The sequence below is a fragment of the Paenirhodobacter sp. genome (assembly GCF_047600745.1).
Taxonomy (GTDB): Bacteria; Pseudomonadota; Alphaproteobacteria; order Rhodobacterales; family Rhodobacteraceae; genus Rhodobacter.
Window position 1 is genome coordinate 443,025 of record NZ_JASGKI010000006.1, and the last position, 113,878, is coordinate 556,902.

102 protein-coding genes, 13 pseudogenes, 1 CRISPR repeat array and 2 riboswitches (1 of these 118 running past the window's edge) are annotated in these 113,878 nt (G+C 65.1%); of the genes and pseudogenes, 37 read left to right on the plus strand and 78 right to left on the minus strand.

The annotated features are described in order from the left end of the window. Window positions 1-512: 512 nt before the first annotated feature. Complete coding sequence (locus QM789_RS21465) at window positions 513-896, plus strand: hypothetical protein (protein WP_420353851.1); 384 nt, start codon at window positions 513-515, stop codon at window positions 894-896. A 325-nt stretch (window positions 897-1,221) separates the two neighbouring features. On the opposite strand, the gene QM789_RS21470 is transcribed toward QM789_RS21465, so the two are convergent. After that, window positions 1,222-1,836: a TetR/AcrR family transcriptional regulator gene (locus QM789_RS21470; RefSeq protein WP_420353852.1), complete on the minus strand. Its 615-nt coding sequence runs from the start codon at window positions 1,834-1,836 to the stop codon at window positions 1,222-1,224. Window positions 1,837-1,996: 160 nt separating this feature from the next. Here QM789_RS21470 and QM789_RS21475 point away from each other — a divergent pair. The 4 genes and pseudogenes from QM789_RS21475 to QM789_RS21490 form a co-directional block, all read left to right on the plus strand. Then, window positions 1,997-2,176: pseudogene (locus tag QM789_RS21475) on the plus strand (biotin/lipoyl-binding protein); the annotation flags it as partial. Between the two features lie 127 nt (window positions 2,177-2,303). Next, entirely contained in the window at window positions 2,304-2,900 is a 597-nt protein-coding gene (locus tag QM789_RS21480; protein WP_420353853.1) for an HlyD family secretion protein, read from the plus strand. 3 nt (window positions 2,901-2,903) lie between these two features. Continuing rightward, window positions 2,904-4,007, plus strand: a complete 1,104-nt coding sequence (locus QM789_RS21485) for an ABC transporter permease (RefSeq protein ID WP_420353854.1) — start codon at window positions 2,904-2,906, stop codon at window positions 4,005-4,007. Between the two features lie 81 nt (window positions 4,008-4,088). Continuing rightward, a complete protein-coding gene (locus QM789_RS21490) occupies window positions 4,089-5,135 on the plus strand; it encodes an ABC transporter permease (protein WP_420353975.1) in 1,047 nt (348 codons plus the stop codon). 1,261 nt (window positions 5,136-6,396) lie between these two features. Here QM789_RS21490 and QM789_RS21495 read toward each other — a convergent pair. From QM789_RS21495 to QM789_RS21510, 4 genes and pseudogenes are all read right to left on the minus strand, one after another. Further along, window positions 6,397-7,305, minus strand: coding sequence for a nickel/cobalt transporter (locus QM789_RS21495; protein WP_420353855.1), 909 nt, complete (start codon window positions 7,303-7,305; stop codon window positions 6,397-6,399). After that, window positions 7,287-7,946 (minus strand): DUF1007 family protein, encoded by a 660-nt coding sequence (locus tag QM789_RS21500; RefSeq protein ID WP_420353856.1) that lies wholly within the window; start codon window positions 7,944-7,946, stop codon window positions 7,287-7,289. Before QM789_RS21500 ends, QM789_RS21495 begins: the two co-directional genes overlap by 19 nt. Before the next feature lie 381 nt (window positions 7,947-8,327). Beyond that, window positions 8,328-8,888 (minus strand): annotated as a pseudogene (locus QM789_RS21505) (transposase); the annotation flags it as partial. Between the two features lie 415 nt (window positions 8,889-9,303). Further along, window positions 9,304-9,504, minus strand: a complete 201-nt coding sequence (locus QM789_RS21510) for a hypothetical protein (protein WP_420353857.1) — start codon at window positions 9,502-9,504, stop codon at window positions 9,304-9,306. On the opposite strand from QM789_RS21510, the pseudogene QM789_RS21515 reads away from it, so the two are divergent. After that, window positions 9,412-9,610 (plus strand): annotated as a pseudogene (locus QM789_RS21515) (transposase); the annotation flags it as partial. The gene QM789_RS21510 and the pseudogene QM789_RS21515 sit on opposite strands and share 93 nt — an antisense overlap. A gap of 42 nt (window positions 9,611-9,652) precedes the next feature. On the opposite strand, the pseudogene QM789_RS21520 reads toward QM789_RS21515, so the two are convergent. The 12 genes and pseudogenes from QM789_RS21520 to QM789_RS21575 form a co-directional block, all read right to left on the minus strand. Next, a pseudogene (locus QM789_RS21520) lies at window positions 9,653-10,396 on the minus strand (IS110 family transposase); the annotation flags it as partial. A 121-nt stretch (window positions 10,397-10,517) separates the two neighbouring features. Next, complete coding sequence (locus tag QM789_RS21525) at window positions 10,518-11,546, minus strand: FecCD family ABC transporter permease (protein ID WP_420353858.1); 1,029 nt, start codon at window positions 11,544-11,546, stop codon at window positions 10,518-10,520. Window positions 11,547-11,552: 6 nt separating this feature from the next. Continuing rightward, the gene (locus tag QM789_RS21530; protein ID WP_420353859.1) at window positions 11,553-12,497 is read right to left on the minus strand and encodes an ABC transporter substrate-binding protein; all 945 of its coding nucleotides are present in this window, start codon (window positions 12,495-12,497) and stop codon (window positions 11,553-11,555) included. 10 nt (window positions 12,498-12,507) lie between these two features. Further along, window positions 12,508-13,266 carry an ABC transporter ATP-binding protein gene (locus QM789_RS21535; protein WP_420353860.1) on the minus strand — a complete coding sequence of 253 codons (759 nt, stop codon included), beginning with the start codon at window positions 13,264-13,266 and terminating at the stop codon, window positions 12,508-12,510. 19 nt (window positions 13,267-13,285) lie between these two features. Beyond that, on the minus strand, window positions 13,286-15,364 hold the full coding sequence (locus tag QM789_RS21540) for a TonB-dependent receptor (protein WP_420353861.1): 2,079 nt from the start codon (window positions 15,362-15,364) through the stop codon (window positions 13,286-13,288). Between the two features lie 192 nt (window positions 15,365-15,556). Then, window positions 15,557-15,753, minus strand: a riboswitch (cobalamin riboswitch). 9 nt (window positions 15,754-15,762) lie between these two features. Then, a complete protein-coding gene (locus tag QM789_RS21545) occupies window positions 15,763-16,530 on the minus strand; it encodes a hypothetical protein (RefSeq protein WP_420353862.1) in 768 nt (255 codons plus the stop codon). A 107-nt stretch (window positions 16,531-16,637) separates the two neighbouring features. After that, window positions 16,638-16,859, minus strand: a complete 222-nt coding sequence (locus tag QM789_RS21550; RefSeq protein ID WP_420353863.1) for a glutaredoxin domain-containing protein — start codon at window positions 16,857-16,859, stop codon at window positions 16,638-16,640. Between the two features lie 94 nt (window positions 16,860-16,953). Continuing rightward, window positions 16,954-17,145: riboswitch (cobalamin riboswitch) on the minus strand. A 253-nt stretch (window positions 17,146-17,398) separates the two neighbouring features. Continuing rightward, complete coding sequence (locus tag QM789_RS21555) at window positions 17,399-19,030, minus strand: IS4 family transposase (RefSeq protein WP_420353864.1); 1,632 nt, start codon at window positions 19,028-19,030, stop codon at window positions 17,399-17,401. Continuing rightward, entirely contained in the window at window positions 19,027-19,203 is a 177-nt protein-coding gene (locus tag QM789_RS21560; protein ID WP_420353865.1) for an antitoxin, read from the minus strand. Before QM789_RS21560 ends, QM789_RS21555 begins: the two co-directional genes overlap by 4 nt. A 221-nt stretch (window positions 19,204-19,424) precedes the next feature. Further along, on the minus strand, window positions 19,425-19,625 hold the full coding sequence (locus QM789_RS21565; protein ID WP_420353866.1) for a hypothetical protein: 201 nt from the start codon (window positions 19,623-19,625) through the stop codon (window positions 19,425-19,427). 256 nt (window positions 19,626-19,881) lie between these two features. After that, entirely contained in the window at window positions 19,882-20,325 is a 444-nt protein-coding gene (locus QM789_RS21570; RefSeq protein ID WP_420353867.1) for a hypothetical protein, read from the minus strand. 175 nt (window positions 20,326-20,500) lie between these two features. After that, a complete protein-coding gene (locus QM789_RS21575; protein WP_420353868.1) occupies window positions 20,501-21,487 on the minus strand; it encodes an ABC transporter substrate-binding protein in 987 nt (328 codons plus the stop codon). A gap of 454 nt (window positions 21,488-21,941) precedes the next feature. Here QM789_RS21575 and QM789_RS21580 point away from each other — a divergent pair, with 454 nt between their 5' ends. After that, window positions 21,942-22,112 (plus strand): hypothetical protein, encoded by a 171-nt coding sequence (locus QM789_RS21580; RefSeq protein WP_420353869.1) that lies wholly within the window; start codon window positions 21,942-21,944, stop codon window positions 22,110-22,112. Continuing rightward, window positions 22,109-22,306 (plus strand): helix-turn-helix transcriptional regulator, encoded by a 198-nt coding sequence (locus tag QM789_RS21585; protein ID WP_420353870.1) that lies wholly within the window; start codon window positions 22,109-22,111, stop codon window positions 22,304-22,306. The genes QM789_RS21580 and QM789_RS21585 overlap by 4 nt, the downstream gene beginning before the upstream one ends. Window positions 22,307-22,417: 111 nt before the next feature. Here QM789_RS21585 and QM789_RS21590 read toward each other — a convergent pair whose 3' ends face one another. Then, window positions 22,418-23,839, minus strand: a complete 1,422-nt coding sequence (locus QM789_RS21590; RefSeq protein WP_420353871.1) for an MFS transporter — start codon at window positions 23,837-23,839, stop codon at window positions 22,418-22,420. 28 nt (window positions 23,840-23,867) lie between these two features. Beyond that, a complete protein-coding gene (locus tag QM789_RS21595; protein ID WP_420353872.1) occupies window positions 23,868-24,230 on the minus strand; it encodes a DoxX family protein in 363 nt (120 codons plus the stop codon). Window positions 24,231-24,374: 144 nt separating this feature from the next. Here QM789_RS21595 and QM789_RS21600 point away from each other — a divergent pair, with 144 nt between their 5' ends. Further along, entirely contained in the window at window positions 24,375-24,974 is a 600-nt protein-coding gene (locus QM789_RS21600) for a TetR/AcrR family transcriptional regulator (RefSeq protein ID WP_420353873.1), read from the plus strand. A 327-nt stretch (window positions 24,975-25,301) separates the two neighbouring features. On the opposite strand, the gene QM789_RS21605 is transcribed toward QM789_RS21600, so the two are convergent. The 3 genes and pseudogenes from QM789_RS21605 to QM789_RS21615 form a co-directional block, all read right to left on the minus strand. Further along, entirely contained in the window at window positions 25,302-25,454 is a 153-nt protein-coding gene (locus tag QM789_RS21605; RefSeq protein ID WP_420353874.1) for a hypothetical protein, read from the minus strand. Window positions 25,455-25,766: 312 nt separating this feature from the next. Then, window positions 25,767-25,997 (minus strand): annotated as a pseudogene (locus QM789_RS21610) (conjugal transfer protein TraG); the annotation flags it as partial. Between the two features lie 24 nt (window positions 25,998-26,021). Then, a pseudogene (locus QM789_RS21615) lies at window positions 26,022-27,425 on the minus strand (relaxase/mobilization nuclease domain-containing protein); the annotation flags it as partial. Window positions 27,426-27,583: 158 nt separating this feature from the next. Between QM789_RS21615 and tnpA the strand changes: the two are divergent. Next, complete coding sequence (gene tnpA, locus QM789_RS21620; RefSeq protein ID WP_420353875.1) at window positions 27,584-28,111, plus strand: IS66 family insertion sequence element accessory protein TnpA; 528 nt, start codon at window positions 27,584-27,586, stop codon at window positions 28,109-28,111. Here the strand turns inward: tnpA and QM789_RS21625 are convergent. Beyond that, a pseudogene (locus QM789_RS21625) lies at window positions 28,078-28,275 on the minus strand (transposase); the annotation flags it as partial. The gene tnpA and the pseudogene QM789_RS21625 overlap by 34 nt on opposite strands. Between QM789_RS21625 and QM789_RS21630 the strand changes: the two are divergent. Continuing rightward, window positions 28,252-28,869 carry a FecCD family ABC transporter permease gene (locus tag QM789_RS21630; RefSeq protein ID WP_420353976.1) on the plus strand — a complete coding sequence of 206 codons (618 nt, stop codon included), beginning with the start codon at window positions 28,252-28,254 and terminating at the stop codon, window positions 28,867-28,869. The pseudogene QM789_RS21625 and the gene QM789_RS21630 sit on opposite strands and share 24 nt — an antisense overlap. A gap of 5 nt (window positions 28,870-28,874) precedes the next feature. Here QM789_RS21630 and QM789_RS21635 read toward each other — a convergent pair whose 3' ends face one another. Beyond that, window positions 28,875-30,308, minus strand: a complete 1,434-nt coding sequence (locus QM789_RS21635) for a helix-turn-helix domain-containing protein (RefSeq protein WP_420353876.1) — start codon at window positions 30,306-30,308, stop codon at window positions 28,875-28,877. A 147-nt stretch (window positions 30,309-30,455) separates the two neighbouring features. Here QM789_RS21635 and aceB point away from each other — a divergent pair, with 147 nt between their 5' ends. Further along, window positions 30,456-32,057 (plus strand): malate synthase A, encoded by a 1,602-nt coding sequence (aceB, locus tag QM789_RS21640; RefSeq protein ID WP_420353877.1) that lies wholly within the window; start codon window positions 30,456-30,458, stop codon window positions 32,055-32,057. A 125-nt stretch (window positions 32,058-32,182) separates the two neighbouring features. Continuing rightward, on the plus strand, window positions 32,183-33,793 hold the full coding sequence (locus tag QM789_RS21645) for an isocitrate lyase (RefSeq protein WP_420353878.1): 1,611 nt from the start codon (window positions 32,183-32,185) through the stop codon (window positions 33,791-33,793). A 599-nt stretch (window positions 33,794-34,392) separates the two neighbouring features. Here QM789_RS21645 and QM789_RS21650 read toward each other — a convergent pair. The 15 genes and pseudogenes from QM789_RS21650 to QM789_RS21720 all read right to left on the minus strand — a co-directional run bounded on the left by QM789_RS21650 (window position 34,393) and on the right by QM789_RS21720 (window position 51,698). Continuing rightward, window positions 34,393-34,575 (minus strand): hypothetical protein, encoded by a 183-nt coding sequence (locus QM789_RS21650; RefSeq protein WP_420353977.1) that lies wholly within the window; start codon window positions 34,573-34,575, stop codon window positions 34,393-34,395. Window positions 34,576-34,595: 20 nt separating this feature from the next. After that, window positions 34,596-34,907 (minus strand): annotated as a pseudogene (locus QM789_RS21655) (flavin reductase family protein); the annotation flags it as partial. Between the two features lie 207 nt (window positions 34,908-35,114). Then, window positions 35,115-36,158, minus strand: coding sequence for a methionine synthase (locus tag QM789_RS21660; RefSeq protein WP_420353879.1), 1,044 nt, complete (start codon window positions 36,156-36,158; stop codon window positions 35,115-35,117). A gap of 24 nt (window positions 36,159-36,182) precedes the next feature. Further along, the gene (locus QM789_RS21665; RefSeq protein WP_420353880.1) at window positions 36,183-37,160 is read right to left on the minus strand and encodes a DUF1852 domain-containing protein; all 978 of its coding nucleotides are present in this window, start codon (window positions 37,158-37,160) and stop codon (window positions 36,183-36,185) included. 169 nt (window positions 37,161-37,329) lie between these two features. Next, window positions 37,330-37,881 (minus strand): LysR substrate-binding domain-containing protein, encoded by a 552-nt coding sequence (locus QM789_RS21670; protein WP_420353881.1) that lies wholly within the window; start codon window positions 37,879-37,881, stop codon window positions 37,330-37,332. Continuing rightward, window positions 37,781-38,197, minus strand: a complete 417-nt coding sequence (locus QM789_RS21675) for a LysR family transcriptional regulator (RefSeq protein WP_420353882.1) — start codon at window positions 38,195-38,197, stop codon at window positions 37,781-37,783. The genes QM789_RS21670 and QM789_RS21675 overlap by 101 nt, the downstream gene beginning before the upstream one ends. Window positions 38,198-38,561: 364 nt before the next feature. Then, on the minus strand, window positions 38,562-42,653 hold the full coding sequence (locus QM789_RS21680; protein WP_420353883.1) for a molybdopterin-dependent oxidoreductase: 4,092 nt from the start codon (window positions 42,651-42,653) through the stop codon (window positions 38,562-38,564). A gap of 10 nt (window positions 42,654-42,663) precedes the next feature. After that, on the minus strand, window positions 42,664-43,755 hold the full coding sequence (cobA, locus tag QM789_RS21685; RefSeq protein WP_420353884.1) for a uroporphyrinogen-III C-methyltransferase: 1,092 nt from the start codon (window positions 43,753-43,755) through the stop codon (window positions 42,664-42,666). A 71-nt stretch (window positions 43,756-43,826) separates the two neighbouring features. After that, window positions 43,827-44,162 carry a nitrite reductase small subunit NirD gene (gene nirD / locus QM789_RS21690; RefSeq protein WP_420353885.1) on the minus strand — a complete coding sequence of 112 codons (336 nt, stop codon included), beginning with the start codon at window positions 44,160-44,162 and terminating at the stop codon, window positions 43,827-43,829. Further along, a complete protein-coding gene (gene nirB / locus QM789_RS21695) occupies window positions 44,159-46,597 on the minus strand; it encodes a nitrite reductase large subunit NirB (protein WP_420353886.1) in 2,439 nt (812 codons plus the stop codon). The genes nirD and nirB overlap by 4 nt, the downstream gene beginning before the upstream one ends. 5 nt (window positions 46,598-46,602) lie before the next feature. Next, the gene (locus tag QM789_RS21700; protein WP_420353887.1) at window positions 46,603-47,397 is read right to left on the minus strand and encodes an ABC transporter ATP-binding protein; all 795 of its coding nucleotides are present in this window, start codon (window positions 47,395-47,397) and stop codon (window positions 46,603-46,605) included. A 10-nt stretch (window positions 47,398-47,407) separates the two neighbouring features. Further along, entirely contained in the window at window positions 47,408-48,298 is an 891-nt protein-coding gene (gene ntrB, locus QM789_RS21705) for a nitrate ABC transporter permease (RefSeq protein WP_420353888.1), read from the minus strand. 12 nt (window positions 48,299-48,310) lie between these two features. Then, window positions 48,311-49,609, minus strand: coding sequence for a CmpA/NrtA family ABC transporter substrate-binding protein (locus tag QM789_RS21710; protein ID WP_420353889.1), 1,299 nt, complete (start codon window positions 49,607-49,609; stop codon window positions 48,311-48,313). Between the two features lie 335 nt (window positions 49,610-49,944). Next, complete coding sequence (locus QM789_RS21715) at window positions 49,945-51,117, minus strand: ABC transporter substrate-binding protein (protein WP_420353890.1); 1,173 nt, start codon at window positions 51,115-51,117, stop codon at window positions 49,945-49,947. Continuing rightward, a complete protein-coding gene (locus QM789_RS21720; RefSeq protein WP_420353891.1) occupies window positions 51,114-51,698 on the minus strand; it encodes an ANTAR domain-containing response regulator in 585 nt (194 codons plus the stop codon). Before QM789_RS21720 ends, QM789_RS21715 begins: the two co-directional genes overlap by 4 nt. A 488-nt stretch (window positions 51,699-52,186) precedes the next feature. Between QM789_RS21720 and QM789_RS21725 the strand changes: the two are divergent. Beyond that, window positions 52,187-52,309 (plus strand): annotated as a pseudogene (locus QM789_RS21725) (antitoxin of toxin-antitoxin stability system); the annotation flags it as partial. Between the two features lie 7 nt (window positions 52,310-52,316). On the opposite strand, the gene QM789_RS21730 reads toward QM789_RS21725, so the two are convergent. Next, window positions 52,317-52,706: a type II toxin-antitoxin system VapC family toxin gene (locus QM789_RS21730; protein WP_420353892.1), complete on the minus strand. Its 390-nt coding sequence runs from the start codon at window positions 52,704-52,706 to the stop codon at window positions 52,317-52,319. Further along, complete coding sequence (locus QM789_RS21735; protein ID WP_420353893.1) at window positions 52,693-52,968, minus strand: AbrB/MazE/SpoVT family DNA-binding domain-containing protein; 276 nt, start codon at window positions 52,966-52,968, stop codon at window positions 52,693-52,695. The genes QM789_RS21730 and QM789_RS21735 overlap by 14 nt, the downstream gene beginning before the upstream one ends. 241 nt (window positions 52,969-53,209) lie before the next feature. On the opposite strand from QM789_RS21735, the gene QM789_RS21740 reads away from it, so the two are divergent. From QM789_RS21740 to QM789_RS21750, 3 genes and pseudogenes are all read left to right on the plus strand, one after another. Next, window positions 53,210-53,401 (plus strand): hypothetical protein, encoded by a 192-nt coding sequence (locus QM789_RS21740; RefSeq protein ID WP_420353894.1) that lies wholly within the window; start codon window positions 53,210-53,212, stop codon window positions 53,399-53,401. Window positions 53,402-53,622: 221 nt separating this feature from the next. Next, window positions 53,623-54,732, plus strand: a pseudogene (locus tag QM789_RS21745) (IS110 family transposase). A gap of 357 nt (window positions 54,733-55,089) precedes the next feature. After that, a pseudogene (locus QM789_RS21750) lies at window positions 55,090-55,479 on the plus strand (IS66 family transposase); the annotation flags it as partial. On the opposite strand, the gene QM789_RS21755 reads toward QM789_RS21750, so the two are convergent. The 4 genes and pseudogenes from QM789_RS21755 to nirK all read right to left on the minus strand — a co-directional run bounded on the left by QM789_RS21755 (window position 55,459) and on the right by nirK (window position 57,922). Beyond that, window positions 55,459-55,677: a helix-turn-helix domain-containing protein gene (locus QM789_RS21755; RefSeq protein ID WP_420353895.1), complete on the minus strand. Its 219-nt coding sequence runs from the start codon at window positions 55,675-55,677 to the stop codon at window positions 55,459-55,461. The pseudogene QM789_RS21750 and the gene QM789_RS21755 sit on opposite strands and share 21 nt — an antisense overlap. A gap of 282 nt (window positions 55,678-55,959) precedes the next feature. Next, the gene (locus QM789_RS21760) at window positions 55,960-56,442 is read right to left on the minus strand and encodes an SUMF1/EgtB/PvdO family nonheme iron enzyme (RefSeq protein WP_420353896.1); all 483 of its coding nucleotides are present in this window, start codon (window positions 56,440-56,442) and stop codon (window positions 55,960-55,962) included. After that, a complete protein-coding gene (locus QM789_RS21765) occupies window positions 56,381-56,782 on the minus strand; it encodes an SUMF1/EgtB/PvdO family nonheme iron enzyme (protein WP_420353897.1) in 402 nt (133 codons plus the stop codon). Before QM789_RS21765 ends, QM789_RS21760 begins: the two co-directional genes overlap by 62 nt. 17 nt (window positions 56,783-56,799) lie before the next feature. Next, window positions 56,800-57,922: pseudogene (nirK, locus tag QM789_RS21770) on the minus strand (copper-containing nitrite reductase). 152 nt (window positions 57,923-58,074) lie between these two features. Here nirK and QM789_RS21775 point away from each other — a divergent pair. Further along, on the plus strand, window positions 58,075-58,785 hold the full coding sequence (locus QM789_RS21775; protein ID WP_420353898.1) for a Crp/Fnr family transcriptional regulator: 711 nt from the start codon (window positions 58,075-58,077) through the stop codon (window positions 58,783-58,785). Here the strand turns inward: QM789_RS21775 and QM789_RS21780 are convergent. From QM789_RS21780 to QM789_RS21805, 6 genes and pseudogenes are all read right to left on the minus strand, one after another. Then, complete coding sequence (locus QM789_RS21780; protein WP_420353899.1) at window positions 58,782-59,006, minus strand: hypothetical protein; 225 nt, start codon at window positions 59,004-59,006, stop codon at window positions 58,782-58,784. The two genes, QM789_RS21775 and QM789_RS21780, sit on opposite strands and share 4 nt — an antisense overlap. 3 nt (window positions 59,007-59,009) lie before the next feature. After that, window positions 59,010-59,525 carry a cytochrome c oxidase subunit 3 gene (locus QM789_RS21785; RefSeq protein ID WP_420353900.1) on the minus strand — a complete coding sequence of 172 codons (516 nt, stop codon included), beginning with the start codon at window positions 59,523-59,525 and terminating at the stop codon, window positions 59,010-59,012. Then, entirely contained in the window at window positions 59,525-61,417 is a 1,893-nt protein-coding gene (locus tag QM789_RS21790; protein WP_420353901.1) for a nitric oxide reductase activation protein NorD, read from the minus strand. Before QM789_RS21790 ends, QM789_RS21785 begins: the two co-directional genes overlap by 1 nt. A 2-nt stretch (window positions 61,418-61,419) precedes the next feature. Further along, entirely contained in the window at window positions 61,420-62,220 is an 801-nt protein-coding gene (locus QM789_RS21795; RefSeq protein WP_420353902.1) for a CbbQ/NirQ/NorQ/GpvN family protein, read from the minus strand. 4 nt (window positions 62,221-62,224) lie between these two features. Continuing rightward, window positions 62,225-63,598 carry a cbb3-type cytochrome c oxidase subunit I gene (locus QM789_RS21800; RefSeq protein WP_420353903.1) on the minus strand — a complete coding sequence of 458 codons (1,374 nt, stop codon included), beginning with the start codon at window positions 63,596-63,598 and terminating at the stop codon, window positions 62,225-62,227. A gap of 10 nt (window positions 63,599-63,608) precedes the next feature. After that, window positions 63,609-64,062, minus strand: a pseudogene (locus QM789_RS21805) (c-type cytochrome). A 129-nt stretch (window positions 64,063-64,191) separates the two neighbouring features. On the opposite strand from QM789_RS21805, the gene QM789_RS21810 reads away from it, so the two are divergent. Then, the gene (locus tag QM789_RS21810) at window positions 64,192-64,416 is read left to right on the plus strand and encodes a hypothetical protein (protein WP_420353904.1); all 225 of its coding nucleotides are present in this window, start codon (window positions 64,192-64,194) and stop codon (window positions 64,414-64,416) included. Between the two features lie 201 nt (window positions 64,417-64,617). Then, a complete protein-coding gene (locus QM789_RS21815) occupies window positions 64,618-65,208 on the plus strand; it encodes an SCO family protein (protein ID WP_420353905.1) in 591 nt (196 codons plus the stop codon). A 60-nt stretch (window positions 65,209-65,268) separates the two neighbouring features. Here the strand turns inward: QM789_RS21815 and QM789_RS21820 are convergent, their stop codons facing one another. Together QM789_RS21820 and QM789_RS21825 are read right to left on the minus strand one after the other, a co-directional pair. After that, window positions 65,269-65,709 (minus strand): pseudoazurin, encoded by a 441-nt coding sequence (locus tag QM789_RS21820; protein WP_420353906.1) that lies wholly within the window; start codon window positions 65,707-65,709, stop codon window positions 65,269-65,271. A gap of 83 nt (window positions 65,710-65,792) precedes the next feature. Next, on the minus strand, window positions 65,793-66,485 hold the full coding sequence (locus tag QM789_RS21825; protein ID WP_420353907.1) for a Crp/Fnr family transcriptional regulator: 693 nt from the start codon (window positions 66,483-66,485) through the stop codon (window positions 65,793-65,795). 465 nt (window positions 66,486-66,950) lie between these two features. On the opposite strand from QM789_RS21825, the gene QM789_RS21830 reads away from it, so the two are divergent. Then, window positions 66,951-67,256: a hypothetical protein gene (locus QM789_RS21830; RefSeq protein ID WP_420353908.1), complete on the plus strand. Its 306-nt coding sequence runs from the start codon at window positions 66,951-66,953 to the stop codon at window positions 67,254-67,256. 944 nt (window positions 67,257-68,200) lie between these two features. Beyond that, on the plus strand, window positions 68,201-68,587 hold the full coding sequence (locus QM789_RS21835; RefSeq protein ID WP_420353909.1) for a hypothetical protein: 387 nt from the start codon (window positions 68,201-68,203) through the stop codon (window positions 68,585-68,587). A gap of 468 nt (window positions 68,588-69,055) precedes the next feature. Here QM789_RS21835 and QM789_RS21840 read toward each other — a convergent pair whose 3' ends face one another. After that, window positions 69,056-69,316, minus strand: a complete 261-nt coding sequence (locus QM789_RS21840; RefSeq protein ID WP_420353910.1) for a hypothetical protein — start codon at window positions 69,314-69,316, stop codon at window positions 69,056-69,058. A gap of 1,178 nt (window positions 69,317-70,494) precedes the next feature. Between QM789_RS21840 and QM789_RS21845 the strand changes: the two genes are divergently transcribed. Then, window positions 70,495-70,662 (plus strand): hypothetical protein, encoded by a 168-nt coding sequence (locus tag QM789_RS21845; protein WP_420353911.1) that lies wholly within the window; start codon window positions 70,495-70,497, stop codon window positions 70,660-70,662. 35 nt (window positions 70,663-70,697) lie between these two features. Next, window positions 70,698-71,417, plus strand: coding sequence for a hypothetical protein (locus QM789_RS21850; protein ID WP_420353912.1), 720 nt, complete (start codon window positions 70,698-70,700; stop codon window positions 71,415-71,417). A gap of 683 nt (window positions 71,418-72,100) precedes the next feature. Here the strand turns inward: QM789_RS21850 and QM789_RS21855 are convergent. The 22 genes from QM789_RS21855 to QM789_RS21960 all read right to left on the minus strand — a co-directional run bounded on the left by QM789_RS21855 (window position 72,101) and on the right by QM789_RS21960 (window position 96,771). Beyond that, window positions 72,101-73,288, minus strand: a complete 1,188-nt coding sequence (locus tag QM789_RS21855; RefSeq protein WP_420353913.1) for an NnrS family protein — start codon at window positions 73,286-73,288, stop codon at window positions 72,101-72,103. After that, window positions 73,285-74,016, minus strand: coding sequence for an ABC transporter ATP-binding protein (locus QM789_RS21860; protein ID WP_420353914.1), 732 nt, complete (start codon window positions 74,014-74,016; stop codon window positions 73,285-73,287). The genes QM789_RS21855 and QM789_RS21860 overlap by 4 nt, the downstream gene beginning before the upstream one ends. Beyond that, the gene (locus QM789_RS21865; RefSeq protein WP_420353915.1) at window positions 74,013-74,849 is read right to left on the minus strand and encodes an ABC transporter permease; all 837 of its coding nucleotides are present in this window, start codon (window positions 74,847-74,849) and stop codon (window positions 74,013-74,015) included. Before QM789_RS21865 ends, QM789_RS21860 begins: the two co-directional genes overlap by 4 nt. Next, complete coding sequence (locus QM789_RS21870; RefSeq protein ID WP_420353916.1) at window positions 74,827-75,786, minus strand: ABC transporter substrate-binding protein; 960 nt, start codon at window positions 75,784-75,786, stop codon at window positions 74,827-74,829. The genes QM789_RS21865 and QM789_RS21870 overlap by 23 nt, the downstream gene beginning before the upstream one ends. Before the next feature lie 132 nt (window positions 75,787-75,918). Then, complete coding sequence (locus QM789_RS21875) at window positions 75,919-76,311, minus strand: hypothetical protein (protein WP_420353917.1); 393 nt, start codon at window positions 76,309-76,311, stop codon at window positions 75,919-75,921. Continuing rightward, entirely contained in the window at window positions 76,263-77,102 is an 840-nt protein-coding gene (locus tag QM789_RS21880; protein WP_420353918.1) for a hypothetical protein, read from the minus strand. The genes QM789_RS21875 and QM789_RS21880 overlap by 49 nt, the downstream gene beginning before the upstream one ends. 75 nt (window positions 77,103-77,177) lie before the next feature. Further along, window positions 77,178-77,516: a hypothetical protein gene (locus tag QM789_RS21885; protein ID WP_420353919.1), complete on the minus strand. Its 339-nt coding sequence runs from the start codon at window positions 77,514-77,516 to the stop codon at window positions 77,178-77,180. 374 nt (window positions 77,517-77,890) lie between these two features. After that, window positions 77,891-79,489, minus strand: a complete 1,599-nt coding sequence (locus tag QM789_RS21890; RefSeq protein WP_420353920.1) for a glycosyltransferase family 61 protein — start codon at window positions 79,487-79,489, stop codon at window positions 77,891-77,893. A gap of 78 nt (window positions 79,490-79,567) precedes the next feature. Beyond that, window positions 79,568-80,758, minus strand: coding sequence for a glycosyltransferase family 2 protein (locus QM789_RS21895; protein ID WP_420353921.1), 1,191 nt, complete (start codon window positions 80,756-80,758; stop codon window positions 79,568-79,570). Window positions 80,759-80,763: 5 nt separating this feature from the next. Beyond that, window positions 80,764-81,732 carry a glycosyltransferase family 2 protein gene (locus tag QM789_RS21900; RefSeq protein WP_420353922.1) on the minus strand — a complete coding sequence of 323 codons (969 nt, stop codon included), beginning with the start codon at window positions 81,730-81,732 and terminating at the stop codon, window positions 80,764-80,766. Between the two features lie 67 nt (window positions 81,733-81,799). Continuing rightward, window positions 81,800-82,339, minus strand: coding sequence for a hypothetical protein (locus QM789_RS21905; protein WP_420353923.1), 540 nt, complete (start codon window positions 82,337-82,339; stop codon window positions 81,800-81,802). Between the two features lie 470 nt (window positions 82,340-82,809). Then, a CRISPR array of direct repeats spans window positions 82,810-83,875; the repeat unit is 29 nt; unit sequence CGGGTCATCCCCGCGGGGGCGGGGAACAG. A gap of 79 nt (window positions 83,876-83,954) precedes the next feature. Beyond that, window positions 83,955-84,242, minus strand: a complete 288-nt coding sequence (gene cas2e / locus QM789_RS21910) for a type I-E CRISPR-associated endoribonuclease Cas2e (protein ID WP_420353924.1) — start codon at window positions 84,240-84,242, stop codon at window positions 83,955-83,957. Continuing rightward, entirely contained in the window at window positions 84,239-85,168 is a 930-nt protein-coding gene (cas1e, locus tag QM789_RS21915) for a type I-E CRISPR-associated endonuclease Cas1e (RefSeq protein ID WP_420353925.1), read from the minus strand. Before cas1e ends, cas2e begins: the two co-directional genes overlap by 4 nt. Beyond that, entirely contained in the window at window positions 85,165-85,893 is a 729-nt protein-coding gene (gene cas6e, locus QM789_RS21920; protein WP_420353926.1) for a type I-E CRISPR-associated protein Cas6/Cse3/CasE, read from the minus strand. Before cas6e ends, cas1e begins: the two co-directional genes overlap by 4 nt. Continuing rightward, a complete protein-coding gene (gene cas5e / locus QM789_RS21925) occupies window positions 85,890-86,555 on the minus strand; it encodes a type I-E CRISPR-associated protein Cas5/CasD (RefSeq protein WP_420353927.1) in 666 nt (221 codons plus the stop codon). The genes cas6e and cas5e overlap by 4 nt, the downstream gene beginning before the upstream one ends. Continuing rightward, entirely contained in the window at window positions 86,555-87,637 is a 1,083-nt protein-coding gene (cas7e, locus tag QM789_RS21930) for a type I-E CRISPR-associated protein Cas7/Cse4/CasC (protein ID WP_420353928.1), read from the minus strand. Before cas7e ends, cas5e begins: the two co-directional genes overlap by 1 nt. Beyond that, on the minus strand, window positions 87,634-88,128 hold the full coding sequence (casB, locus tag QM789_RS21935) for a type I-E CRISPR-associated protein Cse2/CasB (RefSeq protein ID WP_420353929.1): 495 nt from the start codon (window positions 88,126-88,128) through the stop codon (window positions 87,634-87,636). The genes cas7e and casB overlap by 4 nt, the downstream gene beginning before the upstream one ends. Further along, complete coding sequence (locus QM789_RS21940; protein WP_420353930.1) at window positions 88,125-88,514, minus strand: hypothetical protein; 390 nt, start codon at window positions 88,512-88,514, stop codon at window positions 88,125-88,127. Before QM789_RS21940 ends, casB begins: the two co-directional genes overlap by 4 nt. Before the next feature lie 25 nt (window positions 88,515-88,539). Continuing rightward, window positions 88,540-89,583 (minus strand): type I-E CRISPR-associated protein Cse1/CasA, encoded by a 1,044-nt coding sequence (gene casA / locus QM789_RS21945; RefSeq protein ID WP_420353931.1) that lies wholly within the window; start codon window positions 89,581-89,583, stop codon window positions 88,540-88,542. 382 nt (window positions 89,584-89,965) lie between these two features. Continuing rightward, the gene (gene cas3 / locus QM789_RS21950; RefSeq protein WP_420353932.1) at window positions 89,966-92,458 is read right to left on the minus strand and encodes a CRISPR-associated helicase Cas3'; all 2,493 of its coding nucleotides are present in this window, start codon (window positions 92,456-92,458) and stop codon (window positions 89,966-89,968) included. A gap of 217 nt (window positions 92,459-92,675) precedes the next feature. Next, window positions 92,676-95,033: a glucose/quinate/shikimate family membrane-bound PQQ-dependent dehydrogenase gene (locus QM789_RS21955; RefSeq protein WP_420353933.1), complete on the minus strand. Its 2,358-nt coding sequence runs from the start codon at window positions 95,031-95,033 to the stop codon at window positions 92,676-92,678. 139 nt (window positions 95,034-95,172) lie between these two features. Next, entirely contained in the window at window positions 95,173-96,771 is a 1,599-nt protein-coding gene (locus QM789_RS21960) for an inorganic phosphate transporter (RefSeq protein WP_420353934.1), read from the minus strand. 498 nt (window positions 96,772-97,269) lie between these two features. Here QM789_RS21960 and QM789_RS21965 point away from each other — a divergent pair, with 498 nt between their 5' ends. Beyond that, window positions 97,270-99,276 (plus strand): TonB-dependent receptor domain-containing protein, encoded by a 2,007-nt coding sequence (locus tag QM789_RS21965; RefSeq protein ID WP_420353935.1) that lies wholly within the window; start codon window positions 97,270-97,272, stop codon window positions 99,274-99,276. Here QM789_RS21965 and QM789_RS21970 read toward each other — a convergent pair whose 3' ends face one another. Further along, window positions 99,277-100,248 (minus strand): LysR family transcriptional regulator, encoded by a 972-nt coding sequence (locus QM789_RS21970; protein WP_420353936.1) that lies wholly within the window; start codon window positions 100,246-100,248, stop codon window positions 99,277-99,279. Window positions 100,249-100,347: 99 nt separating this feature from the next. On the opposite strand from QM789_RS21970, the gene QM789_RS21975 reads away from it, so the two are divergent. From QM789_RS21975 to QM789_RS21990, 4 genes are read left to right on the plus strand one after another with little or no spacing between them, the layout of a single operon-like run. Next, on the plus strand, window positions 100,348-101,364 hold the full coding sequence (locus QM789_RS21975) for an NADP-dependent oxidoreductase (RefSeq protein ID WP_420353937.1): 1,017 nt from the start codon (window positions 100,348-100,350) through the stop codon (window positions 101,362-101,364). A gap of 54 nt (window positions 101,365-101,418) precedes the next feature. Continuing rightward, window positions 101,419-101,832 (plus strand): RidA family protein, encoded by a 414-nt coding sequence (locus tag QM789_RS21980; protein WP_420353938.1) that lies wholly within the window; start codon window positions 101,419-101,421, stop codon window positions 101,830-101,832. Continuing rightward, window positions 101,822-102,244 carry a hypothetical protein gene (locus tag QM789_RS21985; protein ID WP_420353939.1) on the plus strand — a complete coding sequence of 141 codons (423 nt, stop codon included), beginning with the start codon at window positions 101,822-101,824 and terminating at the stop codon, window positions 102,242-102,244. Before QM789_RS21980 ends, QM789_RS21985 begins: the two co-directional genes overlap by 11 nt. 44 nt (window positions 102,245-102,288) lie before the next feature. Continuing rightward, window positions 102,289-103,146, plus strand: a complete 858-nt coding sequence (locus tag QM789_RS21990; protein ID WP_420353940.1) for an alpha/beta fold hydrolase — start codon at window positions 102,289-102,291, stop codon at window positions 103,144-103,146. Between the two features lie 252 nt (window positions 103,147-103,398). Here QM789_RS21990 and QM789_RS21995 read toward each other — a convergent pair whose 3' ends face one another. After that, entirely contained in the window at window positions 103,399-104,085 is a 687-nt protein-coding gene (locus QM789_RS21995; RefSeq protein WP_420353941.1) for a hypothetical protein, read from the minus strand. Between the two features lie 518 nt (window positions 104,086-104,603). Here QM789_RS21995 and QM789_RS22000 point away from each other — a divergent pair. From QM789_RS22000 to QM789_RS22035, 8 genes are all read left to right on the plus strand, one after another. Continuing rightward, window positions 104,604-105,896 carry an AAA family ATPase gene (locus QM789_RS22000; protein WP_420353942.1) on the plus strand — a complete coding sequence of 431 codons (1,293 nt, stop codon included), beginning with the start codon at window positions 104,604-104,606 and terminating at the stop codon, window positions 105,894-105,896. 15 nt (window positions 105,897-105,911) lie between these two features. Then, window positions 105,912-107,015, plus strand: a complete 1,104-nt coding sequence (locus QM789_RS22005; protein WP_420353943.1) for a ParB/RepB/Spo0J family partition protein — start codon at window positions 105,912-105,914, stop codon at window positions 107,013-107,015. Between the two features lie 650 nt (window positions 107,016-107,665). Continuing rightward, window positions 107,666-109,297 (plus strand): Mu transposase C-terminal domain-containing protein, encoded by a 1,632-nt coding sequence (locus tag QM789_RS22010; RefSeq protein ID WP_420353944.1) that lies wholly within the window; start codon window positions 107,666-107,668, stop codon window positions 109,295-109,297. Beyond that, on the plus strand, window positions 109,287-110,168 hold the full coding sequence (locus tag QM789_RS22015) for a TniB family NTP-binding protein (protein WP_420353945.1): 882 nt from the start codon (window positions 109,287-109,289) through the stop codon (window positions 110,166-110,168). Before QM789_RS22010 ends, QM789_RS22015 begins: the two co-directional genes overlap by 11 nt. After that, window positions 110,165-111,181, plus strand: a complete 1,017-nt coding sequence (locus tag QM789_RS22020) for a TniQ family protein (RefSeq protein ID WP_420353946.1) — start codon at window positions 110,165-110,167, stop codon at window positions 111,179-111,181. The genes QM789_RS22015 and QM789_RS22020 overlap by 4 nt, the downstream gene beginning before the upstream one ends. Window positions 111,182-111,899: 718 nt before the next feature. Next, window positions 111,900-112,694, plus strand: coding sequence for an ABC transporter ATP-binding protein (locus QM789_RS22025; RefSeq protein WP_420353947.1), 795 nt, complete (start codon window positions 111,900-111,902; stop codon window positions 112,692-112,694). After that, complete coding sequence (locus QM789_RS22030; RefSeq protein ID WP_420353948.1) at window positions 112,694-113,479, plus strand: ABC transporter permease; 786 nt, start codon at window positions 112,694-112,696, stop codon at window positions 113,477-113,479. Before QM789_RS22025 ends, QM789_RS22030 begins: the two co-directional genes overlap by 1 nt. 23 nt (window positions 113,480-113,502) lie before the next feature. Then, on the plus strand, window positions 113,503-113,878 hold the start of the coding sequence (locus QM789_RS22035) for an ABC transporter substrate-binding protein (protein ID WP_420353949.1). It continues 620 nt past the right edge of the window; only the first 376 of its 996 coding nucleotides appear in the window; its start codon is at window positions 113,503-113,505; its stop codon lies off the right edge, out of view.

Genomic DNA, 113,878 nt, shown 5'->3' on the forward strand with positions numbered 1-113,878 from the left:
GAAGTGGCGAAAAATACTCAACAAACTTCTGCCAAAGTAGTGCTAAGCCCGGAGCGCGAAGGCCATGCAGGTGGCCCAGACCCGCAGCGTGACCGGCAGCCCCAATCGTTGACCGGCGATCAGCAGCCACGCCCCGGGCAGCACCACGATCAACAGCACCCCTCTCCCAGCCCGGCGGCATCAGGTTGCGATCTTGGATTTCGCCATGGTTCCCAATGGTCTTGATGATCGTATAGGCCCATTTCGGATCGAAACAGATGGTCTCGGCCAGCGATGGATCAATGCCCGGAAATCGTCGAGATGCCGCGAGGTGATGCCCCATTCCTCGGCTTGGATCAGCGCGTGGACCGTCCGGTTCACCACCTCAAACCAGCGGTCATCGCCCGCCGTGATCGCCGGGGCCAGCGGCTCTTTTGGCGGCCGTTCGGGCAGGAGGACGTCATCGTCTGGGTGCCACCGGATCGGAGCTATCCGGCGGGATCGCATCAAACCGCCCGGTTGCCAGCCCGGCAATGAATTCGGTCGAGCTCGCGATGGTGACCGGGGGGAAGCTGCGCCTCGTCGCGCGGAAGAAATCGGCGATGTTCAGTTGGCCCGTCGCACCCGCCTGCGCGCCGATGGTAGCGCCGCAAAGCGCTCAGGACCCCATGCCCGTCGCAGAACATCGCTGGGCTGAAAACGCGCGGGAGATCGTCACCGTCACGCGCGAAAGCATTCCCCGGTCGACACGCAGGCAGCCGCCGCCGCGAGGGACTGGTGAGCTCCACCCGGTCCGGCGTGCCGAACACGGCGGGCGACAGCGCCTTGCCGATGGCGATGAAGACCCCTGTCCATTTGCCGTCACTGCCGAAATCGGGCTTGGGCCGACGCCCGCCTTGATTACCCCACGGTCCTGAATGCGCTCAGGCGTCGGCCCCGGGCGGCAGGATTGTGCCAACAGCCGACGCGTGGACAAGGCCACGGGAAGGAGTCCGTCACGCGCATGATGGGCGCTCTATCGCGCACCTCCAGGCCGGACTGCGGCCCACCATCAACATTACACGTTGTTTTTATTTAATTATTCCATCAGGCCACCTCCCGCGGGCGAGAGCTTTTCCAAACACCTCAGCCGAAGAAAAACACCCGCCCCCGAACCAAAACACCGGACGGCGAAACGCACCTGAGGCTGGCTCCCGATCCTCGAAAGGTGCGGCTTCGACGCCGCAGCGGTTGCGCGGGCGTCTAGGCGCCCCGGACGACGGCCCGGATGATCGTTTCCGTGAAGGCGGTGATCTCGGTATCCGTCATGGGCGGGGCGAGGTTCAGGATCTGTTGGCGCTGTTCCCCGATCAGGATCAGCCGCAGCAGCCGGGCCAGAAGGGCGGGCTCGGCGCGGGCGGGGAACAGGCGGGCGATCAGGGCGCTGGCCTCGGTCTCGAAGGTCTGGCTCGCGCGGGCCGAAATCTCCCGGAAGCTGGCGGCGAGGTCAGGAAAACGACCCTGTTCCTCGATCAGGATGCGCGCGGTCGCCCGGCCCTCGGGGCCGAGCACCAGCCGCGCATAGGCGGCGACCAGATCGTGCAGGTCGCTGCCCCGCTCGGGCAGGCCCGCGAGCGTATCGGCGATGCGCTGCGTGCAGACGACGCGGAACAGATCCTCCTTCCCCGCCGCGAGTTTGTAGAGCGTCCGGGTCGAGATCCCGGCACGACTGGCGATGCGGCTCATGCTGGCCTGCGCAAAGCCCTGTGCCACGAATTCGGCGGCGGCGGCCTCGATCAGCAGGCTGCGGGTTTCGCCCGCGTCGCGCAGCGGCGGGCGGCCGGGGGGGCGCTTTGGGGTCTGGGAATCGGTTTCCATTGACAGGCTCGTCTGATTCGTGATTAGGAAAATACAAGTTTTCCAAACTAGGGCAACGCCCCTGCGGCGTTCGGAAGGGAGAGGCCCGATGTCGACACGCAAACTGCTTGCCGTTGTGGTGATCCTGGCGGCGGCGATCGGCGGCTATGCGCTATGGGCGATGGCCACGCCCCGCACGGTTCTGGTGCAGGGTGAGGTGGAGGCGACGCGCATCGACCTTGCCGCCCGCGTCTCGGGCCGGGTGCGGGAGGTGCCGGTGGGTTTTGGCGACCGGGTGGCGCAGGGCGATGTCGTCGTGATGCTGGAAAGCCCGCAGCTTCAGGCGGGGCTGGTGACCGCGCGGGCCGCGCTTGCCGTGGCCGAGGCGAACCGCGACCTGACCTTCTCGACCCGCCCGGAAACCATCGCCGCGCGCGAGGCCGAACTGGCCAAGGCCGAGGCCGATGTGGTGCTGGCGCAAAAGACCCATGACCGGATCGCCCGGCTGCGCGATACGGCGGTGGCCTCGGTCCAGACGCTGGACGAGGCGTCGAACGCGCTCGAACTCGGCGCTGCGGGCGCGGGAGGCGGCGACGGCGAACCTGCTGCTTGCGCGCAACGGCAACAGCCCGGAGCAGAAGGCCGTGGCGCAGGCGCAGGCCGATCAGGCGCGGGCCGCCCTGGAGCAGACCGAGACGGACATTGCCGAACTGACGGTACATGCCCCGATCGCCGGGCAGGTCGCGGCCCGCATGGCCGAGCCGGGCAAGAATTTCTCCGCCGGATCGCCGCTGATCTCGGTGGTCGATGTCGACAACGCCTGGTTCACCTTCAACCTGCGCGAAGATCTGCTCGACGGGCTGCGGATCGGCGATGAACTGAGCGTCCGCGTCCCCGCGCTGAAGGACCGCCAGATCCCGGCGCGGATTACCGCGATCAATGTGCAGGGCAGCTATGCCAACTGGCGCGCGACCAAGGCGACGGGGGATTTCGACCTGCGGACCTTCTCGATCCGGGCCGTGCCGGTGCAGCCGGACCCCGAACTGCGCCCGGGCATGAGCGCGCTGATCACCTTCGGGGGCTGAGCCATGGCCGCCACCCTGCTGCCAACCTTCCGGCGCGAGATTCGGCGGATCGCGGCGCAGCCGGGCCTGCTGTTCATGCTGGGGCCCTGCCCGCTCTTGCTGTTCGCACTGCTGGCCTCGATCTTTCACGCCGGACTGCCGACCGGCCTGCCCGTCGCGGTGGTGGATCTGGACGGCAGCCAGACCTCGCGCCAGATCGTGCGGATGGTCGATGCCACGCCGGACCTCGATGTCGCCGCCCGCCTGCCCAACCTGAGCGAAGCGCGGCAGGCGCTGCTGTCGGGCGAGGTCTACGGCATCGTGATGATCCCGGAAAACACCGAGCGCGACCTGCTGTCGGGCGCGCGGCCCGAGGTGGTGACCTTCTACAACAACCAGATGCTGACCGTGGGCGGCATCGTTGCGCGGGCCTCGGCCACGGCGCTGAACGGCTTCGCGGCGGGCGTTTCGCTACAGGTCCGGCAGGCGCAGGGTCAGGATAAGGCCGGGGCGATGGCGGCGGTGAACCCGGTTCCGGTGCAGCAAAGCCCGCTGTTCAACCCCGCGCTGGATTACACCCAGTTCTTGCTGGCCGCCGTCATGCCGTCGATGTTGCAGATCTTCATCTGCGCCAGCGCGGTGATGGCGCTGGCGCAGGACCGGGGCAGGCCGCTGGTGGCGAAGCTCGCGCCCTATGGCATCGTGTTCCTCGGGCTGATGTGGCTGGCCGATGCGATCATCTTCGGCTATTTCGGCGCGCCGTTCCGGGGCAGCATCGCGCTGCATCTGGCCTATACGGTGCTGTTCGTGCTGGCCTGCCTGTCGCTCGGCGCGGTGCTGGCGCTGGCCACGCGCGATACTGTGCGCGGGCTGGGGCTGGCCGGGCTGCTGACCGCCCCGGCCTTCGGCTTCGCCGGTATCGGATTCCCCCGCGCGGCGATGAACGGCTTCGCGCTCACCTGGGGGGCGATGCTGCCGCTGACGCCCTATCTGCAACTGCGCACCGATCAGGTGGTGCGGGGGGCGGATGTGGCGGTCTCGCTGCCCGCGCTGGCCTGGCTCGGGGGGCTGGTGCTGCTTTACGGCGGGCTGGCCTGGGCCCTGTCTGTGCGGGAGGGCCGGGCATGAGCGCGCTTCTCAAGGCGATGGCGGCGGCCCTGCGCCGGCTGTTTGCGGATCCGGCCGCGCGCGCGACGATGATGCTTCTCGATCGTCGTCTATTCCATGCTCTACCCGCAACCCTATCTGGGCGAGGTGGTGCGCAACATTCCGGTGGCCGTCGTCGATCAGGACGGCTCGACCGCCAGCCGCGACCTGATCCGCCGCCTTGATGCCTCCGAAGCGGTGCAGGTCGTCCCGGCCGCCGGTGGCTTCCCCGAGGCGCAGGCGCTGTTCTTCGCGCGCAAGGTGTCGGGGATCGTCCTCATCCCGCCGCAGTTCGAGCATGATCTTCTGGACGGCACCGCCGCCCCCATCGCGGCCTATGGCGATGCGGGCTATTTCATGGATTACGGCGCGATGATGGGCGCCGTGGGCGATGCCGCCCGCAGCCTGGGCGCCGGGATCCGGCAGGCCCGCCTGACCGGCATGGGCGTCGATGCCGCTGTGGCCGAGACCCTCGCCGCGCCGATGACCGTCACCTCCGTTGCGCTTTTCAACCCGCAGGGCGGCTATGCCAGCTATGTGATCCCGGCGGCCTTCGTGCTGATCCTGCAACAGACCCTGCTGATGGGCATCGGCATCCTGCATGCCGGGCGCAGACCTGCCGAGGGCATCGACATCATCGCCGCGCCGCTGGCCTATATCCTGTTCTACTGCCTCTGGATCGCGGTGACGCAGCTGCTTCTGCCGGTGGTCTACGGCATCCCCCGGCTGGGCGTGTGGTGGCACCTCTATGCCGTCGCCCTGCCCTTCCTGATGGCCACCTGCGCGATGGGCTTCGCCCTCGCCCAGGCCGTCCGCTCGCGCGAAGGGGTGGTGTTCTTCCTCGTGGTCGTGGGCCTGCCGCTGTTCTTCCTGTCGGGGATTTCCTGGCCTCTTGAAAGCACCCCCACCCTGATCCGCACCGCCGCCCTGCTGGTGCCCTCCACCACCGCGCTGAGCGCCATCGTCCAGGTCGATCAGATGGGCGCCGGGCTGAACGCCGTGACCGGCAAGGTGCTCTTGCTGCTGGCGCTGACGGTCGGATACACGCTGATCGCGCTGGCGCTGCATTGGTTGCGGGCGACACGATCACCCGCTCGGCCTGAGGGCTGATCCGAACATCCCCGGCAAGGCGCCGGTTCCAATGTGCGGCGATCGTTTTCCCGGAGGCGCCGGCGGGGCACGCCCCCGGCGCGGGGTCTTCGGCGCGCAGCAGCCAGGCAGCGGCGACGGCGCAGCAGGCCGCACAGGGTTTCGCGCGCCACGGCCCGCACGGCGTCGTCAGGGAACGGTCCCTGCCCTGCGCGAGCCAGAGATGCGCCGCTCCGCCTCGTGCAGCGGCCAGCACCCCGCGTCACCTCGCCGATGATGGCGTTCTCAGGCAGCACGGAAAACCCCAGCCCCTCGCGTGCCAGAGATTTAATATTGTTGCAGGAATCGACTTCCATCAACGGGATCAGTTCACGCCCGACCGATAGCGCACCGCACTTCGGCAGATCCCACAGGCCTTGGCCTTCGCCCGGCACGATCAGCGGCAGCACGGCGCGCTATCGCCTCCCCCGCCGGGGACAGGCCCCTCCCGGCGGCAAGGCCCCGCGCGCCGCAAACAGCAGCAGCGCTTCGGTGCCGATGCCCCGCTCCCCCGCCGGATCGCAAAGGATATCATCCTCCGGCTGTGCGGCCTATCTGCCCTTCCCACAGCCAAGCGTCAATTCGTCGGGGGAAAGCGGCCCCGATATTCGAGGCCGTCTTCTGACCCAATGCCACAAGAGCGTCCAGCAGTGCCAACTCGTCGGCATGGCGGCGACGCGCCGCTGCATCGGCCCGCCTTCCCTCAAGCCTGCAATCCTGCCGCCCAAGGCTTCTCGACGGGGAAGACAGTTGATGGAATAGCCCGGATCATTCATCTTGACGGAAATCGCTCCATCCGCGGGTCCGGCGGAGTCCGCAAGGCACATAGGTCGATCAGTCGGCCGTCCCGATAGTCTCCTATGCTGCGGCGCGGCCAGGGCCAGGGCACCCCGTCGCGGGACAGATACAGATCGCCCTCGAAACCCTCCGGCCATCGGCGGTCGGTCTGGCGCAAGCTCGCGGTCTCAATCGGACTCCGCTGGCCATCACCGTCCGTATCCGGCCCCAGATCGGCCAGGATCAGCATGGTGCTGAACTCGCCATCGACCCAGGCAACCTCTGCCGTCGCCATCCGCCCCCTGTCATCAAAGCGCAAGGCAGGCGGCATCCACGAAGACATGCGGAGGTGCGAGAGCCGCAGTGGGTACTCAGGCGAAAAGACCGGCGATCAGACGGGAGAGCCACATGGCAACGCCCTGACCCGCCGAGGAACCCACCGGGTTTTCGAAACCGGGACCGCACATCATGTCACCGGGACCAACCGGAACAGGGCCGAGATGGCAAGGATCGCGATAAGGCCGCCGAAGGCGATCTCGATCAGGCTGGCGAGGGTCGCCGCCCGGCCCAGCCCCGGAAGCGAAAAATGTATCCCCTTGCGCAAGCCAACCGCCAGCATCGCGGCAAGGCCCGTCACCATCATCGTGCCGATCCCCATGACATAGGCGCCCGCGATCCCGATCGCGTCCAGGTCCAGACGCCATGTCAGGATCAGCAGGAACAGCGCGCCCGTGCAGGGCCGCAGCGCGACCCCGGCCACGAGCGCGGCGGTTTCGCGCCAGGACCGTGCCGCCAGAACCTGTTCCGCATCCGGCATATGGGCGTGCCCGCAGCCGCAGGTTTCGGAATGCCGGTGGTCATGGGCGTGATGATCATGAGCGTGCAGCCATGGCGCCAACCTGCGCAACCCGCGCCAGACCAGAAACAGGCCCAGAAGCGCGATCGCCCCAGCCGAGAACGGCTCAAGCCCCGCCGAAGCGCCCTCGACCCCCTCGCGCGTGCCGCCGAAAAGCCACACGCCCACATAAACCAGCACCACCGCGACCGTCGCCTGGGCAAGGCTGGTAACCGCGGCAAGGCCGACCATGCGCTTCATCGGCAGCTCGCTCGCCATCCCGTAGGCCCCGATCAGCGCCTTGCCGTGGCCTGGCCCCAAGGCATGAAGGAAGCCATAGGCAAAGCAGATCCCCAAGAATGCACTGACCGCCCCGGTCTCGCCACCCCGCAGGGCACGCAGCGAACGCGCCAGCGCATTCTGATAGTCGCGCTGCCAACCCAAGGCTATACGGGCAACGCGGTCATCGAACCCGGTCCAGAAGATGAGACCAGCAACCACGGCCATCGCGACGAGGGCAGTCAGGACAAGCTTGCGCATTCCAGCCTCATATTGTCGGCGAAATCGCCGCCCACATCGGGATATTTGCCCTCATCCATAACCTCTTCATCGGTCAGCTTGGCGAGTTCGTCGCCATACTTGCGCTGCGCGGCGGCCATGTCCGCCGGCTCGATCAGGATGCGGCAACCCTTGCGACCACGGATCTCGGGTGTCCCGGCGAGGTCGTAGTAGGTGTAATAGGTCGGATCATAGACTTGCGCCCCGATCTGTCCGCCCTCGGGGCTGATCCGGTCCGGCAACGCGCGGATATGGGTCACAATTATCCTGCCCTGCTGATAGCGCACGGCAACGTCCAGCGGACCCGACAACACAACAGGCCTGCCGTCTTGGGTCAAATAGAGATCCCCTGCAAAATCCTCGGGCCAATCGCTGAACATGGTGGTGAGGCGGGAAATCTCGTCATCCGACAATGCGCCGTCGCCATCCTTGTCCATCTCCATGTCCTCGACCATCAGCATCGAGGAAAAGTCGTCAAAGGCCCAAATGACGCTGACGGCACCCAGCCTGCCCTCGCCGTCGAAGCGAAAGGTCAGTCCGGTGTCGATGAAGACATGCGGATGCGCCTCGGCCCTTCCAAATGCGAGGAGCAGGAACAGAACGGCGGGCCGAAGAAAGCACATGGGGCAGACTCTAGGCCGCGGGCAGTCTTTCGACAACTCACAAAACCGGTGCCGGTGTTTCCTCGCTGAGGACTTACCCCTTCGTTTCGGTTCCTTTCATCTTGATCCGGCCTGCGCTGCCGCGACCTGGATACAATCGACATCGTTATAAAGGGCGGAGACAAGACTTGCGGCGTCGCGGCATCTCGCTTGTTCTGGCTAGGTTGCGTTCGCATGTGCAGCGAACGACCGGAATCCGCCCTGCGGGTCGATCCGGGTGTGATGTTGTGCTTCTTCGCGCGGAACCTGCAAACGGCAACTGGGTCCGCAGAGCAGCCGCTGACCGCCACCACGAGTCATCTTGGTGCGCTGAAGCGAGTGAGCGGCGATGCCACCTCCATGTAGGTAAACCCCGTCGGCCCAGATGTAACGTAGCTGCGGGTGGAGAGAGCGCGGTGCTGCCAGCGGTCGTAATCCTCCTGCCAGCCCGCCGTGAGGCGTGAAATCACGCCCGGCGACAGGTTCGGCGCGTCCGCCCCCAGCAGCGCTGCCAAGGCCTCCAGACAATTCCCGGTCGAGACGCCGCGCGGGTAGGGCACCGGCAACAGAGGGCATCGAGGCTGTGGGACCGCCGCACCCACCGCAGCAGGATGTTCGAGGTGAAGCGGACGTTCTTCTCGGCCGGCACGTCGGTGGCGCGGTCGCGCATCTTGCGCCGCGGCACCGGCAAGGGGCCGATGCCGTGATGGACAACGCGTTGGCGGCCATCGGGCAGACGCTCGTCCGTGAACCTGGCGACAAAGCTCGCCGCTTCCGCCCTGAGCGCCGCGGCCAGCATCTGGCGGGCGATCTCGGTCAGCGGGTCAAGGATCGTTCCGGGCTGGTGAAGCGAGGGGATCGTGGTATCGCCCTTCAGGCGTATCGCTCCTTCGGGAGATTCTGGCAGGCTTCAGCACCCGCCACGATACGCCGCCTTCTCAGGCCACATCACCCATTTTCAGACATAGCCCGCGCGAGATGGAAGAAAGACCAGTGGCAGGTCACTGCCAGTACAGATCGCCCGATCATTTGCTTTCATCGAAGATCAACGCCCCGCCTGACGCCGGACCAATAAGTGGCTGCGGAGAATGGCTAAATACACCGGACCAAAGGATGCACGCCGTTAGACCCTGTGAGCCTTAGTTCAAGGCGATCAGATAATCCAGTGCCGCAGAAATAGTTTCGATCTCGCTTGGAACCGTGGCCACCTCAATTCACCTTCCGATCCCGGCGCAACCAATCCATCCGCTGCACATGCAGGCCCTACTGAGTCCGGCCTGAACAAGTCTCAGCCCATTGATTTTATGTGATGAAGCAGCAGTTTCGTTCGCGTTGAATCTCAGGATTTCGTATGCTTCGGCCAGAATCCCTGCACTTTCAGGTTGTCGATGAAACCCCATTCCCGCCCCCCGAACAGGATGACCTGCTGCGCCCGCGCCTGGCCGACATGATTGATGCCCGTCATGAGCTGGTGAAACTCGCGGCGCTGATCGACTGGGAGTTCTTCGAGCGGGAATGGGCGCGCTTCTTTCCCTCGCACCAGGGTCGACCGGCGACATCACCTCGCCTAGTCGCGGGGCTGATGTATCTGCAGCATGCCTTCAAGCTTCTCGGACGATGCGGTCATCGCCCGTTGGGTCGAGAACGGCTTGCGAATTTCGGAAGCGAGCCGGGGTGTCTATGGTAGCCGCGAAAGCCAAAGCAACAGCAGGACCAACGCCCGGAACGGTCATCAGCCTCCTGCAAGCAGCGTCATTCTTCGCAATGGACGGGAGCCGTTCATGAAACACGGTGAACTGCTCGCGAAGTTTCCGGCGCGCCACAAGAAGGGCATCCATGATGTCGCGCAGTTCCGGCACGTTGTCGGCCAAATCCCGGATGCGTGCCTCGAACTTTCCAGCGCCAACGATGACAACCTTCAGACCAAAATTGCGCAACAGCCCACGGATATCATTCTCGATCGCAATGGCCTTCTCCCGCAGCAGTTTTCGTGCAGTCAGCAGAACGCGCCGCTTCTGGCTTGCCAGCGTTTTGACGTGGACCGGTCGGGACAGATTGACGCGCATCATCTGTGCGATACCGCGAGCGTCATTTCGGTCAGTCTTGTTAACCTGCGCCTTCAGGAACGCCTTCGCGTGCCGTGTCTCAATGCAGATCGTCGGCAAGCCGGCTTCCGCCAAACCACTGAATAACCATTGCGACAATGGCCCTGCCTCAAGCCCGACCCGCACGAAATTCCAGGAAGGATCGGTCAGAGCCTCTGCAAGGTCGCCAGGATGGCTGGCAACCTTCATCTCGCGGCAAATCCGGCCCGTTTCGTCTACGATGCATACCGAGGTCTCTTTGACAGAAACATCCAATCCGGCAAAATGCTTTATGCTGCGCTTCCTTTCTGATCCTTGTGGCTGCGTCACACAGACCACGTTTATCATCAGCTCGAAGCGCAGCACCTCAACACATCGCCGCTAGATGGGACGCCAGCCGAATACCCCATCTGAACATCTAGGGCCCGTGGTCACGAAAATAGCAATCTGGCGGATATTCCCAAGCCCCTCATCCGCGCTGGCGTGCCAACAGGACGATGAAGAACAGCCCGCCGACCAGCCCGGTCACGACGCCGACGGGCATGTCGTTGGGCGCGGTTAGCCGTCGTGCCACAAGATCGGCCAGCACCAGGAAAATCGCCCCCAGCAGAGCGCTGGCGGGCAGGACGCGGCGATTGTCGCCGCCGATCAGAAGCCGGGCGATATGCGGCATCATCAGCCCGACGAAGCCGATCATCCCGGAAAAGGCGACCAGCGCGCCGGTCAGGAAAGCGCTGATGGTCAGCATCAGGATCCGCAACCGCCGCACGTCAACGCCAAGCGTGGCGGCGCTTTCGTCGCCCATGGACAGCGCATTCAATTCTTGCGCGTAAGCCAGGAACACCGCCCCGCTGAACAGCAGCGCGAAGGCCGGAAAGATCAGGTTGTTCCATTGCGCAAGGCCGAATCCGCCCAGCATCCAGAACACGACCGAATTGATCGCGCGCGGATCGGCCAGCATGATCAGCACGTTGCTGCCCGCCGCGATGACGAAGGACACCGCCAGCCCGGCCAGCACCAGCCGCGTGGAGCCAGTGCTGCGGGTGAAGCCCGCCACCGATACCACAAGCGCGGTGGCGGTCAGCGCACCCGCGAAGGCGAAGAGCGGCACGGTAAACGCCCCCAGCAGGTTGCCCAACAGCAGGATCGCCAGATTGGCGCCGAAACCCGCCCCGGCCGAGACGCCCAGCAGATGCGGATCGGCCAGCGGATTGCGGGTCACGCCCTGCATCACCGCGCCCGCCATCCCCAGCCCGGCGCCGACCATCGCCGCCAGCAGGGCGCGCGGCAGGCGCAGGTCCCAGACGATGTTCTGGCGCCCCTCGGTCCAGTCCGGTGTGACCGCGACCAGCCCCAGCTTGTGCGCTACGATGGCCCAGACCGTGCCCGCCGGGATCCGGGTCGAGCCGATGCTGACCGACAGGGTCAGCGCCAGCAGGCACAGGGCCAGCCCGGCGATGCAGAAGGCGACGAAGCGGTGGCGCAGGAAACCCGTCATCGCCGGTCAGCCGCCATGCAGGAAATCGGCCAGACGCTCGACCGCGCGGATATTACGCGGGCCGGGGGTCAGCTCGTCATAGCCCAGCACCAGGAAGCGGTCATCACGGATGGCGGCGACATGGGCGAAACCGGGATGGTTCTTCATTAGGGCGATTTTGTCCTCGGCCGCGATCTCGTAATCGACGATCACCACCACCTGCGGATCGCGCGCCGCCACGGTTTCCCAGTCGATGCGGACCCAGTTGCTGTCGATGTCCTGCGCGATATTGTCCCCGCCCGCCGCCTGAATGATCGCCTGCGGCATGGAATAGCCCCCCGCGGTCAGGGGCACCCGGTCGCCGGAATCGTAGATGAAGACGCGCGGGCGGTTCTCGCGCCCCGCAACCTTCTGCGCCACCCGGTCCAGGCGCGACTGGTATCCGGCGATCAGCGCCTCGGCCCGTTCGGGCACACCGAAGATCGCCGCCAGATTGCGCAGGTCGCGGAACAGATAGTCGAAGCCGGGCCGGTTCGCCTGCCCCAGCCGGATGCAGGATTCCGACAGTTCATAGACCGGGATGCCATAGCGGCCCAGGCTTTCCGGGGTGACCTCCCCGCCCACGCGCATGCCATAGCTCCAGCCCGCGAAATAAAGATCAGGATCCTCCTCCAGCAGCATCTCCAGCGTCGGATAGCCGCGCTGAAGCGGACGCAGCGTGGCGGCGGCGGGGAACAGGTCGGTCGCGGCCTCGACCCGCTCGATCCGGCCGCTATAGCCCAGCATCCGGTCCTCAAGCCCCAGGGCCAGCATGATCTCGACCAGGTTCGAGCCGTGGGCGATGGCGCGTTCGGGCGCGGCCTCGAAGGTGACCTCGCGCCCGCAACTGGTCACGGTGACGGGGAAATCACTACCGGCCGAGGGCTGGGCAGCCAGCAGCAGGGCGGCAAGGGAAAGGGTCAGGCGAAGCATGGCGGGGCTTTCAGGTCAGCAGGTTGAAGGAAAAGCGCGGTCTGCCGCTGCGGGGATGGCGGTCGATATCGGCGGCGACGTCGAAGGCGGCGCGGATGGTGTCGGGCGTCAGCACCTCCCCCGGCGGGCCATGGGCGCAGATGCGGCCATCGCGCATCACCAGCACCTGATCCGCCAGCGCGGCGGCAAGGTTCAGGTCGTGCAGCGTGACCAGCACGGTCATGTCCAGGCGGCGCAGCACTTCGATGATCTCAAGCTGGTGGCGGATGTCCAGGTGGTTGGTCGGCTCGTCCAGAACGATCAGTTGCGGCTGCTGGACGATGGCGCGGGCCAGCAGCACGCGCTGTTTCTCGCCCCCCGACAGCCCGCTGAAGGGGTGGCCAGCGAAATCCGCCAGTTCGAAATCGGCCAGGGCCTGTGCGACGATTTCCTGATCGCGGTTGCTGCGCGAAAACAGGCTGTCACGATGGGGAATACGCCCCATCGCCACGACCTCGCGCACGGTAAAGGCGAAATCGGCCACCGGTTCCTGCAGTACCGCCGCGATCAGGCGGGCTACCTCGCACGCGGGCATCCGCCAGATGTCGCGGCCTCCGGCCAGCACCTGCCCGGCCAAGGGGCGGTTCTGGCGATAGATGCTGCGCAGCAGCGTGGATTTTCCTGCCCCGTTCGCGCCGACGATCACCGTGGTCGTGCCGGCGGGAACGTCAAAGCTGATCGCCTCGACGATCCGCCGGCGCGGGTGCGGCCCCCAGCAGAGATCCCGCACCTTCAGATCCAGCGCCATCCTAGAAGGTGACGCGGAAATCGAGCGAGGCGCTGCGCGGCGGCGCCAGCAGCCATTGCGTCGCCCCGCCCGAGGTCGCATAAACCCGGTCGGTCAGGTTGTAGACGTTCAGATCGAGGCTCATGTTCTCGCGCGGCCTCCATTCCAGCCCTGCATTAAGCACCGTGTAGGACGGGCGCGAGGTCGTGTTGGCGTCGCTGGTGAAGGTCTCGCCGACGTAATGCGCCCCCGCCCGCGCGGTCCAGCCCTCTGCGAAGGCCCAGGAGCCCCAGATATTGGCGACGCGGCGCGGCGCATTGGAGGGACGGTTGCCGGAAAAATCGCCACCCGACTGGACGTAATCGTCGTAGCGCGGCGAGATCAGCGCCCCGTTCACGTCGATCCGCAGGCGCGAGCCCACATCGAAGCCCACCGCTGCCTCGACCCCTTTCGAGCTTTGCTGGCCGATCTGGCGGGTGACCGAGGGATCATCCGGATCGCGCGCCAGCAGGTCATTCTTGACGATCCGGTAAGCGGCCAGCGTCGCATCGCCCCTGCCGCCGAGGAAGCTGAACTTCACGCCGATCTCATGCTGCCGCGCCTGGGTCAGCTTCAGGTCCGACTGGCTCTGCGCGAGCGACAGGATATTGCCGATCGGCTCGTGCGCGCGCGAGACCTGCGCATAGAAGGCGACATCCGGGGTCGGGGTATAGACCGCGCCGAGCCGCCAGTTCAGGGAATCGAAGCTGCGGGTGAATTCGGGGGCGACGCGGGAAATCCGCAGATTGTCATGGCGCAGGCCGCCGACGATCGACCACTGCTCGTTGATCTTCAGCCGGTTGTCGACGAAGAGCGCGAATTGATCGGTGGTCGTGTCGGCGGTGGTGGCCATCACATGCGGCCCGAAGGAGCCCCGCTGCGGATGCAGGAAATCCACGACCGATTCCCCGGCATAGGGCGAATTGTTGGTGTTCTTGAACTTGATCCGGTTCACGTCGAAGCCGATCGTCGTCGTGTTCTCCATCCCGCCCGGCGCGGTCTCGAAGGTGACGTCGGTGCGGTTGCCGAGCTGCTCGATATCGTGCTTGATCGCGATATAGGAATTGCGCAGCACGTCGCCGGTTTCCGGGCGATAGCTGTAGCTTTCGACATTGCGCCAGTCGCGGTCGCTGGTCAGATAATAGCTGTTGCTGCGGACGGTGACATGTGCGACCGGCGTCCATTCCGCCCGGAGCTGGGTATAGCCGTCTCGGAAGCGAACGAGGTCGTCGTCGATGTTGTAGTTCCGGCGGCGCACGCGCTCGTCGAGCTTGCCATCGACCAGCGGCGTGCCGAAATAGGCGCCGGGACGATTGTAGCCATAGTCATGCGACAGGGTCAGCGCCAGATCCTCTGTCGCCTGCCAGCGCAGCGCCGCCGACAGCGACCGGCCAGAGGTGTCGTTGCCGTCGAGCCAGCCGTCCGAGCGGGTGCCGTTCACGTCGAAGCTGTAGGCCAGGGCCTCGTTGATCGGCCCGGCGCTGCCGAAGGCGAGGCCGAGCTGACCATCCGTGCCGATCGTCGTGCGGACTTCATTCCGGGTGCTGTCGGTCAGGGGTTTTTTCGGAACGATGTTGATGGCGCCGCCGACCGCGCCTTCGCCATACAGCACCGAGGCGGGGCCGTTCAGCACCTCGATACGCTCGACGTTCCAGGTGTCGAAGGGAAAGGTGATCGTGCCCGATGCGGGATACAGCCGCGTGCCGTCATAAAGCCGTGTCACCGAAGCGTGGCCGGCAAAGCCGCGCATGCTGAGCGAGGTGCCGCCGTTGCCCGGCGCGCCGTGAAAGCTGATCCCGGTGCCGTTCTGGACGATAGCCTGGTTGACGTCGCGCTGGCCGCGCTGGCGGATCGTCTCGGCGCCGATCACCTGCACGCTGGCCGGGGTCTCGAACGAACTCAGTCCCAGCCGGCTGCCGGCATTGGACCGCGACTGAAGATCCAGACCCGAGCCGAAGGAAAGCCCCTGAATGGTGATCGGGTCCAGCACCACCGTGCCCGCCTCCTGTTTGGGAAACTGCTGCGCCATCACGGGCCAGGCCGCGGTGGTAAGCAGGGCCATCAGGATCGCCGCGGGGGCGCGGGAAGACGGGCTGTCCTTCGCGTCGCGACGCGAAGACTGGGGAATGATATGATCGCGCACGAATGTGGCTCCAGCGACTGTTTCACCGTCACCGCAAACGCAACATCCCGTTGCCCGCGGCCGTGGCGGGCAGAGGATCGCTCCATCAGGACACCCCGCCCGATGTGTTCACGCATGACAACGGCAGACGGCAGGTCTCCTGGCTCGCGGGTCGCCGCCTGTTGCCGCCTTCCCGGAATCGCACCCAGTGGCCGTTGGCAAAGGCTATCCGCTTACAGTTGCGGGGGCAGCCGCAGCATTGGACCGATGGTCCGCACTGCATTCCCTTTTGATTCCGAAAATCGGAAACCGTCACGGAAACGTGTAGTGGCGGGCCGTCAGGGGGTCAAGCCCGCAATCTGGCCGGGCCGGACGATGCTGGGCTGGCGATGCACGATCGCCTCTTCGACCGGCCGCCCGCCGACGAAATGCTCGGTCACGATCCGCGCCAGCAGGTCGCGATCCAGACGCCCATACCAGATCCCTTCCGGATGCACGACCATCAGCGGCCCCTGATTGCAGGGAAACAGGCAGCTGCTGCGGGCGCACATCACCCGCCGGGGACCGGAGGCAAGGCTGCGCTCGGCCTTCATCAGGCCGCGCAGATGCTGATAGAGCGGCAGGCCCGCGCGATGCGCGCAGCGCGCGCCAAGGCAGAAGAAGACCTGAAGATTGTGCTGCGGAATATCGGTCCAGCCGGGCTTTCCCATGCTGGGCCGGACGGTTGCCACATCGGTCCACCGATCGGAAGCGAGCGCCGCGCGGACCGCGCCCGCGAAATCCAGAAAACCCTCCACCGGCGGGGCGATGCGAATATCCAGATCCGTCCCGGCCCCGTGGCGACAGGCGCTCAGCGCCCCCGGCAGCCATTGCGAGATCGAGCGATCCGCAGGCACGCCGCAAGGCAGGACGCAGAACATGCGCACCCCCTTCGCCGCAAGGGCGTCGATGACGTCGGGCAACGCCGGACCCGACAGGTCCTCGTAAGCCAGTTCGACCGATACGCCCGGCGTATCAGCTGCAAGGCCGTCGATCAGGGGGGCGAGCGCCTGCCGACGGATGAAGTCGGACCGGCCATAGAGGATGATCGCATCGCGAGATGTCATGGTTACACAACTTGTATACGGTCAGCCACCAGCCCCCGCGAGGTGACGAAGCGCGTCATGCTCTCCGAAGCCGAAGAATAATGGACCAGTCCCGGCATATTTGCCACTCAGGCCCGCCGACCGATCATGTCGGGGCGGAAGCCCACCCAATGCGCCTCACCCGCAGCGACGACCTGAGCCTGGCGATAGCCCAGCGAGGTGACCATCTCCATCGCCGCATCGTCCTTAGTCAGGTCGATCAGATGATAGGCCAGACCGCGGGCGTCCAGCGCGCCGGTCGTGGCGGCGCATTGCACGCAGGCGGGTTTGGAATAAGCGATGATGCTCATGCCCTGTGTCCTCATCCTTCTTCTGGACAGGCAAAAGCACGATGGCCGACCGACCGTCGAGCCTCTTATCACGCGCCCCGTGCCCGCCGCACGGTTTCATTTCGACTGTCCTGGCAGGTCTCCTGGCTCACGGATCGTCGCTCAACCGGCCTTCCCAGGTGTTCCGACCCAGTGGCATTCCAGTCTCACTCGCCGCTTACAGTTGCGGGGGCAGCACCGGTCTCGCACCGGCTTCCCATTTTCATCCGCGAGTCGCCCCACGGAAACCATGACGCCATTATCGTGTGCCATAACGATGATATCTGTCAATATCTGGTTGTTCAGATGTTGCTGCTCGGAACTTGCTACCGCTATCTACCAAGAAGGAGCGGCTCTACATCTGACCAGTTCTCCACCTCCAGCGGAGCTATCAGAATTCACACATCGTGATTGGGGCCTTTGGCCAGGGTCTGTCTGAGGGCTGCGCTGTATTTGAGCGCCTGGAATTCTGTCCAGCCGCGCAGGATGACGATGGGACCTGGTTTGCCGTAGTAGGCGGTTCAACCGCCGAGCCTCGCGCAGACCCATGCGGCGAAGGCAAGGCTGCCAGGGGGATGCGGGTTTCTCTGCCGCTCGGTCGCGCCTTCGAGATCGCGGCTGAGGCTTTCGAGCAGTGGCCGGTCCTCCGGATCGAAGGCATCCGTCATGGGGCGCAACAGCGGCCCGTCGCGCTCGGTGGCCATCTGCATGACAACGGTGGCGGCGATGAAGCAGGCCAGGATGAGGCGGTTGCGGGGCCCGGCATCCCTGATCGCCAGGCTCTCGATGTCGAACCCCTTGCGCTTCATGGTGCGGAACAGGTCTTCGATCTTCCAGCGCGCGGCATAGCGTGCGGCCAGATCGAGCGCATCGGCCACGGTTCCGATTTCGATCGTGGTCAGCAGCCTCCAGTGCAGGGGTTTTTCACCCTCGGGCGGGGTCTCTTCGCGGAGATCGACATAGGTCATGGGCACAGCTTCGTGGCAGGATTTGCGGCTTTTCTTTGGGGGCCGCAGGTCGAGCCTGCCGAAGCGGACCGCAAGCCGCGCCTGGCGTCGAGCCCGCCCGGGCCGGGCGGGCAGATCGAGCATGGCGCAGCCCTGACGCGGGCCCGCCGCGATCCCGGCCGCCAGCTTGCCGCCGCCCATGAGCACACGGTCATGCATGGCGCGCACGAGCAGATGCACATGGGCCGGTCGATGGGTAAACAGCTCGAACATGTCGGCCTCGCGATCGGCAACCACCGTCACCCGCGCCGCGCCCTCGATCGTCCCGGCCCTGTGTGCCGCGTCCAGCCACCGCACGCTCTGGCGGTCCTGGAAGCCCCGGCTGTGGCGGCTCGCCCTGCCGCCTTCCGTGCGCTCGATGAATTGCGCATCCAGCGCGCCAAGAACCGCCCCACTGCCTGCATCCACCGCGATCATCGCGTGCAGAAAGCTGCCGCCTCCGCCGGAGGATCGGGCCACCGTCGTGTCCTGGATCGCCAGAACGTCCTTGCCCAGACAAGCCGCCTGCGTACGCTCGAAGGCCGCCGAGATCATCGCCTCCACGGTCACAGCCGGGTTACGCAGAAACCGTGTGAAGCGGATCTCCCCGGCCCGGGTCCCGCCCAAACGCCGAACCCGCACCCCGCGAGCACCATGGCTGACCAGTCGTGCCAGCAGATCGGCCCCCCTTTTTCCAGCCGCCGATCCCCAAAACCGCCCAAGCTCATATCCATGATCGCCTCCGTTTACCAAAACGGAATCAGAGATGATCAATGCTCGCAAGGAAGATGTGTGAATGTCATAGCCTGCGGAGTGGGGGTCCGCAGGAAGATCTTGTCGCGCGTCACCAGGGTCGCCACGGCATGCCCGGCGATCATCATGTCCAGAGGTGCGATGGTCACCCCCCTGGCCTCGCAGATCCCCATAGGCCTGAGCGGCAGCCTCGTCGCAGGGGAGAACATCGACCCGCAACAGGAATTGACGGACGAGCTCGGTCAGGCGCGACGGATAGTTCCGCTTGGCCAGCCCATAGCGCAACTCCCCTTCGGTCACTGCCGAGATGACGACATCCTCCATGGGCAATGCTGTAAGCTTCCGAAGGATTTCCGGCCGGTCGCCCCGGATAACATGGCTGGCGATATTGGTATCGAGCATATGAACGCTCATTCAGTCCATCCGGCGAAGGGATCACGATCCTGCTCGGGTGCGCTCCGATCCGCCACGCCCATGAAATCATCCGGCACGGCTCCCGCGCCATGAAGTTCGAACAGGCCGTCCCATGAATCAGGCTTGCGCGAGAGGATCACATCGCCGGTCGCCGGATCGCGTCGGATGAACACCTCTCCGCCTTCGAAGCGATACTCTGCGGGCAGCCTAGCTGCGGCCGGTCGTAAACAGCTTTGCAGTTCTGGCAGCCCTGGAACCCTCCATATGATAGGTATCTTGATACATATCACCATGCCGGATGGTATCAAAATGCGGGCTATGCCTGTCCGATCACTCCCATCGCCCCGCAGCTGGCGGGCGACCTGTTTGGCCGAGGTAGGATTCCAGCCCGTGTTCAGCCATTCGCCGACGACGAGATGACTTTGCCTCTCGCAGGCTCCCCTCGCTCGACCAGCACGCCGTTCGCGCGATAGTTCGTGAACTGCACCGGCAGGCTTTCCCCTTCGCCAAGTCGGGGGCTGGTTTGCAGATGGAAATGCAGATGCGGCTCGGAGGTGTTGCCGCTGTCGCCACAGAGACCAATCTCCTGCCCCACTTCCAGCGGTCGCCTTCCGCGCCCCGGACGCTGCCCTGCTGCAAATGGGCGAGGAACCCGTATTCACCGTTTTCTAAGTCGATCACGACGTGGTTTCCCGCCGGATTCGCCGCAGCGGTCGCACCGATCGCCTGATCGGGCAATCCGTCGACGACCGTGGCAACGACCCCATCCGCCGGCGCGAGGATAAGGCGCCCCCAGCAATGGTAACTGTCGAGGAATGCGGGATCGCCCTCATGGCTCCGCCCCTCTCGCATCACCAGCAGGTCGAGGGCAAAACGCTGCCCCGCACCGACGGCATGATAGTTGCCCGCGACCTCGTGCCCGCCCCAATAGACGAACCACTCCCCTCGACCGGCAGGCGCAGCATGGCCTTCGTGTCGTAATCCAAGTGGTCACTGTGCGCGGCAACGGGTTGCGGCCTGATGAAAAACCCGGCGATCCGTTCAGGATCGTCAAAAGAGATGACGAGTTCCAGCGGCACGGCCAAATCGCTCCAACGCGAAACGCGGGTGAAAACGTCATGGCCCGCCTGCTGTTCGGCCCATTCGGAGAGGATTGCTTCTTCGGTGCCGAAACCGGCCAGCACCTCGTCGCGCAGCGATGCCAGCCTACCGACCGAACCAAAGGCCTCCTGCATGTCCGGCGTCGATGCAGACCAGACAACCTCCACATCCCCACGAAGGAACGTCTCGGCCATCTGCCGACCCGTCGAGAGGGGATCGGCATGAGCAGACAGTGACACCAGCCTGAACGAAGGCTGCAATCCAGAGCCTCCAGTGCTTCATCCAGGCGCCCTTCCCCGTTTCCGCCGGATCGTGAACTTGCCCGTCATATCCGGAACGCCACGTCTGACGCGAAGGTTTCAGCAGGCCTCATGGCTGCCCTGCTTTCTCGAAAGCAGCGGCGACCTCCTCGGCACTGGCCGAGATCGCGTCGATCCCGCCGCCCAGCAGATACCAGGTCCTGGCATCCAGATGGACCACCTGACCCGACTGCCAGGCCTTCGTGGCCGTGACCCGCTCGTCCTGCGCGAGGCGTTCGGCCAGCGGCGCGACCTCGGTATTGCCGACGGCGGCGTTGCGGTCGATGGTGAAGATCCAGTCGGGTTCCGCAGCCAGAGCGGCCTCCAGCGCCTCCTGCTGCCGCCGCTGTGCCTCCGCGGCCTCCGGCGTGCCCGGCTCGGGGCGGGGACCGGTTGCCTGTTCCGACGGGCCGATGACGGGCTTGATGCCGACCAGATCATAGACCGCGCCGAAGCGCGACCCCGGCGGCTGCGCGCTGAAGCCCTGTCCAGCACCGAAGAGGACAAGGCCCGTTCCCGCCCCGGCACCCAGTCCGCGCGCCTCGGCCAGCGTCGCCTCGAACGCCGCGATCCGCGTGGCCGCCGCATCCCCGGCGCCCAGCAACGCGCCCAGCTTTTCGGTGCTGGCGATCACGGTCCCGGCCAGATCCCCGCCGCCGCTGCTCATGTCGATGGTGGGCGCGATGGCGCCCATCGCCTCGAAGGCGCCGCGCGACCGGCCTCCCACGACGATCAGGTCCGGCGCGATGGTTTTCAACGCCTCGGCGTCAGGCTCGAAGACGGTACCGGCCGGGACGAAACGATCCTCGCTATAGACCGCGAGATGGTCGGGAAAGTTCGGCGCCCGGTCGGCGGATTTGGGCACCGCCACCACCAGATCGGTCTTGCCGAGCGCATTGACGATATCCAGCGTCGGCAGATCAAAGACCGCGATGCGTTGCGGCGCGGCGGGCAGGACGATCTCGCCCTGGGCATGGGTAAAGCGGATCTCATCGGCCATCGCGGGGGCGGACCCCAGGGCGATGCCGAATGCGAGCGCGAGACGGGTTGTGTTCACGGGTCTTCCTCCGGCTTCCGGCGCACCACATCCCGGTAAGTCGGGGGCTGCCGGGCATGTGATCAGGTTCTCAACTGCCTGTGGCTGATCGGTGGCTGGAGGGAAACCGGCTGCCTTGCGCCTCGCTTACGCGGCGGGGACGTTTGGCGCAATGGGACATGCGTCCAGGCGAGGCAGGGACATCCACCATTTCCACCAAATATAAAGCAACCATGACACAGCCACGGAGTCACTCCATATGTAAAGTATACTTTACAACGGAGATCATGATGCGTGGATTCCTCTCCTTTCTGATTGGACTGACTGCCTATGCTGCAATGTTGATCCTGTCACAAAGGCTGCTCGCCGGCGGCGTCGAGAGCCAGACGATGCGCATTCTGCTGTCCCTCAACCCGATGCTGTCCGCCCTGTTCATCTGTGACGCCGTGGTCCGTTGGACGAGATGCAATGTAAATTGCAGCTCAAGGCCCCGGCCATCGCCTTCGCGGGTACTGCCTTGATCACCTTCGGCTATGGTTTCCTCGAAGGGACCGGCCTGCCGCGGCTGTCGATGTTCGCCGTCTGGCCGCTCATGGGGACGATCTGGTTCATCTGCGTCATGCTGGGGCGGCTGCGTTTCAGATGAACAATCGCATTCAGGCATTGCGTCAGCAAAGGGACTGGTCGCAAGCCGATCTGGCGGCGCATCTGAAGGTCTCGCGCCAGACCGTCAACGCCATCGAGCGGGGCCGCTACGATCCCAGCCTGCCGCTCGCCTTCAGCATCGCACAGCTGTTCGGCCTGACCATCGAAGAGATCTTTCAGTCGGATCGGGGGTGAAGGCGCGCAACCCGTTTTACCCGATGGCAGCTGTCTATAAGCATCCGGTTCAGCGGCGCGGGGGCATACACAGCTTCGGCAAGCCGACATCCCCTTTGCCGACCGCTGCCGCTACCTTTCTGCCAGCCATCTCGTCGCCACGCCGGCGGCAAAAATGCCGGGCAAGGTCAGCAGCGCAATGCCGAGCGTAGCATAGCGCGCCGCATCTACCGCAAATTCCCCACCTGCCGCCATCAGCGTGCCGGCCAACGCCGAGGTGATCGAGAAGGCGATCAGCTGCGTGGTGGTGATCGCAGCCGCCGCCTTGCCGCCTTCGGCCGGGTCATGGGTGCTGCTCATCGCGGCGACACCCAGTAGCGGCCACGCAAGACCGATGCCCATGCCCGCAACGGCAAGGACCGCCGCCCAGATCAGCACCATCGCCATATCGGCACCCGCGACCTGCAACAGGCCATAGGCGATCAACCCCGCCGTCAGCAGCATGGGGCCAAGGCGGATGGCACGGCGACGGCCACGCTCACTCTCGACCGATACCACGAATAATTGCGCGATGACCCATGCCAGAGACAGGACCGCCCCCAGAAAACCGGCGATCAGCGGCGACAGACCGGCCAGTTGTTGGCCGAACAGGGGAATGAAGTTCTCGACCATCACGCCCGCGCTGAGCGCCGCGACCGTCAGGTAGATCCACTTCAGCGAGTTGCCGCGCCGATAGGTGATGTGGGGCAGGATGGTGTCCTTTGCCCGCCGCTCGATAGAGACGAACAGCCACAGCAGGACAACGCCGACCCCGATCATGGCCAGCACCGGCCAGCCCATCGGCACGATGGCGCTGAGACTGATGGCGACGGTGGCAAGGACAAGCGGAATCAGAGAGGCCACGGGAACGGGTGCGCGATGCCCCGAACCGGCCATGCCGGCGAACGACCGCTGTGCGATGGCGGCAAACAGGAGCGAAATCACCGCAAGCGCCCCGTAGGACCAGCGCCAGAGGCCAAGTTCCGCGAACAGCCCGCCAAGCGCCGGCCCGAACAGCGTTCCCAGCCCCCACATGGCCGAAACAACGCCGGTCGCCCGCGCCCAGTGCCGTTCTGGAAGGGCGGCGCGGATCACCGCGTAGCCAAGCCCGGCCAGCAGACCGCCTCCGAACCCCTGGATGACCCGCCCGACGATCAGCAGTTCCATGGTCGGGCTGGCAGCATTGGCCGCCGCGCCAAGCGTGAAGACGGTGAATGCCGCGGCATAGGCCAGCGCCGGCCCCTTCCAGTCGAGGATACGGCTGACGAACAGCGACGCCACGATGGCCGAGATGACGAAAGCCGTCGTCACCCAAGCATAATATTGCTGCCCACCGATATCCGCGACGATAGAGGGCAGCAGCGCGGCGGTGAAATAGAGGTTCATGGCGTAAAGCAGGACACCGCTCGCCATGACCAGAACGATGGCGAGATGACGGCCGGACAACAGGTCGGCCCAGCCATCGGGCATGCTTGCGAGATCGGCCGGACGGGCCGATTCAGGTGATGTCTTCATGGAAGGGTTCTCCGGGTGAAAGAAAGGATCAGGCTGCCGCGCGCCGCATGGTCAGCGACAAAGCCAGCACGGTGAGAGAGATGAGCAACACGATGCCCGGGGCAGTCGCATGGCCGTAATCGGCGTTCACCAGCGTTGTCAGGGTCGCGGCGGCCATCACCAAGGCGCCCAGCATGGCCCCCGCAGGACGTGTGGCGGCTCGGATCAGCAGCAGCCCGGCCGCCAACTCAAAGATCGCCGTGATGTAGTGAAACCAGTCGGGATAGCCCCAGGCCACATAGGCGGCAGCATTCTCTGCCGAGATGAAGGTGTTGCCGTAAGCGCCGAACAGGAAAAATGCTGCCAGCAGCCAGGCCAGGGCGGTCGATATGATGGGAAGGGTCTTGTTCATGTTGCCTCGCTGGATCGGTGACGGCCCTTGCCCTGCCCAGACAGTGGACGAGCCGTTGGATTCGATATAGATTGAGCGATCACTCTAGTTATGATCGCGGCGGGGTCAAGATAAATAGAGTGATCAATCTATGAAAGGGGCCACATGGCGCGCAAACTCGTTCCCGAACAGCACGAAGGCAAACGGCAGGAGATTCTGGCGGCGGCGCATCGCTGCTTTCTGCGCCACGGGTTGCAGGGCGCGTCGATCTCGATGATCTGCAAGGAGGCGGGGATGAGCCCCGGCCATCTCTACCACTATTTCCCCAGCAAGGACGCCATCGTCGAGCAGATGGCCGGCGACTACCTGACCACGCTGCATGCGCATTTCGGTGCCCATGGCGAGGACGAGGCAACGGCGACGGTGCTGCTCTCTGAACTGTGGAGCATGGACGGATGGGACGATCTGGCCCAATGCCGGATCACCTTTGAATTGCTCGCCGAGGCAGGGCGGAACGAAACCATCCGCAAGATCATGATCGACAACACCAGCAGCGTCCGGCGCTTGCTGTCGGAAACCTTGCGGGCGGGACAGGCGCGCGGCGATGTCGATCACACCTTCGACGCCGATCAGACCAGCGCGGTGCTGGTCTCCATCCTCTACGCCGCGCCCATGCTGCCGCTGATCGCCACCGATGTGGATTTCGGAGAAAGCCGCGACCTCATCACCACGATGATCCGCCGGTTCTTGCAGCCATCTCAATGAGAAACCGCATCCCGGCCAGATTATTGGTCTAGCAGTTCGTCGATGCGGGGACATGCGGGAAAGGATCAGAAGGCGCCTTGCCGACAGACAACCGGGTCATGATGGCCGGGAGCGTGCCTTTTCCGGTGTTCTGCCGTTTCAAATTGCAGGGCTTCGATCACACCATCCCGGGAAAACCGTTGTAAAAGCTGCGCAACCACATCTCGCGCCGTTCGGCTTCTGCCCGCGCCGAAAAGGTCGCAGACTGCCCCCCCGGCTACCAGATGTGCTTCGGCGCCATGCCTTCTGCTCGACACCCAGGCGTTGAGTCGCAACGCCGCCGCACACCTACCCGGTCAAAGATTTTGCCATACCGGGGCTGTTATCCTTGCGGCTGCGCGCGACGTCCTCGCGGAAAGAGACATCAAGCTGCCAGTGCAAGGCGCTCTCGATGGCCCAGTGGGCGCGCATGTTGGCCAGCAGGACGTCCGGCGTCGGCATCCACGACAGCGCGAAGTATCGCGTCTCCGAGCTTGTGCCCGCAGCCGTTTCTCACGTCGCCTCGACCCGACCGAAGGCCTTGAGAGTGGAGAAATCATGATGCTCTGCCAGATCCCTAGCCCCGACCACGACTGCCGTTCGGACCTCCGTCCGACCATGACCAGCATCTTTGGTGACGGCGGTGGGATGGTCAGGTTTCAGTGTGCCGAAACAAGCTCTGGCGTCAGACAGGAGCGAGTCCTGATTGGCCTTGGGCGCCAGGCACCAGTCGCCGCCGGCGTTGATCGCCGCAACCGTGCGGCGATTGCAGTGCAGCGCGCCTTTGGCGAAGATCGGCGGCGCATAGGCTTCATAGAAATACCACCACCAGAAGAGCGCGGGCGGATAATAGACCGGCACGCCGAAGAGGACGAACCAGAGCGGGCCGAGCTGGGCCTGAAACCCAAGGCTCCAGGCGACATATTGCGTCGCGCCCCAGGTGGTGACGAGGATGATGAGGAAGACGACGGTGATCTGTCCCCAGAGGATCTTGGTCGCGGACATGGCGATGGTCCTTTCCGGTTGAGGCTAGAGGCCGAGGCCGCGCTTGCGCCCGAAATCCCAATCGACGCCGCCATCGTCGCGGGCGACGCCGGAGACATGGCGGCCGATCTGCTTCTCGAGGGAGGGCGACCAGGGCACGAGTTGGAAGCCGAGGCCGTCATCGAGCATGGCAAAGCGGCCTGACGCGAGGGCAAGGCGCTGGCGATAGGTGCCGGCAACGTATTCGCCGCTTCCGGCGCGGTTGAACGGCATTCCGGTTTCCGAGGCGAGTTGCTCCCCGACCGCCCGCAGTTCCCGATTGCGCAGGGTGGCGAGCAGCCGGCGCGCGAAGACGACGCGACCGCCCTGCCGCTCGGCAAGGTTTTCACCGATGAGATGCTCGGCCCGTTCATCCAGCGCCTGACGGACTTCCGCACCGAAACCACTGTCGGAAAGCGCGATGGGCTCGCGGGCGATGGCCTGCCGGTCGAGCCAGGTCGAGCCGGTGGCGCCGACCTGTGCCCCAAGATCGAGATCGGAGCGAACGGCGAGTGCGACCCGGCGCGTGCCCTGCGCGTCCTCATAGGATCGCAACTCGACGATCGAGCCGGGCGGGCTGTCGCCGGCAGCGTCAAGATGCGGCAGCTTGATGTGGTGAGTGCGCCCGTCGACACCATCGACCACGGCATAGGCCGAGCCCTTCAACTCGTCATCAAGGCCGCGCTCGGTCAGGGCGCGGTGCATGCGCTTGATGATGTCGCCGCGCTCGCCGAGTTCGCGCAGCACCATCTCGGCCTCGGGCTTGATGAACCATTGCAAGTGCCCGATCTGACCGGCCAGCCCAAGGATTTCCAGGGTACGGACACGGCCGACCTTCAGCGCATGAACGGCATCCGGCTGCTGGCCAGCGAGCGGAGCAAGGTCGACGATGCCGGACCTGCTGGCGTCGCGGACAAGCTGCCGGTCGAGCTGGGTCCAGCGCTCGGCCTCGACCTGCCGCGCCAGGTTGCGGTGAATCTCGATATCCGTGCGCGGACCCAGTTCCTGCGTGACGAGATCCTGCGCCCGGGCGCGCATACCCTCCTTGATGTAGTCGCGGGAGATCACGAGGTCCTGGCCGTCATCCGCGCGCCCGCGCAGGATGACATGGATATGAGGGTTGTCGGTGTTCCAGTGATCGGCACCAACCCAGTCGAGTTTCGTGCCGAGGTCCCTCTCCATCTGCTCCATCAATTCGCGCGCATGATTCTTGAGGTCGGCCATCTCCACCGCGTCCTCCGGCGAGATGATGAAGCGGAAATGATGCCGGTCGCCCTCGCAGCGTTCCGCGAAAGCACGGACGTCCATGTCATCGCCCTCGGGGCCGAACATCCCTGGGTTCTCCCCGTCGCGGGTCACGCCATCGCGGCAAAGGTAGTTCAGATGCGCGCCGAGCGGAGCCGAACGCGCCGGAAACCCCCGCAAAAACAACCGCTCAACCGAAGCGCACCGTGCGCCATTTTATCTCGCCATCTTCCGGTCGTGAGTATCCGTTCGGTCTCCGCACATCGTTGAAGTGGTGCAATATCGCAGCATATCGGGTTCCTTCGTACATTGGAGGGTCTCCGATGGTTGGCAAACGTTCCTGGGAGAAGGCGCACAGTCCGTATTGGTCGATGCATGTCGAAGCCTGGCGTCAAAGCGGGCTGAGCCGTGCGGAATACTGTCGCAGCCATGGGCTGTCGAAGCGCACGTTCGACAAGTGGATGAAGCATCCGATCAGCGAGGAGGATGCGCGCAAGCATTCGGAATATCAGGCAGAATTGCGCTGCCAGGAAAGTCTTGAGGAGCGCGGGAAGCGGCTGCGGAAACGTGCGCGACTGCGCTATGCGGTGAGCACGGATTTGCGCAGACGCAGGGTCCAGGCGTTCTGGGCGATGCATGTAGAGGCGATGAACTGGAGCGGAATGGGCGTACGGGGGTACGCCGCAGCCCTACAGCTGTCGCCGACAAGCCTGCGCATCTGGCGCGACCGGCTGGAGGACGGCGAGGTGGAGATCGACTGGCGCGCGCATCTTCATCCCTCCGTCCGGCCGGTCGTTGGCGCTAGAGCGTGTTGCAGTCAATCAGCCTCATATCCTGCCGCTCTGAAGTAGTTGTAGGACTCCTCTTCCGAGAAGAGGTTGCAGACCTGTCCGACGGCATTCCATAGCTGATCGTAGGTTCGTGCGGCTGCCTTTCGGATCAGGGATTTCAGCTTGAATAACGCCATTTCGATGGGGTTAAGGTCAGGGCTATAGGGCGGCAGAAACAGAAACCAGGCGCCAATGCCGCGCAGGACGGTCAGGGGCCGGAGCGGCTGATCCTCGCGGGGCTCGCGGTGTCCTTCCTGTTCACCGCGCTGACGAACTATCTGGTGTTCTCGGGCGACCAGAGGGCCGCGCATTCGGTGCTGTTCTGGACGATGGGCGGGCTCGGCCTTGCGCGGTGGGACAATATCGGCTTCGCGGCGCTTGGCGCGGGCGGGATCGCGGGTTTTGCGCTGTGGAACCACCGGCGGCTGGACGCTTTTCTGGCGGGCGAAACCACAGCCGAAAGCCTTGGCGTGCCGGTAGCGCGCTTCCGCATGGCGGTGTTTCTGGCCGCCGCCTTCGCCACCGCGACGCTGGTCGCGCTGGCCGGTGTCATCGGTTTCGTCGGGCTGATGATCCCGCATCTGGCGCGCCGCGTGGCGGGGCCGTTGCACCTGAGGCTCACGCTCGCCTGCGCCATCTTCGGCGCGGCGTTGCTGTTGGCCAGCGACCTCCTCGCCCGCACCCTGCTGCCGCCGCAGGAACTGCCGATCGGTATCGTCACCAGTTCCATCGGCGCCTTCTTCGTCACCGTCATGCTGATGCGGAACAGACTCGGCTGAGCGCCTCACCCCTCCTCGAACCGAAAGATCGCCAAGCTGCGTTCCTGTTCGTTGACGGCCAGCCTGCGATTGATCGGGGCATGGGCCCGGGCGGCGCAGTCGGAGCGTTCGCAGAGATAGCAGTTCAGCCCGATGTCTACGGGACGGATGCGGTCGAGGTCGATACCGTCGGCATAGACAAGGCGCGGCGCATAGGCCACGTCGCAGCCGAGCCCGATGGCGAGGCGCTGCGCGGGGGCGCCATGGCTGCCGCCCGCCCGGGTCGCGGTGCGCGCGATCGAGAAATAGCTCGCGCCTTCGGGCATGCGGATGACCTGGGTGTGTATCTCGTCCGGGCGCTCGAAGGCGGCATGGATGTTCCACAGCGGGCAGGTGCCGCCGAAGCGCGAGAAGGGGAACCGGCCGGCGCTGAAGCGTTTCGAGATATTCCCGGCCCGGTCCACGCGGACGAAGAAGAAGGGGATTCCCCGCGCCTCGGGCCGTTGCAGGGTGGACATGCGATGAGCGGTCTGCTCGAAACTGGTGCCGAAGCGGTGGCTGAGCAGTTCAATGTCGTAGCGCGTGGATTCACAGGCCGAGAGGAACCGGCCATAGGGCATCAGCAGCGCGGCGGCGAAGTAATTCGCAAGGCTGACCCGCATCAGGCTGCGCGCCGCCGGATCTTCGAGCGCGGCTTCCTCCAGCAGGCTGTCGATCAGCGGCTGTTGTTCCAACTGGCTCAGAAGCACGGCGATCTGGAAGCGCCGGCTGGACTGGCGCAGCAGTTCCGACAGCAGCAATTCGCGCCGCGCCGGGTCATGGCAGCGCAGCCGGTCGCCCATCACGGGGGCAGGCAGGATGCGCACGGCGATGCCATGCGCCGAAAGTCGGGCGGTCAGGGCGATATGGGGCTCGTTCCGGTGCAGGCCCAGTTCGTCGGCCAACGCCTCTGCGGCGCGGTCCAGCGCATCCACATGGTTGCGCCGGGCGTAGAACCACGCCCGCACCGCATCGACCGGACGTGAGGTTTCGGCCAGGGCCTCGACCTTATCGCGGTCGGTCATCGGATTGTCCTCGGCCTGGGTGCGCAACAGGGCCTGGCGGTACCGGTCATGCAGGCGCACGAAGCCCGCCGCCAGCCGCGGAGAGGCTTGCAGCACCGCCTCGATTTCCGCGCGCGAGGGCGCATCGCCGATCACCGGATCCTTCAGCGCGGCCGCGAAATCGGCGGCAAGCTGGACATCGGTCGAGGGAGCCAGTTCGCGGATGTTCAGGTCATAGACCTCGGCCAGCTTCATCAGGAAACGCGCCGAGGCCGGGCGCTGGTCGGCCTCGATCAGCGTGACATAGCTGGCCGAAACCCCCAGTTCCGCCGCCATCTGTGCCTGCGTCAGCCCCAGCGACTGACGCAGCACCCGCAGCCGCTGGCCGATGATCAGTTTCTGCGGACGTGCCGTCATCCCTGCCTCCGATGTGACAATACTTACAAACACTCACCAGTTTCATGACAAGACGCACATAAAAACCCGATGTTTCAAAGCATATAATGCACATGCGGTATGACATTACTACAGTGACAATACAGCCCGATTCATCCGGAGGACGCCATGCCACTTGACCGCGACACCACCACCGCCCAGCCGCCGCTCGTCCTGCGCGACGCGCCGGGGGTGGATCATGTCCTGACCCCCGAGGCCCTGGCCTTCGTCGCCGCGTTGCAGGCGCGCTTCGGCCTGCGCCTGCATACGCTGATGGTTGCCCGCGCCCGTCGGCAGGAACGCATCGACCGGGGCGAGATGCCTGACTACCTTCCCGAGACGAAGGAGATCCGGCAGGGCATCTGGCAAGCCGCGCCCGTCCCGAAAGCCTTGGCCGATCGCCGGGTCGAGATCACCGGCCCGGTCGACCGCAAGATGATGATCAACGCGCTGAACTCGGGCGCGCGGGTCTTCATGGCCGATTTCGAGGACGCGACTTCGCCCAGCTTCGCCAATATCATCGCGGGCCACGCCAACATGCTGGACTATCGCGACGGCACGCTGGAGCATGACGATCCGAAGACCGGCAAGTCCTATCGCATCGGCGCCGATCCGGCGCTGTTGATCGTGCGCCCGCGCGGGCTGCATCTGGTCGAGGCGAATGTGCTGATCGGCGGGCAGCCGGTCTCGGCGGCGCTGTTCGATTTCGGCCTGACCATCTTCCATTGCGGCCGCGCGCTGGCGGCATCGGGGCGCGGGCCGTTCTACTACCTGCCCAAGCTGGAAAGCCACCGCGAGGCGCGGTTCTGGAATGAGGTCTTCCTGTTCGCGCAGGACAAGGTCGGCCTCGCCCCCGGCACGATCAAGGCCACCGTCCTGATCGAAACCCTGCCCGCCGCCTTCGAGATGGACGAGATCGTCTGGGAGTTGCGCGACCATATCGCCGGGCTGAACAGCGGCCGCTGGGACTATATCTTCAGCTATATCAAGACGCTGCGAAATCATGCCGCCTATGTGCTGCCGGACCGGGCCGCGGTGGGGATGGCGGATGCCTTCCTGGCCGCCTATGCGGCGCGGGTCGTCAAGGTCTGCCACCGTCGCGGCATCCATGCGATGGGCGGCATGTCGGCGGCGATCCCGGTCCGGGACGATCCGGCGGCGAACGAAGCGGCCTTCGCCCGGATCCGCACCGACAAGGAGCGCGAAGTCGGCATGGGGTTCGACGGCTGCTGGGTCGCGCATCCTGACCTGGTGCCGGTCGCCCGCGAAATCTTCGATGCCGAGATGCCCGGCCCGAACCAGATCCGCAAGCCGCGACAGGATTGGCGCATCGTTCCGGCGATGCTGCTGAAGCCGCATCAGGGGCAGGTCACCGAGGCGGGGGTGCGGCTGAACATCGAGGTCGCGATCGAATATCTTGCGAACTGGTTGCAGGGCCGGGGCGCGGTGCCGATCCACAACATGATGGAGGACGCCGCCACCGCCGAAATCAGCCGCGCGCAATTGTGGCAATGGATCCGCCACGGCGCCGAAGTCGAAACCGCCGAAGGTCCGCGCCGCCTGACTGCCGACTGGGTGGGCGCGCTGGTGCAGGAGGAGATCGGTACGATCCTTGGGGCGCCTGGGGCCGGGCGGCTTCCACCGCGGCCATTACGCCTCCGCCGCGCGGCTGGTGCTGGAGGCGGCGACGGCCGAAACCCTGCCCGATTTCATCACCGTGCCGGCCTATGACGTCCTGAACGCGCTGGACTGAGGCAGGGATGGACCCGATCCGCATCTTTTCCCCCTTTGGCGGGCCATCGCTCTGCAACCCGCCCACGTTCATTCCCAAACCGACCATGCCGAAAGGAAGACCCATGACCAACCGCAAGAATTTTTCGGAAATCCGCGCCGAGCTTTTGTCGCGCTACCCCTCGGGGGCTACGCCGGGCGGGGTGACGGTTGACGATATCGTTCAACTGAAGCTGCAAAACACCTACGACACCCATCTGGACATCGCCCGCGACATGGCGACGGTCATGCGCGCCGACATGGCCGCCTATGATGCCGATCCGTCGAAATTCACCCAGTCGCTCGGCTGCTGGTCGGGCTTCCATGCGCAGCAGATGATCAAGTCGGTCAAGCGCCTGCGCGGCACGGCCCGGGGCACCTATGTCTATCTGTCCGGCTGGATGGTGGCGGGTCTGCGCAACCGCTGGGGCCATCTGCCGGACCAGTCGATGCATGAAAAGACCGCCGTGGCCGAATTGATCAACGAGATCTATGTCTCGCTGCGGCAGGCCGACGAGGTGGCACTGAACGACCTGTTCCGCGAGCTGAAGGCCGCCGGGACCGAGGCCGAGCGCGCCGCCGTCATCGAGAAGATCGACACGTTCGAGACCCATGTCGTGCCGATCATCGCCGATATCGACGCGGGCTTCGGCAACGAACATGCCACCTATCTTCTGGCGAAGGAACTGATCAAGGCCGGCGCCTGCTGCCTTCAGATCGAGAACCAGGTCTCGGACGCCAAGCAATGCGGCCACCAGGACGGCAAGGTCACCGTCCCGCGCGAGGATTTCATCGAGAAGCTGCGCGCCTGCCGCCTGGCCTTCGAGGAGCTGGGCGTGGATCAGGGCGTGATCGTCGCGCGCACGGACAGCCTTGGCGCGGGCCTGACGCAAAAGGTGCCGGTCAGCCAGCGGCCGGGCGACCTGGCATCGCAATACATCAAATGGCTAAAGACCGAGCCGATCACCGACGCGAACCCAATGAAGGACGGCGAACTGGCGCTTTATCGTGACGGGCAGTTCGTGCGGCCCGTGCGCCTGCCGAACGGGTTGTTCCCCTTCCAGGAGGGCACCGGCCGCGCCCGAGTGGTCGAGGATTGCATCGCCAATCTGACCGAGGGCGGCGCCGACCTGCTGTGGATCGAGACCGACACCCCGAACGTGGACGAGATCGCGGGCATGGTTGCCGAAATCCGCAAGGCGGTGCCGAATGCCAAGCTGACCTACAATAACTCGCCCAGCTTTAACTGGACGCTGAACCTGCGCAAGCAGGTCCGCGCGCAATGGCTGGCCGAGGGCCGGATCGGCGCCGCCGACTACCCCGACGGCAACGAGTTGATGAAGGCCGATTATGACGCCACCGATCTGGGCCGCGAGGCGGACGAGCGCCTGCAACGCTTCCAGACCGACATCTCGGCCCGCGCGGGCGTGTTCCACAACCTGATCACGCTGCCGACCTTCCACCTGACCGCCAAGTCGGTGGACGAACTGTCGCACGGCTATTTTGGCGACCAGAAGATGCTGGCCTATGTGAAGACCGTGCAGCGCGAGGAAATCCGTCGCGGCATCAGCGCGGTCAGGCATCAGCACGAGGTGGGTTCCGATCTGGGCGACACATTTAAGGAAATGGTCGCGGGCGACCGCGCACTGAAGGCGGGCGGCCATGCCAACACCATGAACCAGTTCGCCGCCGAATAAGCCGGTCCGACCGGCTCCCTGCTGGCGTTGGTGCTATCGGTCGGATAGTGCCGTCCTGAAGGGGGCGGCGCTTTTCGTTTGCCGTAAAAGGTTGCGTGCCGCGTTAATGGCCCGGCGCGTCGTCGTCGGTGCTGGCCGGTTCACGGTCGAAAGCCGCGCGCAAGGGGCCACGCATCGCCCTAGGCCGACAGCAGGTTTTAGCAGACGTCGAAGATGGCCGGGTCGAACTCGCGGTTATGAGCGCGGCGGTGTTGATGATGTGACCGCCCCCTGACGGCATCAGCCCCGTGAGCCTGGAACACATTCTTCGCCAGATCGAGCCCGACAGTGATAATCTGCGATAAGACCGCTCTCTGGATCATCGCAGGCCCACCTTGGCACACAGATGCCGTCGGGGGGCGGTCACATCATCAAGGCCCATCGCGGCAAACCGCTATGGGCGGCGCTATCGCTATCCGGCTTTTTCAGTATGCGATCTCATCAGGATTCGAAGCGGAAGGCCATCGGCCGTATAGCGTGGAAGCTGCCGTCCTAGATCAAGGCGATCAAGCGCGCCGAGATGTCCCGATCTCCGCTCTTTCGCCCATATTCACAAGACTCTACCGGCAGGATGCGCGACAAGGCTGCCAAACCGGCCTGCATGGTATAGAAGCGGCGTATAGAAGCGGCGCGGCCTCCGGATCGTGATCCAGATGCCGGACATGGCCCAAGAAGAGAACGTCGTCTCCCGCCTCGACCTGCTGCACGACATCGGCCACCAGGACGGCAGCGGCATCGCGCACGACCGGCAGGCCTGCTGGTCCAGGAACAGGTCGCTCAATGTCTCGTCCGGTCTTCCTGCGAAATGCAGGGCATGCGGGTGCATCTTCTGCGACAGGCTATTCGCCGCATAGTAGCCGGATTTCCGAAGTTTTTCCAGCATCCTTGACCGGCGATCCAGAGAGACGGAGATCAGCGGCGGGTCGAGCGAGACCGACATGAATGCACTGGCCGTCATGCCGTGAGCCCCCTCGGGCGTGCGGGTGGTGATGACCGTGGCGCCGGTCGCGAAACTGTCGCAGCAATCGCGCAGGGCGCGCGTGTTGATGGTCTCCGGGGCGGTTGTGTCGGGCATGAGGGTTTTTCCTTCAGAAGGTGAAAATGGGTGCGGTTTCTCGATAACCTGTGCCGTATCGAGACGCCTAGTCCCTGCGATTGGGGCGAGCGCACCCGGAAAATATGCGCGGGCCCGCCCCGCGGCGCCTCGTTTGACCGGCACGCAAGACGCGAGGTAAGGCTTGCAGAGACTCCGGGCGGCAAACAGGCCATCTTTATGCGCGACTTACTCCGCCGCCAGGGAGGCCGAGAGTTCCTGCCGGATGATTTTCGCACCTGCGCTGAGGGCCTTGAGTTTTCCGCGTGCAACATCGCGCGAGAGCGGCGCCATGCCGCAATTGGTGCAGGGATACAGCTTGTCGGCATCCACGAATTGCAGCGCCTTGCGCAGGGTATCGGCCACCTCCTTCGGAGTTTCGATCGTATTGGTCGCCACGTCAATGGCCCCGACCATCACCTTCTTGCCGCGCAGAAGGTCGATCAGCTCCATCGGAACATGCGAGTTCTGGCATTCCAGCGAAACCAGACCGATATTGGACGCCTGTAGCTTTGGGAAAACCTGCTCATACTGGCGCCATTCCGACCCCAGGGTCTTCTTCCAGTCGGTATTGGCCTTGATACCATAGCCATAGCATATATGAACCGCCGTCTCGCATGTCAGGCCGTCGATCGCCCTTTCCAGCGCGGCAATGCCCCAATCGTTCACCTCATCAAAGAATACGTTGAAAGCCGGTTCGTCGAACTGAATGATATCGACGCCCACAGCCTGCAATTCGCGCGCTTCCTGATTGAGGATCGTGGCGAATTCCCAGGCGAGCTTCTCGCGGCTGCGATAATGGGCATCATAGAGAGTGTCGATCATCGTCATTGGCCCCGGCAGAGCCCATTTGATTGGCCGCGTCGTCTGTGCGCGCAGGAACTTGGCATCCTCGACGAAAACCGGCCTCTCGCGGGATACGGCGCCGACAACCGAGGGCACGCTGGCATCATAGCGATTTCGGATTCTCACGGTCTCGCGTTTCTCGAAATCGACGCCGTTCAGATGCTCGATGAAGGTCGTGACAAAATGCTGGCGGGTTTGTTCCCCGTCACTGACAATATCAATCCCCGCATGCTCTTGTTCTGCCAGCGTTACGCGAAGCGCATCCTGCTTGGCCTCGATCAACGCAGCTCCTTCGAGTTTCCAAGGTGACCAGAGTTTTTCGGGCTCAGCAAGCCACGAGGGTTTGGGAAGACTGCCAGCGGTCGAGGTGGGGAGTAATTTTGTCATGGGGGTAGAACCTTGTCTGTATGTTCAGGCTGCGTATTGCGTGGACCATGCGTCCAGAATGGTGCGATAGGGATTGATGAAATGGTCCTCGGCAAATTTTCCTTGCTGGACCGCCAGCCGACTGCGCTCTTCCCGATCATAGACGATCCGGGTCGTGGAAAAATCCTGGTGTTCCAGGCTGGGACGATAGCATTCGCCCGCCGCTGAATTGGCATTGTAAATTTCGGGCCGGTAGATTTTCTGGAACGTCTCCATCGTGGCGATCGTGCCGATCAGTTCGAGGCTGGTGTGGTCGTTGACCAGATCACCAAAGAAATAAAAGGCCAGTGGCGCCGCACTGTTCCGTGGCATGAAATAGCGGGCCTGCATGCCCATCTTCCTGAAATATTGTTCGGTCAGGGATGGCGCGTTCGGAAAATACTCCGCGCCCAGAATGGGGTGATGGTTTGCCGTCCGCCGATAAACCTTGTCATGCGAGATGCTCAGGCAGATTACCGGTAGCTTTCGGAAATGCGCCTTGTAGGTTTCAGAGCGCACAAAACTCTGGAACAGTTTGCCATGCAGATCGCCGAAATCGTCCGGAATGCTGAAACCGGCGCGATCCTTACGATGCGCGGGAAGCCGGACGCTGAAGTCGTAATCCCGCACATAGGAAGAAAAGTTGTTCCCCACGATCCCTTCGATACGCGCGCCGGTCTTTCGGTCAAGAATTGTCGTCTTCAGAATCTCGATTACCGGAAATGTATTCCCGGTGCCGTCGATATCCAGATCGACGGAAACGATGCCCAGTTCGACACCGTAGCGATCGCCTTCGGGATTGTCCCATTGCGCGAGAGCATTGAAACGGTTGTCGATCATCCGCAGCGCATTGCGCAGATTCTGCTGACGGCTCTCCCCCCGCGCCAGGTTTGCGAAATTGGTGGTCAGACGCGTTCCATTGGCGGGGGTGTAATTCTCGCCGAAACGAAGGGTCTTGATTATGAAAGTGAAATCTCTGGTCATCGCAGTCTGCCCTCCTGGCTTCCGAGGTGATTTTCGTTCGGGTGGCGCGCCAATACGGGGCGTCGGTGCGGACTATATGCCCGAACACAAACATGATAAAAAATGATATTATTTCAGTAAAATATGATAAAATGTCATGTTCGAGCGCTGAGGGCCCAGCACAACCAATTCAAATCCTGACGTTTTTCGCAAGATTGATGAATCCGCTCAGGTAGGGGGCAGGTTCGCCCGCGCGATGCCCCAGATGGATGGATTTCGTGATCCCTTCGCCAAGCCGCAAACCCTTCACTCCACGGGCCCCAAACAAAAGCCAATCGGGCGTTGCACTGACCGCGCGCCCCGAGGCCACCAGCCGCAACATCAGATCGGTTGTTTCCACCGTGCGATGCCGGCGCGGCAGGGCATGGGCCGGGACAAGAAAGCGCGTATAAATATCCAGCCTCTCGCGGGAAATGGGATAGGTGATCAGCGTCTCGCCCGCCAGATCCTCGGGCTCGGCCCGGTGCTTTTGCGCCAAGGGATGGGTTTCGGCCACGGCCAGAACCAATTCGTAATCGAAAACGGGTGTATATTGGAGCCCGGGGCGCTCTATCGGATCCGGGGTAACAAGAATATCTATTTCATGACTCAAAAGCGCGGCCAGCCCGCCGAACTGAAATGCCGTGGTCACATCCAGTTCGACATCGGGCCATTCCGCCAGAAACGGATCCACCACCCGCATCAGCCAATCCTGGCAAGGGTGGCATTCCATTCCCACCCGGATCGCGCCGCCCGCGCGCATAATCCTCAAGCACCATCGCGCCATATTCCAGTTGCGGCAGCACCCGCATCGCCAGCCCCAGCAGGTATTCTCCGGTCAGTGTCAGGCGCAGCTTGTGGCCTTCACGCTCCCACAGCTTGACGCCATGACGCTCCTCGAACCGCCGGATCGCATGGCTGACCGCTGATTGCGTCAGGTTCAGCTTGTCGGCGGCCTGGGTCAGGCTGCTCGTCCGGTCAATCTCGCGCAGAATGGCCAGAGGTTGGATATCAATCATGGGGTATGACTCCTTGTCACATAGTCTTGGTTTAGGTCCGGAATGGCGTCATGTTCAATCCCGATCGTCGCGAGGTCCCGATCGGCTATCCGGCTGCGTGCACGCTGGCGGAATATGGTGCGAATTTGGTTTCTGCTGGGTTGACGGCGAGGGGGCGGGCGAGCATGGGGAAGGCACGCTGACGCGGGCGGCGCGGCTGGCGGCGGAGGAAAACGGCTGACGATCCTTCAGCGCGGCGCGTCCCTGTGGCTTTCCTTCGTGGCCCTGTCGCTCGTCCTCAACGTGATCCGGGCCTGAACGACACGGCAGGCACGCTCTACCGTGTGAAGCACCGAGCAGGGCGCCTGTCGTCGTCCAGTCGCCATCAATAGACATCCCTGACATAGCGCTTCTGACGCGCCATCTCGCGCAGATGGGTGGTGGCCTCCTCCTCTGCCATCCCGCCATGCTCGTGGAGGATCCGGCCCAGCGTATGATCTACATCGCGCGCCATCCGCCGGGCATCGCCGCAAATGCGGATATGCGCGCCATCCGCGATCCAGCGCCAGAGTTCGGCACCGTTTTCCCACATCCGATCCTGGACGTAGACCTTCCGCGCCCCGTCGCGCGAGAAGGCCGTGTCGAGCCGGGTGAGGAGGCCATCCCGCTGCCAACACTCGATTTCCTCGCGGTAGTAGAAATCCTGCGCCGCGCTGCGTTCGCCGAAGAAGAGCCAGTTGCGGCCCCGCGCGCCGGTCGCCTGCCGGTCCTGGAGGAAGGCGCGGAAGGGCGCAATACCCGTCCCGGGGCCGATCATGACAAGCGGCAGGTCCGGGTTTCCGGGCGGGCGGAAATCGGCGGATTTCTGAATAAAGACAGGGAATTCCGCGCCCTCCGCCCTGTCGGCCAGAAAGGTGGAGGCGACGCCCTTGCGCGCCGGCCCGTGGAGCGCGTGACGGATGACCGAGACGGTGAGATCGACCCGTCCGCCGGCCAGAAGGGGGCTTGATGAAATGGAATAGAGCCGGGGCTGGAGCCGACCGAGATGGGCGATGAAATCCTGCGCCATCACTGCCGCCGGGGCGAGGCGCAGGATGTCGGCGATCTGCCGGCCGTGGAGCCAGCTTTCCAGCGCCTCGCCGGGGCAGGCCAGCCGGGCGGCAAGCTCCTCGCTGCCCGACCGCTCCACCCACCAGGCCAGGAAGGCGGGCGAGGGGCGGGCGATCTCATGGCGCGCGGAAAGCGCCTCGGCCAGCGGCCCGCCTTCCACCTCCGCGCGGGGGTCGAAGCCAAGAAGCGCGATGATCTCATCCACCAGCGCCGGACAGTTCCGGGGCCAGAGGCCGAGCGCATCGCCGGCCTCATAGGGGATCGCGTCCGCGCAGCCCTCGATGGAGAAGCGGCGCGTTTCCTTGCCGCTGCCGGGGCCGCTCAGCAACAGGTTGCCGACCAGCCGGGCCGGAAGCGGGTTCCGGCGGCTGCCCTTCGCCTGCGGCATGGGGGCGGGCACCGGGGCGGACATGGAGGCGAATACTGTGGAGGGCACGGGGGCTGCGGGGGCCGAAGCCGTTGGGGTGAGGGCCGCCGCCACGCCCTCGCACCAGGCGGCGAGGCTTTCCTCCGCATCGGGGTCGCAGTCCACACGCGGGGCGAGTGGCCGGGCGCCGAGTTCGGCCAGCCGCGCGTCGATCCGGCGGCCGAAGCCGCAGAAGCTGTCATAGCTCGGATCGCCGAAGGCCGCGACGGCATAGGAAAGGCCGTCGAGCCGGGTCATCTCCGGGGCGAGGATCGCCGCGCCGAAGGCGGTGCCGTTGTCCGGCGCCTCGCCATCGCCGAAGGTGCTGGCGAAGATCAGCACCTGCTTCTCCGCCGCAAGGTCGCCGGCCCGGAAACCGTCCATGGGCAGAAGCCTCACCGCCTGCCCCCGCGCCTTCAGCCGTTCGGCGCATTCGGCCGCGCGAGCCTCGGCATTGCCGGTCTGAGAGGCCCAGAGGATCAGGACGGACGGCCCCGCAGGGGCGGCAACGGGCGCGGGTTGCGCACGCGAGAAGAGGCCCGCCAGAAGCCCGTCCAGCAGCAGGCGCCGCTCCGGCGCGATCGGCGCCCCGGGGGGCAGCACGGGCACGGGCTGCGCGCTCTCCCCCCGCATCAGGGCGGGATCGGCCTGCAATCCGGCGACGAAGCCCTGAAGATAGCTCCGCTCCCCGGCTTCGAGGACCAGGGCCGGCGCGGGCTCCAGCCCGAGGGTTTCGGCAAGGTTGCGGATGGCGGACATGGGCGGGCTCCGGCTGTCGTCCGCGCGGGCATCCTGCATCCCGGAGGCGGGCGCGAGGGAAACGGCGCAGAACTTGAATTCGGGCTGGAGCGAGACCGGATCGACGGCATCCGAGGTCGCGGCATTGACCGCGAGCCCCTCGCCGAAGAGGTCGTTCCAGTGGAAGGGGGCGAAGCAGGTGCCGGGCTGCATCCGGTCGCTGATCCGGGCCGGCAGCCGCACCTCGCCCCGGCGCGAGCGCAGGAGGACCGGCGCGCCCTCCCGGATGCCGAGTTCCGCCGCATCCTCGGCGTTGATCTCCACGAAGGGTCCGGGGTTCAGCCTGTTCAGCGTGGCGATGCGGCCGGTCTTGGTCATCGTGTGCCACTGGTGCTGGACGCGGCCGGTGGTCAGGATCAGCGGAAACTCCGGGTCCGGCATCTCCGCCGGATCGGCATGGGGCCGGGGGTGGAAGACGGCGCGGCCGCTTTCGGTGGCGAAGCGCGGGCCATCGGCGGTCAGGTAGCGGATCGGGTTCCGGGGATCGCCGCCGGGGGCCAGCGGCCATTGCAGCGGCCGTTCCCGCAGGGCCGCGTGCGAGGCGCCGGAAATGTCGTAGCCCGTGGCGGGATTGCCGAAGCGCGAAAGCTCCGCGAAGACCTCCGCCGCGCTGGCATGGCCGAAGCCCTCGAAGCCCATGGCGCGGGCGACGCGGGCGATGATCTCCCAGTCCGCCAGCGCCTCGCCCGGCGGATCGACGGCCCGGGCCGTCAGCGTCATGTTGCGCTCCGAATTGATCATCACGCCCTCCGCCTCCGCCCAGAGGGCGCCGGGCAGCAGGATGTCGGCGTGAAGGCTGGTCTCCGTCTCCAGATAGGCATCCTGCACGATGACCAGTTCCGCCGCCTTCAGCCCGGCCAGCACGCGGTCACGGTTGGCGACGCTGGCCGCCGGATTGGTGCAGATGATCCAGCAGGCGCGGATTTCTCCCAGCGACATGGCCTCGAACATGGCGATGGTGCCGGGGCCGGCCTCGGCGCGGATCGTGCCGGAGGGGAGGCCCCAGATGCCTTCGGCAAAGGCCCGGTCGGCGGGGGAAAGCGCGCTGCGCTGGCCCGGCAGGCCCGGACCCATATAGCCCATTTCCCGCCCGCCCATGGCATTGGGCTGGCCGGTCAGGGAGAACGGGCCGCTGCCGGGTCGGCAGATCGCCCCCGTCGCCAGATGCAGGTTGCAGAGCGCGTTGGTGTTCCAGGTGCCATGGGTGGACTGGTTCAGCCCCATGGTCCACAGGCTCATCCATTTCCCGGCCTCGCCGATCATGCGGGCGGCGGCCTCGATGTCGGCCTGCGGAAGGCCGGTGATCGCCGCCACCTTCTCCGGCCCGTAATCGGCGAGGAAGGCGGGCATCGCCTCCCAGCCCTCGGTATGGGCGGCGATGAAACCCGCGTCCACATGCCCGTCGCGGTGCAGAAGATGCAGAAGCCCGTTCAGCAGGGCGAGATCCGTGCCGGGGCGGATCTGGAGGAAGAGATGCGCCTTCTCCGCCGTCGCGCTGCGCCGCGGATCCACGACGATCAGCTTCGCCCCCGCCTTCACCCGGTCCATCATCCGAAGGAAGAGGATCGGGTGGCAATCGGCCATGTTGGCCCCGATGACGAAGAAGAGATCCGTCGCCTCGAAATCCTGATACGACCCGGGCGGCGCGTCCGCGCCCAGCGAGAGCTTGTAGCCCGATCCCGCGCTCGCCATGCACAGGCGGGAATTGGATTCGATATGCCGGGTGCGGAGGTAACCCTTGGCCAGCTTGTTGGCGAGATACTGCGCCTCGATCGACATCTGGCCGGAGACATAGAGCGCGACGGCATCCGGCCCGTGGGTGTCGAGGATCCGGCGGAACTGCCCCGCCGTCTCCACGATGGCCATGTCGAGCGGTAGCGCACGGCGGCTGCCGTCCTCCCGGTTCCGCCGCCATGCGCCGGCCATCCGCCCCGGCGCATCGATGGCCTGATGCGCGGTCATGCCCTTGGTGCAGAGCCGCCCGAAATTCGCCGGATGCGCCTTGTCGCCGGAAAGCCGGACCACCTTGCCGTCCCGGACATCCATCACGATGCCGCAGCCGACCCCGCAATAGGGGCAGACGCTGCGAACCCGCGTCACTTCCCCGCCGCCGGACCGCTCAGCGGCCACCCCATCCGCCTGCTTGATCGCGCTGCCATCCATGCGAAGGCCCTCAGGCGATCCGCGCGAAGAGCGGTGCCGGGCGGTACGCCGCCGCCCGTCCCGCGGCCTGCTTGGGGCGGCGGATGAAGATGATGGCGGGGCCGCGCAACCCCGCCTGCGCCACATCCCCAGCCAGCCGCGCCAGCGTGGTGGAGAGCTGCCGTTCCCGCCCGGTGCTGGCCTCGGTGACGATCTCGATGCCCGTGGCCTCGGGCAGGCCGGCGGCGCGTAGGCTCGCGGCCACCTTCGCCAGCCGGCCCATGGCCATGTAGAGGGCGAGTGTGGTCCCCGGGCGCAGGAGCGCCCCCCAGTCGGGCGGATCGTCGCCCGGGCGGCAGGTGCCGGTGGCGATGACGAGGTGATCGGTCTCGCCCCACTCGGTCAACAGGCGGCGAAGGCTCGCGACGGCGGCGGTGACGCCGGGCACGATCTCCGCCGGGATGCCAGCGGCGCGGGCGGCGGCCAGTTCCTCGGCCGCGCGACCGAAGATGCCGGGATCGCCGGATTTCAGCCGCACCACCCGCAGGCCGCGCAGCCCCGCATCGACGATGACGCGGTTGATCCACTCCTGCGGCCAGGAATGGGCGCCGACCTCCTTGCCGACGAAGACCCGCTCGGCATCGCGGCGGGCAAGCTCCAGCACCGCCCGGTCAACCTGCCGGTCATGGAAGATCACATCGGCCTCCTGCATCCTTTGCAGCGCGCGCAGCGTCAGCAGGTCGGCCGCCCCGGGGCCGGCCCCCACCAGCGCGATGGAGCCCTGCGCCTCGCCCTCCCCGCCGCCGGAGCGGATCGCGGCGGCAAGGAGCCCGGCCTCGTCGCCGGCGGCATGGGCGGCGCGCGGCGCGCCGGAAAAGGCCCAGGACCAGAAGCCCCGCCGCCGTTCCTTCGGCAGGTTCCGCTCCACCTCCCCGCGCAGCCGACCGGCCAGCGCGGCCAGCCGGCCGAGGCCGGCCAGTTCCGGAACGAGCTCTCCGGCCAAGATCAGGATCGCGGCCTCCGTCCGCGCGATGAGGCGGATCTTGCGCGCCGCCTCCTCGCTGCCGCCGACGATGACGACATGGCGGCCCTCCATCCGCAGGAACATCGGAAATGTCTTCATCTGGCTCTCCCGACAGGGGTGGCGGGATAGCCCGCAGGTCGCGGGCCGTCCCGATGCGGCGGTTCGGCCGTTCAGGCGGCGCTTGCCCGGACGAGGCGAGAGACGTCGAGCATCACCCGTCCGGCCTCCACCCTGACGGCATGGGTGGCCACGCGGCCCTCGTCGGCGCCCTGCGCCTCGCCGGAATTCAGGTCGAACACCCAGTTGTGCAGCGGGCAGGTCACGCGGCCGCCATGCACGATCCCCTCGGAGAGCGGCCCGCCCCGATGCGGGCAGCGGTCGTCCAGCGCGAAGACCTCATCCTCCATCGTGCGGAAGATCGCGACGCAGCCTGCGCCGGTCTTGACCACCCGCGCGCCCTGGCGGGGAATGTCCTCCAGCGCGCCGATGTCGATGAACCCGCTCATTCCGCCGCCTCCAGCCCGCTGAGGTCGGCCATCGCCGCCCATTTGCCGCGCTCCTTCGCCCGGGCGTGCTCCGCCCAGGGATCCCTGCGATAGACGGATTGCGAGATCTCGAAACGCTCTACCAGCGCGCGGCGGCTGTCCATGTCATCGACCACCCGCTCCCGCACCCAGTCCAGCCCGACCTTGGCGATCCACTTGTAGGGCCGGTCGAGATATTTCGCATTCTCCCGGAAAAGCTGGACGAAGGCGATGACGACCTCGACGGCCTCATCCTCGCCCGCCACGGTCGTCAGCCGCTCGACCTCCTTCAGGTCCATCCCCGCGGCGCCCCCGACCCCGATCTGGTAGCCCGAATCGACGCAGACGATGCCCACGTCCTTGCAGGTCGCCTCGGCGCAGTTCCGGGGGCAGCCAGAGACGCCGAGCTTCACCTTGTGCGGGGTCCAGGAGCCCCAGAGCACCTTTTCCAGCCGGATGCCGAGCCCGGTGGAATCCTGTGTGCCAAAGCGGCAGAACTCCGTCCCGACGCAGGTCTTCACCGTGCGCAGGCCCTTGGAATAGGCATGGCCGGAGACGAGGCCGGCCGCGTTCAGATCCGCCCACATCGCGGGCAGATCCTCCTTCTTCACGCCCAGAAGGTCGATCCGCTGTCCGCCGGTGACCTTGACCATCGGCACCGCGAATTTCTCGGCCGCATCGGCGATGGCGCGAAGCTCCGCCGGCGTGGTGACGCCGCCCCACATGCGCGGCACGACGGAATAGGTGCCGTCCTTCTGGATATTGGCGTGGTTCCGCTCGTTCACGAAGCGGCTCTGCCGGTCGTCCCGGTATTCCAGCGGCCATTCCGCCAGCAGGTAGAAGTTCAGCGCCGGGCGGCAGGAATGGCAGCCGCCCGAGGTCTTCCAGCCCAGTTCCTGCATCACCGCCGGGATGGATTTCAGCCCCATGGATTTGATCATCCGGCGCACATCCTCATGGCTGTGGTCGGTGCATCTGCACATCGGCTGCGCGGCGGGTTTCGCGAAGCCGTCGCCCAGCGTCAGGGCCAGCAACTGCTCCACCAGCCCGGTGCAGGTGCCGCAGGAGGCCGACGCCTTGCAGGTGCCGCGCACGGCGTCGAGCGTATGCGCGCCGCTCTTGATCGTCTGCACGATCGTGCCCTTGCAGACGCCGTTGCAGCCGCAGATCTCCGCGCTGTCCGGCATGGCGGCGATGGCGGCCAGCGGATCGGCCGCGCCCGCCCCGGCGGCGGGGCCGAAGATCAGCGTCTCGCGGATCTCCGATATGTCGGTTCCGTCCTTGATCTGGTTGAAGAACCACGTCCCGTCGGCGGTATCGCCATACATCACCGCGCCGACGACACGCGGGCCTTCCAGCACGAGGCGCTTGTAGACCCCCCGGCCGGGATCGCGGAACACAATGTCCTCCCGCCCCTCGCCTTCGGCGAAATCGCCGGCGGAGAAGAGATCGACCCCGGTCACCTTCAGCTTCGTCGCCGTCTGGACGGGGCGGAAGGCGGCCGCCTCGCCCAGAAGCGTCGCCGCCGCGACCTTCGCCTGATCGTAGAGCGGCGCCACCAGCCCGAAAAGCTGGCCGCCATGTTCCACGCATTCGCCAAGCGCGAGGATGTCCGGGTCGGAGGTGAGCATGGCATCATCGACCATCACGCCGCGCCCCACCTCCAGATGCGCGTCATTGGCCAGCCGCACCTCGGGGCGGATCCCCACCGCCATCACCACCAGATCGGCGCCGTAGACGGTCCCGTCCTCCAGGGCCACGGCCTCCACCCGGTCCGTGCCGAGGATCGCCTTCGTCGCGCCCCGGCAATGCACGCGGATGCCGCGCCGCTCCAGATCCTTTTGCAGCAGATACCCGGCGGCGGGATCGAGTTGGCGCTCCATCAGATGGCCCATCAGGTGGATGACCGTCACCTCCATGCCGAGGATGGCGAGCCCCGCCGCCGCCTCCAGCCCCAGAAGCCCGCCGCCGATCACCACCGCGCGGCCGCCCCGGCCAGCGGCGGCGATCATCGCATTGGTATCGTCAAGGTCGCGGAAGGTGATCACCCCGGGCAGATCCCTGCCCGCCACCGGAATGATGAAGGGCGCCGATCCGATGGCGATCACCAGCCTGTCGTAAGCGGTTTCGCCACCGGCCGAGACCACCACCTTCCGCGCGCGGTCGATCTTCACCACCGGCTCGCCGAACCGGGTGCGGATGCCGTGGCCCGCATACCAGCCCTCGTCATGGGTGACGATCTGCTCATAGCTCTTCTCGCCCGAGAGCACCGGCGAGAGCATCAGCCGGTTGTAGTTCCCGCGCGGCTCGCCGTTGAAGAGCGTGATGTCGAACGCCCCGGGCGCCGCGTCGAGGATATGTTCCAGCATCCGGCCCGAGGCCATGCCCGCGCCGATCACCACAAGTTTCTGTATCATGATACCTACTCCGCCGCTTCGACGAAACGATGACGTTCGTAGAGGAACCGCAGCACGCCCTCGCGCGCGGCCAGGTAATCGGCATGGCCCGCGAGCGCGAGCCTGTCGCGCGGGCGGGGCAGCGGCACTTCCAGCACCTCGCCGATGGTGGCGGAGGGGCCGTTGGTCATCATCACGATGCGGTCGGCCAGCAGGACGGCTTCGTCAACATCATGGGTGATCATGATCATCGTGTTGCCGAGGCGCGCATGGATCTGCATCACCGCGTCCTGGAGATGCGCCCGGGTCAGTGCGTCCAGCGCGCCGAAAGGTTCGTCCAGCAGCAGCACCTTCGGCTCCATCGCCAGCGCCCGGGCGATGCCTACGCGCTGCTTCATGCCGCCGGAGATCTCGCCCGGGCGCTTGTCGACGGAATGGCCCATTTGCACGAGGTCGAGGTTGTGCATGATCCAGTCGTGCCGCTCCGCCTTCGACTTCGCCCCGCCGAAGACCTTCTGCACGGCGAGCTTCACATTGTCGTAGACGGTCAACCAGGGCAGCAGCGAATGGTTCTGGAACACCACCGCCCGCTCCGGCCCGGGGCTGCTCACCTCGGCACCTTCGAGGATGATGCCGCCGGAGGTGACGGGCGTCAGCCCGGCGATCATGTTCAGCAGCGTCGATTTCCCGCAGCCGGAATGGCCGATCACGGAAACGAACTGGCCCTTTTCGATCCGCAGGTTCACCTCGCGCAGAACCTCGGTCCGGCGGCTGCCGGAGGCGAAAACCTTGCCCACATTGTCGATTTTCAGATAGCTCATCCCCGCCCCCTCAGACTGCCGTGCCGCGGGAGACGACGCGCCCGATCCAGCCCACCAGCCGGTCCAGCACGAAGCCCACGAGGCCGATGTAGATCAGCGCCACGATGATGTCGGACAGGCGCGAAGAGTTCCACGCATCCCAGATGAAGAAGCCGATGCCCACGCCGCCGGTCAGCATCTCGGCCGCGACGATGGCAAGCCAGGCGAGCCCGATCCCGATGCGCAGGCCGGAGAAGATATAGGGCGCCGCCGCCGGCACCATGATCTTGCAGAAGAATTCGACCTGGTTCAGCCGCAGCACGGCGGCAACGTTTCTGTAATCCTGCGGGATGGCCCGCACGCCTGCGGCGGTGTTGATGATGATCGGCCAGATCGAGGTGATGAAGATCACGAAGATGGCCGAGGGGCGGCTGTCCATGAAGGCGGCAAGGCTGATCGGCAGCCAGGCCAGCGGCGGCACGGTGCGCAGCACCTGGAAGATCGGGTCCAGCCCCCGCATCATCCAGTCGGACTGGCCGATCACCGCGCCCATCAGCACGCCCACCACGGCGGCAAGGCCGAAGCCGTAGAACACCCGCTCCAGCGAGGTCAGCACCCGCCAGCCGAGGCCGATGTCCTGCGAGCCGTTGACGTAGAACGGATGCAGGATCAGCTCCGACGCCTCCTCCCAGACCTGAAGCGGCGTGGGCAGGGCCGAGCCGCCACCATAGAAGGCCACCTGCCAGATCAGCAGCAGCACGGCGACCACAGCCGCCGGCGGCACCACCTGCCGGGTGACGAAGCCACGAAGTGCCGCGAGCCTTTCGCGGCCCGGGCGCGGGGTTACAGGCAGCGCGGTGACGCTGGTCTCGGGGCTTGCCGGGACCCCCGGGGTTGCCTTGCGCATAGGAGTTGCTGTCATCTCGCCCTCCTCTTACGCCATGGCCTTGATCGGCAGGCTGGCCAGATAGGCCTCCGGGTTCGCCGGATCGAAGCTCTTGCCGTCGAAGAAGGTCTCCACCCCCCGGCTGTCACCGAAGCCCGCCGTGTCCAGCCCCAGAAGGCCCGCCGCCTGAAGCCAGAGGTCCGAGCGGTTGGTGTTGTCCACCAGCGCCTTCGTGTCCAGATCGGCCGGGAAATAACCCCACCGCTTGTTCTCGGTGATGAACCAGGTGTCGAGGCTCTTCCACGGATAGGAGCTTTCGCCCTTTTCGCCCCAGAAGCGCATCAGATAGGGTGTGCCCGTCTCCTCGCGCCCGTTGCCGTAGTTGATGTCGCCCTTGATGCGACCGATGATGTCCCGGGCGGGCACGTTATACCACTGCCGGCCGGAGACGATCTTCGCCATCTCCTCCTTGTTCTCCATCTGCTCGCACCAGATCTGTGCCTCCATCACCGCGGCGATGATGGCCACGGCGGCGTTCGGATTGGCATCCACCCATTCGGCGCGCATGTTCAGCACCTTCTCCGGGTGGCGCATCCACAGTTCGGAGGTGGTGGTGGCGGTGAAGCCGATCTTCTGATTGGCAAGCTGCTCGTTCCAGGGCTCGCCCACGCAAAAGGCGTCCATGTTGCCGACCTTCATGTTCGCCACCATCTGCGGCGGCGGCACGACGATCAGGTTCACGTCGGTATTGGGGTCGATCCCGCCCGCCGCCAGCCAGTAGCGCACCCAGAGGTCATGCGTGCCACCGGGGAAGGTCATCGCCACCGTGGCGGGGGTGCCGGCGGCCTTTTTCTGCGCGAAGACCTCGCGCAATGCGCCGGCATCCCGCTGCACGCCGGTGTCGGCATAGGCATTGGCGACCGATATGCCCTGACAGTTCTCGTTCAGGCTCATCAGCGTATAGGTCGGCAGCGGCACGCCGTTCTGCATCACCTTGCCGGTGGCATAGAGATGGGTCTTCGGCCGCAGGTTATGCGCGCCGTCGATCCCGCCGGAGGCGCCGCCGAGCGCCATGTTGTCGCGCAGCGCCCCCCAGCTCGCCTGTTTCTCAATCGAGACATCGGGCATACCGTGCTTGTCGAAAAAGCCCTTCTCCTTGGCGATGATGAGCGGGGCGCTGTCGGTCAGGGCGATATAGCCCAGCTTCGCGCCGGTTACCTCGGGCGCGCTGGTGGCGGCCCAGGCTCCTCCGGGCAGCAGGCTGCGCGCCGCCGCAACGGTGGCAAGCGTGCCGGCGGCGGATTTTAGCAGCGATCGGCGGGTAAAGGCGTCCTTCGTGGTGGTCATGGCCATCCTCGTGCTGGCGGCCGGACAGGAGTGTCCGCCGGCGTGCAGGAAAACAAAAAGCCGCCATCGGGCATCCCGATCATGAGGGATGCATTCGGTAGCGGCGTCACTGCCTGGAAAAAGCCCGCAGCTTCGCGGACAAGGAAAATCGGCACCCCGTTGCGCCAATCACCTGCTCAGAATAGGACCGGCGGAGATCCCGCGCCAGCCGGATGCGGAATCCGGAAAACCGAAATTCCGTGAATTGATTACAGTTTCAGCTTTTTTCTGGCGCGAGAAACGAGGGTGCCCGAAGATTTCGCACTTCCGGCACCGTAATCCATCGCCCAGAGCGTTCAAGGCAGATCGGGATCGTAGATTCGGCCGTCGAAGAAGCGATTGCGCGGCAGGGAGACAGGTCCCCGGTCGGTCTGGATTTCGAGCGGCTCGATCAGCGCGCCCTCGACCTTCGCCGAAGCGCCCGGCATCCATGCGCCGGCCGGCCCCAGCACGCGCCGGTAGAGATCGCTGCGAAACACCGCGCGCCCCGCCGCCCGCGCGGCGAGCGGTTCGAGCCCATGCCTGCGGGCAAGACGGTCGGCGATCCATTCGCCCTGGCTGCGCCATGGGAATGGCGCGAGGCCGCCGAAATCCAGAAACCGGCCAGCCATGCGCGTTTCCCCGGCGGCGGAGATCACGAACCGCCCGGAGAGCGAACGCTCCAGCACATCGGCGCGCACGCCCACATGATGCGGCGCGGACAGAAGCTCCGCCGCCGCGATCAGGTTCGCCGGATCGGCCAGCCAGCACCCGGCCAGCCAGACCGCGCGCATGAGCCGCTCCGCAGGTTCCGGGTCGACCTCCAGCATGTCATGGCGGAAAGCGAGCACCTTTTCAGGCGCGTAGCTCCAGATCGCCGAACCGGGCAGCAGGAGTTCACCCACCCCCTGTTCCACCGCGATCGAGCCCCAGGGCTCGCCCACGCAGAAGGCGTCGATCTCCCCCGCCGCCAGTGCATCCGCCATATGGGGAGGCGGCACGGTATGGATGTCGAGCCCCGCCGGCCGGCCGCCGGCCACCGTCTCGATCCAGTAGGACAGGAGCTCCATGTGCATGGAGAAGGGAAACGGCACCCCGATCCGCAGTGCGCCCCCCGTCTCGGCCAGCAGCGCCACCGCCGCCGCGCGGGCGTCGTTGAAGGCGAAGTCGTGCCCGCGCGCCCTGAGCCGCCCGGCGAGGCTCGCGGAGACGCAGATGATCTCGCCCGAGACGGACATCACCTGCGCGGCATCGACTGCCAGCTTCACGCCGCCGAGCCCCAGCGTCATCGCGACCGGCATGGGCGAGAGCATGTGCCCGGCATCGACCCGGCCGAAGACCAGCTCATCCCGCAGCCGGGACCACGATGGCGCGCGCACGAGCTCCAGCGCCAGCCCCTCGGCTTCCGCGAAGCCCAGTTCCCGCGCCACGATCAGCGGCGCCGCATCGGTCAGCGGGATGAACCCCGCACGCATGGAAAGCAGGCTCATCGCAGCATCTCCGCCGCGAGGACCAGCGCCTGCGCCACATCGGCGATCCTGCGCTTCTGGTCCATGGCCGTGCGGCGCAGCAATGCGTAGGCTTCCTCCTCGTTGAGCCCCTTCGCGCGCATCAGTACGCCCTTCGCCCGATCAATGACCTTGCGTTCCTCCAGCGCCGCGCGCGTGGCGGCCAGTTCCTCGCGGATGCGGCGGAACATGTGGAAGCGGGCGATGGCCGCGTCGATGACCGGCCGGATCCGGTCGGCGCGCAGCCCGTCCACCACATAGGCCGAGACCCCGGCCTCGATAGCCGAGCGGGTAAGGTTGCTGTCCGAACGGTCCACGAAAATCGCGACCGGACGGTCCATCGGGCCGGAGGCCAGCGTCAGTTCCTCCAGCACATCGCGCGAGGGATCCTCGACATCAATGAGGACGAGATCGGGATTGCGTTCGGCGATCCTGTTGGCGAGGCTCGTTTCCTCGTCGATGACCATGATGTCATGGCCACCCGTCTGGCGCAGCGCATCGACGATCATCGACGCACGCTCAAGATCCTTTTCGCAGATGACGATGGAAAGGGGGGTAGCCATACCCTGTTGTCGCAGAACGCAAGCGCCGAAGGCAAGCGTATTGTTGCCTCCATCAGGATCCTTGCGCGCGGCGGTGAAGTTTCGACGCTTCAACCACGAACCCTACAGAGACCCCGATGACCAAAACCAACATGGACCTGCCCGAGCTTCTGGCCAGGCACGATCAGGGCGACTTGCCTCACGCGGCATTGCCGAGGCCGTCCTTCAACTGATCATGGAATTCGAGCGTGAAGTGATCGCTCCAGTGGAGCGATCATAGCGAAGAATGATGTCGACGGCCTGATCGGCGCCAGCGCAGCGGCGAACGCACGACGCAGGCCGCAACGCGTATGCGCTACGCCTCACATCAGATAAGGGTAGTCGACTTGGAGAGTGCGGCGGTTGCCGAAGCCCTGAAGCACTGAAAGGCCCCGTGTTGCGACCCTCGACAGACCGAGATCCCAATAATTACAAACACTTAAGAAGAGGTGCACAATGAATCGTAGTCGGCCCGCTGGCTCTACCGGCAGCTTGAGCGCGAATACGAATACCTGACTTCGGACGAGGCGGTCGACGAGAGTATCACCGCCAACGACTACACTTTCACCGAGGCCAGCCGCCGCTTCGGCTGATCCGGCTTCATGCCTCCTGGACGGTTTCCAGCCCGGCGGCTTTTGTCGCCCGGACAAACCTGCGGTCGAAGGTGACGAAACCTTCGCAATGGGCCGACCGCACGAGATGCAGGGCATCCGCGAAATCCATCCCCTTTTCCGCCAGATCGAGCGCGGCTGCGACGAGTGCCGCATCCTCCACGGTCACGGTGGGCAGGCCGCCAAAGGCTCGCAATGCCTTGGAAACATCGAGCGAGGCATAGCCATAGGCGCTACGCAACACCCATTCGGTTTCCAAGACCACGGTGACGGCCACGAAAACCGCCTGACTATCGACGATCTGGCGGGCACGCGGGGATTGCAGGGGATGATCGCCGGTCAGGTAGCGAACGACCAGATTGGTATCAATCGCGATCATGGCGGCGGCGGGCTTCGGCGAGGATACCGGCCTCCATGTCTTCCAGAGATTTCGGCTCGCCCTTGAAAGGCAGCAGGCCAAAGACCTCCTCCGGCCGTGTGGCAGAAAAAGCCGGTGCCCGTTTCAGCAAAACCCCCTCCGGGGTTTCCTCGACGATCAGCCGGGTGCCAGCATCCCAAGCCTTCCGCTGGCGGATTGCCTTCGGCAAGATGACCTGTCCCTTGGTCGAGACCGTCGTGATCGCATTGTCAACCTGGGCCATCGCTTCACACCTGAAAGTAAGACGTTGGTAAGATATCGCCGATCGGACCAATCTTCAAGCTCGGCGGCACTGTCCAGGAATGAGAGAGGCAGAGGAGAGCCGGGACGGAAGGGATTTGAGCCGGTGCGGTCGAGAGAGCGCCGCTCAGGCTCGGTCCCATTCCGCTCTCCCGAGGACTCCCCGATGAACATGATTTCCGCATCCGCGGCGGCCAAGGCTGCCGAGGCGCAACCGCGCGACCATGACGCCGAAACCGCAGCGCGCGTCTTCACTGCTGCTGCCGCATCTCGAACGCGACCAGCGTGTCGATGCCGCCGCCCTGCGCGCTGCCATGGAAGCAGCCTTCGGCGCTTCCGATGCCACCGGCGCCTGGACCTGGAAAACCGCCGATGACGCCTGCGAAGCGGCAACGGTCCTCTTCCTGCGCAAATAAGGAAAGCCACTTTTCCGCAAGGCCGGGTCTCCGGCGGCGATCCTGCCGCAGCTCAGCAAGATCGCCGGCCTGATGCCGACGCATACGCGCCGCTCCGACGAAGCCCAGACCTTCCAGCAGATGGCATGACCATTCTTGGCGCTCCCGCCGACGTGGGACAGGATCGCCAATGAGTGATCGCGGTCCGCACTCTTCTTCGGTCCGCAGCCGGAGGAGATGACATGGAAGACTACAATGCCTTTATCGGTTTGGACGTGCACAAGGACAGCATCTCGGTCGCGATTGCGGATGCCGGCCGGGATGGCGAAATCCGGATGTATGGGACAATCGCCAATATGCCCGACGCTATCGCGCGCCTGATCCGCAAGCTGGTGCAGCGACATGGGAAGATCGAGGTGACCTACGAAGCAGGTCCCTGCGGCTATGGGATTTATCGGCAACTCGCCGAAATGGGGATTGTCTGTCGGATCGTTGCACCGAGCCACACGCCAAAGCGGCCAGGTGAACGGGTGAAGAACGACACGCGTGACGCGCTGATGCTTGCGCGCTTGCTTCGTGCAGGCGAACTTACCTTTGTGTGGGTGCCTGACGCCACCCATGAGGCGATGCGCGATCTGGTTCGGGCGCGCCAGGTTGCGTCGCAGGATGTCCGGGCAGCTCGTGCACTGATCCAGATGTTTCTGCCCAAGCATGGACTGCGGTGCAAGTCGAAGGCATGGTGCCTGCGCTATCGGAAGTGGCTGACATCCCTGCCGCTTGAACATGCTGCCCAGAAGTTCGCACTACAGAGCTATATCAATCGCCTGGATCAGGCTGAGGCCCGCAAGGCCGAGATTGAGGGCCAAATGGTCGATCTGATCCCGGGCTGGACGCTCGCCCCCTTGGTCCACGCATTGCAGGTATTCAAGGGGATAGGGATGGTCATCGCCGCGACGCTCGCTGCGGAGATCGGGGACTTTTCCCGGTTTGCCAGTCCGCGCCAGTTGATGGCGTATCTCGGCCTGGTCCCCAGCGAATACTCCAGCGGCAGCAAGCAGCGACCTGGCGGCATTACGAAAGCGGGCAACAAGATCGCGAGAGTGATGCTGGTCGAGGCTGCATGGTCGTACAAATGACCTCCTAAGGTCGGCGTGCTGCTCATGCTGAAACGCGAAAACTACAGCCAAGCGCTGAAGGACATCGGGTGGAAAGCCCAGGTGCGACTGAACCAGCGCTTTCGGCGTCTCGAAGGCAAAGGAAAGCGGAGCACTGTTGCTGCGGCCGCTGTTGCCCGCGAACTGGTCGGCTTCATCTGGGCGACGGCGATCATCGTGATGCCGAGGGCTGCCTGAATCCTGCGCGTGCGAATGTTGGCAGTGGCCAGGGCATCTGACGCGGGACGAGGCAAACCGTCGGTCGAGAATTGAGATCCGGAACGGTCCGGACATCTGACAGCAGAGTGAACGAACGCCTCTGACGCTTACCATAATGGGGTTTCGATCCCCGCATCGGAGTTTGAGCAACCGCCGATTAAGTCGGATGCCCTGACCTCTGCCAACACCGCAAGGAGAACGAACATGACGAACTGCGCTCAAGCCGGGCGGCGGGAAACGCATGCCTATCCTCTTGACGAAGGGTCATCGGAATTCTCGACCCCGATCCCGCTTGCCTATCATCCCCCGTTCCGGGGCTTGCTTGACGCAAGCAAGGCGCGTGCCCGGCGCAAGCTGAAGGAGGTCTTCGACCGCGACGGCTCCGAGGTCGCGGCCGAGGGCCTGCGCCGCATCGCAGAACTCTACGCCGTCAAGGCCGATATCCGCGACATCTCTCCCGGCCAGCGCCTGTCTGCCCGTCAGGCTCGCACTGTGCCGCGGATGGCAGCCTTCGGCGAATGGCTTCAGGCGCAGCGCCGGTAAATCTCCGCCAAATCCCGGCTGGGTGAAAAGCTGACCTACATCCATAACCAATGGGACGGGCTGCAAACCTTTCTGGCCGACGGCCGTGTCGAGATCGACTCCAACAGGGTCGAGAACCAGATCCGTCCGATCGCGAGTGGCGAGTCATTGTGGCCCTCTTCTTCAAGTATCTGGAAACATTGACAGTTGGTCTCGGCTAACGATGTGACGCGGGCGCCCTTTCTGCCGGAGGGCGTTGATGACGTCATCATTCTCAAGATCCTCGGCCCGGATTTGCCACGGCGCGCCCGGAACGACCTGCGCGACAGGCAGAATCCCGTCCTGGATCATGCGTCGCACGATATGGCTGGTCACCCCGAGTTTTGCCGCGGCCTCGCGCATTGTGAGCCATGCTCCGTCCTTCTCGGTCGAGCGAAAGGCGTGGACCCTGCGGATGGAGGCCACCCGGTGCGCCGTTCAGGTCTTGTCCTGGTCGGTTCGCGCGCCCTTCCGGTTCAAGGTATCCGCGATATCGGCATCGGAAAAGCGCGTCGCCATGCTTTCCATCAGGACAAGGGCCTGTTCCGGTGTCTGACGTGTCCCGCCATCGAACCACCGATGCCCTTCCCGCCAAACCTGAACTCGCGGGGCCATTGCCCGGTGCGGAGAGGTCGCGACCGGGCCTCAACCGCCGGTCGCGTCGTCTTCCCGCACGAGGCGGAACCCCATGTTGTCGGGCGGCGCCCCGACCGAGCATCCCCCGGCTTTCGGCTCGCGGACAAAGGCCGTCAGCGCGGCGCGGTGCAGCCCCTCGGCCAGATAGATACCGCAACTGTGCCGCTCCTTGAGGATGGCGCCCTGCGCGTCCACATCCACCTGGCGCAGGCAGGTCGATGTCCATTCCCAGACCGCGCCGCCGATGTCGTGCACGCCGGTCGGGCTGCGGTTGAGCGTGCCGACCGGGCGGATGTCACGGTCGCGGGACCGGTCGCGCGCGGTTTCGGCATCGTATTCGGCAAGCCAGCGCACCGCCGGATTGGCCGGATCGTCCGCGATGCCGAGCGCATCGTCACGGAACAGCGCGCCCGCCGCCTGCGCCCATTCCTCATCCGTCGGCAGCCGCCATGTCTGGCCCGTCCCGCGCGAGAAGCCAATGCGCATAGGCATTGGCGTCAAGCCAGCTCACCCCCGTTACCGGCAGGGTGTCCCCGGGCGGTCCGCCCGGCGCCGCGCAGGCACCATCGGCGACGCACCCCATGTATTCGGCCACGCTCACCGGATAGGCCATGATCCAGACCGGCGCGGGGATCTTTACCTCGGCGCGGGGCGGATCGACCGGGCGCCCCTCGAAGCGCCAGTCGCCGTTCAGGCGGTGCGAGAAGGGCCGTGGCTCAAGACGCACCACCTCCGGCCCCGGCACCATGGGGGCGGCGGAGACCCATACCCTTGCCCCCGCCCCCGCCGCGAGCGCCAGACCGACAACCGCGGCGATACTCAGGATCCGCATGGCACCCTACCCGGCACTCACACCCCGGAGGGTGCGAGCACCTGCATCATCAGGTCGTTGTTCCACTCACCCTCGACCTTGAAATGCGCCGCCGCGCCAAGCTCGAAAGCCTCGATCAGGTTATGGTTCACATAGGCATAGACGCCGGGCTGCTCGAAAGTATACATCGCCGCCCCCGCCGTGCCGCCCGGAATGAACCAGGTTTCCTGATCGACTTCGGGCGCATTGTGGAACTTGCCCGTCGCCCAGACGAAATTGCCATGCCCGCCGATCAGGTGCGGCCGGGTATCGCGATTGGCCTGACTGTGCACGATCAGCACCGTCTCGCCGACCTTTGCCGTCATCGCGTGGTCGCCGGTCAGTGCGCCGACCTTGCCGTTGAAGACGATATGCGTCGGCGTCAGCGTCCGCATCACCTTGAGCGTGTCGTCATAGGAATCGGCGGGGCTGTCATACTTCCGGAAGGCGCCGTTTTCGTCGCGCGGCACATAGAAATCCTGCTCGCCGACATAATAGACTCGATCGTAGGTCAACGAATTGCCCTTGCCGTCCTTCAGCCCATCGCGCGGCAGCACCATGATCGCCCCGTTCATGCCCTGCACGACATGCCACGCCACCATGCCCGGAGGCGCGCAGTGGTAGACGAACACGCCCGCCTTGGTCGCCTTGAAGCGCAGGACCGTCTTTTCGCCCGGGTTGACCTGGGTCAGCGCACCACCGCCAAGCGCCCCGGTCGAGGAATGGAAGTCGATGTTGTGCATCAGGTCGTTGCTTCTCGGGGTTGATGAGCGTCAGTTCGACGTAATCCCCTTCGTGCACCACCATCAGCGGGCCGGGAACGGTACCGTTGAAGGTAAAGGCAAAGGTTTCGGTGCCCGCGTCGTCAAGGACGATCTTTTTTTCCTCGATCGTCATCTCGAATTCGACGATCTTCGGGCCGGTGGTCGCCACCTGCTCATGGGCATGCACGAAAGGCGGATCGACCAGTTCGACCTTCACCCGGGGCAGCCCCTCGGCACTCGTGGCGACCGGGGTCAGCACTTCCTTGGTCTGGGCTGCAACGGTGCGCACCTGCGTCATGGCGCCCGCGATCGCGGCACCGGCCAGAATGGTGCGGCGGGTCATGGGAACGAATGTCATGGCTTGTCTTCTCCTGGTCTGGCCCGGTCGTTGCCGGTCAGCCCCTCTCTAGCCGGAACCGGGGGCGGCATCGTTGTGCCAGCACAAATACCTGCGTAATTCCGAGTGTTATCAGCAGGAAAATCCAGGCTGTCCCATGAAAGGCCCTCCCGATGTCCGCTCCCCTCAGCCCCGCCCTGCGCCGGATTGCGTCTCAATCCCGACTGTTTGCCACCCTGCCGCCGGATCTGCGCGAGCCTTTGCTCGATTCGGCGCGGGTCAGGCAGTTCGGGCGCGGCGACCCGATCTTCCATCAGGGTGACACCGCCCTGTCGCTGCACATCGTCGCCGATGGCTGGATCAAGCTCTATCGCATCGCGCCGAGCGGGGCGGAGGCGGTGGTGGGCACGATGACCCGTGGCCAGAGCTTCGGCGAGCCGATCGCGCTGCGCCGCGCGGCCTATCCGGTCTCGGCGGAGGCCTCGACCGAGGCGCAGGTGATCGTCCTGCCCGCGGAGGCGCTGCTGTCGATGCTCAAGGCGCGGCCCGAGGCGGCGATCTCGGTCATCGCCTCGACCTTCCTGCACCTTCAGGGCCTCGTCGAGCAGATCGAGCAGCTCAAGGCCCGCTCCGGCACGCAACGGGTCGCGGAATTCCTGCTCGACCTCTGCCCCGAAGGGGCCGACGAGGCCACCGTCACCCTGCCCTATGACAAGATGCTGATCGCCGGGCGGCTGGGGATGAAGCCCGAAAGCCTGAGCCGCGCCTTTGCCCGGCTGCGCGAACACGGCGTGCGCGTGCGACAGAACAGCGCCACCATCGACTCGGTTTCGGCGCTGCGCGAGATGACGCTGGCCGATCCGGGGGACGCCTGGTCACGCTAACCCACCGCATGCAGCGCCCAGATCGCGACGAGCCACAGCCCGAGCGGCACCGCAAAGGCCGTCAGCCAGCCCGACGCCCGCGTGAGATGCAAGAACCCCTTCAGGATCGCCAGCGCCTTGAGAAAGGCGACCGCCAGCAGCGCCGCCGGCACCCCGGCCAGCGCCACCGTCGCCGCGATCAGCACCAGCAGCCACAGCCAGTTCCGTGTGAGCGCATCCATCCCCTACCCCAACAGATAAACGGGCGGCAGCAGCAGCACCCAGACCAGATCGACCATATGCCAGAACATCGCCGCCGCCTGCACGGACTCGCGCCGGGGGCGGATCGACACCAGCAGAAGCACCACCACCCCGGCGATGACATGGGCCGCATGGAACCCGGTCAGCAGATAGTAGAAGGTGAAGAACGGATGCGCCTCCATGGTAATGCCGCGCGCCGCGTCGCCCGCATATTCCATGCCCTTCACGGTCAGGAACGCCACCCCGCCAAGCGCCGCGAGCCACAGCCAGCCGCGACCGCCATCCCGTTCCGCCCGCGCCGCGAACAGCCCCGATGTCACCAGAATCGCCGTGTTCAGCGCCGCCATCCGGCCATCGAGCAGCCCCTGCGCGGCGGCAAAGCCCGCCGGATCGGTCAGCCGCACCGCCTGCATCACCGTGATCCCCGCCGCGAAAACCGCGACTTCGGAGCCGATCAGCACCCACATCAGCAATTCGCCCGGAAGATCGTCGATCCGCATCACGACACCAGATGGCGATAGATGTCGGGCAGCGCCAGCGTCAGCCGGTCCGGGTCGCGGATCACGGAAAAGCCGCCCTGCCCGAACAGGCGCGGGAACCATGCCTGACCGTCGCGGTCGATGGTGATGCCATAGACCGCATGCCCGGCGCGGCGGGCCTCGCGCACGGCCATGGCGCTGTCCTCGATGCCGTGGCGGCCCTCGTAATGGTCGAGGTCGTTGGGCTTGCCGTCGGTGATGACGAGCAGGAGCCGCCGCCCTGTCCCCTGTGCGCTCAGCCCCGCCGAGGCATGGCGGATCGCCGCGCCAAGGCGGGTATAGAATCCGGGCTTCAGCGCGGCGATCCGGGCCTCGACGGTGGCGGACATCGGTTCGTCAAACCGCTTGCAGCCGTGCAGATAGACCCGATCGCGCTTCAGCGACGAAAACCCGTCGATCGCGAACCGGTCCCCGCAGGCATCCAGCCCCCAGGCCAGCGCGGTGAGCGATTCCCGCGCGATGTCGATCACCTGCCGCCCCGTCACCATCGACTCGGTAGAGCGCGACACATCGAGCAGGATCGACACGGAAAGGTCGCGCCGCTCGGGCCGGGACTGGCGCCAGATCCGCTCGCTGCCCTGCCCCGTCGCGCGCAGGTCCGCCACCGAGCGCAGGGCGGCGTCAAGGTCGAGCTCCTCGCCATCGGGCTGCGCCGGGCACAGGACGCGTGCGGGGCGCAGCGCCTCGAACCGGCGCCGCACGGCGCGGATGCGGCGCTGCGCAGGGGCGTCAAAGGTCACGGCATGGGCCGGGTCGGGTACCACCGGCGCCGCCAGCACGCGGGTATGATCGGGCAGATAGCGCCCCGCCCGCGCCTCCCATTCGGGATAGGTAAAGCTGTCCGACAGCCGCTCCCGGTCGACATCCTCGGGCGCGAGGTCGAGATGCAGCTTGAGCCGCGTCGCGGGCGCCTTCGCGATCTGGCCCAGACCGATCTCCTCCTGATCCCGGGCGGCCTTTTTGGCGTTTTCGAGGTCGTCGTCCTCGACCCGGCGATTGAGGTTGAGGAACTGCGTCCAGGACAGCAGCGCCTCGAATTTGTAGATGATGATGCTGTCCTTGCGCGAGATCCGGTCGGTCGCGTGGCGGCGGGCCTTGCGCGCGGTGCCGTCGCCGCCTTCCTCAGGCGTGCCGCCGACGGGCGGATTCTCGACCTCGGACGGCGCCGAGAACCGCACCAGCCGCAGGTCCGGCCACATCGGCACCGGGCGGAACGGGCGATACCCGCGCGGCGCGGCCCCGATCCGCGGCGCCTCCGCGGCAAAGGGATCGGCCAGCACCTGCCGCACATGGTCCTCCACCCGCGCCTCGCTCCCCGTCAGCGGCAGCCGGGGACGCAGCGCCAGATGCGCCGCCACCAGCCCGCGCCATAGCGGCGCAAGCCCCGGCGCGGCGGCAAGCGTATCGCGCACCATCCGCCCCGCCGCCCGGATCGCGGCCATATCCGCCGCAAGCGGATCCTCGGGCAGGGTCACGGGCGCCGGCGCATGGGCCGCCATCGCCGCCAGCCACAGATAGAGCCCGGCGTTCTCCTTCCGCTGCGGAAATTCGGCCAGCGTCGCGGGCAGGCGCAGCACCTCGCCGTCGAAACTCGCCCGCGCGACCTGTTCGACCGGCATCGACAGCCGCCGCCGGAACCGCAGCCGGTGATGGCTCTCCTCCGGGGCGACGCCTTTTATTTCGACCGACGGATCCCCCCCAAGCCCCCGGAACAGCACGCCCAGACGCGGGCGGATCTCCTCCAGCGTGACCTCGGCGGCGGAAAAATCGTGCCCGCCGTCGATCCGCCCGGCCAGCCGGTGCCAGATCTTGCCGACGGTCTCTTCGGGTTCCCAGGGGATGATCTCGACCATGCTCAGCCCGCCAATGCCTGCACGAGGTCCAGCAGACCCCGCTTCACATCCGCGTCGTCGGTCAGCGGTTCGATCATCGCGACCTCCACCGCCCGGTCGAAGCCCATGCCCTGCGCGATCAGCGTGGCCGCATAGACCACGAGCCGCGTCGAGACGCCCTCTTCCAGATCCTGCCCCCGCAGCCCGCGCAGCTTGCCCGCGATCCGGATCAGCAGGCGCGCCCGGTCCTCGTCCAGCCCGCTTTCGCGGCACACGACCGGCAGTTCCTGCACCGGGGACGGGAAGGCGAATTCGACCGAGACGAACCGCTGCCGGGTCGAGGGCTTCAGCGATTTCAGGATGTTCTGGTAGCCGGGGTTATAGGAGGCCACCAGCATGAACCCCGCCCCCGCGTGCAGCTCCTCGCCGGTGCGGTCAATCGGCAGGATGCGGCGGTCGTCGGTCAGCGGGTGCAGCACCACGGCCACATCCTTGCGCGCCTCGACCACCTCGTCGAGGTAGCAGATCGCGCCCTCGCGCACCGCGCGGGTCAGCGGACCATCGACCCAGACCGTCTCGCCGCCCTTGAGCAGGTAGCGCCCGATCAGATCGGCGGCCGACAGGTCGTCATGGCACGACACGGTATGAAGCGGGCGACCGAGCCGCGCCGCCATATGCGCGACGAAGCGGGTCTTGCCGCAGCCCGTCGGTCCCTTGAGCAGGAGCGGCAGGCGGGCCTTGTAGGCGGCGGCGAAGACATCGCATTCGTCGCCCTGCGGGAGATAGAAGGGGGCGCTGCCCCCTTCGACAAAGGTTCCGTCCATCGGCTTACTCCGCGGCATGTTTCACGACCGGGCCGGGCTCGATCACCTCGCGCCGTCCGGGGATCAGCGTCGCCCCGATGAACAGGAACGCCCCGATCACCACCGCGAAACCGGACCCGAAGCGCATCCAGTAGAACAGCGCGATCTCGTCCTGCACATCCATGAAGCCCTCGCCCATGACGCGTTGCAGATGGGTCTGGAGCGTGCCCGCGAAGGTCAGCACGAAGGTCATGAACAGCATCCCCCCCGCCATCAGCCAGAACGACGACATGATCAGCACCTGGTTGTAGGGGTCGCGGCCCTTGAGGATCGGCATCGCATAGGTGAACAGCGCGAGGTTGACGCAGACATAGGCGCCGAAGAACGCAAGGTGCCCGTGCGCGGCGGTGATCTGCGTGCCGTGGGTATAGTAGTTCACCCCGTGCAGCGTATGCAGGAAGCCCCAGACCCCCGCGCCGAAGAACGCCAGCACCGCACAGCCGAGCGACCACAGCAGCGCCGCCTTGTTCGGATGGTCGCGGCGGCCCTTCCACACCATGATGAAGGCAAAGGCCATCATCCCGAAGAACGGCACGATCTCGAAGGACGAGAACAGCGACCCGATCCATTGCCAGTATGCGGGCATGCCGATCCAGTAATAGTGGTGCCCGGTGCCGAGGATCCCCGAAAACAGCGCCGTGGCGACGATGACATAAAGCCACTTTTCGACCACCTCGCGGTCCACCCCCGTCAGCTTCAGCATCAGGAAGCCGAGGATCGACGCCATGATCAGTTCCCACACGCCCTCAACCCAGAGGTGAACCACGTTCCACCAGTATTGCTTGTCGAGCGCGAGGTTCGGCGGGTTGTAGAAGGCGAACAGGAACAGCAGCGCAAGGCCCCACAGCCCGACCAGCAGGATCGTGGAGATCACCGTCTTGCGCCCCTTCAGCAGCGTCATCGTGACATTGTAAAGGAAGATCAGCGCGGCGACGACGATGCCCACCTTGACCCATGTCGGCTGTTCAAGGAATTCGCGCCCCTGCTTGCCAAGCAGGAAGTTGCCCTCGAACAGGTTGAACAGATAGGTCAGCACCGCCCCCGCCGTGCCCGCGACGAGGATCGCAAGCTGCACATAGGCGAGGAGCGGCGAATGGATCTCGCGCTCCGCTTCCTCGGGCAGCAGGAAATAGGCCGCGCCGAAGAAGCCGGTCAGCAGCCACACGATCAGCGCATTGGTATGCAGCATCCGGCCGATGTTGAAGGGCAGGATCTCGGACAGGAAGTTCGGGTTGACGTAGATGTAGCCAAGCACCAGCCCCATCGTCACCTGCACCGCGAACAGCGCGAGCGCGACGTAGATATAGGCCAGCGCGATCTTCTGTGTGTGGTATTTCATCTCTCTCTCCTCAACCGGCGTCGTTCGGCGGCCAGTTCTGGGTGTCGATCGTGCCGGTCCAGAGCAGGAAATCCGTCAGTTCCCGGATCTCGTCGTCGGTCAGGTGGAACTGCGGCATCTGGCGGCGCCCCGGGATCCCCGAAGGCTGCGAACTCCATCCAGTTCTTCAGCGTCTCGAAGGCCAGTTCCGGATCCTCTTCCGCGCCCCAGCGTTTCATCACATTGCCCAGTTCGGGCGCGAAATAGGCGCCCTCGCCAAGAATGGTGTGGCAGTTGATGCAGCCTTTCTTTTCCCAGATGTGCTTGCCGGCGGCGACGCTGGCCGTCAGCGTTTCGGCGTTGGTCGAGCGGTTGACGATGTAAAGGTGGCTGTGCGTGAACAGCGCCACGAATATGGCGATGAAGAACAGGGACCCACCGTAGAAGATGTTTCGGGCCATGCTCTTCGTCAGGACTTCGCGCATGGCGAGATTCTCCCGGAGCGGTTTCGATCTCCTCCGGCATGCGCCAATCCGCGCGCCCGGGTCTTAACGAAAGTCAAGGCGGCGCGGGAAAGCCCGGTTCATGGTGGCACGCAACGAAAGGAGGCCGCCATGGACGCGCGTTGGCCGGTCTGGAAACTCGCCGTTCTGCTCTATGTCTTCGCGGCGGGGGCGGTGGCCATCAATCTGTTCATGCTCGGGCTGCTGTCGCAGGCGGTGGGGTTCACGGCCCTTTCGCCGCAGGCGGCGGTGGCCGCCTCCGTCCCGCTCGGCCTTCCCGCCGCATGGGCCGCGGGCCTGTGGGTCCGGCACCTGCTGGACGAGGGACAGGATTGACCCCGCCCGACGCGCTTTTCCGGGGTCACGCAGCGCAGGAACGATTCCGCCCGGGAACCCCTTCGGCGAGGATCCACAACCCCCTGCGCGGGAGCACGACCGGGCAAACCTGCACAGGCAGGCGCCGAAACGTTTGAACATATCGGCGGCGGCGGTGCATAAGCGCGGGCCGGGCGCCGGATCGAAGAGGCACTGAACACCATGCGCATTCGCATCACAACCGGATCCATCGGGCTGATCGCCGCCGCGGCCATCGCGGCGGCGGCGGGGTGGTTCCTGACCGGTCAGCCGCAGCCGGTGACGAACGGCTATGCCGCCACCATCGGCAAGGGCGGCTACAGGCTTACCACCACCGCAGGGGCACCCTTCACGGCGGCGACACTGCGCGGGGCGCCCTCGGTCGTGTTCTTCGGCTATACCTATTGCCCCGATGTCTGCCCGACCACGCTTGGCGACATCACGCAATGGCAAGAGGCGCTCGGCCCGCGCGCGGGCGATCTGGGGATCTATTTCATCACCGTCGATCCGGAGCGCGACACCCTCGACATGCTGGCCGATTACCTGTCCTGGTCCGAGGGCATCACCGGCGTGGCGGGGGACCGCGCCGAGACGGACAAGGCGATGGAGTCCTTTGCGATCTATGCCCGCCGTATCGGCGACGGGCCGGATTACACGGTGGATCACACCGCCTATGTCATGCTGTTCGACCGCAGCGGCGATTTCGTCGGAACGATCGGCTATCAGGAGCCGGAGGAGCAGGCGTTGCCAAAGCTCATCCGGCTGCTGGACTGATCCCCGGCGGGGATCGAACGGCGGCGGGCGGGGGGCCCGCCCGCATCGGAACCGCGCGGCTCACTTGACCTGTTCGAAATCCGTGTTCATCCGCCCCTGCGCCTTCTTCGGCAGCTTCACCGCCTTGGCGGCCTCAAGGTTCGCCGGCGCATCGCCGACCTGTATCAGCCCGACCATCCCCATCGAGAAATGCGGCGAGCATTTGATGCCGTAAACGCCGGGCTCCGTCACCGTCAGGTCGTAGGGCTTGTTGATCTCGCCCTTGAAGGGCGCCACCCCTTCGGGCAGCATCTTGTCGATCGACTGCACGTCATGGCTTTTGTCCGTCGGCACGAAGTGGATCACGTCGCCCGGTTCCGCGCGCACGAAGGACGGCTCGAACACCATCGTCCCGGCGGCGCCCTTGTTGAGCATCTTCACCTCATGTTCCGCCGCGAAAGCGGTTGCCGCGAGTCCGATATTCAGGGCCATGGCCGCCAGCAGGCCGTTTCCAAATTGCATCTTCGATCTCCGAGATTCCATACCGCCGCAGCGTAGCAAAGGCGGTGAAGCGGAACTTTGCGCCACGACAAACAGCGGCGAGATCAGATCTCGGGATCGGCCAGACGCGCCAGCGCCGCGCGATCGACAACCGTCAGCCGTTGCCGCCCGCCCGCGACCCAGCCCCGCCCCTCCCAGGCCGACAGGATGCGCGAGGCGGTGTGCAGGGTGGTGCCCGAAAGCTGCGCGACATCCTGTCGGCTGATCGGAAAGTCGAGCCGGATGCCCTCCGCCTCGACCCGCCCCGCCCTGTCGGCAAGGCGCAGGACGGTATGGGCGATGCGGCGCTCGACCTCTTCGGTGGACAGCTCGCGCAGGCGGGTATGGGCCTCGTCGAGCCGCTTGCCCAGCGTGCGCAGCGCGCTTGCCGCCACCGGCGGGCTGGCCTCGACCACCGCCGGCCAGTCCTCCATCGGCCAGCCGGTCACCGTACTGTCGACCACCGCCCGCGCCGTGCCCGGATAGTCGGGCCGGTTCAGCGCGCGGGCAAAGCCGAACAGATCGCCCGGATGCACGATCCGCACCATCACCTGCTGCCCGTCCGGCGTGACCTGCGACACCTTCAGCCGCCCGCGCAGCAGCAGGTAGAACCGTTCGGCGGGCGCGCCCTGATCGAACACGGTCTCGCCGCGCGCCACATCGCGCAGCGTCGCGTTCAGCAAGACGCGCGCCATGCCTTCGCCGTCGAGGCCGCGAAACAGCGGCAGGTTGCTCAGCAGGCTCCGGTCGATGGACAAGGGGCAAGGTTCCAGATCAGCGTTTCCCCCACTAAACGCAGCCGGTGCCGGGCAACGTTGCTCCAGCGCAACGTTGCCCCCCGTTTGGCCGGGCACCGATCCGGGCGTGCATCCCACGTTGTCATCCCGGGGCGCGATGCCTGCGGTCTGGTCACATCTGCCGACGGTCAGAACCCCGCGGTCGGGTCGCGCCGCGGCACATAGAATAGCGGCCGTCTCCTTACCCCGGACGATGAGGCGGACATGGAACAGCGGCCTGCCTCGCTGTCGAAACCCGGGACCGGAATATTCGACCAGAACCTCGTGTTCGCGGGCATAAGCGCGATGTCGCCGCACAAGCGCCCTCAACGGTGTCTTGAGCATGGCAGCCTACGGACGATCGCGACGATGTTAAGCTAACTATAACGCCCCATGTTGCGACACGCATCGAAACATTCGGTTGCAAGCATTGATAGGACCGTCGGCATGCAAACCGAAACTCCTGCCGAAGTTTTGATTTCAACCCGCCCGAGCGTATCCCTCAAACGCTGGCGATGCTTTGCCGTCCTCGACGCTCAAATCGACACCTCCGCTGTCAATCTCGCGATGCGCCCGATCGGCGCGAACCTCAATGTTGGGATCGGCGTGCTGCAATGGATCGTGGGCAGCTATAACCTTGTCCATGCGGTCCTGTTGCTTACGGGTGGCCTGCTTGCCGATCTCTCCGGCCGACGACGCATCTTCCCGGTCGCGTCGTTGTTATATGCGGTAGACCGATCGCTTCCGTGCTGATTATCAGAAGAGCCCTCGCGGGACTCGGCGCAACTGCACTCGGTGGCCTTACCTTTTCCGCCATCCGATCCCGCGATGCGCCGGCGCTTGCGGTGTGGCCTTCCTCATTGCCGTTTTGATGCTTGTCTTGTTTATTCGTGTGGAAGCAAGCAAAGGAACAGACGCATTGGTGCCACTCAACATATCTCGATCTCGTATATTCTGCGGAACGGCAACATCTATAGCAGGCATGACTTTCGGCATGTGTGGTGTGCTTTTCCTGTTTCCGCTGTCGTGGCTGAGCGCAAGCCGGTTCAGTGCCTTGGGCGCTAACACTGCCCTGATACCGATGGCGTTGGTGTTCGTCACCATTTACCCGTTTCCAGCGCGTTGACCGGTCGATATGGTGCACACGTCATGGCCACCAGGAGTTTCGCCATCATTGGCGCCGGGCTTATATTGATCGGCGTCGGTTCAGATCACGCCAAGATTATCGCTTCCAAAATCAGATTGATTTTGACCGGTTTTGGAGTGGGCTTTACAATCGGACCGCTGATGAGCGCCGCCACCGCAACACGATCGGGAACAGCCATGCCCTAACCAACGTCGCGCGCATATTGGGAGCAATGGTTGGGGTCGCCGTCCCCGGCACCGTTTTTGCAATAACCCATGGCATCGTTACCGGCTTGCAGGTAGCGATGTTCTTGGGCAAGCTGATCCAGATCGCGTGCGCAGTTATCGCATAGCGCTCAATTCAACCAACATGCGCAATGTAGGACCGATCCTGTTGCGAAAATCCCGAAACATGCGACAATCTATTGTAACGACGATTTCACGATGACCGCGCATCTCTGATCCTTCCCAGATTTCTGCATATCGGTGACATATTTTTCCAGTGCCTCGCTGTTATGCACGAAGACTCATTCGGCTTATACCATGCGCTGATATCGTCCCGGATCATCCCCATGGATCATGGCGCGGCCGGCGTTGACGCGATTGCGTGCCACAACCAGGCCGATAACATGGCTACCGATCGCGCAAGACAGGACGCGCGGAAAGAGCATCATCTAGGATATGCCAACGAATACATCGGCAAGGCCGACCATCCACATGCGGAAATACTATTCATTCCAACTATGGGCGCTGTTTCTATGCGCAGAAAGTTGATTAGAAAGATTTCGAATGACGCGCTCAAGGACGTTCTCATAATACTGCGAAATACGTCCGCGAACGCATCAGGGGCAGAAGAACAACAAATCAGAGGCACTCCTTCGGCAACAGAATTTATCCGCTACCAGGAATACCACCACACCGCATCCACAGAGCGCAAATCCCAGCGACCAAGATGGTGATAGGCTTTCGGTGCCGGTAGAGGCCCCATCCAGAGAATGCATCTCCGTATGAATTCCATGGCGCGTTTATCGAGGTTGGAGAGATATTCCTTATGCTGGAAGGCATCCAGATCCTGTCCGATGGACTGCTAGTTTTGTCTCCATCAATTCCGTCGAAGGGACGATTTCAAGATCTTCCTTATCAGGATGCAGCAGGTCTGATGGAACCAATCCTCCGGTCTTTTTTGCCAAAAAATCTTCTACGGAGAAGGCCTATTCTTCCCGCGATCTGGCCGACGAAATGGCCTCTTCAATGTGCAAAGAAGACAGAGGAAATCGTCGTCGTGTGTTCTCTACGGAGCGGATTTGCGCCCGGAAACGGATTCTCCCACCGCGTTCCGATGCCCCGTTGCAGGGTGTGTTTTCGGCATCGAAACTGGGCAAACGCCTCGCTTCCACCGCCCGGAAAGCGCGCAAAAATGCCCTTCATCATGCCTCGTCGCTCTCGGCCAGCCGTGCCTTTGACCGCTTGATCGTACCGCGCCAGAAGACCGTTTTCAGACGAATATCCACGGCCCTTTCCTCGATCCCGATCAGATCCTTTTCCCGGATCAGCCGATGGCATTCCGAACAGAGATCCTTCGCCTCTCGCAGAAGCTCTGCCAGTATGTTTTCTTCTGTGTTTACAATTTGATGTGCGATCTCCACCTGGTTCTCGCGTTGCGGTGTAGAACGTCCTGTCAGATCCATGCTTCCCCCGGATTCCGCCTCATGGCGCGTGAGCGCCAGCGACCATTTTTGCGACCATTTTTTGACGCTCGCCGCACAACGCGAACGGACCTTCCAGGTGGGTTATTCAAGCGAAAAAGCCGTGGAAAGCTACGTCTTTCAATGTAGAGAACATATGGTGAAAATCGAGGGGGCCAAACCCTGTCCTCTGGTTAGTGCTTGAACCCCCGAAAAAACGCTTAAGTTGGACCCCCCCTGGCAAACCCAACATGTAGAGGCGTTTGACCCCCCCTGTTTTGACACAAAGGCGTTTGACACCCCCCGGATTTCGCTTTGCTTTTCGCCGATTTTCGGTAGGGTCAGACCCGGCACGATCAACGGCCCGAAAACGCCACCTCCAAACCCGGCCAGGACGGCGAGCTGTCAGCCGGAAGGCGCCTCCGCCGGGCACCCCCCACGGCCGCATGAGCTGCGGAGAACGCCGCTCATGCGCCACCTTTGTTGCGCGCCACCCCTCCCTAAAACCGAAGTGGGTACTCTGCGGCCCGCTCCGTGGCTCCGGCGACATGTTTCAGGTGGGACCGAGCCGTTACTCCGCCGTCCGAGGGTGAATGTAGGTCTTCCACATCGATGTGGGTGACGACGCAGAGGGCGACTAGGGCGAGGTCGCGAACCCTCTAGGCCATCGCTCGCGGCTGGCGCCAGCATCGGAGCACACGGCATCCGATCACCTACCCCCGGAAGCGCCCCGCCTCTCGGCGCAAGCTCACCACCCAGGATCAAGTGGCAAAGTGTGGCACTTTGCCATACTTTACGGAAAAGCCTGACGACAATCCAGATTTATCCAAAAAGTTTATTCCAGATAGCACCGGTCAATGACGACGTTCTGAAAAGCTTCACGAGAAATCAAACGCCTGGTAATTACGTGAAAATATATCTCCTATGGATCTGATACACAACAGGCGACAATTCACAAATGAAAAACACCGAGGAACCAATGATCGCTCCCTTCTATTCTCCGAAAGGCGGCGCCGGGAAAACCAGTGGTGTCCTGACGTTCTCGATATCCGTCGCAGCTCATAATGTAGACGCAGAAAAATAACCACGATGATCGAACATTTATTTTATGTACAAAACCCATTACAACGGCCACGTCTGTGTGTTGATTTACTTAAAGAAGATCAGAATCGGAGGAAGCGATGAGAGACGTGATCACTACTTTTTTGCTCTCCGTCATAGCTATTCTGATCGTGTATGGATCTTTCGCTGCGAATATAGATGTCATCGACGGATTTGCCCCCGGACAGACGTTGGTCATGATTTTGGGGTCAATCAAACCCGGAGACGACGATCGTTTCACCGGATGACCGAGAGTGCGGAGCGGGTATCCCCCGGAGGTGACGTGGACGCCGGAATTTCTATCGGTGCGCAGATCGCGATCAGGGGATTCACGAATCTGGTTCTGGATGGAGAGGGTTGTCATTCTATCTGTGCGGTTATCTGGGTTTCGGGCGTGCGCCGTTACATGTCCCCGGATGCGGATATTAGAGTTCACGCCGCTTATTGGGTTGAGGATTCAAAAGAATCAGGTGTCGCAAATGCTAGAATCGGCGCGTATCTTAATGAGCTTGGTCTGAGCAGGGTCGCTATCGAGTATTTCACGACAGCAAGACCAGGGGAGGAACTCCTTCCGGTCACACCGGAGATCGCTCAGGCGTGGACATTGACGTTTGCATTCAGGACGGTGAGCGGGTTATCACGCCCCGCAGACAGGCCGACCCCAAGGCGCATCGCCAGACAGGTGACTGATCTTGCCGTTCTTGCAAACAATTGCGTTGAGCTTCTGAGGGGAACCAAGGGGGAATGGCACGAGCAAGCAGAAAAGACCTTCCGAGAAGGCCATGATTTCTTCGGTGGTGAGACATTCATTCCATTTCTTCCGGAGTTTCTCGAAATCAGCAAGGCCGGAATGCAGCGTGACGGGACTGTCCGTTGGTGCCTTTCGGCAGAGGCTGCGTCAAGAAAGGACGGCATTGAGACCGGAGTCACTGGCCCCGGCTTTGACTGCGGCACGGCAGGAACCCCGACTGAGGTTGCGATTTGTGGTTCTCAAGACTTGTAGGCGATGGGACGAGTGGTTGCGAACCTCTTTTATTTTCCGACGCACGGCTGACAGCGCCAAGAAAACCGCCTTTCTGGACAATCAGCGGACCCGTAACGCCTGTAGCGGCGACCAGACTTGCCTCGTGGAGCGATATACGCCGCGACTTTTCGATTTGGGTTTTTAATCATCCGGGAAAGGCGGGCACATGCTTCCACATCAAAAGAGGATTAGGCCGCGCAGCACGCAACGGCCGTCAACGCGTGGCCTGCCTCATGACTTTGGAAGGAACGGTCGCAGCCGTTCCATCTGTTCATCGGTCAGCCAGAAAACCTCGCCCATGATCCCTTTCCAGATCGGGAGGGTGAATCAGGGAAACCGCCTGCGTTTGAGTGGATTTACAGGCTGTTCGCCCTGGGCGGTCTCTGGTCAGTCACCGCCCCCTACTCGCGCACCGGCCTGCCGATCAATTCCGAGCGCGGCATGACGCTGCGCCAAAAGGCCGTCACCAGAGATGCGACCGATCCGCTAGTTCAAGGTCGCCGCCGTCGCGCCGGAAGCGCCCCCCTCAGAAACGGCCCCTGCCATGCCTCAGCCCGTCGACACATTTGCCCGGCTTCCTGGCCTGCCGATGCAGGCGCCGCCCGCCTTCAGCCCGGCGCAGACGGCTTATCTGGCGGGCTGCGCCACCGCCCTGCGCGACGTCAGCATCTGTCCGGCCCGGCTGCGGGCCGGAGGCGGCGCAGCTCCGGCCAGTAATCCGCGAGCCACAGCACGAAGCCCAGGGCCCAGAGCGCCGCGGCAAGGAGATATGGCGGGCCGGGTGGCCAGGGCGTCCACCCCATTTCCGGCAGAGCGCGCAGCAGCACACCCGCGCCCACACAGGCGAAGGCCGCCTTCGTCGCCACATGCAGCCCCAGATCCTGCCCGGTATGGAACCGCCCGGCGATGGCAAAGACGGCGAGGATCCCGAGGCCAAGCCCTCCCATCAGCGCGATATGCAGCGCCGGGGTCTCGGCCCAGGGGGCGCCGAGCCGCGATGCCCCGAACGCAAGCAGCCCCACCCCCGCGAAGCCCGCCGAGGCCATCAGCACGACGATCTCCGCCCGCAGCGCCGCCCGCCCGATGAACCCTTCGGCGATCCGGTCCATGAAGGCCGCGCCCGCCGCGATCCACAGAAACCCGCTCACCGCAGGCGACAGCCCCGCGATTTCGCCCGCCAGCGCCACGGCGACAAGGCCCGCGGCCAGGTTCACCCGGCCCGGATGCGGACGGAAGGGCGTGCTTTCGCCGGTCGGATCGAGGATCACATTCGTCACCTGCACCGTCACCCGCGCCAGCACCAGCCCGAGCAGGCCGAGATACACCAGCCCCGCCACCCGCAGCCAGAAGGCCGCCGCCTCCGCCGCGCCAAGGGCCATCGCCCATCGCGCCGCCGCGCAGGCCAGCGTCAGCCCCCCGACCCAGACCGCAAAGGTGAGGATGCGGGTCGTGCGCCGCTGCCACGACACCCGCAGCAGATAGACAAGCAGCCCCGCAAGCCACGCCAGATCGCACAGCCCCGCCGGGGCCGCGAGCGCATCCGCCCCAAGCAGCCCCGCCACCCGCGCCGCGCCCCACAGCGCCACAAGCCCCCACAACGCCCGCCCCCGCAGCCGGGGCGTATCGGTCCATTCCGGCACGGCGGTCGTCAGGAAGCCGATCAGCGCCGCCCCCCAGGCGCCGAAAATCATCTCATTCGCATGCCAGACACCGGGCGGCAGATCGCGCGCGAAGGGCAGATCGAGGCCCCACACCCCGGCCCAGAGCAGCGGCCAGAGCGCCGCGTACAGCGCCGCCAGCGGGAAGAACAGCCGGAACCCCTCGTCCGACAGGGTGCGGTGCAGGGTCATGGCCGGGCGCGCTCGTCTATGTCATGGATATGGGCGAAAAGGGGGTCGGTGCGCAGCAGATCCTGCCGCAGGGCGAAGACCTCGGCATCGTCGCGCCCGCCCGGCACGCCGGGCAGCACGCGGGTGCCCGCGATCCCCCGGCCCTGCGCATCGAGGACGAGGATGCGGTGGCTGATCCGGATCGCCTCCATCAGGTCATGCGTGATGAACAGCGCGGCAAAGCGCGCCGCCCCCGCCGCCGCGATCACCAGATCCTGCATCCGCCGCTTGAGCGCGACATCGAGCGCGGTGAAAGGCTCGTCGAAATAGAGGAAATCCGGCTCGGCGATCAGCGCCCGGGCAATCGCGGCGCGCTGGCGCATGCCGCCCGAAAGCTCGACCGGATAGCGGTCCAGATCCTCGGGCATCAGCCCGGCACGCTGCGCCGCCGCCTCGATCCGGGCGCGGGGCGCACGGCGGAGCGGAAAGCCGATGTTGCGCGCAACCGTCGCCCAGGGCATCAGGCGCGGCTCCTGAAACACCATCGCGTGGCGGCGGTAGCGGCGCAGGACGCGGCCCTCGGATGGTTCGATCAAACCGGCGGCGATATGGGCGATGGTCGATTTCCCCGACCCGGACGGGCCGACCAGCGCCACCACCTCGCCCGCGCCGATGGTCAGCCCGATCCCCGAAAGCACGGAGCGCCCGAAATAGCTGTGCCCGATGCGGTGCAGCTCCAGCAGCGTCATCGTTTCACACCCCAGGGCGCGGCGGCGACACGCCAGCGTTCGAGTTCCGCCTGCACCGGGCGGATCAGCAGATATTCCACCACGATCAGCGCCGCCACCGCGAGGCAGACCCAGGCGAGCGCGCCCGCCACATCGAGCATCGCGCGCGAACGCGCAAGCGCCCCGCCGACGCCGCCCGCATTGGCCAGCAACTCCGCCATCACCGCGACCTTGAACGACGACCCGAGCGCGAGCACCAGCGCAGGCAGCAGATGCGCCGCGATCTGCCGCCCGGCAAGAAACGCCCGCCGCACAGGCCCCGCGCCGAAGACCTCGGCCATCTGGTCGAGCCCGCGGTCGCGCGTCACCACGCCCTCGACCGCGCCCGAGAACACCACCGGCAGGGTGGAAACGACGATCGTCGCCGCGACCGTGGCGGCGGAGGAGCCGAACCACAGCATCGCCAGCACGATCCAGGCGATCGGCGGCACGCCGAGCAGCACCGTCAGCACCGGCCGCGCAAGGCGCAGCGTCGCGGGCGAATAGCCCGCCGCCACCCCCGCCGCCGTGCCGATCACCGCGCAGGCCGCAAAGCCCGCCAGCGCGCGCAGCACGGTGAGCCACAGCACCGCCCGCGCCGCCCCGTCCGCCAGCAGGCCCCGCGCCGCATCGAGCGTGGCGAGCGGCGCGGGCAGGATGAATTCGCCGTAAGCCTCGAACCCCGCCTGCCACAGCGCCCCGAAAAGCGCGAGCCCCGCAAGCCCCGCCCAGCCGGACCAGAGAAACCGCCCGATCCGCCCGGCCCGGTCCTGCACCGCGCGCCAAAGCCGGTCAGAGGACATAGAACCCGTCATCCGGCAACCTGCCCCCGATCAGCGCCGGGTCCGTTTCCGCCATCAGCGACAGCATCGGTTCGATATCCGCCCGCGCCTGCCGCGCCGGGCGCGCGACGAGCCGCGAATGCGGGATCGAGGCGGCAATCACCGGCGCGGGGAAATCGAGCGTGGCGGCGGCCTCTTTCGCCGCCCGGCCCGGATCGGCCAGCACCCCGGCCACCGCCCGTTCCAGCGCGGACTGGATCGGGGCGAGAAGGTCGCCGTGATCGCGCGCGAAAGCGTCGCTCACCGCAAGCCCGGCCTGCGGCAGCGCCCCGCGCCCCGAAACCGCCGCCCAGGCGTCCTGAATATCGACAGACCGCACGAAGCTCTTGAACGACAGCTTGCCGCGGATCCCGACCGCGCTCGCCGCAGGTTCCGAAAGCAGCGCCGCATCGACCTGCCCGGCAAGCAGCATCTGCGCCGCCTCGACCGGGCTGCCCACCGGCACCTGTTCCACCTTCCCGGCCAGCCCCGCGCGTGTGAGCAGCGCGCGCAGCACGATGTCGGGCGTATCGTTGACGAATGGCACCGCGAGCCGCCGCCCCACAAGCCCCGCAAGATCCGGCGCCGCACCCTCGGGCGCGACGATGCTCAGCAGCCCGTCCGTCATCACATTCACCAGCCGCAGCCCCATGCCGCGATTGTAAAGATTGGCCGCCGCCTGCACCGGTACGACAGAGAGCCCGATCCGCCCGGAGGTCAGCCCCGCGCGCAATTCATCCGGCGTGCGCCAGACAACGACCTCCGCAGGCGCGATGTCCTTGAGCAGCCCCGCGGTAACGGCATGCACGAGCGTGATGCTCGGCCCCGCCGGTGGACCATAGAGAGCCAGCGTGGCGGGAGGCGCGGCGCGCAGAACGGCGGGCGCGGCCAGCGCGGCGATCAGGACGGAACGGCGGGAAACAAAGGGCATCGGAGCCTCCGGAACAGCAGGGAACACGGCGGGCGCAGGGCTGGCGTTCAGGGGCAGATTAGATGAATTGAAACTGCATGTATTTGACCGGGGTCAAACCGGCAGGGCGCAGAATTCGACGAAGAACCGCACCTACCCGGCACAGCGCCGATCGGCGCCTCGAACCGCAGCCGAGCGCCGAAGTAGAACGCCCGGGATGAAGGCCGCCTGCCCCGCCGTCGCGGGATCGCGCGCCAGCATCGGGGCGGCATAGCGACGGTCGAAGAGGTTCGTGACCTCCAGGATCGCATTCTCGCTCACCGCATAGCGCGCGCCGAGGTTGAACACGGTGTTCATATTGTCCACCGGCACCCAATGCGGATCCCCATTGAGCCCGAACCGCTCCGCCGCCTGCCAGTCGAGCGCGAGGGAAATCACGTTCTTCGGCGCCCCGGCGATGCGGAAATCCTGCCAGGTCCAGGCGGTCAGCGTCTCGGTCAGCACGCCCGACAGGCCGAGTTCAAGCGCGGCAAGCTGCGACCCCATGCGGCAATATGGGCGATACGCCCGTCGGAAATCCATTCGAGCGAGTTACGATAATGTACTTCCGGTCCCGGCGCAGGATCCGGCAGACCCGGCAGAAGATCCCGCATCACGCGGCGAATCTCTTCCAGCCGCCCCCGGTCGTGCCCGACACAGACCCAATAGTAATGCAGCAACGCACGGGGCTTGTCGTCATAGGCGCCCGCAGCGCCCTGCTCCATGATCCGCGCGACGAACAGGCGGTTCTTCGGGTCGAAGATGCGGAACAGATGATGCATGTTGATCCTGGGAAACCAGTGATCCAGCAGCCGCAGCAGCCGGTCGCGCTCCGCCGGATCGCGGTGCATGTCGCTCGACAGGAAATATTGCACCAGCGACATCCCGGCGGTCGGATCAATGCCCCGGCGGGTAAACTGATCGCGGATGCGCGGTATGAGCCTCTGCGCCACCGGCATGTCGCCGTCGCGCAGGCTGATCAGCTGTGATGCCGCCGGGGGGATATGTTCGCTGCGGATCTGTGCCGCATCGGTCGCGGTATAGTCCCGGAAGGCGGCATCGCTCATCGCATCCAGAAATCCGTCGATCTCCGGCTCGGGCAGGCCGCGCAGCGCCGTGGTGACCATCGCCGCGAAAGCACCGCGCGGGGCCGCCCGCATCAGGCCGGGCAGGTTGATTACCGCCAGCGCCGCCTCGGCGCCCCCGGGCGCGCCGGTATCCAGAACGGGCAGCGTGATCGCGGCACGCCGCGCGATGGCCTCGGTCAGCGTCTGGATCTGTTCTGTTACCTGGGTCATTGAAATCTCCGCCTGGAAATTGGGTGGGGCCCGGAAATGCTGGCTTGCGGCGCCGGACGACGCGCGCGGGGGCGGTCAGACCGTCCCGGCGAAGCTGCGTAGCAGTGCCCCGGTCTGGGTCTGGACGGTGGCATATTCATCGGGCGTGCCGCTGAAGAAGATCTGGTCCGGCCCGATCACATCATAACCGCGCAGGCGCCGCCCGTTCAGCAGCACGATCTCGACCGGCGAGGGCGTGATGGCGGCCGCGACCGTCTTCTCGCCCGTCACCTCAACGGGCAGGAACGCGGTCTCCTCCATCAGGCCTTCGCCGCGTCGACGGAACTCGGCCCGCCACTGATAGATGTGCTGCCGGGTCAGGTCGTGACGGCGCGCCCCGTCCACACCAACCTCCGCCAGGATCGAACGCTTCATCCGCATCCGACCAGCGCAGCCGACGCTCGACCCCCGTCAATATCTCTTGCCGCATGATCCCATCCGCCACAGACGACGTCGGTAACGACGTCAATAACGACAGATGGCTAGACCACAAAACAAACCATCGGAAGGTGGCCTCAACCGGGTGCCTACAGCCTTTCTCCGGATCTTAATTTCATTTTCGGTCCGGTCACAACGCACCGTTGGCTCCGCAGGATCGGCTTGATAGGTGTGCAGTGGAGCAATTAACAGGAAAACGAGATGGTTTGAGTGGTGATTCCGGGGATATTGGAACCCGATTGTTTTCGGCACCCCGGACGACACGGCCTTTCCTCTCACCTAGGCGTTCAGATCGAGCCAATGCAGAAAATCTAGCCAGGAAGAGCCAAGTCAGATCTTAATTCCGCAATAACCTCATCTTCACTGGCAAACCTGAAGGTAGAGGAACGCTCCATCATGTCATCATAATCCATGAAAGATATGGCGTTTACTCCACTGGATGGCAAGTGAGGTGTGTCACGCTTGTCTCTCCATACAACCGTCTGTGGATTTCCGTCATTTTGAATGGTAAGAAATCTGAAGTGCGGGAAGAATGTATCAATGGCGAAAATAGACTTGTATACATCGCCATGCCACGCTTTACGATCGCTGCCGGCTTGTTTCCGAAGTTCAAGAGCCCGTGCGTGATCCCGGTCTGCTGAATATCGGTCTACCGGGAAAACATTGTCGATCAAAAAGACACTACGCTCATGCGCAAGCGCGGTAGCTAATGTGAAGGTACGAATCGTATCTTCAAACAGATGACAGTTATTAATGAAAATAAGGTCAAACTGCTTCCCCTTGCTAAAATATTGCAGGTAACGTTTCGGGGAAACCTCGAAGAATGAGGTGCCGGGATCTGTGAAGGCTCTCACGTCAAAACCGAGCTTTTCACCTACGCCAACACGCGTTGGAATCTTGACATTGTGGAATACAGCGCCATTTCCGACAGAAAACTCAAGATAGCTGTTAGCGCCAATAGCTTCGCCGATGCGATTTATGCGGCGCAGCGACCAATTTCCTGCTGTAGATTTGACAGAAGATCTTGAGATCGGGATTTTCAAACAGTTCATCACTTGCGCGGCGTTCGGCGCCAACCTGCGGACCTCACGCCCCACCTTACTGATCACTGCATCATTGCTGGTAGAGTGGAAAAATTGTCGAACGTTGCGCGCATTTCCGATAGTGTGGAATGACATATGCTCAGGACCGTTTCTTCGAAAAACATGAAACGTTTTCTGCGATACGTCCTTCAAAAGAAGCAAGCTGTGAAAGGCAGACCCTTCCTCCCCACCGATAACCTCGGCTGTGGCGAAGGCATTCAGTTGTTCGGGAACGGAGTGCAATTCCGGACAAAAAATATCCCAACCGAAATTCTTGAGGCGGCTCTCAAATATGGGGCTGTTGATGATTCCTACAGAATTTTCAACATTTTTCCGCGACAACCAGAGCTTACGCCCGGGGATTTGCCCAGAACCATCATATGCCGCCAAAAATTTGGCATGATCAGGGTGGCACCAATCAGCATATCTATAACCTGGTTCTGGAACATGTAACTTGCTGAAACGTTCCGGCCGAATAAGAACGCGGAGCGGGTTTTTAATTCCTATAATATCGAGGATGCTTTTCTGCCAGCTGCGAAACTGTGGTGGTGTCGGCCAGGAGTCCACCCCGATCCAGACAACAGGCAGATCCGGTCTGCTTTTGGCATACCAAAGCCTCGCGAGGCTCTCTAAAAGAAAATGTCCATAATGATGAAAGAAAACGCCCGCATATATGCCCTCGGGTTCTTCCGCATCCGTTATGTTGTCATACAGATCTAAATCCGCAGCCCGATATAAGTGGGTTCCATGATGGCGATCCCCAATAGTATCCTGAATCAGTTTTCCGCTCTGATCAAAAACGCCAAGGTTCTGAATGTGAGCTTGCATCAACGCCTTCTGGATTGGCGAGACTGTTGCATTCCTATATACGTTGGCAGTGAGAGGGATATTGTTCATTTTGCCATATCAATCCTTATTCCGCGGGAATGAATAGGCTTGCTGAAGCGCCGAGAATTCCCCGATCGCCCGCTGTGCCTGCGCAATTTCGCGGATGGTCCTGACCTGAGCCTCGACCTCCTTGAGACGGGTCTCCATGTCGCGCAGCCGCTTTTCCAGACCCTTGGTTTCGCGGTCGATCCGCGACAGGATCGCCCGGTCGGCATTAGCGCGCCAGAAGGCCACGACATCCCAGACCCCGCCGGGCAGCCGCAGGCGGGCGGCCTGATGCCAGGTGGCCGAGGCCAACATCTCGGTTTCGAGCACCTGCCAGTCGGCATCGGAAATCCGGTTCAGCGCGTCATGCGCGCGCGCCGCATAGGGAAAGAAGGCGGCCGGTTGCAGGCGCGGGATATGCCAGGACATATTGCCGATCAGCCAGCGCCCGGCCTGTAGCCGCAGATCGTCCTGACCCTCGGGAATTCCGGCGGTGATCGTGTCGAAATGGGTGAAGAAAGCCGCCAGTTCGACCCCGACCGAGGCCATGGTCTGCCCCGGCCGGTTCACCCGGTGGTGGCAGGTGATCTGGCGCGAAAAGCCGATGCTTTCGGCCAGAATGCAGACCTTCCAGTGAAAAGGATTGTCCTCGAAGAAGAAATCGCCCTCGGGGAAGCGGATGCGGTGCCGGCGCAGGAATTCCGTCCGGTAGAATTTGCGCCAGGGCACGGCGATCAGGCCGATGGCGGCCAGCCGGATCTCTGCCGGTGTCACCGCCTGCCCCAGGGTCGCCCATTTGCGCGCATCGGCAGGCGGTTTTGTCTTGCCCGCCTTCTGATCGAATTCCAGATAATCGGTGAAATGAATGTCCGCGCCCAGGGCCTCGTATTCGCGCCGTGCCGCCCGGAATGCCTCGGGGATCAGGTAATCGTCGCCATCGACGAAGAACACGCTGTCGCATTCCACCATATCGAGGCCGATATTGCCGGGGATCCCGACGCCGCCGAAGGTATTGGTGCCCAGCCAGACCGGCGTGACGCGCACGCCCGGCCCGAAACCGGCCCCGTCCAGAAACTGCCGGACGATTTCCTCGGTCTCGTCGGTCGAACCATCATCGACGATGATCACCTGATCGCCCGGCCGGGTGCAGGATGCAAGGCTTTCCAGACATTGCGCGATATAGGGCGCGATGTTGAAGGTGGTGACGATGAAGGAAATGCCCATATCCGCTAATCCCCGATGATGAAGCGGTTGATCCTGCCTGCCAACTCGGGGTCTCGGTACGCGATCAGGCTCATCAGCCGGTGGTCGAGACTGGTCAGGTAGAAGTCGCGCAGCCCCGCGCGCAGGCCGGGGCCATGATCCGGCTCGATATTCTCGGCGATCCAGGTCAGCAGATCGGCGCTGAAGCGCGCGAAGGGCGCCAGATAGCCCAGCCGGGCCATATCCGGCGTTGCCGTGATATGGCCCATGACATTGCGAAAGGCCCCGAACACCTCCAGCCGCTCGGCGCTGCGCCGGTTGGTCAGCCGGTTGCCGCCGTTGGTGACGAAATGCGTGGCGCCGATCAGGCCGCTGGCCAGAATCCGTTCGGCGACGATGAAGCTGCTCCAGTGCAGTTCGACATCGTTATGCACCATGGTCTCGGTGCAGCGGATGGCGTTGTCGCGCAGAAAGGCCGTGCGGCAGATCTTGTTCCAGGGATAGGCCGCGACCTGAACCAGCCCCCGCGCCTGCGAGGGGCTGAGCAGGGCCGGTTCCTCGCCAAGGTGCAGCGCCTGCCAGCGCTTTTCGTCGCCGCTCAGCATGCCGGTGCCGCCCTCGTCCAGAATCCGGCTGTCGTGATGGCGGAAGATCAGGAAATCGAAGGGTTCGGCAAGGGCGGCCTGTTCGGCGATGCGGGGGAAATCGGCGGCGAACAGATCGTCCGAATCGAAGAAGATCACATGATCGCCGCGCGCCCGCGCAAGGGCCATGTTGCGCGCATGGCCCGCGCCGCGTCGGCGGTCGCTGCGCAGCCAGACCAGCCGGTCGGCCAGCGCCGCCGCTGCCGGCAGATTATGCGGACCCGGCGCCTCGTCCGAGGCATCATCGGCGATGATGACCTCGCAAAACACCTCCATATCCGCAACCTGACGCAGCAGCCGGTCCAGCCCCGGCAGATCGTTCCAGACAGGAATGATGAGAGAAAGCGCCATGTTGTCCTCGTTCCGGGCATTTCACACCCGCAGGAACTGTCGGCCGGGGTGGTTCAGGCCCCGCGGCTTATACGATGAAGACCCGCAGATCCCGGATGTCGAATGTGGCCGAGGTGGTCTGGAAGAACAGGATCAGCTCGCGCCATGCCGCGCGCGCCGGCACATCCGGATGCCCCTCCAGCCGCAGCAGATCGAGATGGGTGCTGTCCGCCGCGAAGGCCACGACATGTTTCGGCAGGAACGTGTCGGTGAACCCGTCGGCGGTGGCCGAGCGCAGGCAGATCCTGAAGGTTGCCGCCTCGGGTGCGCGGGATTTGCACACGACGCCGAAGACCGACGCCTGGCTCAGATCCACCCCGCCCATGGCCACATGCAGCGCCAGCCAGCGCGGCCGCTTGTCGATGGTATAGGACAGCCGCAGCAGACCGTCGCCCCCGGTGACGACATTGCCCGCAACCTGACCCCCGGTCTCGCTGTCGACGGACAGGAAAACCCCGGGGGCGATCCGGGCGCCGTCCGTCAGCGGCATGTCCACGCTCAGCGAGCGCAGCGAGGCAATCGCGTGATTGACTTGGGCATCAGGCCCGAGGTGCAGACTGTCCGTCATCACCACTCCCAATTGTATTTCATATGGCAGGGGTAACCTGTGCGACAGTCGGCATCAAGCGGCATTCGTGACGGTGGGAACCTCATTCATGCCACCGGGTCATCGGCATATCCGCGCGACACCGGTTCGGCCCGGACGAAGCGGCCAGCGGCAAACATGAGGGTCAACCGAGGCGGAAGCGGTTGCAGACCATGCCCCTGTCGGTGGCTCCGATTGTCGCGCGACCTGATCCCGTCCTCAGGGACGTCACGCCCGCCTTCCAAAGCCCGTCCCTGACCCGAGCGACGGAAAGGCCGGGGTGCCCACGCAAACCTGCATGACGATGACCAGTCGCTGCACGCCGTGGCGTCAGGACATTCGGATACGCACACGCTTACCGGAAGGGCCAGCCTTGAACAACAACGCGTCGCGCTTTGACCTGGCCCCGTCTCGCCCGGACACACAGGCCGGAACACGGAGGCCTGGGCTTATGGGCCATCCCCGCAGGTGTGGGGAACAGGCGATAGCGCACCGAACCGGAGGGCAGGATCTCGGGTCATCCCCGCGAGGGCGGGGAACAGGCGGTGGAGATTTCGGCCTCCACCTATCTGGCCGGGTCATCCCCGCGGGGGCGGGGAACAGGCTTGCTTGCCAATCTTGCTGTCGCGCTGCGGCGGGTCATCCCCGCGGGGGCGGGGAACAGCCGAAATTCGCGACCGCACTTAGGGTATGACCCGGGTCATCCCCGCGGGGGCGGGGAACAGAAATCCACGCCGTGACGCCGGGCCGATTTGATCGGGTCATCCCCGCGGGGGCGGGGAACAGCCTGATCTGGGCAGGGGACATGAACATTCTTCCGGGTCATCCCCGCGGGGGCGGGGAACAGCACCTCGGGCTGTGACGCGCCGGTCATCAACGCGGGTCATCCCCGCGGGGGCGGGGAACAGAAAATTCATCACCGACGCCGGGTTCGCATCCACGGGTCATCCCCGCGGGGGCGGGGAACAGTGGCGGATCGTTACGCGATATACGTCGCCGGGCGGGTCATCCCCGCGGGGGCGGGGAACAGGATCACCAGATCCGACCAGTTGCCGAAAAACACGGGTCATCCCCGCGGGGGCGGGGAACAGGTGGTGCGGCAGGCTGGTGCCCGGACGTTCGACGGGTCATCCCCGCGGGGGCGGGGAACAGTCCACGGAAGCCGGGTATTTCGATGGAACGAACGGGTCATCCCCGCGGGGGCGGGGAACAGTCAGCGAGATTCGTTTTCGGCCCGGGCTTGCGCGGGTCATCCCCGCGGGGGCGGGGAACAGTCGCCGTGCGCCGTGATGCCCCACCCCTCGGCCGGGTCATCCCCGCGGGGGCGGGGAACAGCTGTGCTGGATGGACGTCAGTCAGGTGGACAACGGGTCATCCCCGCGGGGGCGGGGAACAGAACACGCGCTTCTGGGCCCGCAGGTTTTCCTTCGGGTCATCCCCGCGGGGGCGGGGAACAGTTGATCGTGTTGTCGCGATCAAACGAGAAACCCGGGTCATCCCCGCGGGGGCGGGGAACAGTCTTGCTGTAGACTATTGATTCACGGTTGTTTTAACAATTTCAAAGAGCGCACCGGATTTTTGGTGGTGGAAATGCGGGTCAGGCTGGCTTTCCGGGGAGGACGCTGACCAGCTTCAGCCCGTCGAAATCGACCGGCATGCGGCGGTTCTTGCCGTGGGTGCGGAACTCGTAGCCCTGATCGGTGGGGGCTTTCCAGACCATCACGGCGTCGCCCTCGTCGACACCCGCCAGGACCTGCTCCCAGATCATCTCGCGGGTGCGGGCGGAATAGTCGCCGACATAAACGCCTGCCCGCAGCTCGACCAGCCAGGCGGCGAGACGGCCGCGCAACCGGGGCGGAGCATTGGAGACCACGACGATCATCATCCGCGGTGACCTTCGTCGCCGCTCGTGCCCTCTTCGAAGGCGATGGGCTGCGCCTCGGGCGGGGGATCGGGGCGCGGCAGCTCTCCGGCGGAGAGCACCTCCTCGATCGCGGGGATGATACGCGCCAGCAGCCCGGTCTTGCGGAAGGAATCGCGGCAGGCCAGCCGCACTGCGCGATCCGGGCTCATGTCCAGCCGCCCCTTGGCTGCCAGCCCCGCGATCCGGAACGCCTCAGGGACCACCGTCTCCAGCTTGAACAGATCGGCGATGTCATAGACAAAGGACAGCGGCTTGCCCGAATGCAGGAAGCCAATGGCGGGGGCATAACCCGCGGCCAGAACGGCGGCCTCGGACAGGCCATGCAGGCAGGCGGTGGCGGCCGACAGACAGCGGTTCGGCACATCGCCCGCCTCCCAGTCCTTCGGGTCATAGCTGCGGCGCTTCCAGTTCACGCCATGACGCTGGGCCAGAAGGGCGTAGCTCTCGCGCACGCGGACGCCCTCGATGCCGCGCAGCTGGTCAATGGAACGGCGTGAAGGAGCGTCCTCCCCGAAGCGCATCGCATACATCTTGCGCACCACGCGCAGCCGGGCGGCATCGTCGAGCGCGATGCGGGCCTGCCACAGCAGCTTGTCCGACCGCGCGCCTCCCGGTTGCCCGGCGGAATAAAGCCGCACCCCGCCCTCGCCTACCCAAGTGATCAGCGTGCCCACCCGCGCAGCCAGCGCCACGGCGGCATGGCTGATCCGCGCGCCGGGCTCCAGCATGATGCAGGCGATGCCGCCGATCGGGATCTGGATGCGCGTGCCATCGGCGTTCACCGCCACACAGGCGCCATCCTGCACGTCCAGCCGCGCGTGCTCAACAAAGACCATCGACGCGCGGTCCTTCAACGGGATCGGTGCGGGCGGGGGCAGGCCCGTCATCCTGCCCTCCGGATCAGCATGAGACCGCAGCCGAACGCCTTGGCGCGACCGAAGCCGAGCGGCAGTTGCGCAAGAAAGGCCTCCGGGGCGGTGACTTCGATCCGGCCTGCCAGGTCGAGGATGCCAAACTGCGGCTGCCCCTTGCGCGGGGCGCGATGGCCGGGCAGCACCACGGTGCTATAGTCCATGACCTCGGCGTGCAGCAGGCAAAACCCCGCCTTCTCGCCCTGACGTGCCAGCCAACTGCGCGCGACCTCCTGTGCCCGATCCATCCGTTCGGGCGCGCGCCGGCTGTCAGCGCCTTCAGGCAGATCCTTGCGGCCGGGAACCGGGTGCAGCGCATCCATCACCAGGTCGATATGACGCTTCTTCTCCTTGCCATTCGCCGACAATCCGCCGGTCTTTTCCGTGCGGGTCGCGTTGCAGCGCAACTGGAAATCCAGCCGGTCACCGGGCGTCAGAACCGGGGCGAAGTCACGCACAAGATGCGGCTGGAACAGCTCGCTCGGCGCTGGCGGGCGGGCCGAAAGGGCCATGAAACTGCCGTCCCGCTCCTCCCGCCACAGGAAATCGCGGCGCCGGTCTGGGCCATCGGCGAAGACCGACCACAGCAGGTTGTGCTGCGCCGAACGCCGGGCCGCCGGGTTGGAGGGCGCCAGCAGCGGAGCCAACGCCTGCGCCGCCGGGCTGCGGGCCAGACGGATCTGGCTGAGATAGAGCGTCATGCCGCACCGCCTTCCGCCGAGCGGACAGCCACCCGTCGCGGTGCGAAATGCCAGCGCGCGCGGTCGATGGCAACGTCATGCACCACCTCCCCCGCCGGATCCTCGACGATCAGGCTGACCAGCCGCGCGCTCTTGCGCCACGGTGGCACGATCACCTGCGCCAGCGCCGCCTCCGCCCCCTCCGCATCGACCACCCGCGCACCGGGCGGCGCCGCCAGCGGACAGGACTTGCGCCCGAGATACAGCGTGAAGGCCGGGGCGTTCAGAGCGTCCTTCAACGCTTCCAGCCCCTGCCCCGCCACGGCCACCCCGAAGAACGGCCCGGTGCGATAATCGCGCAGCGTGATGGTGGTATTGGTGCGGCCCCGCGCCGCCCGCAATGCCTCGGGCCGGGAATTGGGCGCCTTGACCGCCGCCGAGGGCACGGTCTCGATCGTGTGGTAATCGCGCAGGGGCGCGCCGCTGTCGTAGATGCCGACCGTGATCTCCAGCGCCTCCAGCGCCGAGAAATCGCCGTCGCGCCGGATGCCGAGCGCCGCCCCCATCAGCCCGATCACGGCGGACCGGCCGGGCCATGCCAGTGCCCCGCGCCGCTCATGCCCCGCCAGTTCGCCCATGGCGCCAAGGCTGGCGGTCAGGCCGAATATCAGGAAGCGCTGCATCAGGCGCCCCGCACCGCTTGGCCCGCGAAACGCACGATCTCGGCCAGGGTACCGGCGCTGTCGAGCGTGTTGAGGCACAGCGCCGGTTCAGCCTTCCCGTCGTAATAGCAGGCGTCGATCTGCTCCGCCGTCTGCTCCAGCGCCTTGATCGAGCCGCTTTGCAGATCGTTCGCCCCCAGATCCCGCAGCTTGCGGTCCACCGGCGTGAAGAACGCCCCGGACAGGTCGCGCGGCGCACGCGCCCCCGCCTCGGCCCGCATGTAGAAGGCCATCGGGCGATGAGCAAAACTGTTCTGCTTGCCGGTCGGGGTGGTCACCGGCAGCGCCTTGGCCAGCGCCTCGATCCCCCGCTCGGCCAGTTCGCGGTCACCGCCGAGGTTCTCGACCAGAAGATCGCAGTTCACGCAGACATATTGGTAATAGATGCCCGACCCAAAAGCGGTTTCACCCAGATGCCCCGCCCCGGTATCCTCGGCCTTGTTCAGGTCGTCTACCGCCGAATACCAGTCCTCCTCCGCCTGCGCGGCATGGGTGGTGATGGCATGGGCCACCTGCACCGCCGCATCGCGGTTGAAATCGGCGTCATCGGCCAGCATCCGCCCGAACATGGCGATATCCACCGCACCATCGGCCCGGCGCAGCACCAGCTTCTTCAGATCCTTGTCCTTCGGCAGCGCCTCGCCGGCGGCGGCCTTCTCCGCCAGTTCCTCCGCCAGCTTCCACTCCTGCGGCGAGATGAAGGCGAGCGTGGTGGCTCGCGTCTTCTCCTTCAGCGTCTCCAGCTTACCGAAAATGCCCGCAACCTCGGTCGCGGCGTCCTGCGCGGCCTTGTCGGACACGCCCTTGCCGATCAGATATTCGCCCAGCTTTTCATGCAGCTGCTTGGTCCTGGTGCCGATATGGCCCTGAAGGTCCAGCGCGAAGAAACTGCTTTCGCGCAGCGCCCGCTTCACCGATTGCGACGACATCCGCAGCCGCGGCACGCCGCCGACCATGGCCTGTTTCGGACGGCCCTGATCGTCGCGGTTCGGGTTCGAGGGGCCGTAGCTGGTCAGCAGGTGGAATTGCACGAAAGTCGTCATGCGGTCTTCTCCTCAGGGCTTTTCACCGGAGCGTCGGCCCCGAAATAGTGGAAACACCAGCGCGGCCGCGCGGCCTCCCAGTGCAGCAGATCGGCGGCCAGCGCCGCGACATTGCAGCGCCGATCGGCCATGATGATCGCGCGGCGCAGATGGTCGGTCAGTTCATCGCCCTCAGCCCGCAGCAGGCGCTGAAAGCGCAGCGAAGACAACACAGGCTCCGCCCCGCCGATGCGCCGGGCCAGCGTCTCGCTACTGTCCTCCCGGATTTCGGCCAGCAGGGTGACCAGCCGCACCAGCCGGTCGGCCTGGCTGTGGTGCAGGTCCAGCTTGCCAGCAAGCTCGATCACCGCCGGTTCGCACAAGGCCGCCAGAGGTGCCGCCCGCCGCAACCGCGCCGAAAGCCCCCGCGCCGCCGGAATGTCGCGCGGAGCGATCTCGCGCGACCACCAGCCCAATGCGATGCCGCCCGGCCCCTTCTTCTCGTCGCTCATGCGGCTTTCCCTTTCTTCTCGGGCAGTTGCAGGCCAAGCGCGTCATAGATCGCCTTGCCCTGCCTGCCATGTCCGGCAAAGGCGAGACCGAGGAATTTGCGCGCGTCGGTGATGCGCTTGATCTGATCCGTCTCGCGCTGGTCGATCCCCGGCACGGCCAGCGCATCGAACTGCCGAAACGCCTGCGCCCGCAGATCGGCCAGCCAGTCGGCGCGCGGATCCGCTCCCGCACGCAGCGCCGCCAGATGCACGGCAAAGCGCGCCTCGGTGGCGGTGAAGAATGCCTCACGCTCAGCCTCGCGCGACTCGCCGCCCGCCAGGACCGGCTCCAGCGCGCCGCGCAATGCCACGCCCGCCGCCTCGGCCCCGAGGATCAGCCCGGCCAAGATGTCCTCGGCCTCCGGCTCCAGATTAAGGAAGGGCTCGACCGAGAAGCGTGAAATCGCGCGGCTTCATGTTGTCCATCGCCCAACCGGCAACAATGACCGCGCCCCCGCCCTGCCGATTTCCCCAATCGCGCAGGGAAAGCGACAGTTCCGACAGATCACCTTTCGCCTGCCCCGCGACGATGCCCAGCCAGTTGCGATAGCCGAAGCGCCCGGCGCGCGGGTGTTTCGGCAGCCATTCGGTGCCCGGCTTCATCCGGTAGTAAGGCGAAAGCGGATGCTTCCAGAGCGCGTAATTCGTGCCGTAGGGCTTCTGGATCACCCCGGTCACCCCCGCCTCATCGGCCACCAGCCGCAGCCGACGCGGCATGCCAAAGAACGCCTCCGGCCCAAACAGCGCACCATCGGGCGGCAGAGTCTCCAACCCCTTTTCCGAACTGCGGGTGGCCCGCATCCACGGCAGGCTGGCCGGCACGGCGGGCTGACCACAGGGCACATTCGCCCAGATCATCGGCCACAGCCCCCGCCCCGGATCAACCAGCGTGACCAACGGCCCGCCGCCCCGCATCGAGGTCCGGTTCCCCGCCCCGCCCGAAGGCGCAAACGCCTGAAACGTATAAAGCGCCATGGCCGCCAGTGGCAGGTCGAGCGCCGGATACCGCCCCCGATGCACCATCAGATCGGCATTGTTGCGCGCCGTCTGCGCCCCCGCGCTGTCGATGAACAGCATGTCGGGCGGGTTGGGATCACCCGTCAGCGGCTCCATGTCCTGAAGAAACAGCGGCCCGTCACCCAGCAGGTTGAAGGCCGGCGCGAAACCCGCCAGCCGGTCGCGCAGCCGGTCCGGGTCCGGCGTTTGCCGATTGTCCCAGTCATAGACATCCGCGGGCGGATCAGCCAGATAGACCAACCCGATCAGCAGTTCGAGACAGGCGATATTCAGATCGGGGCGCGGCCAGTCAGGAGTTTCAATCCCCGGCTCGGCCATCTGCCAGGGCGCGATGATCCGCCGCGATCCATCGGCGCAACGTACGGGAATCCACGGGTCGGCAATCAGATTGAGAGACATGAATACTCCCGGGAACAACCATAGGGAGAAGATCCTGTCCCGAACGCAAAGTAAAGCCGGAAACTGACAAAAATTGTCTAATTTTCAATATAAAGCGACCCCATTGAACCAGAGCAGACAGGGAATGACAGGGATCATCCACCCCTTTCCGCGCTCGCAGGAAATGCCGACTAAGCGCATAGGCAGGAGGGTCGGGAACGGCTTTTACGTTGTTCCTGTTTTTCCGTGCCGAGGACGGATGGGCCATCGGGAACCACAAGCGTATGATCCTGTCCTGCGGATTTTCCAGCTTTCAATCATCGGACCCGCAAGCAAGCGCGTCAGGTGATGCACTGCGTTCACGCGATAACCACCCCGGAGATCGTTCCTGCCCCATCCCCGATCAATCCGGGGAGACGAATAGCAGACCGCAATCCGCGTCGTAGCGCAAGCCATCGCAGATCGTCCCGTCCTCATCCACCGGGCACAGCACCGCCTCGGCGCGCTTCCATTCGGGCCAGTGCTGCGTAACGGCTGCAATGTCGGGCAGCGATTGATCCGGCAGCGGCAGGCGGTCGAGGCGGCTGCGGCGGGCGGAAACCTCGGACAGCGCCCAGTTCTCCGGCGTTCCCTCACCGGCCCACGGCAGCAGCCCGGCCCCGGTCCCGCGCGCCAGAACCAACGTCCGGGTTTCGTCGCCCAATCGGGTCGGGTAGGTGACATCGCTCTCACCCTTCCCCGCATTGCGATAGTCCTTGGATAAATCGACCAGATTGTGCTGGGCCAGCGTTCCATCCGCCGCGCCCTTCCCCATGGCCTGTAGCTCCGACGGAAGCAGCACCTCGGGCAAATCCACCGCCGCCGCCCCATGAACGGCCTCGATCAGCGCACGCAGGCCCCCCGGCGCCGTGATCTGCCCCGCCTCAAACAGCACCCGCGCGGAACGCCAGACGTCGGCCAGCACATAGACATAGGCACCCGCGCCGAGGGTGCCCTGCAACCACCGGTCATCGCGCACCACCGCGGGATCGGGCGAGAGGACGTGCAGCACCGGCTCCGGCACCGGACGACCCCTCACAGGCCGGCGGTCCATATGCCGCCACAGCCTCCCCGCCCGCTGGATCAGCGCGGCGATCGGGGCGATATCGGACAGCATCACGTCGAAATCGAGATCGAGGGACGCTTCGAGAACCTGCGTCCCCACCAGAACGAACCCCTCCCGCCCCACGCCATCCTTGCCGACGCGGGCCAGCACCTCGGCCTCGATCCGCTTGCGGTCGGCCAGGGCGAAACGTGCGTGCAAGAGCCGCGCCTCCACCCCGCGCGCCCGGAGCGCCGCCACCCCGGCGATGGCGTCGTCCACCGCATTGCGCACCCAGACGCAGGCCGCCCCCTGCCCCGCCCTCTCCACCAGAAGATCGGCCGCTGCCTCGGCATCGGCGATCCGCTCCACCCGCACCGGGCCTTTCACCGGACGGGTATCGGGCGGAAAATCACCCCGCGCCTCGCCCCCGGCCACCGTCAGCGCCGGATAGGCCGGGCCGGGGTTCTCCCCGCCATAGGTCTTCAGCAGCTGCCTGCGCAGATCCATCGGCAGCGTCGCCGTCAGCAGGATGGCCGAGCCGCCCGCCGCGCGGTGCATCTGCAACAGCCGCTCCAGCTCGCGGCCGATGTAAGGCTCGCCCATCTCATGCACTTCGTCCACGATCAGGATCTTCGAGGACAGGCCGAAATGGCGCAACGTCTGATGCCTGACCGGCAGGACGGAGAGCAGCGCCTGATCCACCGTGCCCACGCCCACATCGGCCAGAAGCGCGCGGCGGCGGCTCTCGGCCAGCCAGTCGGTGCAGGAGGGCGCATCCTCGCCCCTCTGATCCGATCCGACCAGATCGCGGAACGCGTCGGACAAGGCCGCCCGCCCATGCGCCAGGGTCAGGGTCGGCGCGGTCAGCATCCGCCCGACCACATCGCGGGCACGCCCGAACATCGCATCGCTGGTCGCCATGGTGGGCAGGGCGAAGTAGAGGCCGCGCCCCTTCCCCGCCTGCATCATCCGATGCGCGAGCAGAAGCGCCGCCTCGGTCTTGCCCGCACCCGTCTCGTCCTCGATCACCGCCAGCATGGGGCCATCCGGCAAGGCAACCTCGGCGCAGGCGGCTTGCATCGGGCGCAACGTGAAATCAAACAGCGGCCCGGGGCAGACGGCAGCCCCTGCCAACCCTGCCTCCCGAACCGCCGTTTCCGCGATAGCACGGGCGCGGCGCAGATAGTCGGACACATCCGGCTGCCCGTCTTCGGGCAGAAACCACCGCGTGTTCGACCCCACCCAATCCGCTGCCGCGCACAGCCCCGGCAACCACCATGACAGCGGCACCTCCGCGCGCAGGTCAAGCCCGGCCAGAGACGCCCCGGGCCAGAGCGCGCAGAAGGCGTCGATCACCTCCCCCGCCGGCGTCAGGCCGGTGCCGATCTGTTTCAGCGCCGTCCGCATGTCTCGCTCCGGCCGACCGGGCTGCCCGAGACCCAGATCGGACGGTTGGCCATGATGCCCGGCGACCGAGGCATAAAGCGCCTGCCGCTGCCGCCAACTGCCGCCGATCCGCGCCGCCAGCCGCTCGTCATGCGCGAAAAGCAGCGCCTCGGTCAGTTGCCAGTGCCGGTAGCCCTGCGGCACCCCGCTCTCGATCATCGCGCGGAAGCTGTCGCTGATCTTGCCCAGATCGTGCAGCGCAATCAGTAGCACCAGCGCATCGCGCAGCGGCTGATCAAACCCGAAGGGCGCGATCAGCCGTTCCGCAACCGCCGCGACATCGAGCATATGGCAAACCGCTGGATGCCGGGGCCCGCCCTCGACCGGAGCGCTTTTGCCGGGCCAGTCAAACCACGCGTCATCCATCCGAAGCCCCCTTCGACACCACTCAACCACGCCCACTACGCCCGTTCAACCGCCGAAACGGTGGCCAGAACCGCCGTCGTCAAGGTGGAGGGGTCAGCCGCGCAGGATCACCCGGGGAACAGAATTCACCCGGATCTTCCCGTGACAGTTCCGCTGCGATCGGCGCGGGCGTCGATCCCCCCTCCGCCGAAACCGGCGGAGGAGGGAATCCGGCCCTTCAGGGAAGGGTATAGGAGAGGATGTCGTCGCCCGGCTTCGTGCCGACCGAACCATGCCCGCCCGCGACGATGACGACATATTGCTTGCCGTCGACCGCATAGGTCATCGGGGTCGATTGCCCGCCCGCCGGAAGACGCGCCTGCCACAGCTGTTCGCCGGTGGTGACGTCATAGCCCCGGAGGTAGTCGTCCACCGCCGCCGCGAGGAAGGCGAGGCCCGAGCGCGTCACGATCGGCCCGCCGATCCCCGGCACGCCGAGCTTGATCGGCAGCGGCAGCGGGGTCATGTCCTCGACCGTGCCGTTCTTCAGCTTGTAGACCACGCTTTCGCTGCGCAGGTCGGCACCGGCCACATAGCCCCATGGCGGCGCCATGCAGGGCACGCCGAGGGGCGACAGGAAGGGCCCCATGACGACGCCGTAGGGCGCGCCGTCGTTGCGGTTCAGGCCCTGCTCGCTGGCCTTGGCACCGGCCTCCTTCGGCGGGATCTGGGACGCCGGAACCAGCCGCGACGTGAAGGGCAGATAGGTCGGCATGCCGAACAGGATCTGCCGCTCCGGATCGACCGCGACGGAGCCCCAGTTGAAGGTGCCGAAGTTCCCCGGGAAGATGATGCTGCCCTTGAGCGAGGGCGGCGTATACTGCCCCTCGTAGTTGAGCGAGCGGAACTTGATCCGGCAGGACAGCTGATCGAACATCGTGCCGCCCCACATGTCCGCCTCGGTCATGCGCTCGGGGCGGAAGGTCAGCTTGCTGATCGGCTGGGTGGGCGAACTCCAGTCCTCGGGGATGGCGCCACCGGGGGCGGGCAGTTCCTCGCGCGGGGACAGCGGAACGCCGGTGCGGCGGTCCAGCACCCACAGGTCGCCCTGCTTGGTCGGGCCGACGAGCGCCGGGATCACCCTGCCCTCCCGCGTCAGGTCCACGAGCACGGGCTGCGCGGGCACGTCCATATCCCAAAGGTCATGATGCACGGTCTGGCGGACCCAGCGTTTCTGCCCGGTCTGGATGTCGAGCGCGACGATGGAGGAGGAATGCTCCTCGACCTCGGGCGAGCGGTCCATGCCGAGCTGGTCGGGCACCTTGTTGCCCATCGGGATGTAGACGAGGCCGAGCGCTTCGTCATAGCTGAAGACGGACCAGCTGTTGGGCGAATTGGTGGTGTAATACTCGCCCTCCGCAAGGGGCTCGGTCCGGTCGGGGTTGCCGCTGTCCCAGTTCCAGATCAGCGCGCCCGAGTCGATGTCAAAGGCGCGGATCACGCCCGACTGCTCGGTGGTCGAGAAGTTGTCGTTGACCGCGCCGCCGATGATCAGCTTGCCGCCCGTGGCCACCGGCGGAGAGGTGGAGTAGTAATAGCCAGCCGGGTTGTATTTCATCCCGGCCTCAAGGTGCAGCACGCCCTCTTCGGCGAAGAACGAACAGACCTTGCCGGTATCGGCATTAAGCGCAATCAGCCGCGCATCCGCCGTCGGCAGATAGACCCGGCGCGGGCATTCGGCCAGCGCCTGCGCATGCAGCGCCACCTGTTCCGGCGTGGCGCCCGCGGGCGGGGCGGTCGGGGTTTCCCACCAGGTCACGCCGCGGCATGTCTGGTGCTGCCGGTCCGGGTTCATGCGGGAATTGGCGTCGTAGCGCCAGTTTTCCTTGCCCGTCACCGCATCGAGCGAAATGGCGATGTTGTGCGGCGTGCAGACGTAGAGGTTCCGGCCCACCTTGATCGGCGTGACCTGATAGGTCGTCTCGCCGATGTCGTCGGGGCGCTTCACGTCGCCGGTCTTGTAGTGCCAGGCGAGCTTCAGCGTGCCGACATTCGCCGGGGTGATCTGCTCAAGCGGCGACCAGCGCTGACCGAAGCCGGTCCGGCCATACTGGCGCCAATCCTCATCGCCGGCCTCGTTGCCGGTATTGATCCTGTCGCGCATCGGCAAGGCGATGTCCCGCGTCAGTTCGCCATGGAGCGAGGACGGGGTTTGCAGCATGGAATAGCCTGCGGTCGCCACCGAGGCCAGCGTGACCGCGCCGAGCGCCACTCCCGGCACCCCTGCCCCGGCAAGGTTGCGCCGCACGGCGGGCAGCAGCAGCGCAAGGCCGAGGAGTACCGGAATGCCGCCGCGCGGCCCGAGCTGCCACCAGTCGAAGCCGACCTCCCACACCGCCCAGACGAGCGTGCCGCCAAGAACGATGGCATGGATCAGCAGCGCCGTGCCCCGCCGACGCCACAGCAGGACGCCCGTCGCGATAAAGCCGATCCCCGCGACGAGGTAATAAGGGCTTCCCCCCAAAGCGAGGAGCCAGCCTCCGCCCAACGCCAATGCGGCCCCGGACAGCAGGAATATGAAAGCCAGTATGAGCATGAGGTCTGATCTTCCCGAACCGATTAGGACTGAAGAGGTATCCTAGATGCTGGTTTTACACCATGAAAGCCCGAATTGCGCATAACACCTGCCCACGTCGCCGGGGGCAGGTGCGGTTCCGGCATATCCGGGCCCGGCCTCAGAAGACCTGACGCAGGATGGTGAACAGCACGAAGGACAGCGCGATCGAGGCCGGCAGGGTCAGCACCCAGGCCATCAGCATGTTGCGCACCGTCGCCCATTGCAGGCCGGAGCCGTTCGCCGCCATCGTCCCCGCAACGCCCGAGGACAGCACATGCGTCGTGGAGACCGGCAGCCCGAAGTGGTCCGCCGCCCCGATCGTCGCCATCGCGACGACCTCGGCCGCGGCGCCCTGACCATAGGAGAGATGCGTCTTGCCGATCTTCTCGCCGACGGTGACCACGATCCGCTTCCAGCCGACCATCGTGCCCAGACCGAGCGCCATCGCGACGGCGACCTTCACCCACATCGGGATGAACTTCGTCGCATCATCCACGGCGGCGTGATAGGTCTTCACCGCCGCCAGATCCGCCGCGTCCATCGGCAGCAGGTGGCGCTTGTCGATCAGCCGCAGCGCCTCGCCGATCAGGTAGATGTCGTTGCGCAGGTTGTTGACCAGCGTGCCCGGCAGTTCCTGAAGCGTATGATAGCCCGCCACCTGCTGCTGGGTGGACTCGACGAATTTCTCCAGCGCGACGGTGGTTTCATCGCTCCATTCCCGCTTCTGCACGGCATGAGCAATGACCGCCCTGGGATCCTCCACCGCGATCCCGGCGACGGCGTATTTCTCCAGCGACCGCTCCACCGCGACCGAGGCCGCCCGGAACGCCTCAAGCTGGCGCGCGTCCGGCGTGCGGTTCAGCGCGAAGGCCGTGGGCACCAGCCCGACGAGGATCAGCATGATCAGCCCCATGCCCTTTTGCCCGTCGTTCGAGCCATGCGCAAAGCTCACGCCGGTGCAGGTCAGGATCAGCAGGCCGCGAATCCACAGCGGCGGGGGCTGGTTCCCCTTGGGTTCGGCGTAAAGCTCCCTGCTTTTCACAAAGACCTTGAGCGCGAGCAGCAGCCCCGCCGCCGCGAAGAAGCCGAGGACCGGCGAAATGAGAAGCGACAGGCCGATGCTGCCCGCCTGGCTCCAGTCCACGCCGCTCGTCGCGGTATCGCCCGCCGCATGGAACTGGTTCGCAAGACCTACGCCGATGATCGACCCCACGAGCGTGTGCGAACTGGAGGCCGGCAGGCCGAGATACCAGGTGCCGAGGTTCCAGATGATCGCCGCGATCAGCAGCGAGAACACCATGGCAAGGCCCGCGCCCGAGCCGACCTGCATGATCAGTTCGACCGGAAGCAGCGAGATGATCCCGAAGGCAACCGCCCCGCTCGACGCCATGACACCGAGGAAGTTGAAGAAGCCCGACCACAGCACCGCGATCTCGGCGGGCAGGGAGCGGGTATAGATCACCGTCGCGACGGCATTGGCGGTGTCGTGGAAGCCGTTCACGAACTCGAAGCCGAGCGCGATCAGCAGCGCGATGCCCAGAAGCAGCCACGGCACGGCGCGCTCGTTCTCAAGCTCGCCGCCAAGGGACCGGAAGATGTAGATCAGCCCGCCGACGAGGATGACCGCGAAGAGCGGAAGGAACCATTTGCCGACATGGCTGGGCCCCTCAAGAGGGTGATCGGCAGATCCGTGGATCTGCGGAGAGGTGTCTGTCATGATGAGGAACTGCCCAACAATTTACGGGCAGGGTTTAGTCCCGTTCCTTGACAGTTTCATGATACGGATCGGATTGATCAGGCCCTCACGTCATCCTTCGCAAGGATCGCTGGGGCAATCGCTTCGCGCGCGCATTCCATGGCCAGTTGCACAACGGCTCCCACAATGCTGCGCTTTGCTGGCGGCGGCCGGCAGATTGGACACCTCAGGTCACCGGGGTCTCTGGCCCGTGGTCGGAACCCCGCCTCGATGGCGCCACGCCCGTGGACCCGAAGTTACGCCCCCGGAGCCCCTCACCTTTGTGATGCGAAAGCGACAGGGCGGCGAAATATTCCCGAGTGATTTTATTGGAATTGCGCCGGACGGGCCGCGCCGCTATCACCGCCGCAGGCACCTGCCCCCCGGGCGCGGTGCGCGTTCATGCCAGCCCTGTGCCAGCCCCTGCCATGCACTCTTGTTCCGGGTGTCTCCGTGGATGGCCCCGGGTTGGGGATTTTCATGTTTCACTTCCAGAACTCCTTGCGGATGACGACGGCGATGGGCCTGCTGATCGCGGCGGGTCTTGCGGCTCCGGCCCTCGCGCAGGAACCGGCCGAGCTTGCGACCATCACCATCAGCGGCGACGCGCAGGCCCAGGGCGCGGGCGACAACGCCACCTCCGTCGACATGACCGCCGAGAACCGCAAGGGCGGCACCCGCAAGCTCGACGAAACCCTGCGCGAGGTGCCGGGCGTCTTCACCCGCGTGAATGCCGGGCAGCCGGGCGTTGCGGTAAACATCCGTGGCTTCGAGGGTTCGGGCCGCGTCAACACCACGATCGACGGCGTGCGCCAGAGCTTCCGTTTCACCTCGCACGAGGCCTCGGGCTTCACCTATGTCGATCAGAACCTGCTGGCGGGGATCGACGTCACCCGGGGCGCGGATCTGGGCGCGGGCGGCGGCGGGCTGGCCGGTTCGGTCAATTTCCGCACGCTGGAGGCCGATGACGTGTTGGCGACGGGCAAGACCCGCGGCAGCCTGATCCGCTTCGGCTATGGCGACAACGGCTCCGACCATTCGGAGATGATCGCGACCGCGATGCGGGGCGAGAGCCTCGATATCGTCGGCGCGCTGTCGAAGCGCAACGCCAAATCCTACAGCAACGGCGATGGCGATGTGGTGGCCAATTCCGGGCAGGATCTGACCTCGGGCCTGTTCAAGGCGACCTGGCACATCGACCCGCGCCAGTCGCTGCAACTGGGCGTGACCCATTACGACAACGACTTCTTCGCCAACAGCTACTTCCAGACGGTGAAAAGCAACATCTTCACCGCGAAATATCGCTATGACGCGGGCGACGGGCTGATCGACTTCCGCCTGAACGCGCATTACTCCGACCTGAAAATGACCTATACTGGGGGCGGCTCGCCGATGGCGGGCTCTGTCGGGCGCGAGATCAAGGATCGCGGCTGGGGCTTCGATGCGTCGAACGTCTCGACCTTCGCGGTGGGTGGCGGGTCGCTGCGCTCGACCAACGGGGTCGAGGTGTTCCGCGACGATGTGACCTCGAAAAAGGGCGGGGTGAACCCGACGGATGGCAAGGTCACCACTTCCGCGCTGTTCAGCGAAAACGTCTGGACGCTGGGCCAGTTGGAAATCTCGGGCGGTGCGCGGCTGCAAAGCTACAAGGTCGAGGGCACCGCACAGACCGGCGCGGCCACCGAGCGGGTGGACAATTCCGACACCTCCTTCGACCCGAAGCTGACCGTGGCCTATTCGGTTCTGGACGGGGTGCAGCCCTATCTCACCTGGCAGCGCACGATGCGCGCGCCGACGCCGCAGGAAACCATGCTGGGCGGGGTGCATCCGGGCGGCACGGTGGCGGGCATGGTGCCGAACCCCAACCTGAAGGCCGAAACCTCGCAGGGGTGGGAACTGGGCGTCAACCTGGACCGCGCCGATGTCTTCGCCTCGGGCGACCGGCTGCGCGGGCGCGTCGCGGCCTGGTGGATGGATGTGGACGACTATATCGTGGCGGCGTCCAATGTGTCGCGCAGCTACTGGTACATGAACGTCGATGGCACGTCGAAGACCCGGGGCGTCGAACTTGAACTGGGCTATGATATTGCGCGCTACAGCTTTGGCCTTGGCTACAGCAAGTCGGATTCGGACCTGCCGAGCCAGATGCCGGGCCTTGGCTCGGGGCAGACCCTGCCGGATGAAACCGTCACGCTTTATGCCTCGGCGCGGTTCCTTGACGATGCGCTCACGGTGGGCGGAACGGTCAACCACGTCTCTTCGGGCCAGATCTCGGGCTATAACGCCGACTGGAGCGGCGGCGCCCATGAGAAGGGCGGCGACGACTACAACCTCGTGGATCTGTTCGCAAGCTGGCGCGCGACCGAGAATCTGGACCTGAACCTGCGGGTCAGCAACCTGTTCGACGAGCAATATACCCCGTTCCTGTCGACCTCGGGCGACGGGCAGGGGCGGACGATCTACCTCGGCGGACAGTTGCGGTTCTGATCAGCGCGCGGCTCCGGGCTTAGCCCCGGGGCCGCGACCATGCGGCGCAGCCCGGATAGGCCCCTCCCCCGCTGCCTTGGCCTTGAAGACCTCCTGCAACCAGTCGAGAAAGACCCGCACCGCCGGATTGGCGCCCCGGTTGACGGGCCAGAGCGCCGTGATGTTGTGGCGCGTAACCGCGTAATCGGCCAATACGGGAACAAGCTCTCCGCGTGCGACATAGGGCGCGGCCAGAAAGCTGGCCGTCACGCCGATGCCGCCGCCTGCGGCGATGATGGCAACCACCGCGTCGCTCACATCGGCCATGATGCCCGCCGTCGGCACAATTTCAATCGTCCGCCCGCCGATCTGGAAAGGCCAGCGCAATGCCTGACCGCTGCTCTGATGGCGCAGGTTCACAATGTCATGCCCCTCCAGGTCATCCGGATGCAGGGGCGTGCCGCGCGCGGCAAGATAATCGGGGGCGGCAAATGCACAAAGCTGGCACGGCCCAAGCCGGCGCGACATCAGTTGCGTATCCGCGATGTCTCCGATCCGGATCGCCACGTCGATCCGATGCTCGATAATATCCACGACCTGATCGCTTATGCGCAGGTCGATGCTGACCTTGGGATAAAGCCTGCGAAATGTCGGCAATGCGGGCCCGATGATATGCACCGCGATCGGAAGCGAGGTCGCTATGCGCAATAGCCCGGCGGGCTCGGCGCGGACCGTCATCGCCACCTGCTCGATTTCTTCGGCTTCCTGCAAAAGCCGAAGTGCGCGTTCGTGCAGTTCCCGGCCCTCGGGCGTCAGGGTCAGGGCCCGTGTCGTGCGGGTGAACAGCGACACCCCGAAGTGCTGCTCCAGCCGCTGCACGCTCTTGCTCACCGCCGAGGGCGAAATGGAAAGCGAGCGTGCCGCCGCGCTGAAACTCCCCAACGAGCCCGCACGCGCAAAGGCGATCAGACCCGCCAGCCGTTCCAGTGCCATTTGTTCCTTCATGGCACAATAGAAAGGATTTCCACTCATATTGTCAACCGAAATGCGGGGTTTACATCCGGATCATGATCCCAACCCCAGAGGTGACAGATGGAAAATTCGATGATGGCGGTGCAGCTGCATGAATTCGGCGCACCTGACGTTCTGCGCTACGAAGAGGTTCCAAAGCCCGAACTTGCCCCCGGCGCGGTGCGCGTGCGCGTTCATGCCGCCGGTCTCAACCCGCCCGACTGGTATCTTCGCGACGGCTATCGGTCGCTGCCTCCGGAATGGCAGCCGCACCCGTCCTTTCCGTTGATCCTGGGTTCCGATATTTCGGGAATTATCGAAACCGTTGCCGACGACGTGACCGCATTCCGGCCCGGCGATGCCGTCTATGGCATGGTGCGCTTTCCCGAGAACGTCATGGAGGGCAGCAGGGCCTATGCGGAATATATCTGCGCGCCGCAATCCGATCTGGCGCCAAAGCCCGCCGGGGTCGATCATGTCCACGCTGCGGGCGCGCCCATGTCTTTGCTCACGGCGTGGCAGTTCCTGATCGAACTCGGCCATGACGAACCCAATCCCTTTCAGCCGTTCAGGCACAGGCCGCTGCCGCTCGAAGGCAAGACCGTCCTTGTCAACGGCGCTGGCGGCGGTGTCGGGCATCTTGCCGTACAACTGGCAAAGTGGAAGGGCGCGCATGTCATCGCCGTGGCCTCCGGCAGGAATGAGCCATTGATGCGCGAATTCGGCGTCGATCAGTTCATCGACCATACCAGGACCCCGGCCGCCGATATCGTGCGCGATGCGGATCTGGTTCTCGATGCGGTCGGGGGCAAGGAAACGCGCCGTTTCCTGCGCACGCTCAAACGCGGGGGCGCCCTGTTTCCGGTCTTCCCGATGGGATTTGACGGCCAGGCCGAAGCCGAACGTCTGGGCATTACGGTCTCATCGACTCAGGTCCGTTCAAATGGCGGGCAACTCGCGGAAGCCGGGCGGCTGCTCGACGATGGCACCCTCCGTATCGTTGTGGACAGCACCTTTCCGCTTGCCGAAGCAGCACAGGCCCATAGCCGGGCCGCCCAAGGCGGCATTCAGGGTAAAATCGTTCTGACTGTCGCGTGACGCCCCAATTGGGCGCCATATCCGCAACGACTTAACGGAAACAAGGAGTTTTCCATGACAAAACGCGAAGCGGTTTTTCCGGCAAACCGCCATGCGCTTTACGAAGCCCATGGCTATTCGGCCGCCATCCGATCCGGTGATCTTCTGTTTGTTTCGGGGCAAGTCGGGAGCCGCGAGGACGGTTCACCCGAGCCAGTGTTCGAAGATCAGGTGCGCCGCGCCTTCGCCAATCTCCACGCGGTGCTGGCGGCGGCAGGATGCACATTCGCCGATGTGGTCGATGTCACCTCGTTCCACACGGATCCGGAAAACCAGATGGCAACCGTACTCGCCGTGAAGGCCGATGAAATCGGAGGCCCGCCTTATCCGAACTGGACCGCCGTCGGGGTCAACTGGCTCGCCGGATTCGACTTTGAAATCAAGGTCATCGCCCGCATTCCGCCAGCAGGAACAGACGATGGCCGATAAGGTGAAAATTGCGCAGGGAACCCCTGCCTGGTTCGAGATGGTGGGCAGCATGATGAGCGAAGCCGCCGCGCGCGCGCACCTTCCGGAAGATCTCAACGTCTCGCTGGTGGAACGATATATCGACGGGGCGGAAATCTTCCCCGGTCGGTTTCAGGGGCTCCGCTTCGATATAAAAGGGGGGCGGCCATCCTTCAAGGTCGGTGTTACCCCGGATGAAATGGGCGACATCGTGATCGAAGTGACCTTGCAAGCTGCCCGGTCACTCAATCTTATTCCCGGCACTGATCCTGAGTATCAGGCGGCCCGCAACCGTTTTGCGAAGGACGGGAGCTATCGGGTAAACGGCGATCTTTCAAAGCTCGGATCGTGGCTGAAGGATATCCACGATCCGATCGTCAATCGCACGGCGTAATCATGCAAGCGCCGATGAAACCACGCACTGAAGAGGAGTTTTGAATGACGGTCCTTTACAAGAACCAACAGGTTGGCGACGTGAATGTCTTTTATCGCGAGGCTGGGCGAAAAGATGCGCCGGTGCTGTTGCTGCTGCACGGGTTCCCCTCGTCGAGTCATATGTTCCGCGACCTGATCCCGCAACTCTCCGACACATACAGGGTCATTGCGCCCGATCTTCCCGGTTTCGGATACACCAAGGCTCCGGCACGTGGTGCTTTCGAATATACATTCGACAATCTGGCAGCCGTCATCGGCGATTTCGTCGAAGCACTGGAGTTGAAAGAATACGCGCTCTATATTTTCGATTACGGCGCGCCTGTTGGCTTGCGCCTGGCCGTCGCACATCCGGAACGGGTGACGGCGATCATCAGTCAGAACGGCAACGCCTATCTCGACGGTTTCAGCGACGGATGGGGCGCATGGCAGGCCTACTGGCGTGACGACACTCCCGAAAATCGGGAGGCGTGCCGCGCGAGCCTATCGGCCGACGTCATCGAGAACTGGCAATATCGAACCGGGACGACGCCCCGCCTGCTGAGTCCGGACGGATATATGCTGGACATTGCCCTGATGGCCCGCCCCGGCGCCGAGGAAATCCAGCTTGATCTCATTCGCGACTATGCCACCAATGTGGAGCGATACCCCGAGTTTCAGGCGTATTTCCGCGAATACCAGCCGCCGTTCCTCGCGGTTTGGGGGCGCCATGATCCCGCTTTTGTTCCCGCTGGCGCGGAAGCCTTCAAGCGCGATCTCCCGGACGCGCAGGTCCATTTGCTCGACACGGGTCACTTTGCGCTCGAAACGCATTGCCGCGAAATCGTCGGCTTCATCCGGCCGTTTCTAGCCCGGCATCTGTAAGTGCCCCCTACAGCCTGAGCCCTCATGATTGGACATGGATCATGGGGGCTCAGATGGAGAGGTCCCTGCCCGGCCACGCTCTGCACCTCGATCGGCCAGCCGTTCACCGACCATGCGGCTCAGCGCGGCGGGCGATTTCACCGGCCCGGTCGGGCAGCCTGTCTCGTCATGCTATCTCCGGCGTCAGTCCTTTCCGGGGCGGCCGACCTCCCCATATCCTTCCCGCCGCCGACCTTCCCCGCGGGGAAGATGTCAGCACACCACCTCCACCCGATGCAGCGCCGGATCCGCCCGCCGCACCGCATGGATCAGCACCTGCTGGTGATGGGTGACGATATAGCTTTGGCGGAAACTGTTGCTGGCGCAGAGCACGAGGCACCCTTCCCCGGTCTCGACCTCGGTCAGTTCCTGGAGCCAGGCCGCATAGAGCGCCGGTTGCTCCGCCGCCAGCAGCGCCGCCGCCCGCGCCCAGGCCCCCTGCCCTTCCGGAACCACCGGAGCCGCGCCCTGCCGGTGCAGCGGCACGACGTTCGTTCCGGCCTCGGGCACCTCCCCCGGCGCCATGCGGGCCACGAAGTCCTCGCCGATCCGGGGCCAATGCGCCCGCGTGTCCTCAAGGATCCGCACGATTCCCAGCCCGTAGGTGCTGATCCGGCCCCGGGTGCCGCGGCTCTTCTGCACCAGCCAGCCCAGCGTGCGGAACCGCGCCATGTCGCGCTTCACCGTCCGCTCGTCGACAGACCACATCCGCGCGATCTCCCGCTGCCCCACGCACAGCTCGTCGCGCTGCCAGTTGTAGCGCGTGGTGATCAGCGCGATCAGCCGCAGCATCCGGGTCTGGTCGCAGCTTTCACCCGCCAGCGCAAACACCGTCATCGCTGACAGCAGGTCATATTTCCTGGACGCCGCCTGACGCCCGACGGGCTTGACGCTCTGCATGAATCCATCCTGTAATGACGCCGCCACCGATTGCCCGCACGGATCGCCCCCGCCCGTTCACCGATACCGGTCAGTCCTGCTCTGCTCAGGGTCTTATGACCTCACCTTGCCGAAGCCGTTTCAAACGCACTTCGGATCATGTCCATCATTTACGTCCGGCGTTTCGATTCTGTCAAGCAACCGTGCGGTAGGCTCGGACAGATACCTCAGATCAAAAATTGAATCTGGGTATTAATGGTATTGGGGGACGTCTTGGGTGTCCCCTGATCGGCCCGATTTGTCCCCTGATTGGCCGGATTCGGCACGGGAATGTCCCCTGTTCCGGCGTGCCTGGGCCGCAGAATCGCCCATGCGCCCTGCCCCGACCGATTCGGGCCGCAATCCCCATCGCGGCAAGGAAATACCAGGCCCGGAGCCTTCCCCGCGGGGAAGATGCGCAGACAGTAAACTTCGCTTTTGCGCTTTTGGCAAATCCGGCGTATTTGAGAGTTAATCCCTGATTTGCGTTGAGGCAGAGCATGTATGATCACACCGACCTGGCCCGGCTCCAGTCCCAGTCCCTGAAGATGCAGGGCTGGATCCGGCAGCACACCTTCAGCCCGGAGAATACCAAGAAGCTGCGCCGCTTCTCGTCGTGGGAGGTGTCGGAGCTGATCCTGAAGATGAACCAGTCGACCTTTCGTGGCAAACTCGCGGCGGATCCGTCCCTGCCCGGCGGCGAGGTCGAGGAGGATGGCCGCCAGCGCTGGTTCTCGCTCGAAGAGATCAACGAACTGCGCCGGCGGGTGAAGGCGAATCGCAAGTCGCTGCTGCCGCCCCGCCCCGCTGGCAAGCGCGCCTTCCGCGCGGCGGTCGCCAATTTCAAGGGCGGCGCGGGCAAGACCACGGTGGCGCTGCACCTGGCCCATGCGGCGGCGCTCGACGGCTACCGGGTGCTGGTGGTGGATTTCGACCCGCAGGCAACGCTGTCGCATTCCATGGGCCTGACCGATGTGAGCGAGGATTACACCGTCTGGGGCATCATGGTGCGCGACCTGATCCGCGAGACCGACCGGATGAACAGCGCTGCGACCGGCGCGGCCAGCGGCACCGCGCTGCCGCAGCGCAAGCTGCCCGCCTCGATCCGCGACATGGGGCTGGAGGATCTGCGCCATGCCGATTTCATCCAGCCGACCTCCTGGTCCACGATCGACATCATCCCGTCCTGCGCCAATGCCGCCTTTGTTGAATTCGCCTCGGCGCAGTATCGGCACCTGAACCCGGAGTGGAGCTTCTTCGCGGCGGTGTCGCGCTTCCTCGACGGGATCGCCGATGACGATTATGACCTGATCCTGTTCGATTGCCCGCCCGCGATTGGTTATCAGTCGATGAACGCGGTCTTTGCCGCCGACATGCTCTATATCCCCTCGGGGCCGGGCTACTGGGAATATGACAGCACGACCTCCTTCATCGGCCAGCTGTCGGAGGCGCTCGAAGACCTCTCCCGGGGCGAGACGACCTTCCCCGCGGGGAAGATCCGGCTGCCGAAAGCCTTCGTCGATATCCGCTTCCTGATGACGCGCTACGAGCCCGGCAACGACCTGCACCGCGCGATGCTCGAAGCCTTCCGCAAGGTTTTTGGCGATCATGTGACGCGCCACCCGGTGGAGATGACCCGCGCGGTCGAACAATCCGGGCGCTTTCTGAGTTCGGTCTACGAGATCGACTATCGCAACATGACCCGCGAGACCTGGCGCCGCGCACGGGCCAGCTTTGACCGGGCCTATGAGGAATTCCGCGGCAATATCATCGCGGGCTGGGACAAGATCTGAGGAGGCTGAAGGACCATGGTGAAGAAGCGTCGGATCTTTGACATCGACATGCCCGACCCGGAAACCCCGGCGGAAACCTTCCCCGCGGGGAAGGAGGACGGCGCCCGCCGCCGTGGCCCGATGGCGGTGGCGATCGGCGAAACCGCGGATTCGACCCGCGAGCGGCTTGAGACCGAGGCCAGCATCCGCGCCGAAAATGACGCGCTGGCGCATGAATATGTCCGGCTGAAGCGGCTCGGGCTGGTGCTGGAGATGGTGCCGCTCGATCAGGTCGACACCACCAAACTGGTGCGCGACCGCAAGCCGGGGCCGGATCTGGAGCTTGAAGACCTGAAGGAATCGCTGCGCTCGATCGGGCTTTCGAACCCGATCCGGGTCGAGGAAGCGGGGGCGGGGCATTACGAGCTGATCCAGGGCTATCGCCGGCTGACGGCCTACAAGGCGCTGCTGGAGGAGACCGGCGACGCCGAGACCTGGGGCCGGATTCCCGCCGCCGTTTCGCCGCGCGGCGAGGGGATCGAGACCCTTTACCGCCGGATGGTGGACGAGAACCTGGTGCGCAAGGACATCTCTTTCTACGAGATGGCGCAGCTTGCGCTCGACTATGCCGCCGATCCGGCCACCGCCGAGAACGATCCGGAAAAGGCCGTGGCGCTGCTGTTCAAATCGGCCCGCTACCAGAAGCGCAGCTACATCCGCGCCTTCATCCGGGTGGTCGGTCGGATGCAGGGCGGGCTGCTTTACCCCGAGGAAATCCCGCGCGCGCTCGGGCTCGCGCTGTCGCAGCGGATCGAGGAGGACGACGGCTGCGTCGCGGCGATCCTGGCCGAGTTGAAGGACTGGGACGGGCGCAGCATCACCGACGAGCTGGGCGTGATCCGGCGGCACCTGGGCCTGGCCGGGGCAGGGGAGGGCGACCCGGCGCCGAAGAAGGCCGCGCCGCAGCCGCGCGACGGCGGCAAGGCCCGCACCAGCTTTCAGATCGACCGCCCCGAGGGCCGCGCCCGCTGCACCGCCGCCGATGGCCGGCTGGAAATCCGCCTGCCGCGCGACTTCACCACCGTCGACCGCCGGCGGCTGGAGGACGCGGTGCGCCGGATGCTGGACCAACTCGGCTGACCTTCCCCGCGGGGAAGGCCGGGCCTTGACCGGCCCGCGCGAAACGGGCGTGCCGCCCTGCGCCCTGCGCCCTGCGCCCTGCGCCCTGCGCCCTGCGCCCTGCGGGCATGGGCGTGGCGCGCGGGAGAACGGCGCGTCATGAGCGGCTGAATTCCACGGAGCATCGTGGGCCCCCGGCACCGCCTTCGTCCCGACCTGTCGCGCGGACGATGGCGGATGCGCCGCGTCCGCTCCATCGCCCGGCGCGTCCTGACCGTTCGCGTGCGGAGGATGGGTCCAGAAGCTACGCCGTAAGTGCCCGCGCAGCGCCCGGACCCCACGCGCGTGGGCGATGGCCAATCCGCCACAGACGGCTCTCGAACTCAAGGTGCCCCGACCCTGCATGCGTGGTCGATGGACCGCATGGACCGGCGGTATCGACGCCAGATCCCTGAGCGCCCGGTGCGGGGAAGGGGGGGTAAATCGGGGCGGATCATCGGGATTGTCGGTCTGCCGGAATTCGTGAGATTGCGATCCATTTGTTTTCAAGGCTTTGCTGGTTCTTCATTTTGCGATTGAGTCGGAATTCATGAGACTGCACATGGTTGTGAGACACTATTCGTGAGGCTACACAGCATCCGTGCGTTGCTCAGGTCATGTCCGATAATTCCGTGGCCGACGAAGACCGGGAAGAGGCCGCGTTCCGCGTGCGCGTGCTTGCGGAGTTGCCGGAACAGCTCGCCCAGGGCGAGGTGGAACGGGCCATGCGCCTGCTCGGCGTCAGCCGGGCGACGGTCTATCGTCTGGCGAAGCAGCTTCGCGAAGATGCGAGGACCAGCGCGCTCCTGCCAAATACGTCGGGCCGCAAACCGGGGATGCAGCCGCTGGACCCTGCGGTCGAGGCGATCGTGGCCCACCATTTCAGGGAATTCTACGCCACCCGCCGCAAACCGACCAAGACACGGTTCTGGCGCGAGGTCGCGGCCGATTGCCAGGCGCGGGGACTGGCGACACCCTCGATCCGGCGGCTGGGACGCTGGCTTAACCTGAAGGATCAGGCGAAGCTGATGGTCAGGCGGGAGGGGAAGGACAAGGCGGAGCGCCGTCACCTGGCCACGCCCGGCGCGCTCACCGCTGGCCGCCCGCTCGACATCGTCCAGATCGATCACACAAAGGCCGATGTGACGGTTGTGGATCCGGTGACCCGACGCCCGCTCGGTCGGCCGACGCTTACCGTGGCAATCGACGTCAATTCCCGGATGGTCCTGGGGTTTCATCTGTCTCTGGAACCGCCCTCGCTTCTCTCCGTCGCGCTCTGTCTGACCCATGCAGTGATGGAGAAAACGCACTGGCTGACGGCGCGGGGGGTCAACACGGACTGGCCCGCCCATGGTATTCCCAAGGCGATCTACGTCGACAACGGCGCGGAGTTCCATGCCCGGGCCTTCGGGATGGCCTGTGCGGAATACCAGATCGATCTGCGGTACCGCCCGCCCGGCACGCCACGCTATGGCGGCCATGTCGAGCGCCTCATCGGCACGATGATGGGGGCGGTGCACCTGCTTCCGGGCTCGCATTTCTCGAACGTCTTCGAGCGTGGAGACCTCGACGCCGAGGCCGAGGCGGTGATGACGCTCGACGAGCTGGAGACCTGGCTCGCGCTGGAGATCACCGGATCCTACCACACGCGGGTCCACAGCGCGCTGGAGACGACACCCACGGCGGCCTGGGCGGCGGGGGAGGACGCCGCTGGGCTTCGCATGCCGGCCGATCTCCGGCAGTTCCTGGTCGATTTCCTGCCCTCGGAACAGCGTGTGCTGCAGCGCGACGGCTTTCATCTCTTCCATATTCGCTTTTGGTCGGACGAGTTGCGCTGGCTGATGGGCCGGGATAGCGGCAAATACACGCTCAAATACGACCCGCGCGATCTCTCCCGCATCTTCGTCGTGACGGATAAGGGGATCATCGAGGCTCGGCCGGCGGATCTGACGCGGCCCGCGATCACGCTCTGGGAACATCGCGCGGCGCGGCGCGCCCTGAGGGAGGCGGGACGCCGGTCCGTTGACGAGGAGCTCATCTTCCGGACGATCGAGGCGCAACGGGACGTCGTGGACAGTGCCCAGCGGCAGACCAAGGCGATCCGTCGCCACCAGGCCCGGCGGGCGCATCTGGACCCGCACCCGATGATCGATGTGACGCCTGGGCCAGAGGCACCTGACGCGCTTCCCGCCCCGGAAAACAAGGGCAATGCGCTCAAGGATCACCCGGGCTTCTATGTCGAGGAGTGGTACGATGACGACTGAGTTTCCGCATCTCTACCCAGGTGCGGGCAGGATCGCGGCGCTGAGCGCCGAGGAGCGCATTTTGCGCATCCACGCCGACCGCTGGATCTCCTATCCGCGCGCGGAAGCGGCACTCGCGAAGCTCGAAACGCTCATGTCCTTCCCAGAGCGCGCCCGGATGCCGAACCTGCTCCTGGTCGGCGAAAGCGGCATGGGCAAGACGATGATCATCGAGAAGTTCACCCGCGATCATACCTCGAGTTTCGACGACGCCACCGGGCGGCTCAACATGCCGGTCGTCGCGGTGCAGATGGTCTCGGGGCCCGACGAGGCCCGCTTCTATCGCCGGATACTGGCGGCGATCGGCGCCCCGGAACCACCACGCGCGACGCTGTCCGTCCTGGAAAGCCTGGCATTGCGGCTGCTCACCGAACTGCGGCCCCACATGCTGGTGATCGACGAAATCCACAGCCTGCAGGCGGGCACGATCCGGGAACAGGCACGGTTTCTGAACATGCTGCGGTTCCTCGGCAACGAGTTGCGCGTGCCGCTGGTCTGTGTCGGCACCGCGCAGGCCCGCAATGCGCTGCGCACCGATGCCCAGCTGGTGCGCCGGTTCGAGGCTTTCGCCCTGCCGCCCTGGCAGGAGGGGGCGGATTTCACCGGGCTGATGAGCACGCTCATGCGCAGCCTGCCGCTCCGACGCGAAAGCGAGATCGACGACAAGGCGCTCGTGCGGATCATCAAGGCGACGGGCGGCATCACATCGGGCATCTTCTCGATCCTGTCGCAGCTGGCGATCGCCGCCATCGAGAGCGGCGAGGAGCGGATCCTGTCGCGCGATGTCCTTGGCGGCGACCGGTTGCAGGCCACCCTGGGAGAGCCCGTGTGACGGGCCGCGAGCGCCTGCCGGTCGTGTTCGCGCCCGCTGCCGACGCGCGCCTGTCCTCCTGGATCGCCCGCATGGCGCCTTTCTACGCAATGACAGTACCGGAGTTCCTGGCCGAGCTCGGGTTTTTGGGCTGCGACGTCTTCGACCTCGAATGGCGTCTTTCGGAAGGGGAGGGGGCGTTGATCGGAGCCCGGACCGGGGTTTCGGCCGAGGCCGTGCAGGCGATGACTTTCGGGGAGCTGATCCCCGAGGCCCGGGTGATGATCCGCCGGAACCGGCACCATTGCCCGCAATGCCCCGCCGCTGTGCAGAGCAAGTCCGCGGCCCTGCCTTGGGTCTTTCGCTGTACCGTACACGGCGCGAATCTGGAAGATGTCACAGGCGGGTCCCTTTCGGATCTTCTGGGCGCCGGGCAGTTGGCGGCGATGGAAGCACACGCGAAAGCCGGCGCAGCCATTCTCGATGCCTGGGCCCACGATGCCTGCCAGCAGGGCTTCGGCCCGGTCGAGATGCTAGCCTTACTGACGGTGCGGCACCGGCGCGCCTCGCCACCTTCTGCGCGCGAACAGCCGCGCATGTCGCAGCAGACCCGCCGGGATTACCACGAGTTCCTGACGACGCCGATCATCCGCCAAGCGCTGACGGTCGTCGTCCCCGAGTACGACGCGGTGGCACCCGTGCTCGCAAAGCCCGTCCGCCCCGGACTGCATAGCCTGGCCCAGGGCTCGCTGCTGCAGGCCTTCGCTCTGGCGGTCGGGATCGGGCGCATCGCCGAGACCCCGGTCGATCAGACGATCTCGGTTTTGCTGAAGAGCGATGCGGACGGGCAGGGGCAGGTCCGGGACGCCCTCAGATCATGGCCTCTCTCGTTGAGGAGACGCATCTCTGCCCGTCTCTGGCGCGCTCAGCGCGACGAGAGAGAGCGTCAGGTCGCCCAGAAACCCACGAGACGGCGCCAGTCTCACGAATACCGGCGCGTCCAGTCTCACGAATGCCGCTCGAGAATCTCATGAGCCCCGGCCTGCTTTGCAGGGAAGGGCTTGAATCTCATGAATTCAGGCTATCCGACAGATTGTTCGGGTTTCAGGCGGTGCGTGTGTTCTTTGGCAGCATCATCCGATAAGGCAAGATTATCGGCTATTTGTGATATTCCACATGCGCGGCTATTATTTGTAAAAATTTGCTTATGAACCGCCGTTTCAGGGAGCGGGTCGGCGGGAATTTTCCCCCGGTGGAGCGGTGTAAGTAAGGCCGTGGGCTACGGTTTTTCGGCTCGGTTCTCTGCGGGACAGGCCGCTTCGGGAGCCGCGCCGTGGTGTGGTTTGTGGCCGGTTTCTGCCTTCGGGCCGCCGGGTTTGGGTTGCGGCTCCCGTCAGGCGCCGTGAAAGGCGGGTTTGTGGCCAGACGCGGTGAAAGAGGGCCGTTGATGGCGCCTGACGCGGTGAAAGGGCTCGGTTTGCCGTCCGCCATCGCGAAATGGCCGGTTTGCCGTCAGACGCCGTGAAAGGCGGGTGCCGACTGACGCGGGGGATGGTGGGGGTTTCCGGCGGTATCGTGACGCGGTGGGGCGGCGATTATGGCCTTTCGGTCGGCCGGGATCGCGTGCGGGTCGGATCTGCGGCGTGGCGGGCGGGCGGATCGGGTCGAGGGCTCTTGTGGTCGGCTTGCGTCGCGGGATAGAAACCTGCGGGGAATGCGCGGCATCATCAACGGCAATGGGGGGATGAGCGGATGGCACCGGCCGTCGATCTAAGGGCTGTGGACATCACCTTCACCGCGAAGGGGAAACCGGATTTCCGGGCGGTGGCCGATGCGAATCTTCGGGTTGCGAAGGGGGAATTCGTCGCCATCGTCGGGCCTACGGGGTCGGGCAAATCGACGCTGCTCAACGCGGCGGCGGGGCTGCTGAAGCCCTCGGCCGGGACGGTGGAGATCGAGGGCGTGCCGCTCGACGGGCTGAACCGCAAGGCGGGCTATCTGTTCCAGGCCGATGCGCTGATGCCGTGGAAGACCTCGCGCGACAATGTGGCGATCGGGCTCGAAATCGCGGGGACGCCGCGGCGCGAGGCGCTGGCGCGGGCCGATGACTGGCTGGCGCGGGTGGGGCTGCGCGGCTTTGGCGACCGGTATCCGCATATGCTCTCGGGCGGGCAGAGGAAGCGCGTCGCCATGGCGCAGGTGCTGATCCGCGATCCGGACATCCTGCTGATGGACGAACCCTTCGGCCCGCTCGACGCGCAGACCCGGCTGATCATGGGGGATCTGCTGCTCGATCTGTGGCAGCAGGAGCGCAAGGCGGTGATGTTCGTGACCCATGACCTTGAGGAGGCGATTTCGCTGTCCGACCGGGTGGTGATCATGTCCACGGGGCCCGAGGCGCGGCTGATCGGGGATTTCCCGATCGCGCTGGAGCGCCCGCGCGACGTGTCCGAAATCAAGCTGACGCCCGGGTTCCAGCGGATCCACCGCGAGATCTGGCAGATGCTGAAGGAGCAGGTGCTCAAGGCCTATGGGGGGAAAGCGTGATGAAACGGTCGCTTCTGGTGGCGCTGCAAGTGCTTGTCGCGGTCGTGGTGCTGCTGTTCTGGTGGGTGCTGACGAATACCTCGCTGATCGGCGATGTGGCGCGGATGCGGTTCTTCTTCTCGACGCCCGCCGATGTGTTCTGGCAGGTGGTGGCGTGGTTCCGCACCGGCGAGATCTGGTATCACCTCTGGGTCACGCTGCTTGAGGCGGCGCTGGCCTTCGTCATCGGCACGGTGGCGGCGCTGGTCCTGGGCTTCTGGATGGCGCGCAGGCCGGGGCTGGCGGCGGTGTTCGACCCGTACATCAAGGCGGCGAATGCGCTGCCCCGGGTCGTGCTGGCGCCGATCTTCACGCTGTGGTTCGGGCTGGGGATCTGGTCGAAGGTCGCGCTCGGCTTCACGCTGGTGTTCTTCATCGTCTTCTTCAACGTCTATCAGGGCGTGAAGGAGGTGAACCGCACCGTGCTGGAAAACGCCCGGATGCTGGGCATGTCGGAGCGGCAGTTGCTGCGCCATGTCTACCTGCCCTCGGCGCTCAGCTGGGTGTTCTCGTCGCTGCATATCTCGATCGGCTTCGCGGTCGTGGGCGCGGTGGTGGGCGAATATCTGGGCGCGAGCGCGGGGCTGGGCTATCTCATCGCGCAGGCGGAGGGCATGTTCGACATCGCGGGCGTCTTTGCCGGGATGTTCGTGCTGTCGGCCTTCGTGCTGCTGATCGACTGGGGCGTGACGCTGGCGGAGCGGCGGCTGCTGGTGTGGCGGCCCGACAGCGCGCAAGATCACTGATGGTCATCAAGGGAGGACATGCGATGACGTTCACCAGAAGCCTGATCGCCGCAGTGGCGCTGAGCGCGGCGGTGCCCGCGGGCGCCGAAACGGTCAAGGTCGCCATCGGCGGCTCCAGTTGCATCTGCTATCTGCCGGTCGTGCTGGCGGAGCAGCTGGGCAATTTCGACAAGCACGGCGTGGATGTCGAACTGATCGACTTCAAGGGCGGTTCGGCCGCGCTGAAGGCGGTGGTCGGCGGTAGCGCGGATGTGGTGTCGGGCTATTACGAACACACGATCAGCATGGCCGCGAAGAAGCAGGACATGCAGGCCTTCGTGGTGCAGGGCAAGCTGCCGGGGATCGCGCTGGTCGTGGCGCCGAAGAACACCGGCAAGATCAACAGCATCGCCGAACTGG

Excerpts from the sequence above, each read along its gene's own strand:
- QM789_RS21465 (WP_420353851.1), top strand. The coding sequence starts at position 513 with ATGAATTCGGTCGAGCTCGCGATGGTGACCGGGGGGAAGCTGCGCCTC.
- QM789_RS21470 (WP_420353852.1), bottom strand. The coding sequence starts at position 1,836 with ATGGAAACCGATTCCCAGACCCCAAAGCGCCCCCCCGGCCGCCCGCCG.
- QM789_RS21480 (WP_420353853.1), top strand. The coding sequence starts at position 2,304 with ATGACCGGATCGCCCGGCTGCGCGATACGGCGGTGGCCTCGGTCCAGA.
- QM789_RS21485 (WP_420353854.1), top strand. The coding sequence starts at position 2,904 with ATGGCCGCCACCCTGCTGCCAACCTTCCGGCGCGAGATTCGGCGGATC.
- QM789_RS21495 (WP_420353855.1), bottom strand. The coding sequence starts at position 7,305 with ATGCGCAAGCTTGTCCTGACTGCCCTCGTCGCGATGGCCGTGGTTGCT.
- QM789_RS21500 (WP_420353856.1), bottom strand. The coding sequence starts at position 7,946 with ATGTGCTTTCTTCGGCCCGCCGTTCTGTTCCTGCTCCTCGCATTTGGA.
- QM789_RS21525 (WP_420353858.1), bottom strand. The coding sequence starts at position 11,546 with ATGACGGGTTTCCTGCGCCACCGCTTCGTCGCCTTCTGCATCGCCGGG.
- QM789_RS21530 (WP_420353859.1), bottom strand. The coding sequence starts at position 12,497 with ATGCTTCGCCTGACCCTTTCCCTTGCCGCCCTGCTGCTGGCTGCCCAG.
- QM789_RS21540 (WP_420353861.1), bottom strand. The coding sequence starts at position 15,364 with ATGGCCCTGCTTACCACCGCGGCCTGGCCCGTGATGGCGCAGCAGTTT.
- QM789_RS21545 (WP_420353862.1), bottom strand. The coding sequence starts at position 16,530 with ATGACATCTCGCGATGCGATCATCCTCTATGGCCGGTCCGACTTCATC.
- QM789_RS21550 (WP_420353863.1), bottom strand. The coding sequence starts at position 16,859 with ATGAGCATCATCGCTTATTCCAAACCCGCCTGCGTGCAATGCGCCGCC.
- QM789_RS21555 (WP_420353864.1), bottom strand. The coding sequence starts at position 19,030 with ATGAGCGTTCATATGCTCGATACCAATATCGCCAGCCATGTTATCCGG.
- QM789_RS21570 (WP_420353867.1), bottom strand. The coding sequence starts at position 20,325 with ATGGCCGAGACGTTCCTTCGTGGGGATGTGGAGGTTGTCTGGTCTGCA.
- QM789_RS21585 (WP_420353870.1), top strand. The coding sequence starts at position 22,109 with ATGAACAATCGCATTCAGGCATTGCGTCAGCAAAGGGACTGGTCGCAA.
- QM789_RS21590 (WP_420353871.1), bottom strand. The coding sequence starts at position 23,839 with ATGAAGACATCACCTGAATCGGCCCGTCCGGCCGATCTCGCAAGCATG.
- QM789_RS21595 (WP_420353872.1), bottom strand. The coding sequence starts at position 24,230 with ATGAACAAGACCCTTCCCATCATATCGACCGCCCTGGCCTGGCTGCTG.
- QM789_RS21600 (WP_420353873.1), top strand. The coding sequence starts at position 24,375 with ATGGCGCGCAAACTCGTTCCCGAACAGCACGAAGGCAAACGGCAGGAG.
- QM789_RS21605 (WP_420353874.1), bottom strand. The coding sequence starts at position 25,454 with ATGCCGACGCCGGACGTCCTGCTGGCCAACATGCGCGCCCACTGGGCC.
- tnpA (WP_420353875.1), top strand. The coding sequence starts at position 27,584 with ATGGTTGGCAAACGTTCCTGGGAGAAGGCGCACAGTCCGTATTGGTCG.
- QM789_RS21635 (WP_420353876.1), bottom strand. The coding sequence starts at position 30,308 with ATGACGGCACGTCCGCAGAAACTGATCATCGGCCAGCGGCTGCGGGTG.
- aceB (WP_420353877.1), top strand. The coding sequence starts at position 30,456 with ATGCCACTTGACCGCGACACCACCACCGCCCAGCCGCCGCTCGTCCTG.
- QM789_RS21645 (WP_420353878.1), top strand. The coding sequence starts at position 32,183 with ATGACCAACCGCAAGAATTTTTCGGAAATCCGCGCCGAGCTTTTGTCG.
- QM789_RS21660 (WP_420353879.1), bottom strand. The coding sequence starts at position 36,158 with ATGACAAAATTACTCCCCACCTCGACCGCTGGCAGTCTTCCCAAACCC.
- QM789_RS21665 (WP_420353880.1), bottom strand. The coding sequence starts at position 37,160 with ATGACCAGAGATTTCACTTTCATAATCAAGACCCTTCGTTTCGGCGAG.
- QM789_RS21670 (WP_420353881.1), bottom strand. The coding sequence starts at position 37,881 with ATGCGGGTGGTGGATCCGTTTCTGGCGGAATGGCCCGATGTCGAACTG.
- QM789_RS21675 (WP_420353882.1), bottom strand. The coding sequence starts at position 38,197 with ATGATTGATATCCAACCTCTGGCCATTCTGCGCGAGATTGACCGGACG.
- QM789_RS21680 (WP_420353883.1), bottom strand. The coding sequence starts at position 42,653 with ATGGATGGCAGCGCGATCAAGCAGGCGGATGGGGTGGCCGCTGAGCGG.
- cobA (WP_420353884.1), bottom strand. The coding sequence starts at position 43,755 with ATGAAGACATTTCCGATGTTCCTGCGGATGGAGGGCCGCCATGTCGTC.
- nirD (WP_420353885.1), bottom strand. The coding sequence starts at position 44,162 with ATGAGCGGGTTCATCGACATCGGCGCGCTGGAGGACATTCCCCGCCAG.
- nirB (WP_420353886.1), bottom strand. The coding sequence starts at position 46,597 with ATGATACAGAAACTTGTGGTGATCGGCGCGGGCATGGCCTCGGGCCGG.
- QM789_RS21700 (WP_420353887.1), bottom strand. The coding sequence starts at position 47,397 with ATGAGCTATCTGAAAATCGACAATGTGGGCAAGGTTTTCGCCTCCGGC.
- ntrB (WP_420353888.1), bottom strand. The coding sequence starts at position 48,298 with ATGACAGCAACTCCTATGCGCAAGGCAACCCCGGGGGTCCCGGCAAGC.
- QM789_RS21710 (WP_420353889.1), bottom strand. The coding sequence starts at position 49,609 with ATGACCACCACGAAGGACGCCTTTACCCGCCGATCGCTGCTAAAATCC.
- QM789_RS21715 (WP_420353890.1), bottom strand. The coding sequence starts at position 51,117 with ATGAGCCTGCTTTCCATGCGTGCGGGGTTCATCCCGCTGACCGATGCG.
- QM789_RS21720 (WP_420353891.1), bottom strand. The coding sequence starts at position 51,698 with ATGGCTACCCCCCTTTCCATCGTCATCTGCGAAAAGGATCTTGAGCGT.
- QM789_RS21730 (WP_420353892.1), bottom strand. The coding sequence starts at position 52,706 with ATGATCGCGATTGATACCAATCTGGTCGTTCGCTACCTGACCGGCGAT.
- QM789_RS21735 (WP_420353893.1), bottom strand. The coding sequence starts at position 52,968 with ATGGCCCAGGTTGACAATGCGATCACGACGGTCTCGACCAAGGGACAG.
- QM789_RS21740 (WP_420353894.1), top strand. The coding sequence starts at position 53,210 with ATGACGCCGAAACCGCAGCGCGCGTCTTCACTGCTGCTGCCGCATCTC.
- QM789_RS21755 (WP_420353895.1), bottom strand. The coding sequence starts at position 55,677 with ATGCGCGAGGCCGCGGCAAAACTCGGGGTGACCAGCCATATCGTGCGA.
- QM789_RS21760 (WP_420353896.1), bottom strand. The coding sequence starts at position 56,442 with ATGCCTATGCGCATTGGCTTCTCGCGCGGGACGGGCCAGACATGGCGG.
- QM789_RS21765 (WP_420353897.1), bottom strand. The coding sequence starts at position 56,782 with ATGCGGATCCTGAGTATCGCCGCGGTTGTCGGTCTGGCGCTCGCGGCG.
- QM789_RS21775 (WP_420353898.1), top strand. The coding sequence starts at position 58,075 with ATGTCCGCTCCCCTCAGCCCCGCCCTGCGCCGGATTGCGTCTCAATCC.
- QM789_RS21780 (WP_420353899.1), bottom strand. The coding sequence starts at position 59,006 with ATGGATGCGCTCACACGGAACTGGCTGTGGCTGCTGGTGCTGATCGCG.
- QM789_RS21785 (WP_420353900.1), bottom strand. The coding sequence starts at position 59,525 with ATGCGGATCGACGATCTTCCGGGCGAATTGCTGATGTGGGTGCTGATC.
- QM789_RS21790 (WP_420353901.1), bottom strand. The coding sequence starts at position 61,417 with ATGGTCGAGATCATCCCCTGGGAACCCGAAGAGACCGTCGGCAAGATC.
- QM789_RS21795 (WP_420353902.1), bottom strand. The coding sequence starts at position 62,220 with ATGGACGGAACCTTTGTCGAAGGGGGCAGCGCCCCCTTCTATCTCCCG.
- QM789_RS21800 (WP_420353903.1), bottom strand. The coding sequence starts at position 63,598 with ATGAAATACCACACACAGAAGATCGCGCTGGCCTATATCTACGTCGCG.
- QM789_RS21810 (WP_420353904.1), top strand. The coding sequence starts at position 64,192 with ATGGACGCGCGTTGGCCGGTCTGGAAACTCGCCGTTCTGCTCTATGTC.
- QM789_RS21815 (WP_420353905.1), top strand. The coding sequence starts at position 64,618 with ATGCGCATTCGCATCACAACCGGATCCATCGGGCTGATCGCCGCCGCG.
- QM789_RS21820 (WP_420353906.1), bottom strand. The coding sequence starts at position 65,709 with ATGCAATTTGGAAACGGCCTGCTGGCGGCCATGGCCCTGAATATCGGA.
- QM789_RS21830 (WP_420353908.1), top strand. The coding sequence starts at position 66,951 with ATGCAAACCGAAACTCCTGCCGAAGTTTTGATTTCAACCCGCCCGAGC.
- QM789_RS21835 (WP_420353909.1), top strand. The coding sequence starts at position 68,201 with ATGGATCATGGCGCGGCCGGCGTTGACGCGATTGCGTGCCACAACCAG.
- QM789_RS21840 (WP_420353910.1), bottom strand. The coding sequence starts at position 69,316 with ATGGATCTGACAGGACGTTCTACACCGCAACGCGAGAACCAGGTGGAG.
- QM789_RS21845 (WP_420353911.1), top strand. The coding sequence starts at position 70,495 with ATGAGAGACGTGATCACTACTTTTTTGCTCTCCGTCATAGCTATTCTG.
- QM789_RS21855 (WP_420353913.1), bottom strand. The coding sequence starts at position 73,288 with ATGACCCTGCACCGCACCCTGTCGGACGAGGGGTTCCGGCTGTTCTTC.
- QM789_RS21860 (WP_420353914.1), bottom strand. The coding sequence starts at position 74,016 with ATGACGCTGCTGGAGCTGCACCGCATCGGGCACAGCTATTTCGGGCGC.
- QM789_RS21865 (WP_420353915.1), bottom strand. The coding sequence starts at position 74,849 with ATGACGGGTTCTATGTCCTCTGACCGGCTTTGGCGCGCGGTGCAGGAC.
- QM789_RS21870 (WP_420353916.1), bottom strand. The coding sequence starts at position 75,786 with ATGCCCTTTGTTTCCCGCCGTTCCGTCCTGATCGCCGCGCTGGCCGCG.
- QM789_RS21875 (WP_420353917.1), bottom strand. The coding sequence starts at position 76,311 with ATGGGGTCGCAGCTTGCCGCGCTTGAACTCGGCCTGTCGGGCGTGCTG.
- QM789_RS21880 (WP_420353918.1), bottom strand. The coding sequence starts at position 77,102 with ATGACCCAGGTAACAGAACAGATCCAGACGCTGACCGAGGCCATCGCG.
- QM789_RS21885 (WP_420353919.1), bottom strand. The coding sequence starts at position 77,516 with ATGAAGCGTTCGATCCTGGCGGAGGTTGGTGTGGACGGGGCGCGCCGT.
- QM789_RS21890 (WP_420353920.1), bottom strand. The coding sequence starts at position 79,489 with ATGCAAGCTCACATTCAGAACCTTGGCGTTTTTGATCAGAGCGGAAAA.
- QM789_RS21895 (WP_420353921.1), bottom strand. The coding sequence starts at position 80,758 with ATGGGCATTTCCTTCATCGTCACCACCTTCAACATCGCGCCCTATATC.
- QM789_RS21900 (WP_420353922.1), bottom strand. The coding sequence starts at position 81,732 with ATGGCGCTTTCTCTCATCATTCCTGTCTGGAACGATCTGCCGGGGCTG.
- QM789_RS21905 (WP_420353923.1), bottom strand. The coding sequence starts at position 82,339 with ATGACGGACAGTCTGCACCTCGGGCCTGATGCCCAAGTCAATCACGCG.
- cas2e (WP_420353924.1), bottom strand. The coding sequence starts at position 84,242 with ATGATGATCGTCGTGGTCTCCAATGCTCCGCCCCGGTTGCGCGGCCGT.
- cas1e (WP_420353925.1), bottom strand. The coding sequence starts at position 85,168 with ATGACGGGCCTGCCCCCGCCCGCACCGATCCCGTTGAAGGACCGCGCG.
- cas6e (WP_420353926.1), bottom strand. The coding sequence starts at position 85,893 with ATGACGCTCTATCTCAGCCAGATCCGTCTGGCCCGCAGCCCGGCGGCG.
- cas5e (WP_420353927.1), bottom strand. The coding sequence starts at position 86,555 with ATGCAGCGCTTCCTGATATTCGGCCTGACCGCCAGCCTTGGCGCCATG.
- cas7e (WP_420353928.1), bottom strand. The coding sequence starts at position 87,637 with ATGACGACTTTCGTGCAATTCCACCTGCTGACCAGCTACGGCCCCTCG.
- casB (WP_420353929.1), bottom strand. The coding sequence starts at position 88,128 with ATGAGCGACGAGAAGAAGGGGCCGGGCGGCATCGCATTGGGCTGGTGG.
- casA (WP_420353931.1), bottom strand. The coding sequence starts at position 89,583 with ATGTCTCTCAATCTGATTGCCGACCCGTGGATTCCCGTACGTTGCGCC.
- cas3 (WP_420353932.1), bottom strand. The coding sequence starts at position 92,458 with ATGGATGACGCGTGGTTTGACTGGCCCGGCAAAAGCGCTCCGGTCGAG.
- QM789_RS21955 (WP_420353933.1), bottom strand. The coding sequence starts at position 95,033 with ATGCTCATACTGGCTTTCATATTCCTGCTGTCCGGGGCCGCATTGGCG.
- QM789_RS21960 (WP_420353934.1), bottom strand. The coding sequence starts at position 96,771 with ATGACAGACACCTCTCCGCAGATCCACGGATCTGCCGATCACCCTCTT.
- QM789_RS21965 (WP_420353935.1), top strand. The coding sequence starts at position 97,270 with ATGTTTCACTTCCAGAACTCCTTGCGGATGACGACGGCGATGGGCCTG.
- QM789_RS21970 (WP_420353936.1), bottom strand. The coding sequence starts at position 100,248 with ATGGCACTGGAACGGCTGGCGGGTCTGATCGCCTTTGCGCGTGCGGGC.
- QM789_RS21975 (WP_420353937.1), top strand. The coding sequence starts at position 100,348 with ATGGAAAATTCGATGATGGCGGTGCAGCTGCATGAATTCGGCGCACCT.
- QM789_RS21980 (WP_420353938.1), top strand. The coding sequence starts at position 101,419 with ATGACAAAACGCGAAGCGGTTTTTCCGGCAAACCGCCATGCGCTTTAC.
- QM789_RS21985 (WP_420353939.1), top strand. The coding sequence starts at position 101,822 with ATGGCCGATAAGGTGAAAATTGCGCAGGGAACCCCTGCCTGGTTCGAG.
- QM789_RS21990 (WP_420353940.1), top strand. The coding sequence starts at position 102,289 with ATGACGGTCCTTTACAAGAACCAACAGGTTGGCGACGTGAATGTCTTT.
- QM789_RS21995 (WP_420353941.1), bottom strand. The coding sequence starts at position 104,085 with ATGCAGAGCGTCAAGCCCGTCGGGCGTCAGGCGGCGTCCAGGAAATAT.
- QM789_RS22000 (WP_420353942.1), top strand. The coding sequence starts at position 104,604 with ATGTATGATCACACCGACCTGGCCCGGCTCCAGTCCCAGTCCCTGAAG.
- QM789_RS22005 (WP_420353943.1), top strand. The coding sequence starts at position 105,912 with ATGGTGAAGAAGCGTCGGATCTTTGACATCGACATGCCCGACCCGGAA.
- QM789_RS22015 (WP_420353945.1), top strand. The coding sequence starts at position 109,287 with ATGACGACTGAGTTTCCGCATCTCTACCCAGGTGCGGGCAGGATCGCG.
- QM789_RS22025 (WP_420353947.1), top strand. The coding sequence starts at position 111,900 with ATGGCACCGGCCGTCGATCTAAGGGCTGTGGACATCACCTTCACCGCG.
- QM789_RS22030 (WP_420353948.1), top strand. The coding sequence starts at position 112,694 with ATGAAACGGTCGCTTCTGGTGGCGCTGCAAGTGCTTGTCGCGGTCGTG.